99 protein-coding genes, 1 other RNA gene and 1 riboswitch (1 of these 101 only partly in view) are annotated in these 115,343 nt (G+C 34.0%); of the genes, 20 read left to right on the forward strand and 80 right to left on the reverse strand.

What is annotated here, in order from left to right; genetic code table 11:
* Window positions 1–132 precede the first annotated feature (132 nt).
* Window positions 133–540, reverse strand: a complete 408-nt coding sequence (locus tag JOC75_RS19050; protein ID WP_204955574.1) for a carboxymuconolactone decarboxylase family protein — start codon at window positions 538–540, stop codon at window positions 133–135.
* A gap of 122 nt (window positions 541–662) precedes the next feature.
* On the opposite strand from JOC75_RS19050, the gene JOC75_RS19055 reads away from it, so the two are divergent.
* The gene (locus JOC75_RS19055; protein WP_204955575.1) at window positions 663–1,103 is read left to right on the forward strand and encodes an Lrp/AsnC family transcriptional regulator; all 441 of its coding nucleotides are present in this window, start codon (window positions 663–665) and stop codon (window positions 1,101–1,103) included.
* Window positions 1,104–1,230: 127 nt separating this feature from the next.
* On the opposite strand, the gene copZ is transcribed toward JOC75_RS19055, so the two are convergent.
* Window positions 1,231–1,434 carry a copper chaperone CopZ gene (gene copZ / locus JOC75_RS19060; RefSeq protein ID WP_204955576.1) on the reverse strand — a complete coding sequence of 68 codons (204 nt, stop codon included), beginning with the start codon at window positions 1,432–1,434 and terminating at the stop codon, window positions 1,231–1,233.
* A gap of 12 nt (window positions 1,435–1,446) precedes the next feature.
* Window positions 1,447–1,779, reverse strand: a complete 333-nt coding sequence (locus JOC75_RS19065; RefSeq protein WP_193559358.1) for a metal-sensitive transcriptional regulator — start codon at window positions 1,777–1,779, stop codon at window positions 1,447–1,449.
* Between the two features lie 119 nt (window positions 1,780–1,898).
* Here JOC75_RS19065 and JOC75_RS19070 point away from each other — a divergent pair, with 119 nt between their 5' ends.
* Window positions 1,899–2,228 carry a hypothetical protein gene (locus tag JOC75_RS19070; protein WP_204955577.1) on the forward strand — a complete coding sequence of 110 codons (330 nt, stop codon included), beginning with the start codon at window positions 1,899–1,901 and terminating at the stop codon, window positions 2,226–2,228.
* A 344-nt stretch (window positions 2,229–2,572) separates the two neighbouring features.
* Here JOC75_RS19070 and JOC75_RS19075 read toward each other — a convergent pair whose 3' ends face one another.
* Entirely contained in the window at window positions 2,573–2,860 is a 288-nt protein-coding gene (locus tag JOC75_RS19075) for a DUF3817 domain-containing protein (protein ID WP_204955578.1), read from the reverse strand.
* 146 nt (window positions 2,861–3,006) lie between these two features.
* Between JOC75_RS19075 and JOC75_RS19080 the strand changes: the two genes are divergently transcribed.
* Entirely contained in the window at window positions 3,007–4,923 is a 1,917-nt protein-coding gene (locus tag JOC75_RS19080) for a LysM peptidoglycan-binding domain-containing protein (RefSeq protein ID WP_204955579.1), read from the forward strand.
* Window positions 4,924–4,971: 48 nt separating this feature from the next.
* Here the strand turns inward: JOC75_RS19080 and JOC75_RS19085 are convergent, their stop codons facing one another.
* The 25 genes from JOC75_RS19085 to JOC75_RS19205 all read right to left on the reverse strand — a co-directional run bounded on the left by JOC75_RS19085 (window position 4,972) and on the right by JOC75_RS19205 (window position 38,661).
* Window positions 4,972–5,115: a YjcZ family sporulation protein gene (locus tag JOC75_RS19085; RefSeq protein WP_204955580.1), complete on the reverse strand. Its 144-nt coding sequence runs from the start codon at window positions 5,113–5,115 to the stop codon at window positions 4,972–4,974.
* A gap of 163 nt (window positions 5,116–5,278) precedes the next feature.
* Entirely contained in the window at window positions 5,279–7,312 is a 2,034-nt protein-coding gene (locus JOC75_RS19090) for a methyl-accepting chemotaxis protein (RefSeq protein WP_204955581.1), read from the reverse strand.
* 292 nt (window positions 7,313–7,604) lie between these two features.
* The gene (locus tag JOC75_RS19095) at window positions 7,605–10,634 is read right to left on the reverse strand and encodes an efflux RND transporter permease subunit (protein ID WP_204955582.1); all 3,030 of its coding nucleotides are present in this window, start codon (window positions 10,632–10,634) and stop codon (window positions 7,605–7,607) included.
* A gap of 1,223 nt (window positions 10,635–11,857) precedes the next feature.
* A complete protein-coding gene (locus JOC75_RS19100; RefSeq protein WP_204955583.1) occupies window positions 11,858–12,253 on the reverse strand; it encodes a GNAT family N-acetyltransferase in 396 nt (131 codons plus the stop codon).
* A gap of 307 nt (window positions 12,254–12,560) precedes the next feature.
* Complete coding sequence (locus tag JOC75_RS19105) at window positions 12,561–13,085, reverse strand: type 1 glutamine amidotransferase domain-containing protein (protein ID WP_204955584.1); 525 nt, start codon at window positions 13,083–13,085, stop codon at window positions 12,561–12,563.
* A gap of 122 nt (window positions 13,086–13,207) precedes the next feature.
* Window positions 13,208–14,152, reverse strand: coding sequence for a sugar-binding transcriptional regulator (locus JOC75_RS19110; RefSeq protein WP_204955585.1), 945 nt, complete (start codon window positions 14,150–14,152; stop codon window positions 13,208–13,210).
* Between the two features lie 179 nt (window positions 14,153–14,331).
* The gene (gene tkt, locus JOC75_RS19115) at window positions 14,332–16,344 is read right to left on the reverse strand and encodes a transketolase (RefSeq protein WP_204955586.1); all 2,013 of its coding nucleotides are present in this window, start codon (window positions 16,342–16,344) and stop codon (window positions 14,332–14,334) included.
* A gap of 69 nt (window positions 16,345–16,413) precedes the next feature.
* Window positions 16,414–17,268, reverse strand: a complete 855-nt coding sequence (locus JOC75_RS19120) for a 6-phosphofructokinase (protein ID WP_204955587.1) — start codon at window positions 17,266–17,268, stop codon at window positions 16,414–16,416.
* A gap of 293 nt (window positions 17,269–17,561) precedes the next feature.
* Window positions 17,562–18,710: a histidine kinase N-terminal domain-containing protein gene (locus JOC75_RS19125; RefSeq protein ID WP_204955588.1), complete on the reverse strand. Its 1,149-nt coding sequence runs from the start codon at window positions 18,708–18,710 to the stop codon at window positions 17,562–17,564.
* A gap of 148 nt (window positions 18,711–18,858) precedes the next feature.
* The gene (locus JOC75_RS19130) at window positions 18,859–19,545 is read right to left on the reverse strand and encodes an ECF transporter S component (RefSeq protein WP_204955589.1); all 687 of its coding nucleotides are present in this window, start codon (window positions 19,543–19,545) and stop codon (window positions 18,859–18,861) included.
* The gene (locus JOC75_RS19135; RefSeq protein WP_204955590.1) at window positions 19,527–21,182 is read right to left on the reverse strand and encodes an ABC transporter ATP-binding protein; all 1,656 of its coding nucleotides are present in this window, start codon (window positions 21,180–21,182) and stop codon (window positions 19,527–19,529) included. The genes JOC75_RS19130 and JOC75_RS19135 overlap by 19 nt, the downstream gene beginning before the upstream one ends.
* Entirely contained in the window at window positions 21,155–22,039 is an 885-nt protein-coding gene (locus JOC75_RS19140) for an energy-coupling factor transporter transmembrane component T (RefSeq protein ID WP_239589581.1), read from the reverse strand. The genes JOC75_RS19135 and JOC75_RS19140 overlap by 28 nt, the downstream gene beginning before the upstream one ends.
* A complete protein-coding gene (locus JOC75_RS19145) occupies window positions 22,039–22,881 on the reverse strand; it encodes a DUF4430 domain-containing protein (RefSeq protein ID WP_204955591.1) in 843 nt (280 codons plus the stop codon). The genes JOC75_RS19140 and JOC75_RS19145 overlap by 1 nt, the downstream gene beginning before the upstream one ends.
* Before the next feature lie 144 nt (window positions 22,882–23,025).
* The gene (locus tag JOC75_RS19150) at window positions 23,026–25,278 is read right to left on the reverse strand and encodes a DUF4430 domain-containing protein (protein ID WP_204955592.1); all 2,253 of its coding nucleotides are present in this window, start codon (window positions 25,276–25,278) and stop codon (window positions 23,026–23,028) included.
* Window positions 25,279–25,417: 139 nt separating this feature from the next.
* Window positions 25,418–25,603, reverse strand: a riboswitch (cobalamin riboswitch).
* Window positions 25,604–25,707: 104 nt separating this feature from the next.
* On the reverse strand, window positions 25,708–25,857 hold the full coding sequence (gene rpmG, locus JOC75_RS19155) for a 50S ribosomal protein L33 (RefSeq protein ID WP_053348792.1): 150 nt from the start codon (window positions 25,855–25,857) through the stop codon (window positions 25,708–25,710).
* Window positions 25,858–25,884: 27 nt separating this feature from the next.
* Window positions 25,885–27,075 (reverse strand): GTP-binding protein, encoded by a 1,191-nt coding sequence (locus JOC75_RS19160; protein ID WP_204955593.1) that lies wholly within the window; start codon window positions 27,073–27,075, stop codon window positions 25,885–25,887.
* Between the two features lie 35 nt (window positions 27,076–27,110).
* On the reverse strand, window positions 27,111–28,265 hold the full coding sequence (locus tag JOC75_RS19165; RefSeq protein WP_204955594.1) for an FAD/NAD(P)-binding protein: 1,155 nt from the start codon (window positions 28,263–28,265) through the stop codon (window positions 27,111–27,113).
* 162 nt (window positions 28,266–28,427) lie between these two features.
* A complete protein-coding gene (locus JOC75_RS19170; protein WP_204955595.1) occupies window positions 28,428–29,639 on the reverse strand; it encodes a coiled-coil domain-containing protein in 1,212 nt (403 codons plus the stop codon).
* 728 nt (window positions 29,640–30,367) lie between these two features.
* Window positions 30,368–31,459: a DNA alkylation repair protein gene (locus tag JOC75_RS19175; protein WP_204955596.1), complete on the reverse strand. Its 1,092-nt coding sequence runs from the start codon at window positions 31,457–31,459 to the stop codon at window positions 30,368–30,370.
* A 46-nt stretch (window positions 31,460–31,505) separates the two neighbouring features.
* Entirely contained in the window at window positions 31,506–32,438 is a 933-nt protein-coding gene (locus tag JOC75_RS19180) for an alpha/beta hydrolase (protein WP_204955597.1), read from the reverse strand.
* A gap of 348 nt (window positions 32,439–32,786) precedes the next feature.
* On the reverse strand, window positions 32,787–34,451 hold the full coding sequence (locus tag JOC75_RS19185) for a glycerol-3-phosphate dehydrogenase/oxidase (protein ID WP_204955598.1): 1,665 nt from the start codon (window positions 34,449–34,451) through the stop codon (window positions 32,787–32,789).
* A gap of 659 nt (window positions 34,452–35,110) precedes the next feature.
* A complete protein-coding gene (locus tag JOC75_RS19190; RefSeq protein ID WP_204955599.1) occupies window positions 35,111–35,653 on the reverse strand; it encodes a glycerol-3-phosphate responsive antiterminator in 543 nt (180 codons plus the stop codon).
* Window positions 35,654–35,711: 58 nt separating this feature from the next.
* Window positions 35,712–37,106 (reverse strand): aldehyde dehydrogenase, encoded by a 1,395-nt coding sequence (locus JOC75_RS19195; RefSeq protein ID WP_204955600.1) that lies wholly within the window; start codon window positions 37,104–37,106, stop codon window positions 35,712–35,714.
* 219 nt (window positions 37,107–37,325) lie between these two features.
* Window positions 37,326–37,628: a metalloregulator ArsR/SmtB family transcription factor gene (locus tag JOC75_RS19200; protein ID WP_204955727.1), complete on the reverse strand. Its 303-nt coding sequence runs from the start codon at window positions 37,626–37,628 to the stop codon at window positions 37,326–37,328.
* 190 nt (window positions 37,629–37,818) lie between these two features.
* On the reverse strand, window positions 37,819–38,661 hold the full coding sequence (locus JOC75_RS19205; RefSeq protein ID WP_204955601.1) for an undecaprenyl-diphosphate phosphatase: 843 nt from the start codon (window positions 38,659–38,661) through the stop codon (window positions 37,819–37,821).
* A 241-nt stretch (window positions 38,662–38,902) separates the two neighbouring features.
* Between JOC75_RS19205 and JOC75_RS19210 the strand changes: the two genes are divergently transcribed.
* Window positions 38,903–39,268 carry a hypothetical protein gene (locus JOC75_RS19210; protein WP_204955602.1) on the forward strand — a complete coding sequence of 122 codons (366 nt, stop codon included), beginning with the start codon at window positions 38,903–38,905 and terminating at the stop codon, window positions 39,266–39,268.
* 69 nt (window positions 39,269–39,337) lie between these two features.
* On the opposite strand, the gene JOC75_RS19215 is transcribed toward JOC75_RS19210, so the two are convergent.
* The gene (locus tag JOC75_RS19215) at window positions 39,338–39,871 is read right to left on the reverse strand and encodes a GNAT family N-acetyltransferase (protein ID WP_204955603.1); all 534 of its coding nucleotides are present in this window, start codon (window positions 39,869–39,871) and stop codon (window positions 39,338–39,340) included.
* A gap of 245 nt (window positions 39,872–40,116) precedes the next feature.
* Here JOC75_RS19215 and JOC75_RS24055 point away from each other — a divergent pair, with 245 nt between their 5' ends.
* Complete coding sequence (locus tag JOC75_RS24055) at window positions 40,117–40,350, forward strand: aspartyl-phosphate phosphatase Spo0E family protein (RefSeq protein WP_239589583.1); 234 nt, start codon at window positions 40,117–40,119, stop codon at window positions 40,348–40,350.
* Between the two features lie 362 nt (window positions 40,351–40,712).
* Here the strand turns inward: JOC75_RS24055 and JOC75_RS19225 are convergent, their stop codons facing one another.
* The 6 genes from JOC75_RS19225 to JOC75_RS19250 all read right to left on the reverse strand — a co-directional run bounded on the left by JOC75_RS19225 (window position 40,713) and on the right by JOC75_RS19250 (window position 46,063).
* Entirely contained in the window at window positions 40,713–41,165 is a 453-nt protein-coding gene (locus JOC75_RS19225; RefSeq protein ID WP_204955604.1) for a chemotaxis protein CheX, read from the reverse strand.
* A 32-nt stretch (window positions 41,166–41,197) separates the two neighbouring features.
* Window positions 41,198–42,892: a methyl-accepting chemotaxis protein gene (locus tag JOC75_RS19230; protein ID WP_204955605.1), complete on the reverse strand. Its 1,695-nt coding sequence runs from the start codon at window positions 42,890–42,892 to the stop codon at window positions 41,198–41,200.
* The gene (locus tag JOC75_RS19235; protein WP_204955606.1) at window positions 42,889–43,227 is read right to left on the reverse strand and encodes an STAS domain-containing protein; all 339 of its coding nucleotides are present in this window, start codon (window positions 43,225–43,227) and stop codon (window positions 42,889–42,891) included. The genes JOC75_RS19230 and JOC75_RS19235 overlap by 4 nt, the downstream gene beginning before the upstream one ends.
* Window positions 43,228–43,229: 2 nt before the next feature.
* The gene (locus JOC75_RS19240; protein WP_204955607.1) at window positions 43,230–43,649 is read right to left on the reverse strand and encodes an ATP-binding protein; all 420 of its coding nucleotides are present in this window, start codon (window positions 43,647–43,649) and stop codon (window positions 43,230–43,232) included.
* Between the two features lie 12 nt (window positions 43,650–43,661).
* A complete protein-coding gene (locus JOC75_RS19245; RefSeq protein WP_204955608.1) occupies window positions 43,662–44,861 on the reverse strand; it encodes a SpoIIE family protein phosphatase in 1,200 nt (399 codons plus the stop codon).
* A 782-nt stretch (window positions 44,862–45,643) separates the two neighbouring features.
* Complete coding sequence (locus JOC75_RS19250; RefSeq protein ID WP_204955609.1) at window positions 45,644–46,063, reverse strand: Lrp/AsnC family transcriptional regulator; 420 nt, start codon at window positions 46,061–46,063, stop codon at window positions 45,644–45,646.
* Between the two features lie 156 nt (window positions 46,064–46,219).
* On the opposite strand from JOC75_RS19250, the gene JOC75_RS19255 reads away from it, so the two are divergent.
* Complete coding sequence (locus tag JOC75_RS19255; RefSeq protein ID WP_239589584.1) at window positions 46,220–46,387, forward strand: DUF1272 domain-containing protein; 168 nt, start codon at window positions 46,220–46,222, stop codon at window positions 46,385–46,387.
* A 17-nt stretch (window positions 46,388–46,404) separates the two neighbouring features.
* Window positions 46,405–46,992: a cysteine hydrolase family protein gene (locus tag JOC75_RS19260; RefSeq protein WP_204955611.1), complete on the forward strand. Its 588-nt coding sequence runs from the start codon at window positions 46,405–46,407 to the stop codon at window positions 46,990–46,992.
* 341 nt (window positions 46,993–47,333) lie between these two features.
* Here JOC75_RS19260 and JOC75_RS19265 read toward each other — a convergent pair whose 3' ends face one another.
* Window positions 47,334–48,812 (reverse strand): SulP family inorganic anion transporter, encoded by a 1,479-nt coding sequence (locus JOC75_RS19265; protein WP_204955612.1) that lies wholly within the window; start codon window positions 48,810–48,812, stop codon window positions 47,334–47,336.
* 346 nt (window positions 48,813–49,158) lie between these two features.
* Between JOC75_RS19265 and JOC75_RS19270 the strand changes: the two genes are divergently transcribed.
* Both JOC75_RS19270 and JOC75_RS19275 read left to right on the forward strand, forming a co-directional pair.
* Window positions 49,159–50,622 (forward strand): SulP family inorganic anion transporter, encoded by a 1,464-nt coding sequence (locus tag JOC75_RS19270; protein WP_204955613.1) that lies wholly within the window; start codon window positions 49,159–49,161, stop codon window positions 50,620–50,622.
* Between the two features lie 15 nt (window positions 50,623–50,637).
* Window positions 50,638–51,057 carry a universal stress protein gene (locus tag JOC75_RS19275; protein WP_204955614.1) on the forward strand — a complete coding sequence of 140 codons (420 nt, stop codon included), beginning with the start codon at window positions 50,638–50,640 and terminating at the stop codon, window positions 51,055–51,057.
* Between the two features lie 66 nt (window positions 51,058–51,123).
* On the opposite strand, the gene JOC75_RS19280 is transcribed toward JOC75_RS19275, so the two are convergent.
* Window positions 51,124–53,004: an LTA synthase family protein gene (locus JOC75_RS19280; RefSeq protein ID WP_204955615.1), complete on the reverse strand. Its 1,881-nt coding sequence runs from the start codon at window positions 53,002–53,004 to the stop codon at window positions 51,124–51,126.
* Window positions 53,005–53,359: 355 nt separating this feature from the next.
* Here JOC75_RS19280 and JOC75_RS19285 point away from each other — a divergent pair, with 355 nt between their 5' ends.
* The 8 genes from JOC75_RS19285 to JOC75_RS19320 all read left to right on the forward strand — a co-directional run bounded on the left by JOC75_RS19285 (window position 53,360) and on the right by JOC75_RS19320 (window position 59,738).
* Window positions 53,360–55,051 carry a methyl-accepting chemotaxis protein gene (locus JOC75_RS19285; protein WP_204955616.1) on the forward strand — a complete coding sequence of 564 codons (1,692 nt, stop codon included), beginning with the start codon at window positions 53,360–53,362 and terminating at the stop codon, window positions 55,049–55,051.
* A gap of 192 nt (window positions 55,052–55,243) precedes the next feature.
* Window positions 55,244–55,870, forward strand: coding sequence for a TetR/AcrR family transcriptional regulator (locus tag JOC75_RS19290; RefSeq protein WP_204955617.1), 627 nt, complete (start codon window positions 55,244–55,246; stop codon window positions 55,868–55,870).
* Window positions 55,871–55,889: 19 nt separating this feature from the next.
* Window positions 55,890–56,471, forward strand: a complete 582-nt coding sequence (locus JOC75_RS19295) for a hypothetical protein (protein WP_204955618.1) — start codon at window positions 55,890–55,892, stop codon at window positions 56,469–56,471.
* Window positions 56,472–56,575: 104 nt separating this feature from the next.
* Window positions 56,576–56,830: a YnfE family protein gene (locus tag JOC75_RS19300; protein ID WP_204955619.1), complete on the forward strand. Its 255-nt coding sequence runs from the start codon at window positions 56,576–56,578 to the stop codon at window positions 56,828–56,830.
* A 178-nt stretch (window positions 56,831–57,008) separates the two neighbouring features.
* The gene (locus tag JOC75_RS19305; protein ID WP_204955620.1) at window positions 57,009–57,155 is read left to right on the forward strand and encodes a YjcZ family sporulation protein; all 147 of its coding nucleotides are present in this window, start codon (window positions 57,009–57,011) and stop codon (window positions 57,153–57,155) included.
* A 123-nt stretch (window positions 57,156–57,278) separates the two neighbouring features.
* Window positions 57,279–57,455, forward strand: a complete 177-nt coding sequence (locus JOC75_RS19310; protein ID WP_204955621.1) for a hypothetical protein — start codon at window positions 57,279–57,281, stop codon at window positions 57,453–57,455.
* A gap of 648 nt (window positions 57,456–58,103) precedes the next feature.
* Window positions 58,104–58,910, forward strand: coding sequence for a zinc transporter ZupT (zupT, locus tag JOC75_RS19315; protein ID WP_204955622.1), 807 nt, complete (start codon window positions 58,104–58,106; stop codon window positions 58,908–58,910).
* A gap of 420 nt (window positions 58,911–59,330) precedes the next feature.
* Window positions 59,331–59,738, forward strand: a complete 408-nt coding sequence (locus JOC75_RS19320) for an LAGLIDADG family homing endonuclease (RefSeq protein WP_204955623.1) — start codon at window positions 59,331–59,333, stop codon at window positions 59,736–59,738.
* Between the two features lie 295 nt (window positions 59,739–60,033).
* On the opposite strand, the gene JOC75_RS19325 is transcribed toward JOC75_RS19320, so the two are convergent.
* The 16 genes from JOC75_RS19325 to JOC75_RS19400 form a co-directional block, all read right to left on the reverse strand.
* Window positions 60,034–61,749 carry a TniQ family protein gene (locus JOC75_RS19325; RefSeq protein WP_204955624.1) on the reverse strand — a complete coding sequence of 572 codons (1,716 nt, stop codon included), beginning with the start codon at window positions 61,747–61,749 and terminating at the stop codon, window positions 60,034–60,036.
* Between the two features lie 33 nt (window positions 61,750–61,782).
* The gene (locus JOC75_RS19330) at window positions 61,783–62,907 is read right to left on the reverse strand and encodes an AAA family ATPase (protein ID WP_204955625.1); all 1,125 of its coding nucleotides are present in this window, start codon (window positions 62,905–62,907) and stop codon (window positions 61,783–61,785) included.
* Window positions 62,908–65,604: a TnsA endonuclease N-terminal domain-containing protein gene (locus JOC75_RS19335; protein WP_204955626.1), complete on the reverse strand. Its 2,697-nt coding sequence runs from the start codon at window positions 65,602–65,604 to the stop codon at window positions 62,908–62,910.
* 77 nt (window positions 65,605–65,681) lie between these two features.
* Window positions 65,682–66,974, reverse strand: a complete 1,293-nt coding sequence (locus tag JOC75_RS19340) for a TniQ family protein (protein WP_204955627.1) — start codon at window positions 66,972–66,974, stop codon at window positions 65,682–65,684.
* A gap of 365 nt (window positions 66,975–67,339) precedes the next feature.
* On the reverse strand, window positions 67,340–68,449 hold the full coding sequence (locus tag JOC75_RS19345; RefSeq protein ID WP_204955628.1) for a tyrosine-type recombinase/integrase: 1,110 nt from the start codon (window positions 68,447–68,449) through the stop codon (window positions 67,340–67,342).
* A gap of 627 nt (window positions 68,450–69,076) precedes the next feature.
* Complete coding sequence (gene brxL, locus JOC75_RS19350; RefSeq protein WP_204955629.1) at window positions 69,077–71,134, reverse strand: protease Lon-related BREX system protein BrxL; 2,058 nt, start codon at window positions 71,132–71,134, stop codon at window positions 69,077–69,079.
* A gap of 18 nt (window positions 71,135–71,152) precedes the next feature.
* Window positions 71,153–73,711, reverse strand: a complete 2,559-nt coding sequence (pglZ, locus tag JOC75_RS19355; RefSeq protein WP_204955630.1) for a BREX-1 system phosphatase PglZ type A — start codon at window positions 73,709–73,711, stop codon at window positions 71,153–71,155.
* A 51-nt stretch (window positions 73,712–73,762) separates the two neighbouring features.
* A complete protein-coding gene (locus tag JOC75_RS19360; protein ID WP_204955631.1) occupies window positions 73,763–73,903 on the reverse strand; it encodes a hypothetical protein in 141 nt (46 codons plus the stop codon).
* Window positions 73,904–74,026: 123 nt separating this feature from the next.
* Window positions 74,027–77,554 (reverse strand): BREX-1 system adenine-specific DNA-methyltransferase PglX, encoded by a 3,528-nt coding sequence (pglX, locus tag JOC75_RS19365; protein WP_204955632.1) that lies wholly within the window; start codon window positions 77,552–77,554, stop codon window positions 74,027–74,029.
* Between the two features lie 14 nt (window positions 77,555–77,568).
* Complete coding sequence (brxC, locus tag JOC75_RS19370; RefSeq protein WP_204955633.1) at window positions 77,569–81,147, reverse strand: BREX system P-loop protein BrxC; 3,579 nt, start codon at window positions 81,145–81,147, stop codon at window positions 77,569–77,571.
* 18 nt (window positions 81,148–81,165) lie between these two features.
* Complete coding sequence (locus JOC75_RS19375) at window positions 81,166–81,738, reverse strand: DUF1788 domain-containing protein (protein WP_204955634.1); 573 nt, start codon at window positions 81,736–81,738, stop codon at window positions 81,166–81,168.
* Between the two features lie 11 nt (window positions 81,739–81,749).
* Entirely contained in the window at window positions 81,750–82,346 is a 597-nt protein-coding gene (locus JOC75_RS19380) for a DUF1819 family protein (RefSeq protein WP_204955635.1), read from the reverse strand.
* Window positions 82,347–82,377: 31 nt separating this feature from the next.
* Window positions 82,378–82,614, reverse strand: a complete 237-nt coding sequence (locus tag JOC75_RS19385; protein ID WP_338036611.1) for a TIGR04540 family protein — start codon at window positions 82,612–82,614, stop codon at window positions 82,378–82,380.
* Window positions 82,615–83,202: 588 nt separating this feature from the next.
* A complete protein-coding gene (locus JOC75_RS19390) occupies window positions 83,203–83,532 on the reverse strand; it encodes a hypothetical protein (RefSeq protein WP_204955637.1) in 330 nt (109 codons plus the stop codon).
* Between the two features lie 15 nt (window positions 83,533–83,547).
* Entirely contained in the window at window positions 83,548–85,410 is a 1,863-nt protein-coding gene (locus JOC75_RS19395) for a DEAD/DEAH box helicase (RefSeq protein ID WP_204955638.1), read from the reverse strand.
* 298 nt (window positions 85,411–85,708) lie between these two features.
* Window positions 85,709–87,091, reverse strand: a complete 1,383-nt coding sequence (locus JOC75_RS19400; protein ID WP_204955639.1) for a reverse transcriptase domain-containing protein — start codon at window positions 87,089–87,091, stop codon at window positions 85,709–85,711.
* Window positions 87,092–87,653: 562 nt separating this feature from the next.
* Here JOC75_RS19400 and JOC75_RS19405 point away from each other — a divergent pair.
* Window positions 87,654–88,754, forward strand: a complete 1,101-nt coding sequence (locus tag JOC75_RS19405; protein ID WP_204955640.1) for an endonuclease NucS domain-containing protein — start codon at window positions 87,654–87,656, stop codon at window positions 88,752–88,754.
* Between the two features lie 598 nt (window positions 88,755–89,352).
* Here the strand turns inward: JOC75_RS19405 and ssrA are convergent.
* Both ssrA and smpB read right to left on the reverse strand, forming a co-directional pair.
* Window positions 89,353–89,693: a transfer-messenger RNA gene (gene ssrA, locus JOC75_RS19410) on the reverse strand.
* Window positions 89,694–89,868: 175 nt separating this feature from the next.
* A complete protein-coding gene (gene smpB, locus JOC75_RS19415) occupies window positions 89,869–90,336 on the reverse strand; it encodes an SsrA-binding protein SmpB (RefSeq protein WP_204955641.1) in 468 nt (155 codons plus the stop codon).
* Between the two features lie 502 nt (window positions 90,337–90,838).
* On the opposite strand from smpB, the gene JOC75_RS19420 reads away from it, so the two are divergent.
* The gene (locus JOC75_RS19420; RefSeq protein WP_239589586.1) at window positions 90,839–91,282 is read left to right on the forward strand and encodes a DUF2383 domain-containing protein; all 444 of its coding nucleotides are present in this window, start codon (window positions 90,839–90,841) and stop codon (window positions 91,280–91,282) included.
* Between the two features lie 226 nt (window positions 91,283–91,508).
* Here JOC75_RS19420 and rnr read toward each other — a convergent pair whose 3' ends face one another.
* The 13 genes from rnr to JOC75_RS19485 all read right to left on the reverse strand — a co-directional run bounded on the left by rnr (window position 91,509) and on the right by JOC75_RS19485 (window position 106,490).
* A complete protein-coding gene (rnr, locus tag JOC75_RS19425) occupies window positions 91,509–93,848 on the reverse strand; it encodes a ribonuclease R (RefSeq protein WP_204955642.1) in 2,340 nt (779 codons plus the stop codon).
* Window positions 93,849–93,863: 15 nt separating this feature from the next.
* Window positions 93,864–94,604, reverse strand: coding sequence for an alpha/beta hydrolase (locus JOC75_RS19430; protein WP_204955643.1), 741 nt, complete (start codon window positions 94,602–94,604; stop codon window positions 93,864–93,866).
* A 258-nt stretch (window positions 94,605–94,862) separates the two neighbouring features.
* Window positions 94,863–95,096, reverse strand: coding sequence for a preprotein translocase subunit SecG (gene secG, locus JOC75_RS19435; protein WP_146947814.1), 234 nt, complete (start codon window positions 95,094–95,096; stop codon window positions 94,863–94,865).
* Between the two features lie 468 nt (window positions 95,097–95,564).
* Entirely contained in the window at window positions 95,565–96,548 is a 984-nt protein-coding gene (locus JOC75_RS19440; RefSeq protein WP_204955644.1) for a nuclease-related domain-containing protein, read from the reverse strand.
* A 271-nt stretch (window positions 96,549–96,819) separates the two neighbouring features.
* Window positions 96,820–98,112 (reverse strand): phosphopyruvate hydratase, encoded by a 1,293-nt coding sequence (eno, locus tag JOC75_RS19445; RefSeq protein WP_204955645.1) that lies wholly within the window; start codon window positions 98,110–98,112, stop codon window positions 96,820–96,822.
* A gap of 14 nt (window positions 98,113–98,126) precedes the next feature.
* Complete coding sequence (gene gpmI / locus JOC75_RS19450) at window positions 98,127–99,662, reverse strand: 2,3-bisphosphoglycerate-independent phosphoglycerate mutase (protein WP_204955646.1); 1,536 nt, start codon at window positions 99,660–99,662, stop codon at window positions 98,127–98,129.
* Window positions 99,659–100,414: a triose-phosphate isomerase gene (tpiA, locus tag JOC75_RS19455; protein ID WP_204955647.1), complete on the reverse strand. Its 756-nt coding sequence runs from the start codon at window positions 100,412–100,414 to the stop codon at window positions 99,659–99,661. Before tpiA ends, gpmI begins: the two co-directional genes overlap by 4 nt.
* A gap of 95 nt (window positions 100,415–100,509) precedes the next feature.
* On the reverse strand, window positions 100,510–101,694 hold the full coding sequence (locus tag JOC75_RS19460) for a phosphoglycerate kinase (RefSeq protein ID WP_204955648.1): 1,185 nt from the start codon (window positions 101,692–101,694) through the stop codon (window positions 100,510–100,512).
* 251 nt (window positions 101,695–101,945) lie between these two features.
* Window positions 101,946–102,953: a type I glyceraldehyde-3-phosphate dehydrogenase gene (gene gap, locus JOC75_RS19465; RefSeq protein ID WP_204955649.1), complete on the reverse strand. Its 1,008-nt coding sequence runs from the start codon at window positions 102,951–102,953 to the stop codon at window positions 101,946–101,948.
* A gap of 113 nt (window positions 102,954–103,066) precedes the next feature.
* A complete protein-coding gene (locus tag JOC75_RS19470) occupies window positions 103,067–104,086 on the reverse strand; it encodes a sugar-binding transcriptional regulator (RefSeq protein ID WP_204955650.1) in 1,020 nt (339 codons plus the stop codon).
* Window positions 104,087–104,230: 144 nt separating this feature from the next.
* Window positions 104,231–104,464: a glutaredoxin family protein gene (locus JOC75_RS19475; protein ID WP_204955651.1), complete on the reverse strand. Its 234-nt coding sequence runs from the start codon at window positions 104,462–104,464 to the stop codon at window positions 104,231–104,233.
* A gap of 36 nt (window positions 104,465–104,500) precedes the next feature.
* Window positions 104,501–105,793: an RNA polymerase factor sigma-54 gene (rpoN, locus tag JOC75_RS19480; RefSeq protein ID WP_204955652.1), complete on the reverse strand. Its 1,293-nt coding sequence runs from the start codon at window positions 105,791–105,793 to the stop codon at window positions 104,501–104,503.
* 556 nt (window positions 105,794–106,349) lie between these two features.
* Window positions 106,350–106,490: a hypothetical protein gene (locus JOC75_RS19485; RefSeq protein ID WP_204955653.1), complete on the reverse strand. Its 141-nt coding sequence runs from the start codon at window positions 106,488–106,490 to the stop codon at window positions 106,350–106,352.
* A gap of 206 nt (window positions 106,491–106,696) precedes the next feature.
* Between JOC75_RS19485 and JOC75_RS19490 the strand changes: the two genes are divergently transcribed.
* Window positions 106,697–106,930 (forward strand): hypothetical protein, encoded by a 234-nt coding sequence (locus JOC75_RS19490; RefSeq protein WP_204955654.1) that lies wholly within the window; start codon window positions 106,697–106,699, stop codon window positions 106,928–106,930.
* Window positions 106,931–106,938: 8 nt separating this feature from the next.
* Here JOC75_RS19490 and JOC75_RS19495 read toward each other — a convergent pair whose 3' ends face one another.
* The 11 genes from JOC75_RS19495 to JOC75_RS19545 form a co-directional block, all read right to left on the reverse strand.
* The gene (locus JOC75_RS19495) at window positions 106,939–107,205 is read right to left on the reverse strand and encodes a LexA family protein (protein ID WP_204955655.1); all 267 of its coding nucleotides are present in this window, start codon (window positions 107,203–107,205) and stop codon (window positions 106,939–106,941) included.
* Between the two features lies 1 nt (window position 107,206).
* Window positions 107,207–107,428: a hypothetical protein gene (locus tag JOC75_RS19500; protein WP_204955656.1), complete on the reverse strand. Its 222-nt coding sequence runs from the start codon at window positions 107,426–107,428 to the stop codon at window positions 107,207–107,209.
* Window positions 107,429–107,772: 344 nt separating this feature from the next.
* On the reverse strand, window positions 107,773–108,543 hold the full coding sequence (locus tag JOC75_RS19505) for an N-acetylmuramoyl-L-alanine amidase (protein WP_204955657.1): 771 nt from the start codon (window positions 108,541–108,543) through the stop codon (window positions 107,773–107,775).
* Window positions 108,543–108,917 (reverse strand): phage holin family protein, encoded by a 375-nt coding sequence (locus JOC75_RS19510; protein ID WP_204955658.1) that lies wholly within the window; start codon window positions 108,915–108,917, stop codon window positions 108,543–108,545. Before JOC75_RS19510 ends, JOC75_RS19505 begins: the two co-directional genes overlap by 1 nt.
* 64 nt (window positions 108,918–108,981) lie before the next feature.
* Window positions 108,982–109,818 carry a DUF2971 domain-containing protein gene (locus tag JOC75_RS19515; protein ID WP_204955659.1) on the reverse strand — a complete coding sequence of 279 codons (837 nt, stop codon included), beginning with the start codon at window positions 109,816–109,818 and terminating at the stop codon, window positions 108,982–108,984.
* A gap of 29 nt (window positions 109,819–109,847) precedes the next feature.
* The gene (locus JOC75_RS19520; protein WP_204955660.1) at window positions 109,848–110,063 is read right to left on the reverse strand and encodes a hypothetical protein; all 216 of its coding nucleotides are present in this window, start codon (window positions 110,061–110,063) and stop codon (window positions 109,848–109,850) included.
* 43 nt (window positions 110,064–110,106) lie between these two features.
* On the reverse strand, window positions 110,107–110,367 hold the full coding sequence (locus JOC75_RS19525; RefSeq protein ID WP_204955661.1) for a hypothetical protein: 261 nt from the start codon (window positions 110,365–110,367) through the stop codon (window positions 110,107–110,109).
* 1 nt (window position 110,368) lies between these two features.
* Complete coding sequence (locus JOC75_RS19530; protein ID WP_338036613.1) at window positions 110,369–110,506, reverse strand: CD1375 family protein; 138 nt, start codon at window positions 110,504–110,506, stop codon at window positions 110,369–110,371.
* 1 nt (window position 110,507) lies between these two features.
* The gene (locus tag JOC75_RS19535; RefSeq protein WP_204955663.1) at window positions 110,508–110,804 is read right to left on the reverse strand and encodes a hypothetical protein; all 297 of its coding nucleotides are present in this window, start codon (window positions 110,802–110,804) and stop codon (window positions 110,508–110,510) included.
* A gap of 12 nt (window positions 110,805–110,816) precedes the next feature.
* The gene (locus JOC75_RS19540; protein ID WP_204955664.1) at window positions 110,817–114,692 is read right to left on the reverse strand and encodes a phage tail spike protein; all 3,876 of its coding nucleotides are present in this window, start codon (window positions 114,690–114,692) and stop codon (window positions 110,817–110,819) included.
* A protein-coding gene (locus tag JOC75_RS19545; protein WP_239589589.1) for a distal tail protein Dit crosses the window boundary here: on the reverse strand, window positions 114,689–115,343 show its end. 773 nt of this gene lie beyond the right edge of the window; only the last 655 of its 1,428 coding nucleotides appear in the window; its start codon lies off the right edge, out of view; the stop codon is at window positions 114,689–114,691. Before JOC75_RS19545 ends, JOC75_RS19540 begins: the two co-directional genes overlap by 4 nt.

The raw sequence follows: 115,343 nt of genomic DNA on the forward strand, positions 1-115,343 counted from the left end.
TGAGAATTTATCGGCGATTTTCTGATTTTATCAGCGATTATGAGAATTTATCAGCGATTCTGCCGATTTACCGGCGATTAGACTTTTATCGACAAAATTCAACAGTATTTCGAGCACCTTCAAATAATTACACTATCCTTCAAGACCCATTATAGCCCCAAAATATTGTTGTGCTGTTGTAAACGTGATAAATGCCGTTAACTCGCTTATTTCTTTGTCAGAAAAACACTCTCTTAAAATCTCAAATGTAGAATCTGAAATATCACCTTTTTGTTTTAAGAACACTTCTGCAAAACCAACCGCAACCAACGCTTTTTCATCAAAAGATTTTGGATCAGGCTTTCCCTTTGCTTTACAATATTCACAGCCATTTTGTTGTGCTAAAGTTCTTCTAACTTGTTCTTTTAATCCTGATGAAAGGTAACCATCTTGTTCTAATATGTCTCCTAAGTTGGACCATGCTCCCATTACCATTTGATTATGACCTAATAGCTTTTGAAAAGGTGTTTTTCCTATGGCTGAGTTTTTAATTCTTGTCATCATTATCATCTCCAATATACAATAATGATAAAATACTAATCTTTTGTTTCACATTAATTTTTAAATGTATTTTCAAATATTTCAATCTTAAATTAACGAAAAAAAGGATGAATTCATAAAATATGAAAATAGATGAAATAGATAGAAAAATAATCGATCAATTACGCGAAAATAGTCGCTTGTCCATGAGTGAGCTTGGAAGAAGAATTAATCTGTCCTCTCCATCTGTAACGGAAAGAGTAAGGCAAATGGAGTCTTTTGGTATCATCAAGAAATACACCCTAGAGGTTGATTACGAAAAATTGGGTTACCCTGTTCAATGTATCATTGAGGCAACAATAAAAAACGGTGATTATCAATCATTTAAAAAGGTAATAAAGGATCTTCATCATGTTGAGTTTTGCTATCGTATAGCTGGACAGGCCTGTTATATGTTAAAAATGCAGTTTGAAAGCTTTTCACAAGCTGAAGAGTTTATTAATTTCATTAATCCTTATGCATCAACAGTCACACACTTCATCTTTTCACAAGTTGAAACATCATTAACATTTGATTTATCTTAAAATTTAAAGAGCATAATCATTTAAAAGAATGAGAACATCGTCATATAAAAAACAGAATGCATTTGGGATAACCCCATGCATTCTTTCTGCTAATTGTTCTTATTACAATGTTCCTCATCAAACGGACTCAAGCTACATCAAAGCCCTGTTCCTCAATTTCATCCTTGATTTGTTCGATCGTTACTGTAGCTTCATGTTGAATTGCTACTGTTCCACTTTCTAAATTCACGTTTACAGAAGCTACACCTTTTAGTTTACTAACACTTCCCTCAATTGATCTCACACAATGCTGACAAGACATTCCTTCAACTTTTAATGTTACATTTTCCATATTATTTCACCCTCACTTTTTCATTAATCTTTGTATGGTAACTAATAGCTCATCAACGATTTCTTCATCGCCCTCTTGAATTCGTTCTACTACACAAGAGCGTAGATGACCTTCGAGTAGTAATTTACCAACACTGTTTAACGCTGCCTGTGTTGCTGAAATTTGTGTAATTACGTCATCACAATACGTATCTTTTTCTATCAAAGACTTAATGCCTCGGATTTGCCCTTCGATTCGATTTAATCTTGTTACAAGATTTTTTTTCACTTTTTCCGAATGATGACTACTTCTATGTTCACTATCTTCATGATTATGGCAACTTTGGTTATTTTCCTCCGAATTCACTAATATACCTCCTAGGAACACTTTCTTTTATTTTAATATACCCCCTAGGACTATTCAAAGGAATATATATTTCATTTTTCATATTATCTATAGGAAAAGAAGGTTAAGAGGAGGAAACAATGAAACGTACAATTTTCGCATTATCCATCACATTACTTGCAGGCTGTGGACAAATTACAGACTCTACAATTAGTACATTAGCAAAATCAACTGAACAACAGAAAATTTTAGTTGAGGCTACTTATATAGGTCTGATTGATAACCACTCTATCGAAGTGATCATCGAAAATAAACCTTTAGCTCTGCAAATTAGTGAGAAACAAAAAAAGCAGCTAGAATTATTTGAAACAAATAAACCGCTTATGATTGAATATATTCATAATGAAGATACCTCACAAAATATATTGATTTCCTTCAAAGAAAGAGAGGCTGGGACGGGACATAAGTAGTTAAACTAATGATAAAACCGAATTATTAGGTGATATTTCAATTAATTAATCCCCTAATAGTTCGGTTTTTTTCTGTCTTCAATAGACTTTTTGATTTTGCATACAATTTTAAGAACTAGTGGAATGGAGCGGAAGACACTTGACTCCTGCGGGTGTAGAGGAAAGGCTGAGACCCCACAGGCGAAGCCGAAGGAGGCTCAGCTTCCACCCCGCGGAAAGCAAGTGTCTGCAGCGCAATGAAACGAACTTGTTTATTCAGCTTAACTGAATTTAGATTTATTCGTATTTTGGGATGGTTTCTTTATTTATGTCCCATCCCCTTCTAGCAACAACAAAACATGAAGTTATTTTGTTTTTAATTGCTTGTCCAAATAAAATGTACCAAAAGGAATAAAAGCTAATAATACAGCCCAGAATCCCCATAAGACAGACCAGCGTTTCTGAAATTTAACAAATGCAACCATAATCACATAAATGACAAATAAGAACCCATGCATGGCCCCAACAATTGTTACAGCCATCGGAAAATCAAAAAAATACTTTAACGGCATCGCAATAAGCAATAGTACAAGATAAGAAACTCCTTCTAAAATACCAGTAAATCTCAATAATCCAATTGATGAATGAAACATCTTTTCAACTCCAATTTTTAAAGCGTTCTCTCTTCATTATACAAGCTTTTAAAGAGTTCATGACAATTAAGTTTGACAATTTCACAACACCCTCACTTAGGATAATTTTCTTTATCTTTTTCCATACTATAGGTGGAGGTGTAGCTGTGGAATTTTTACATAAATATAAAGTTGAACATCATCAGGACGGAGCAACATTAATTTTATATGTATCTGATTTTGACACAGAATTCGCAACAGAATTAGGTACTGAAGTAACGAATACTCGGCAAGAAGAAATTAGTTCTTATGCACAACGTCGTTTTCCTAGTCTAAAAATTAACACGATAAAGATAGTTGCCGGTGGAATTATTGTGTGTATGTTTTCATTTTCCGGAATATCTTCTAAAACAACAGCAAAAGCAGCTGAACCAAATCAGACAGTTACTACAGCTTTATCATATACAGTGAAAAGTGGGGACTCTATAAGTGTTATTGCCAAAAGGTATAATATCACCACTAATGAGTTAAAATCCTTCAATAAATTAACAACTGACACAATCAAGGTTGGTCAAGTTTTGCAATTACCATTAACAAAATACACGGTGAAATCTGGTGACTCTCTCTCCGTTATTGCTAAAGCTTATTCAGTTTCTGTTGAGAGACTTAAAGCTTTAAATAATATGAATTCAGATGTCATCTTTCCAGGACAAGCATTATATGTTCCGACAAACATTTCAACCACATCTGAAGATACAGCTTCTAACGCAATAAGCACGACGATAAGCACCTATACAATACAAGCTGGTGATTCCCTATCTGTTTTGGCAAAAAGGTTTGGTACAACTGTTGCTGCCATTAAAGCAGAAAATAATTTGACTACAGATATCATTACTATTGGTCAAAAAATTAATATACCAGGCCAACAACATGTAGAATCTCAAAAGGAAACCCAGCCAACTGATCCCTTACCTGATTTGTATACAGTTGGAAGTGGTGATAGCTTATCTGTAATAGCAAAGAAATTCAACACGACTGTTCAAGAACTCATGAGCCTAAATTTATTAACTAACTCGACGATTATTGTGGGACAAACTCTAAAGATCTCAAATCCAACAACTAATGAGGAGAACCCAGTTAACAATAATGTTTCAGCTCCTACATCTTATACTGTTGTAGCAGGTGATACTCTTTCTGGCATTGCGAAACGCTACGGTCTTACTGTAAGTTATTTAAAGGAAGTAAATAATTTACATACGGATACTATTTTTCTTGGTCAAAAGCTACAACTAAAGGAGCAGCAGTCGCAACAAACCTACACAGTAAAAAGTGGTGATTCACTTTCACAAATTGCTAAGAACTTTGGTGTAACTACATCTGATATTATGTCTTTGAACTCTTTAAAGTCTGAATTAATCTTTGTTGGGCAAACGCTATTGATAAAAGGATCAGGACAACCAAACACTAGTAGCACTCCCATCCAAAAGATAGAAAATACGGTTTCTTATCGCACCCACACTGTTGTTTCTGGGGATAATATATGGAATTTAAGTGTGAAATATGGTATTCCACAAGCCGAGCTTTTAAGAGTCAATAAATTAACAACATCTAGCAGGCTTTCAATCGGTCAAAAGCTCACTATTCCTGTTCATCAAATTGCTGTTCAGGAAACGGTTAGTGAGCGTCATGGGGAATATTTAGATTGGTGGACAGAAGCACAATATGTATTCCCTATTGGTAAAACTGTCACGATTACAGATTTTCAAACAGGAAAAAGCTTTAAAATTAAGCGAACAATTGGGGCAAACCATGCAGATTGTGAAACAGTTACAACTGCAGATACAACGATTGCAAAAGGCATTTGGGGTGGATTTAGTTGGTCTACTCGCGCAGTACTCGTTGAAGTTGATGGACGAAAAATCGCGGCCAGTATGTCTTTTGCTCCACATGATGTTGATTATATTAGTAACAATGGATTGACCGGACATTTTGATATTCATTTTAAAAATTCGACTCGCCACAAAGACGGGCAAATTGATTCCTCTCATCAAGATAAGGTGAAAATTGCAGCAGGTCTAAAGTAATTTATCTAATAAGAAAAGAGGCACAACTAAGTGCCTCTTTTTCATTTATTAATATCCGTATCCATAGCCGTAACCCGGTGTACCTACTCCGTATCCTCCAGTAGTATATCCACCAGCTCCAACTACGATTAACAAAATAAATAGTACAACAAGTAATGTGAATCCACCTGTATAACCAACTGCACCACTCATTAATTCTTCACCTCCAAGATGATCTACATTGATACTTTATGTAGTTCACCTAGAAAGTGATCTAGACGTTTGCCTAATCCTTTCTATTACTCAATTTTCAGAGACAATGCATCAAAGAGAGATGTCACACATATCAACGAAATTTAACATCGTAATCTTATGTTTAGACTTTAAATTTATTGATTGTTTGCTCTAATTCAGCAACTGTACTTGAAAGTGCTGATGCCAAATTACCTAGTTCGTCTGCAGCTGCTGATTGTTCCTCTGTTGTAGCCGTCACTTCCTCTGTTGTCGCTGAAGAATCCTCTGCAACATCAACCATTTCACTTATCGCACTTTCCACTTTATCTTTATTAAGATTAATTTTGCTTATTGATGCTTCAACATGATTAATTTCGTCTATTATCGAGTTTGTGCCTTCTAAAATATTTTCAAAAGCTTCTTGAGTATTATTAATAGAAGATGTTTGCTTTTTAAAGAGAGTAATCGTTGTTTTAACTAGCTCTACAGATTTTTTTGTTTGATTTAAAATGCTTGCGATAACTGTTTCAATTCTTAATGAAGACGTTTTAGTTTGATCAGCTAATTTACGAATTTCATCTGCAACAACAGCAAATCCTCGTCCTGCTGCTCCAGCTCTTGCAGCTTCAATGCTTGCATTTAATGAAAGTAAATTTGTTTCTTCACTTACATTTTTAATCATTTCAACTATTTCTTTTATTTGTGAAATCTCATTGTTTAACGCATCCATTGTAGAATCAACTTGACTAATGTTTGTGCCCATCTCTTTATTTTTCTCTGTGAGCTCTTTAATTGTTTCTATTGATTGACTACTTACTTTTTTCGTTGTTTCCGTAAACTCCGATACTTTGTTCATGTTATTGGAAACTTCATTAATCTCACTCGAAAGCTCTTTCATTTCACGATTCGTTCTTTCTGAATAATCAACCTGACTAACAGCGCCTTTTGCCACATCTTCTATAGCAGATGCAATTTGCTCTGAAGCTGATGCTGATTCAGAAGCAATACGTTTCAAATCATTTGCTCTATTAACAGCATAAGCAGAAACTCGTTTATTTTCATCGATCATTGCTCTAATATTATCGATCATTGTATTAAAGCTAGTACCAAGCTGTCCAACTTCATTTTTATATAAATAATCTGCTCGATGAGTTAAATCACCTTCTTCAGCATGCTTCATAATTCCAACTAGCTCATGTATTGGCTTAATCATACTTTTCGCCAGGAAAATACTAGCTACAAGTGCCAAGACAACAAATGCCAAAATAATGATATAAACAAGATAAATAACATTTTGTATTTCTTTAAAAAGATAAGATTTTGATGTAGAAACGGCTACTTGCCAACCATTTTCACTTTCATTTATAGAAGTAAGATGATCTTGACTATCTTTTGCTGCGTCATATTTTGTTCCAATCAGTTTTTCTTGATTACTAGAAACAATCGTTCCATCATCACTTATAACCGATATTTCTCTACCAGAATGATCTTTACCATCTTTAAAAACCTTTTCAAAAATTGCCCGATCTGCAACAAGTATTAATGTTCCATTTTTCTCAATATCTCGGTACAAATAAATAAGTTCATTGTTTCCATTGAAGCCAGTAACCCATTGAGCAGATCGTGTTACTCCATCACCTTTTTTAGCAAGAACATCAGATATAAAGCTATCTATTCCAAGTGATTTCACATAGCTTTTTTCTCCAAAAATCTCATTGTCTTTATTGACAAAAAATAGCGCTTTAACATGCTCATTCGTGAAAGAAATTCCAGACAAATACTCTGTGGCTGTTCGTTGTATATTGAAAGCTTCATATTGTGTTAAACCATCATCACTTTTTAATTGTTCGATTAAATCAAGATTAGTAAAAGGGACGAGAGATAGATTATCAATTTCTGCTAATTTGTAATTAACATTTTGCGTCACCTGTGTTCCAATTTCATCATTCATTGTTGAAACTTTACTCTCAATCGTATTTTTAGATACAAAATAGACAACATTACCAATAATGACACTAGGAATAATTGTGAATAATAGCAGAAATATAATGATTCTTGATCTTAATGTCATGCCTTTAATGCTAGGAGGAAGTTTCAACATCATCTTTCTATCTTTTTGTTGTTTAGGCTTCCTTTTACCTTTTTCTCTTTTTATGAATTTAGATTTGATCCTCATAACTCATCCCCCACATATGTAATCAATGATCCATAATTCTTTGAAAATGCCCTTTTAACACTCTTTAAAAAAGTACGTTTGTTTCAAAAATAAGTAATATTGTATTAATTTAGTAGTGTATTCGTTTTCATTATACTATAATCAGACTATTTATTCTCCAATTTTTTTAAAAATCTAAATTACACATAGATATAATTACCTATAAAAAGATACTGTCTATTGAAACTATTACTTTAATATAAAAAACTGACCATTGATTCTTAATGATCAATGGTCAGTTTCATCTGAAGTATTATACTGCTATTGTATCGTCTTGCTTCTCTATTTGTTGTCTTTGTTTTTTAGCTGTTCTAAAATGCAGTAATTCATATACAACAGGAATCACGACTAGGGTTAACAATGTGGCTACACTTAATCCACCAATAACAACTACTGCTAAACTAGCAGATACTAAATTACCAGTTTCTGCTTCTTTAAATAACAGTGGAAGCATTGCTGAAATTGTGGCAACGGCCGTCATAATAATTGGACGCATTCTTATTGATGCAGCTTCAACTACTGCCTCTCTGATAATCATTGTTTTTTCGTTTTGTTTTACTCGATCTAGTAGAACAATTGCATTTGTTACAACAATACCGATTAACATAAGAGCACCAAGCAATGCTGTGATGTCAACAGAAATGCCACTTATCAGTATTCCTAATATGGCGCCAATTGCTGCTAGTGGTAAAGAAAATAAGATCGCAATAGGTGCACGAATAGTTTTGAAGGTAATAACCATGATTAAAAAGACAATTCCAATTGATGCAAGCATAGTCATAAACAAGTCATTAAAATCACTTTGTTGATCAGCACTTGCTCCACCAACTAAAACATCAATATTATCAGGAACCTTTATTCCCTTAACCTCTTGATCACCAAAGATTTTCTTGTTCACTTCTGCTGAAATGGCAGACAGGTTTTCTGGTTCAACATTAGCTGTAATTCTGACATATTGCTCTCCATCTTTATGGAATGTACTAGTAGGCTCTTCTACTTGCTGCAGTTTTGCAACATCTGAAATTGACGATAACCCATTAGCAGTCATGATCGGAACCTCTGAAAGATCTTGCTTCGTTTCTGGGTTATAAATCGGCTCAAGCATCACCATTGTTTGTTGATCGTTCATTTCTATTAAACCCAATGGAGTCTTATTAAGCATAACTGAAGCCTGCTGGGCGATTTGATCCGCTTTAGCCATACTTGGATCAACAACAAATGAATAAACTGTTTTGGTTTCTTCTTGATTTGATGTAACTTCTTCCACTCCATCTACATCTTTGATTTCTGCTGTTATTGTTTCAGATACGTTTGTTAATTGTTCAATATCCTCGCCGATAACATCGATCGTGATTGATGTTCCACCACCACTCATCATCGTTGCTTCTGTCGCTTCTAATGTCGCATCTTTATATTCAGCTTTTTGAGAGTGAATTTTATCAACAAATCCTCCCATTTCCGCATCCTTTTTCAAAATAGCCATAATCATTGTTTTCGTAGGACTTTCCACAGAGCCAAATTTAGCTCCATCCTCTGTATTCCCTAACTGTACATAAACATGATCAAGCTCTTTTTGTTTAAGAATATAATCCTCTAATTTTAATGACTCCTCCTTAACCTTTTCAATAGGTGTTTCATTTGAATATTCTAATGAAACAAGTACATAATCTGCTTTTGCTTTATCCACAGATCCTTTAGGCAGAACCACATATGCTCCAATTGATCCAGCAAATAAGAAGAAGGATGTTAAAAGAACAACCCATTTGTGATTCAAAGACCAAGTTAGGAAATTTGAGAATCCTTTTGATGGTTTGTGTTCTTTTATTTTTGCATTTTTCAGTAACCCAGCACTCATAATTGGAACGATGGTAATCGCAACAATTAACGACGCTAAAAGGGAATACGTTATAGTCAATGCAAAAGGCAGAAGGAAATCTTGTAAGCTTCCTTGAATTAAGCCCATCGGCAAAAATACAGCGACAGTCGTTAAAGTTGAGGATGTAATCGCCATACCAACCTCTTTTGTTGCATCAATAACCATTTTTATTGAAAATTTCTCCGTTTGGGCTCTTCTAAAAATATTTTCAATTACAACAATACTGTCATCTACAAGTCGCCCCACTGCAACGGCAACTCCACCAAGTGTTAAAACATTTAAGGTTACTCCTGATTGAGCAAGCAGGAATAAAGTAAATCCTAGTGATAATGGTATTGAAATAATCGTAATTAATGTTGAACGAAGATTTCGTAGAAAGATCATAATAACAATTGTTGCAAATAAAGCACCAAGTAAAACTTCCTTAATCATACTGTGTACAGATGATTCAACCATATCTGCTGTAGCTAATATTACTGTTGCTTCTAAATCATCATATTTCTCATTTATTTCTTTTGAAGCTATTTTTACTTCTTTACTAATTGTGACAGCATTTGAACTGCTATCTTTTGTGATCACAAAGATCAATCCATCTTTACCATTTAATCTAGTTAAATTACTTTCTTGTTTTTGGATGTTGATTTCTGCTATATCTTTAAGCGCAACTTTCGGAATAACTTCAGTTTCTTTAAGTTTCTCAAGTGTTGTGATATCACCAACTACTTTAATATTTGAGGCTTTGCCATCGATATCCTTTACTCCAACAGCAGTGGCATTTGTTTGTCCTTGAAGCAACGACATAATATGTTCAACAGAGGTTTGTTTTTCTGCCATTTTCTCCTCATTTAACTTAACCGAAACATATGAAGGGATAACACCATTTGTTTGTATATCAGAAACACCGTCGATGTTTTTAAAATAAGGAACAATTTCGTTTTCTGCATATTGTATTGTATTAGGATTAATTCCTTTATCAAATGTAAGAGCAACATACGAAACAGGAATCATCGATGTATTTAACTGAACAATATTCGGTTTCATCACATTTGTTGGAAGAGGTACGGTTCCTAGTGCTTCTTCAATTTCACGTTTTGCTTCTTTTTTTCCAACACCTGATTCAAAGTGAATATCAACCGATGAATATCCATCACCTGTTGTTGAGAAAACATTCGTTATCCCACTTATTGAATCAACTGCTTTTTCAATCGGAGTTGTTACTTGCTTCTCCATCGATTTTGCATCCATTCCCTCTCCCATTGTGACAACAGAGATAAATGGTTGATCTGCAGACGGAAGAAATTCCATCGGTAGCCTGAAATAACTCAAAACCCCCATTACTAATATAATCATTGACATTAAAATGACTGCAGCCTTATTTTTAAAAGACCATTTTGTAATCCACGACATCTTCTTTTCTCCTTCCGACTTCTCGTTATAGTTGATGAACTTACCTTTTTTAACTCCTCCTTTATTACAGGAAAAAGTTTCTATATTTAGTTAGTTACTACAGTCATAATATTAAACATTAACTGATCACTCGTTAAATGACTTGAGGTGTAAACTTCTCTAAGGCTTAAGACGTATTTGGTGAATTTTGGATAGTTTGGAATTACAATTTTATTTGGAAACAGTAGATAGGTGAGGGGGAAAGACTATAAGAAAAGGACATAAGAAGTAAGAGGCTGGGACGTAAGTAATTAAGCTAATTCTTCTTTAATCAGTTAAGCTTAGAAAACAAGTTCGTTCCATTGCGCTGCAGACACTCGCTTTCCACGGGGAGGAAGCTGAGCCTCCTCGGCGCAAACGCCTGTGGGGTCTCAGCCTTTCCTCTACGTCCCGTAGGAGTCGAATGTCTTCCGCTCCATTACACTAAGTTCTTAAAAATAGTTTCCAAGATCAAAATTTCTATAGAAGACATCAAATAAAAAACCGAACTATCAGGCAATAGATAAATATCACCTAATAATTCGGGTTTATCATTATCAATTACTTTGTTATGTCCGAGTCTCCTTCAAAAAAAGGCTTATCTATTCCCTATTTTATGGCTGGATCTTTTCTCAAGGCTGTTAAGATTGTTGCTTTCTAACCATATTAATAGACTGTTGATATAATACGGTTTCGGGAGGCGTTCAGCTATGTGGTTAGACATCTATGAAGAGTTCAAAGAACTTGAACCTATTAAATAAAACAACGGTTCTATCATTGCGAGCAATATAAAAAGAACCACCCAAAGATGGTCCTAACGAAATAAATTTAACGTGTATCAACTTTCTTTGAATTTAATGATATTAAAGCCAATATTACGGTCTTAAAGAGAAAGAAGATTGTTCCAAAGAAACCCATAATTGCAAATGAAGTTCCTCAATCCATTTCTTAGGTGCTGCAAAATAAATACCTATTTGCTAGGATATTATACAAATGACTAATAAAATGATTGAAACTGACAAAAGTTTGAATTTTTTAATCATATTTATTTCCCATTAATCTATTTAATTATCTAAATTATATTGTATATAAAGATCAATTCCATTATATATTATTTTTAGAAATAAAGACCTCTCCGTTAAACAAGTGTAATGGTAGGTTTTCATTAACCCATAAAAGATTAATTACTTAGAAACAAAGTATGCCTAAGATTTCCGTCCAATTTTAAAGCCGTTATCAATGGTATCAAAACCGATCTTCGGATAGTATTCCATTGCTTCTTCTGATGCTAGTAGGATTAATGATACTTTCTCACCTAATTCTTCTTTTAATAAAGCCACAAGCTTCTTACCAATCCCTTTACCTTGATAATCTTTACTAATGGCTAAGTCTGATAAATAACAGCAATAATGATAATCAGTAATAGCTCTAGCTACGCCAATTACTTTACCTTCTTCTCTAGCTGTAATGATAATATCAGCATGCTCGATCATTTTTTGTAATCTTGGTAAATCTTCCACAGGTCGTTTGATGCCAGATAATTTAAAAACCTCAGCTAGCTCATCAGCATTTATCACATCATTAACTTTGTATGTAATCATAGTTTTTTTCTCCTATTCGATTTAAATTGTTAATATTTTCTATATATTTTTAATAATTGGTTCTGTTTAAACTTTGTTGTTGATTTCCGTTACAGGCATTCGCTTTCCGCGGGCGGTCCGGGAGCCTCCTCGGCGAAAGCGCCTGTGGGGTCTCCCTTTGACACGCTTCTCCCGCAGGAGTCTCATGCCTTTCACTCCAATCAACAATGTGCTAAAAATCAACATTAACCTTTAACATAGCCTAATAATAAAAAAAGCCAGCACTTTAGTAAAGATAATTTATCATTTACTATCGTGCTGACTGAAATTAATTTTCTTCAAGAACTCGTATAAACTCTCTCATATAATCAGGAAGATCTGGTGGACGTCTACTTGATATTAGATGACCGTCAACAACAACAGCTTCATCTAACCATGTTGCTCCTGCATTTTCCATATCATCCTTAATACCTGGTGTACTTGTCACTGTTTTACCTTCTAGAATTTTGGCAGAAATCAGTACCCAGCCTGCATGACATATTTGTCCGATTGGCTTTTTGTTTTCTTCCATATATTGAACAATATCAATTACTTCTTTAAAACGACGAAGTTTATCTGGAGCCCATCCTCCTGGAACTAATAAAGCATCATAATCACTTGCTTTCACATCTTGAAAAGCAAAATCTGAAGTAGCAGGTACTCCATACTTCCCTTTATATGTAAATGATGCATCTTCTCCTACTAAATCAACAGTTGCCCCTTCTTCACGCAATCTGTGAATGGGATACCAAAGCTCTAAATCCTCAAAATCTTCATGAACAAAGCTTAATACCTTTTTTCCTAATAATCTCATGTTTTCAGCCTCCTATCTTATTAACACTATCTAATTTTGCTTTAGAATACAAACGATGTACCTATTAGGATATCAACAATAATTGAAGATATTTTTCAACAAAAATAATGGATGCCAGCTTATTAGTCTTCTAAATCAACTAATAATCTTGCTGTATGCTGATCTGTAATCAACACATTGGCATACTTGCCTTTTAACGCTCCATAGATTGCATCAAACTTTTTAGGTCCACCAGCAACTAAAATTGATTTTTCTTTTTTTGCTAATTCATGAAGCTCAATTCCGATTGTTCGACTATTCAAGCTCTCAACACATACTTCACCATTTTTATCAAAAAACCTTGAGCATATCTCTCCAACAGCCTTTGACTGTATAAGATGTTGATCTTCGCTTGAAAGGTACTCTGCTTGCAATAAAACAGAGTCAACAACAGGAGTTCCTACACTAAAGATCGCAATATTCGCTTTTTTACCTAAATCAAGTATTTTATGAATATGTCGGTCTGCTTCAATTGCTTGCTTTACAACGATATGATCAACAATGGCTGGTAGTGGTAACATAAATGTTTGGGTATTAAATGCTTCACCAAAAAGATGGATTATTTCAGAAGCATATGTTTTTGATTCTGAATGACTAACTCCTCCATTAAGCTGTACAATAGTTGTTTGACTTAAAGGCTTTGGTTGAAGTCTTTTTGCGATCTCATGAACAGTTGTTCCCCATGAAGTTGCAATGATATCTGAATCTTGTACAATTCTGTTCACATAATTTGCCGCAACTTCTCCAAGGTGACGTTTTATTAATGTGTTGTCATACTCTGAAACAGATGCAACGATAACCTCTTTAAGATCAAATTTATTCTTTAACCTGTCTGTTAATAATTCTCCGGCTTCCACAGGGTTATGAATGGTAATTTCAACAATGCCTGAATCCTTCGCAACCTTTAATAATCTTGAAACAGTTGGTCTTGATACATCTAGTTTTTTTGCGATTTCCTGCTGACTGTAATCTAATTGATAATAAAGCTTAGCAGCTTCAATGATTTTATTTAATTTTTCTCTTTCCATTACGCAGCACCTATTTTTATTAGTATTAACACATAGTTAATTGCTTGTTACATATATTTCCTTAGTTATCCTCTCAAACTGCAATCAATTAAAAGAGAGAGGCTGACATATTTTACATCACGTCAGCCTCATTATCAGGAAAATTATAAAATTATTTTTCTTTTATTAGATATCTTAACTTATCCTTGGATAAGCTTTTTCACACGATCAACTACATTTTCAACTGTGAAACCATATTCAGCTAAAATACGTTGTTCTGGAGCTGAAGCACCGAATGTATTGATAGCTAAAATGTCTCCCTCGTCTCCTGTATAACGATCCCAACCAAGTGGAGATGCCATTTCAATAGCTAGACGCTTTTTCACTTCTTTAGGTAAAACAGAACGCTTGTATTCTTCACTTTGTGCTTCAAAGCGATTCCAAGCTGGCATACTTACAACAGCTGCGTCAATTCCTTCTTGAGATAATGCTTGTTGAGCATCAACTGCTAAACCAACCTCTGAACCAGAAGCTAATAAAAGAACATCAGCTGTTTCTTTTGATGCTGGTGAGATGACATATGCACCTTTTTTAACACCTTCATAAGCAGTATCTTTCGTGTTTTTGATTGTTTTTAAGTTTTGACGTGTTAAAACAAGTGCTGTTGGTGTTGATGTTGATTCAATTGCTGATTTCCAAGCTGCAGCTGTTTCATTGCCATCTGCCGGACGAACAACTGATAAGTTAGGCATTGCACGTAATGATGGTAATTGTTCAATTGGTTCATGTGTAGGACCATCTTCACCAACTGCAATACTATCATGTGTGAATACATATGTTACAGGCAGATTCATTAATGCTGCTAAACGAATCGCTGGACGCAGGTAATCTGAGAATACAAAGAATGTACCAGCAAATGCATGTAATCCACCATGTAGTGCCATACCGTTTAATGCTGCACCCATTGCAAATTCACGTACACCGAACCAAATATTACGTCCACCATAATTGTCACTAGTGAAGTCTCCTGCATCACTAATTGTTGTTTTGTTAGATCCTGCTAAGTCAGCTGAACCACCAAAGAATGAAGGTAGGTTTTTAGCAATTCCGTTTAATACTTCACCAGATGATGCACGTGAAGCAAGGCTACTTCCTTCTTCGTAAACAGGAATATCTTTATCCCAACCTTCTGGAAGCTCTCCGCTTACTGCATGTTTGAATTGGTTTGCTAGCTCAGGGAATTCTTTTCCGTAAGCTTCAACTAATTCATTCCATTCTTTTTCTTTGTTTGCTCCTGCTTCTTTTACCGTTTTATTAAAATGATCATATACTTCAGATGGTACATGGAAATCTTCTTCAAATGTCCAGTTGTATGCTTCTTTTGTTAATTTAATTTCTGTTTCACCAAGTGGAGAACCATGTGAAGCTGATTTACCAGATTTATTAGGTGAACCAAATCCAATTGTTGTTTTCACTTCAATTAATGTTGGGCGATCAAGATCTAATCTTGCTTGTTCAATCGCATTTGAAATTTCGTTCAAGTCATTTCCATCTTCTACACGGATAACTTGCCAGCCTTGTGCAACAAAACGTTGCTCAACATTTTCTGAGAATGAGCGATCTAAATCACCATCTAATGAAATGTCATTTGAATCATACAGAACAACTAAACGACCTAATTTTAAGTGTGCCGCTAATGATGCTGCTTCTGATGAAATTCCTTCCATTAAATCTCCATCACCACAGATTGCATATGTAAAGTGGTCAACAACATTGTATGATGGTTTATTGTATGTTTCTGCTAAGTGACGCTCTGCCATTGCCATACCTACTGCCATAGCAATACCTTGTCCAAGAGGACCTGTTGTTGCATCAACACCTGCAGTATGACCGTATTCAGGGTGTCCAGGAGTTTTGCTACCCCATTGTCTGAATTCTTTTAAATCATCTATAGATAAGTCATAGCCTGTTAAGTGAAGTAAGCTATAAAGAAGCATTGATCCGTGTCCTGCTGAAAGAACAAAACGATCACGGTTAAACCAGCTTGGGTTTGATGGGTTAACATTCATATATTTCGTCCAAAGCGTATATGCCATTGGAGCAGCACCCATTGGCATACCAGGATGTCCTGAATTAGCCTTTTCAATCGCATCAATAGAAAGCGTACGAATTGTTTCGATAGATAATTTGTCTGTTTTTGTTAATTCACTCATTAATTAATCCCTCCAAAATATATTCATCTTTACATTATAACCTAATCATACTACTTGATCATAGAAACCTTACTTAAATACGACTTTATTATCTTGAATAAGCAATTGACCAGTAGGTTTATTTGCTTTACACCAATCGACAACTGCTGTTTTCAATTGATTAGCTAATAGTCGATCCTGAGCAGTTGGATATGGTCCTCCACACTGGGAATCATCAATGACAACAATCTTCCAATCTAAATCAAAATTACTGAAATGTTGTTCAAAGGATGTAAGATCAATAGAATGATCCATCATAAAGAACGTATATCCTTCTTCATTATCTTCTTTTTGTTTAATGTGATTATGTAATTGATCAAGCTCCTGTGGGCTTTCACCTGTGACAACCTGTGCTCCAACTGCACCAGCAGCATCATACAGTAGTCTTGATTGATTGTTACCAGGTATTTGCACATTAAATAAACGGACTTTACCATAAGATAAAGAACTTGCTGTATCTCTTACACTTTCAACACTATTAACAATGGAATTTAATGCAGTATCATAACCTAAAGTAAACTGTGAGTTTTCTACAGAGTTGTAAATACTAACAGGAACTTGTAATACCTTCACTTTTGTTGCTTGTTCTTGATTGTTACTAACCCCTAATAAAATAACCTGATCTAGCTCTTGTAATTCATCAGTTAATAAAAAGGATTTTTCTTCCCATACTTTTCGAGGAAAAGCATTACATAAGCTATAGGTAGTTGTTAATGTTTTTTGACTCATTTTATTTAATTCTCTTAGCTGTAGTTCTTTTGAAGTATGATTCCATTCAATAGCATATACAGTTGTTTCCTCACTTGAAAGATCTTCAATAAGGGTACGAACGATTTGAGCTGTACCTTCTAAAGCACAACCAAAATGAACCACACCTATTTTCATTTACGTTACCCCTCTTTTAAGAAATTTTGTTCATACTATATTGAACATTTGTTACATGAAGAGTATAACATGAAAACAATAGAAAGATAAATAGATATAATCATTAAATTTTTAGATATTTTCTACACTTAAAGACAAATCGCGATGAACAAAGGTACATTGCGGAATTTATATTATTATGAGATTTTTTGTAAAATCTAATGTAAACCTTTTCACAAAATCTTTTCTCTTATCTTAACTTGATTGGTAGATTAGCTTTTAACAAGCCTAATTATAAAAAAATCGATCAGTATTTACCTGATCGATTTTTTTTGCTCATATGGCAGCTTAATGATAAATGAAGTGTATTGAGAATCTGATTGACATTCTATTGAGCCATTATGTTTTTCAATAATCGTTTTACATACATACAATCCGATTCCAGTTCCTAAGTTTTTTGTTGTATAAAATGGTTCAAAAATGGTACTTTGCATTTCGTGGGGAATTTGTGGTCCATTATTTGTTATCGTAAATGTGATATCCTCTTTATTACAATCACATAAAATCGTTAATTTTCGATCATTGTGATCATTATCTTTCACTGCATCAATTGAGTTTAAAATAATATTAACGAGTACCTGCTTTAACTCCTCTTTTTTCGCATAAATTTTGCAATCATGATTCACGGAGGTTTGCAGGTCAACATCACCATCTACTATACTTGGGTATAAAAATGAAGTAATTTCAGTAAATAATTCAGACAACAGTATCATTTCTTTAGACTTATCAACAATTTCCAATCTTGCAGCATGTAGAAATTGTGTAATTCTAAATTTTAATTGATCGAGTTCATGCTCAATTGTATCCATATATTTAAGTGAAGGATGTTCATCTTTTAAAAGCTTCATAAAACCTATTACAGCTGTTAGAGGATTTCTAAATTCATGAACAAAGCTTGAGGACATTTGACCTAGAAGTGATAAACGATCTTTGTGTGATTGGTTGATGAATAGAACTTTTTCCTTTAGCTCATTATCCTTTAATTCCGTATAACGAGTAACTGTATGAAAGCAAAATCGATCAAAGTCTTGATTGATCCGATCGATAATTGCATGTAAATCTGCAATTGAAATACCGGATTTGTTAATGAATTTAATAACAGTACTTCTGCCTACATTAACGTTATAAACATACTCTCCTATATTAACATCTGTAATAACACGTTCATGTGCTACCTTATAAGCAAGCTCTTGGATGTCATGTTCACAGATTTCACCTAATAAAGATCTTTTTACTAATAGAAACATTTGAAATCCATTATCCTTAATACTTCCCTTATACATGTCATGCTCATGAATAATAATACTCTCTTGCCATACTTCCAATATTTCATCCTGTGTTTTTTCTAAATACAGAGTTAGCTTTTCTTCTAGTGAGAAAATGACCGAAGAATCGTGGCTCAACTAGTTCACCTCTTTTTTTCATTATTTAGATAATATCTATACTCTTTAGACAAAAAGTACTAAAAACCTTCTTCTTTCGCGAATTTATTTGTTTTAAGTGAAAGATCACTTCATAAAAAAAGTGTTAATCCCTAACTCAGGATTAACACTACTTGTCTAGCAAACCATATTTTTTCCGAAAACGCTGTAAAATCTTTAACCAGCTGTCTGCAAAAATGAGCAAGAAAAAGACATTTGAAAATGCATGGGCTAAATCAAAATATAAGCTAGCACTATACCGAGTTATAATGGCAGTAATGGTTATACTTTCATCTAAGCTAACAAAATACCATAAATTCATGACCCATCCAAATAAGATACCTGTTATAAAACCAAAGGTCACTTTGCCAATCTTATGCTTCATAATCCATGTATGTCTAAATAATCCTGCACTTAATCCAATCATTCCCCAAGCATACATTTGCCAAGGTGTCCAAGGCCCCTGCCCTAGAAATAAATTAGATACTAATGCAGCAAGTGCCCCAACAACAAATCCACTTTCAGCACCGAAAGCAAGTGCTGCAACAATAATAACAAAGGTTGTTGGTTGAACACTTGGGATGGATGCAAAGGGCACTCTACTAACAGCTGCTATCGCTGCTAATACAGCTAATAAAACAAGCTCTCTTCCAGCAACCTTTCTTCGTTCAAACCGAATAATAAAAGGAACAAAACTCAGCAACATGATGATTATGCTAAATGGAAGAAAATATTTATCAGCTAAAAGAGGCGTTGTCAAAATGGTGATAGTAATCAAAAGAAACAACGCTATGACAATTATTCTTGAACGTGCCAAGTCTTGCGAGCCTCCTCTAACGTTAATACATCAGGAACTTTACTGCCTCTAGTTATTCGATTAAGGACTGTTGTGTAAAATGCATTGCCCTGAAAAAAGCTTTTCGTTGGTGAATTCGTTGTAATCGTTCCTTGGAACATCATTGCGCACCTTGTTGAATAATGTGCAGCAAATTCAATATCATGTGTGACCATAACGATTGTTAAGCCCTTTTGTTGTAATGCTTGTAGTAGCTTCCCCAGCTTAAGCTTAGCTTCTGGATCAAGCCCCTTAGTAGGCTCATCTATTAATAACAGCTTTGGATTAGGTAGAAGCACTCCCGCTAATGCTGCCTTTTGCATCTCCCCGCCACTAACATCATAAGGATGACGATGTACTAGTTCTTTTAAGTTGAAAATTTTTAGCAACTCCTCAATTCGAGTTTCACCATTACCGATTTGATGCAATTGTTCAAGATATCTTAACTCAGCACCAATCGTGTCGTGGATGAAAAACAACTTAGGATTTTGTGGGAGATAGCCGATTTCTTTTGGAAGTTGTTTTTTAAATTTCTTTGCTTTGTAAAATATTGATCCTCGTTGTGGTTTCTCGAGTCCAGCAATGACTTTTAGTAATGTTGACTTTCCCGTTCCATTTGCACCAACAATTGAAAGCCATTCACCTTCAAAAATACTTAATGACAAATCATTAAGTATCTTAGTTGAGTCCTTTGAATACTGAAAATCAACTTCTTTTATGTTCATTATTTCTTTCTTAGGTGCATGATGATTTTCCTTCAAAATACCCTCTCTTGGTGTAATAGCTACATTCTTTAACCAATTCTTCCCTTCCTTAACTGACAGTGGGATATCACCATTTACTTTTGAGGGAGAATATTCTAAATATAGCCGGGCAGGACTTGGTAAATAATGATACATTGCATGATCTTTATATTCGCTTAAAAAATCAATAACATGTCGTGGCGTATCATAAGATAAAATACCTCCATTATCTAAAACAAGAGCTTTATCAGCAATAGCAAAAAGCTCTTCTAGCCGATGCTCTGCGATAATTACTGTTATCCCAAATTCCTCATTCATTGTTTGAAGCATGCCAATAAATTCTCTTGCAGCAACAGGATCTAATTGTGACGTTGGTTCATCTAGCAATAATAGCTTCGGCTCTAATAATAAAACAGAAGCTAAATTGACTAGTTGCTTTTGACCTCCAGAAAGCTCATGCGTCTTACGATTGAGCAGACCTTCTATACCAAAGAAATGAACAATTTCAGCCACTTTTTTTCGCATTTCTTCTGTTGATGTTCCGAAATTCTCCATCCCAAAAATGAGTTCTTCGAGAACACGATCCATAACAATTTGATTTTCTGGATCTTGAAAAACCATGCCAATGTCTTTTACAACCTGTGCAGGCGGAATATCTAGTAGAGGCTTATTTTCGAGGAATATGTCTCCCTCTTTTTCACCATGTGGAGCAAGCTCCTGCTTTAATAGTCGCAGAAGAGTCGACTTACCACTTCCAGATGGTCCACATAAAACAACAAAATCACCTTGTTCTACACTAAATGAAACATCATTAAGCACCTTAATTTTCTCTTCTGGATATGCAAAGCTTAGGTTTTTTGTCTCCAAAAAAGCCATAGAAGCGCCTCCCTTACTTCAATCATTAGTGGTGCACCAATATACAAGGAAAAAATTAATAAATAAAACCATTCTCGTCCTTCAATTAATATTGTTTCTAACACTGGTTCAATGCTTAACACACCATCACCTAACCACCAGCCAAACAAAGCAACAATTGTGAATAATACAATATAAGTGAGAGCAATCCAATCCATCTTTCGCATTCTGTATGGTGTATATTTGCTTCTCTTTTTAAGTCCATAGCCACGTGCAGACATTGAATCAGCAGTTTGTATTGCTTCCTCTAATGACCAAGTTAAAAGAATTTGCACAAGCAATATCCCATTTTTTGCACGATCTTTTAATTTCCCCTCTTTTACTGACAAGCCTTTACTTTGTTGAACCGTTTCAATCTCCCTCAATCTTCTTTTTAACAATGGGATAAATCTCATTGAAAGCATCGTGAGGAGAGCCCACTGTGGTAGCCATTTTGAAAATAAATATAAAAACCGATCAGCAGTGATAACGATATTATAGGAAAGAAATAACACAAGCAGCGCAAAGATTGATAGAGCAGCAATTATCCCATGAATAACAGCCTCAAGCATCACTGGATTGTTATTAAAATAAAATAAAATATGATTTCCCTTTCGATTCACCAGCGGATTTATTAATAGGAAAAAGAATGATAAGTAAAACAGCATAAAGAACCAGCCTCTTAATGCTTTCCCCCGATCTAATTGAAGATTAAAGATAATGAACAAAATGATCGCTACAAACAAAAACACCGGATGCTTATATAGCATTACCAGTGCTGCTGCTCCAACATAATAAAGAAAAAGGACAAAAGGATGAAAAGCATGAACTCCTCTCATCAGCTTTCATCTTCTTGATAATTTGTCGTATAAATCCACTGAATGCTATCACCATTTTTCACTTTAACAATGCCAGCACTTCGATCTAAAGTCGCACCATTTTTTTTCACCGTCCAGCCACTTAAAGGGCCTCGATCAAATTCTGATAACCCATCAATCCCCTGTATATAAGCAAATGCACCACTACCTGTTACACTAATTGGTTTCCCTTTTTCCTTAAGAATTTTCTTCGTAATATCAAGTACTGTATTACCTTCACTCATTTCTACCTTTGTTGAAGAAAGAATTGTTCCTTTTTCTTGATCACCAGCAATTGTTATAGTAACTGTTTGTTTTGGTTCCTCTTTTTTAACTACTGGTTGAGTGGTTATTTTCTCTTTTTTTGTTTCTTCTTCTTTTGGCGTCGTTTTTATTTCAGGAGTTGTTTTAGCAGTTTGTGTTGCTGTTGAAGATTTCTTTTTTTCATCCACTTCAGGAGTTGCTGCTGGTTTAGATGTTTGCCGTTCTGTTGATTTCTCAGTTTTGTTACTTGAGGCTTCTTTCTCCTTAGAAGTATCTGCTGTTGATGATGTTTCTTGTTTATCTTCTAAAGCCACAATACTTTCTTTTTTATCACTTTCAGTAGTTTTTTGGCTTGATTCTTCTTTATTACTGTCTTCCGTAGGATCCTGACTACCTTCACGATCATTATCTGTTACTACTTCTTTATCAGTTGAAGATGCTTCAGTAGTTTCCTCAACACTTGTTTTTTCTGTTATAGGAACTACCTCATCTTTTTCACAACCTATTAAAAACATCACAATCATCATAAATGCTAAAAACACTTTGTTGTATTTCCCCAAATTAATACCCCCTGTTATCACAAGCAAGCTCTTTATATAGTATAAACTAGATACAGGAAAACGAGGGTAACTCATTTTCCTAGCACTCTCCTTTTATAAGGAAATAGACTAGACTATATTGAGTTACCCTCATTATCATTAAATTTAATTTGTTTGACGTCTTCTTGAATAAATTGTACCACCAGCACCAATTAACATTAGTGCTCCACCTAGTGCAATTAAGTTAAATAATGGTGTTGCTGTGTTTGGCAGGCGGTTGCCATTTGATGAAGTTTTTTCTTTTTGTTGAACTTGATCTTGCTGAACCTCACCTTGCTGTTCAGAAGAGTTATCTTCTTTCACAACAGGTTCATCTACAGAATTCTTTTGTAGTTCGAATACTCCGTAAATACTGAAATGACCTACACTTGCAAATACTTGTTTTGTTTTTGCATCATAAGTAGTCTTCATCTTTTCAAGTTTATTTCCATTTTCATCAACATGATAAATACGAAGCTGATCCCAATCTCCATTAAAGTTAGTAAGATCAAACCCTAAAGTGACAACATGATTTCCAAAATCACTTATTGTCTTACCATCTGAAGTAATTGTAAAATCGTATAAATCACTTACTAAATCACTAGTATTTTTTACTGCTTCAGAAACCTCACCAAAGCTGAAAGTAACATCTGAATTCGTTAAAAGCAATGCAACGGGAACTGTAGCATTTACTTTTCCATTTGATACTTCAATGGAAGAATTCTTTGGTAGACCTTTTAACAGTTCACTTGTAAATGTGAATGTTTTAGCATCTTGTTTCACTTTATAAACATTGCTAGCTTTAATTACAAGATCAGAGTGACCCTTAACTACTAGATTACCTTTTTCAACCTTATTAGTATTCAAAGGCAATGTATATAAAGAGCCTTTACCTTCTAAAAATAACTGATACGCTACAATCCCACGATATCCTTGATCTGAAGAAAATGAGTCACTTTCTTCTCCACCTTGCCAATCAAAACCACCGTCTTTATTTTGGAAAGTAAGTAAAAACTCTATCAAACTACTTCCGTTTTTTGTGAAATCTTCACTATGTGAATCAATTCCTAAAGCTGATAACGCAATGACAATTGTTGCTGCTGTTGAACTATTATCTACCGCAGATCCTTGATATTGTTCTATCAAATAATTTACTGCTTTTTCGATTGCCAAGCTCACATCTGCTTGATTTTTATAAGGTGCTAGTGCAGTTAATACCATAGCTGTTGTATCACTATCACTTGGTGGATTTAGCGACCATGACCAACCACCATCATCGTGTTGATTCTTGAGTAACTCAGCTATTAGCTTCTCTCTTGTCCATTTTGCCGTTTCAGGAACTTGGAAGTTCGCACTATCTAACGCAATCAGTGCGTAAGCAACACCATTGAGTCCTTGATTTGTTACATTTCCATTATAAATTGACTCTACTAGATTTTGTCCTTCAAAATTTCTTGGGTCTTCACCAGAAGCTAAAATACCTAATGTTACACGCTCATAATCTGTGATTTTTGATAACTTACTTTCATTAACAAGAGTTTTCAAATATACAGAATATGAAGCTGGCAGTGATTTCTGCGCTTTGTTAAGTGCTACAGCTTGCCAATCTTCTACTTTATTAGAAAGGATATATTGACTTGCAGAGTTTACATCTTTGTTAAATTGAACTGCATCAAAAGGATTTGATGTTGGCTTTTCTATTAATGGCTGCTCTTCTTCCTCTTCGGGTTCATTATTTATTTTTTTTAGCACAAAACTGTGACCATCGTGAATATTATATGAATTTATATCCTGTACGATTTCATCATTTACATGCAACTCCCAATCACTTGACAATTGGGAGTCACCATTTGATGTAAGTGTAGTAATTTCATCTATATTCACAACCATTTTTAATAAATCATAGGCGCTTGGATTATTTATAAATGATAAATATTTTTCCTCGAATTTTAATTCTTCATGACCAGTCAACGTTATTGACGCAGATTTATCTGTATTGCTTTCCCAGTTTGTAACCTTAAAGGTGATGCGATCACCTGATTCAAACTTTTGTTGATCCGCTGCCATTTGTGAAGAAATACCATTTACATAAATTGCCCAGTAAGTTTTCCCTACAGGCTTTATGTCATTTATTTCGGAAATCATACCATATTCGTCATACTTTACTTTCTCTTCACCTACATTTTTTATTAATGCTTCCTCAACTGTTAAGCCTTCCTGAAAAGTAAATTCATTATCAAGGACAACTTCTCCATTGGCATTAATTAATGTAATGAAGCTCTTCTCTTCACTTGCAGCATTTACTTCCTGCAAATTCCCAAAAAATACTGTAAATACTAATAGAAAAGATAATAAAGACAATCTTACTTTGTTTAACATACGTATTTCGCTCCCCATCTATTTTTGATAAATTTTGGCATAAAAAAATCCCCTACAATGGAGATAAGTGTTGTTTAGTTACACATGTCTTATTACAGACAAACTGCTAGCTATAACACCCTTCCATCCGCGTAGTAATAAGGTATAAACAAAATAGGCAGGTCTCCTGGCTCATGATCATCACCTTTTACATCCTTCCCATCCTTCGACAGTGGTTACTAATAAAAGACTCCCATATACAGTGGCGGGACCGCGTCGGATTGGCACCGATCTTCCCTTTTCATGATAGATTCTATATCTATCAACCTATTTTTTATCTATTCAATTCACACTTAATCATAGTCTAGGTAATGAAGAGTGTCAATATTTGTCGTAACTAAAAAAATTCATTAACAAGAGTGACTTTGTTAATGAATTTCTCTACTAAATTTATTTTGTTTCTCTATGCAATGTGTGCTTTTTTAATCTAGGACAGTATTTCTTTAATTCAATTCGATCTGGGTTATTACGTTTATTTTTTGTTGTTATATAGTTGCGATCCCCAGTTTCTGTACATGCTAACGTTATGTTCACTCTCATTTATAATTCCTCCATTTTATAATAATTTTATCCTGCTACAGTAAATTGTGGCAGTGGATCAGTAAAGCATGACCAATCTTGTTCCATTTCTTCATCCGTTAATAAGCAACAATCTAACGATTCCTCAATGACACTTCGGTTCATATCAATACCAATCATAACAAGCTCAGTCATGCGATCACCAAATTGCGAATCCCATTTTTCAAGCAAATCAGGTTCCTCAAGTAAAATTTGCTTTTGCTCTTGTTGTGGATAAGTTGCCACCCATTCACCCGCAGCTTGAATAACAATAGATGGACCTGCTTGTGATAGTAGCCCTGTTGTTTCATTTCTAGAAGCTAACCAAAAGAAGCCTTTTGCTCTTACAACATCTAATGGCCAAGCTTCAAGCCATTTTAAAAGTCTTTCTGGATGAAATGGTTTTCTACGTTTATAAACAAAAGAAGAAATTCCATATTCCTCTGTTTCAGGAACATGATCTGTCATCAGCTCCTGTATCCAGCCTGCAGCCTGACTAGCTCGTTCAAAATCAAACAGTTTAGTATCTAACACCTGACTTAACTTTACTTTCGAGTAAATACTCTCCATTATTTTAGCTTCCGGATTTAGCTTCCTTATCACAGCTTCTAACTCAATTATATCCTCTCCCTTCACCATATCTGCTTTATTCAAAATGATGATATTAGCAAATTCAATTTGATCAATTAACAAATCAACAACTTCTCTTGTATCACCCTCTTCGGTTGCCTGCTTTCGATCTAGTAATGTTTCTCCAGAAGCAAAATCATGCCAAAACCGGTTTGCATCAACAACAGTAATCATTGCGTCGAGTTCACAATACTGAGAAAGATTAATGTCAAGCTCATTGTCTATATATGTAAAGGTTTGTGCTACAGGAACAGGTTCTGAAATACCTGAAGATTCAATGAGTAAATAATCAATATCTCCTCGTTTTACTAACCTTTCCACTTCTAAAATTAAGTCCTCACGAAGTGTACAGCAGATGCAGCCATTTTGAAGCTCTACAAGCTTTTCATCAGTGCGTGTAAACCCACCCTGCTTTATTAATGAAGCATCTATATTAATCTCACTCATATCATTCACAATAACTGCTACTCGCTTATCTTCTTTATTTTGCAGAATATAATTTAATAATGTTGTTTTACCTGATCCTAAGTAACCACTTAATACAGTGACTGGAGTTTTATGATTTACCATATCTATCACCTTTCACAATACGTAAACATTACGATTTAATGTGTATATTTATAAACAATTTTCTCAGCAGCATGCCTTGCTCCCGCAATATTTCTTGAAATAGGACCAATTTCTAGTTCAGCAAGTGGTCCAGTCACATATAAATTCGGACACCATTCTAGTGAAGAACTAACAATAGGATAACCACACTCAGATAAAGCTAGTTCCCCATTAGATATTAAATCAGCTACCATTTCTTTTCCTGGTGAAGCTGAATTAAAGCCTGTAGCAAATAATATAGAAGGGGGTTCTTGATTTTCCTTTTGCCATTTTTTAATAAAATGCAATTGATTTTCATTCGTTACTAGCCTAATTTCTATTTTACGACTATTTTCTAGTTTTCTAAGCTGTCTAAATAGTTCTCCAGTTATCGTCCCTTTATTTCTAGCTTTCTTAATTATATTTCTTCGTTTTTTATAACAAGATAGCTTTCGAAAATCATTCAAGTATTTTGGACCTAGCCAACCAGGATCACTATCAAAATCTTTTACTTTAAAATCACTTTTCATCATTAGCATGACCTTATCTGGAAACACCTTAGCTAATTTAATTGTAAGATGAGCTGCTGTTATTCCATTACCTATGATAACTACTGGAGGCTTTATTCCTTCAAGATCCTTCAAGTTATTATCATAAATATGAAATTGATTTAGTGGATTTCCCTTTAACTCTTTTACCCACTCAGGCATATGTAACTGTGTATTAATACTAACAGCTATGACAACTTTCCTCCCTTTTATAACCTTTGAATTATCCACGTGTAGTTCCCAATGATTATCACATTTTTCTATTTTTCTAACTTTGCCTTTTATCCATGATTGTGAAATATTGATACTTCTTAAAACATCATCACAATGATCATTAAAAAGCTCTAATGATGGTCTTTTATATTGACCTAAAAATGTTTCTCGAAAATGTTGCTTCCTTGCATATCTTTGAAGACTATAAGGATCAACATCAATATGATGTACAGAAGGTGATCTTAGAAATTCCATACCTATAAGCGATGTCTTGCTTTTCCATTCCATTAAGGGCTCATCATGTTCATCAATAACTTTGAGGTCACTTGCAGTTGTTACATGATTCTTTATTAAAGCTGTAGCAATCGTACACCCATGGAGTCCTCCACCAATAATAATCCATTCATTCAATTATTTAGCTCCTTATAAAACGTAATTATTACGATTTAAATTGTAAACCATTATAATATTCATTGCAACCTTTGTTTTAAAAAATATGTTTATCCCGTAATGATCTGGGGAAACTAAATAGTAACAAAATAAAAAAGCTGACATCTCTGCCAGCTCTACTTTTTATAAATTAATTCTTACTACACGACCACTAAACGTATCTGCCCAATAACCACTAGACATATTAGCAATTGCCACACCTGTAGAGCTTTGAGAGCCGATAAATTTACCGCCACCCATATAAATGCCTACATGCCCATCTGTTTTATACGTGTTAAAGAAAACAAGATCTCCAGGCTGCATATTGCTAGGTGAAATTCGAGTACCTGAATTCTTTAAAGAATCTGTACTTGCACCAACACTAACTCCGACCGTTGAAAATGCCCAATGAACGAAACCTGAACAGTCGAATCGACCGTTTGCTACATCATAAGCGTTACGTCCGCCACCAAAAATATATACAGAATTACCAATATACTTATACCCTGCTGTAATTAAGTCATTTACCGTACCATTAGGGTTAACTGGTGTGTTTTCAAATTTAGTACCACTAGCTAATTCTACAGAAGAAGAAGCCTGAGAATTTCGAGCTTCACTTGTTGAAGAATCCTCATTGCTAACAACTATTTGTGATGCTAGATTCATATCTCGTTGTTGCAAACTATTTTTTGCTGCTAGAGTTGCAGTCTCTTCATTTTGAAGCTGTTTCTTCAATTCATCATTTTGTGCTTTTTGCTCTAATGTAAGTGCTTGCATACCTTCTAACTCTTCCTTCATGTTCGTTAGGTCAGCAAGCTTGTTTACTTTAGCAGCTTTTGATTCCTTTAAAGTTTTCTCATCAGCCACATGCTCGTCCAATAAATTTTGATCTGCTTCAACAATCTTACCTACTGCTATAGCACGATTAACAAAATCTCCAAAGCTTGATGAACCGATAAGCACATCAAAATAATCAATATTTCCACCACTGTGTTGGAAAGAAATTGCACGCTCTTTTAGGATTTCTGTTCTATTTTCAATAGATTTTTCTAACTGAGTAATTTCACTTTCCATAGTAGAAATTTCCTCGTTAGCAACTGTTATATCTTTTTTCGTTTGTTCAATCTTTTTATTGTTATCAGCAATTGCTTGATCAACACGAACAATTTGTTCATTTAATTTATCAAGCTCTGCTTTAACTTTTTGTAGTTCTTGATCTGCATTAGCAATATCTTTTTGAATTTCGGAGCGTTGCTGCTGAATATTTGTTTCAGCTTTTACCGAAGGAATAGCAAATGAACTTCCTAATCCAATCATGAATGCTAGATTCATAATTACTAGTTTCTTTTTCGACATCCTTTTCCCTACTTTCCATTCTATCTGATTCAAGTTGTATGTATATCTAACTATCTATTAATATTACTATTTAACTACTTAGCCACAATTAGAAGTATATCATCAAAAAATGACAAATCTATGTTTTTAATATTACAATTATATTTCAGATGTAACATTTGACCCTTTTTCTCCTTATAAAAGAACACTTTTTTAACTCTATCATAATTTACAATCAAATTCTAGTATTATTAAAAAATGGAAACCAGTATGAAAAGATCTAGTTAATTATTATTAATCCTTTTAAATATCGACTTAATTTCACAATTGCCTGTTTAAAGTTAGTGTTTAGTTGAAGCTTGTAATTATTTGACACTTCTTGATGTGAAATGGTGCATTTTATTGACTTAATATATATTAAGAAATGAGGCCTTCATTATATAGCATTTCTTTTAGGATGAAGGTCTAGTACAATTGGATGACTTTAATGGGAAACATTGAAACTAAATAACTTTACAGGGTTTAAACAAATTTTATTTCTAGTGAATCTATCATCAATATCTTCAAACAAAGCAGGCCATAAAACAACAAAAGACGACTCAACTACGAAGTAAAGCTACCTCAATCTATATATTTACAAAAGGTAAGTATATACTGAGGACTAAACTTCAGGAATCGCCTTTTTTAATCACTTTATTAGGTATCCGTCTTCAAGCTTAACAATTCTGTTGTTGTTTTCTTGGTCTTTATTACATACTTATAACACTGAACTCTGCTGTTGCTTTTACTTCCCCATTGATAATAACGGAAACTGCATGTTTGCCTGGATAATGCTTTCGTGTAGATAAATCTTTAAAGTTGTGATTGCGTTTGTAGCTCTTTAATTCTCCAGGCGATAATATAATTTCTGATATTTTAAATTGCTTCGGTGAAAGCTTTCCATTGGCTTTTACATAATTTATAATATATTCAATTCTAATTTTCCTTGATTGGTTGTCATTAGATTGCAAATCAAACGAGTAAGAGAAATAATCTCCTATTTTCACTTCTGTTTGTCCTACTGTGAAATTTAAAACGTGTATGTTTTCATTCCTCTTTATCCCAACTAATTCCAGAGCTTGTTCATTCCCCTTTTTTAATAATGTTCGTAAGCCCTTTTTTATAATCCAATTTGTTACCTCTTTTTGTCCATTCCAATTCTCAGCAATTTTAATCACAGCATCAGGATGGTCTTTAGAAATGTCATTAAGATTATTTGCAACACTTTTCCTCACATATAGTGATGTGTCTTCCTTTAAATTTTCTAATATAGGAAGAATCGGGGAGGGATCTTGCTTTAAATTCACTAATGATATTCCCCAAGGTAATCTTGGACGAGATCCTTCACTTGCTAATCTTCGCACATGTTCATTATCACTTCTACTCCATATAAGGAACTGCTCTATCATTGCAGATTGATTTTTTATAACAAATGCCCGAACAGCAAACTCAGATGTGGAGTATTTTGTGAAAAATTCAAGAGCATCCATTGATAAATTCCATTTTTCTAGACCATATACCTCTACATAATCCGGAAAGATGATCCCAGCTAAGCTATCATTCACTCTTGGTGCTACCGCTCTTAAAATCGCAATTGCTTCATCATAATCCTTCGGTAAAGTCTCATATAAGCAGCTCGTAATATGACGCATACGCCTTTTTAGAGGAAGTTCATTCCAACTATCATCATATATTAGTGATTCAAACAAAGTGCAATCAAAATTCTGATACTCTTCTTTTATAAAAGTAGAAAGTGATTTAATAAACTGTTCATTATAAATATTTCTTAATTCTTCTGCCATATTTGCTCCTTTAATATATCAACATTAATTACTAACATTATATCACTTAAAGGGTTTTTAATTGTTTTTCGATCCATGTGGAAATGTCATGATAAACTTCTGTCCGATTCAGTTCATTTAACATCTCATGACGACCTTCTTTATAAAATTTATGTTCAATATTATTGATTCCACTATTTTTATATTGCTTTATCACTTCTACTACACCTTTTGAATAATTACCTACTGGATCTTGATCACCACTAAAAATAAAGAATGGCAACTTCTTGTTTATTTTTCCTACTTCATCATTTTTATGGATACTTTCTAATCCTTCCATCAAATCATAAAAGAAGCTTGTTGTTGGAATAAATCCACAATATTTATCTTCTATATATTTCTGAACTTCTTGATGATCTCTTGTAAGCCAATCAGAGCTTGTTTTCATGTTTGGAATGTTTTTATTATAACGACCAAAAATCAGCTTATTCATTAATTGACTTTCTGAAGTTTGACCAAGCTTGCGGATTTGTGATTTAGCAATTGTTTTTGCTATTTTCCCCATAAATCCAGGATTCCCACCAGTTCCTGATAAAATCACAGCATCAACACCTGTTTGAAAGCGCTGTAAAAAGCGTCGAACTAAAAATGAACCCATACTGTGCCCCATAATGAAAATGGGTGTATTTGGGTATTGCTCCTTAATGCTATTATTTATTTCCTTCAAATCTTCTACAGCTCTTTCAAAGCCTCTCTCAGCTGCAAAAAAACCTAGCTGTCCACTTTTACTTCCTGTTTCACCATGTCCTCGATGATCATTGCCCACCACAATAATTCCCTGATCAACTAAGTATTGTGCAAATGCATCATAACGAGCAATGTGCTCACCCATACCATGTGATAGTTGAAGAATTGTTTTTGGTGAGATACCCTCTTCTGACCATGTGCTAACAAATATCTCTTCACCATCTGACATCTTTAACCAACTAGTAGTTTTCATTTAACTTCTCCTTTTTAAGGCTCTTTTTTGAAAGATTGTTCCTATTAAACATATTAACTGTGAGGAAACAGTGTTTAAAGAGCAGACATTGTACTTTTCTCAAAAGAAAGGATGCCACAAGACTATATATATTGCTGTCATCAAGTATCTAAAAGCAACAAAGCTTACGACCAGCCTTTTTTAAAAAAGGAGCTAGACTTATCGTCTAACTCCTTTAAATTTATCTAGCAATAACATTATTGAAAGTAATGCAGCGAAATGGAACAGTTTTGTACTAATAACTCTATTTAGAAGCAATTAATCAAATAACTTTTTTAAAAAAACCTTTTAAAAATAGAGATGAATATCCTAAGCTTCCAAATCAAAAGGAGTTACTGCATCTTTTAACTCTTTCTCTAATTGTACTTTATATTCCTCTGTTTGTTCAGCTGTCCATGATAATTTATTTTCCATAAAGCTTATAACCTCATCCTTCCATTGGTTAACCCAATCGATATGGAAAAATAGTGCACCTGTGCGTCTAATAAAGAAATCAACTGGTTTTGTTACCATTTCATGTTCAATTGAGTACATAAGCTTTGCATAAACGTCTCTTGATAAAGTGACAGAAAGCTCATCATATTGTTTTCCATATTGAAATAATGTATCAACGTTCGATCCATACATTTGTGCTAAATGCTGACCTTCTTCTTTCGTAAAGCCATATTGAACAGCTTCTTGTTGCTTCTTTGAAACAAATACTGCAAAACCTTTTGATCCACCAACATCTCCTCCTGAGATCGGATAAGATTTTGTTTTTGATTGTTTATATGAAACAGAAGGATTTTTTTCAGTAATTCGTTTAGAGGCAAGATCAACAACACTTTCAGCCATTTTGCGATAGCCTGTTAATTTCCCCCCAGCAATTGTGATTAATCCACTGTCACCTTCCCAAATTTCATCTTTTCTAGATATTTCAGAAGGATCTTTTCCTTCTTCATAAATTAACGGACGAACCCCAGCCCAGCTTGATTCAACATCCTTTTCTGTGACATTTACATCTGGGAACATGTAGCGAATTGCTTTTAAAATATAATCTCGATCTTCAGCTAGCATTTTTGGGTTTGCAATATCTGTATCAAAGAATGTATCTGTTGTTCCTACATAAGCTTTTCCCTCTCTAGGTACAGCAAAGACCATTCTTCCATCTGGTGTATCAAAATAAATGGCTTGTTGAAGTGGAAACACAGATTGATCAATAACCAAATGTACACCCTTTGTTAGGCGTAGCATTTTATTGTTTCGTGAATAATCTTGATTCCGTACTTGATCAACCCAAGGACCTGCAGCATTAATAACAATGTCAGCTGAAATATTATATTCATTTTGTGAAATTAAATCTTTTACCTTGGAGCCTACAACTTTTTTATTATCGTAAATTAATTCTTCTGCTTTAGTGTAGCTAATGCTATTTGCTCCATTTGCCACTGCCGCTTTCATAACCTCTATAGTTAATCTAGCGTCATCTGTTCTGTATTCTACATAATATCCACCACCAGCAAGACCTTGCTTCTTAACTAATGGCTCTTTCTTTAACGTTTCTTCTACTGAAAGCATTTTTCTGCGTTCTGACTTTTTTACACCTGCTAAAAAATCATATACTCTTAGACCAATAGATGTTGAAAATTTACCGAATGTACCACCTTTATGCATAGGAAGCAGCATCCATTCAGGTGTTGTTACATGTGGTCCATTTTCATAAACGATTTCTCGCTCTTTCCCAACCTCTGCAACCATTGCTACTTGAAATTGCTTTAAGTAGCGTAATCCACCATGAACTAGCTTTGTTGATCGACTTGATGTTCCAGCAGCAAAATCCTGCATGTCAACAACAGCAACCTTCATTCCACGTAAAGCAGCGTCTAATGCTATACCAGCACCTGTTATTCCTCCACCAATTACTAATAAATCATATTTTGTTTCACTCATTGTTTTTAATTGCTCTGTTCTATTCATACTAGAGAAATTCCCCATGTGATAACCTCCAAATATAATGTAAAATCCGATTTTTCATGTCCATATACCCATATCTATAAAATGGTACAAAAAAAGAGACCAAAACTAGCATTATAACAATTGTTATAATGTAGAATGGTCTCTCCATGTCTCCTACCGCTTTTATTAACTTAACTTTATTATAACACTCATTACGCCAATTTCAATGATTAAATAATTAGGATGTATTCTATAGTAACTAATTCGTTCCATTTCGCTTCAGACAATTGCTTTCCGCGGGGAGGAAGTCAAGCCTCCTCGGCTACGCCGAGGCCACTGAAAAAGTCCAACTTTTTAAAAACGAAAATTCACAAAAGAAAAACGAGCCCTCAGATTCGTTTCTAAGCCGCGTTTTTTATATGGGGAGACATTTTTGACCCCGTAAAAAATGCACTTTTTCGAAAATCAACACTTTTTCAGTGGCTTCGCTACGCCTGTGGGGTCTTGACCTTTCCTCTACACCCGCAGGAGTCAATTGTCTGCCGCTCCATTCCACTATAGTGTATTTAAAAACCAACTTCTTTAGCTATCAAATAAGTTAAAACGAAATAAGGTTTTTTGCTCCTTGTTGAATAAATATGATATTAATTGTAATAAATCCCCTCAAAGAAGCAATTCTAATTTATCCCACAAAACCATTATTTAAAATGATCCCATAATTCTTTATTTGAAGTTGTAATTCCGTCTGCACCTGCTTCAAGGGCAGCTTCAACTTCAGCAACAGATCTGATAAGACCTCCAGCAAGGATTTTGGTTTTTGTACGTTTCTTTACTTCTTCTATCATCCATGGCATCGCACCAGGAAGGACTTCAATATAATCAGGCTTTGTTTTGTCAACAAGGCGGTAGCTTCTTTCAAGAGCGTGTGAATCAATTAAAAACATTCGTTGAATTGCTACAACACCCTTTTGTTTAGCCTTCATAATAACCGTTGATTTTGTTGAGATTAACCCATAAGGCTTATACTCCTGACAAACATACTCGGTTGCATAGTCATCATTTTTTAATCCATGTATTAAATCCACATGATAAATAATTTTCTTTTGGTGCTGTTCTGCCAATTTATGAATGCTGTTTAATTGTGAGATATGAGTTTCCAAAAAGACACCAGTTTCATACTCACTTTCTAAAAATCTTTCATATTGCTTCATTGAGGAAAATGCTGGTACTATTTTTTGCATAAAAACTCCGATCTTTTCTAAATTGTCATATATGAACTAAAACTAGCTATTAACATCACTATTTCATTAGTTTCCTTAACGTTGCCAGCCCATTTTTCGCATTAGGGTACCTGAAGCTAAAGTCAAAAAGAGTTGTTTGCTTTAAGATACTTTTCATGTGAGAAAATGTTTGAAAGCTTGATTCCCCATGATAATCTCCTATTCCACTTTCTCCTACTCCTCCAAATGGTAAATAAGGTGTGGCAATATGCATTAACGTGTCATTTATACAACCGCCACCAAATGAAATTGTTTCAGTTACTTGCTTTTCAATATGGTCATTTTTAGTAAATAGATATAATGCAAGCGGTTTTGGTCGATCAGTGACAAAATCGATTACTTCCTGAATATCCTCATATTCAATAATCGGAAGAATTGGACCAAAAATTTCTTCTGTCATTAATGCTGATGACATCTCTTTAGGAACAATTAATGTAGGCTCAATTTTATGAAGTTTTTCGTCAACATTTCCCCCATGAAGAACTTCACCATGAGATAGATAGCTCTTAATTCGATTAAAATGACGTTCATTTACGATTTTTGCGAACTGTTCATTTTCTAGTGGGTTTTCTCCATAAAATTCATGAATAACTTTCTTACATTCACTAACAAATGTATCCTTCACCTTTTTATGAACAAATAAATAATCTGGCGCAATACAGGTTTGACCAGCATTAATAAATTTACCAAATGCGACACGCTTTACAGCTAGCTCCAAATTAGCTGATTCATCTATAATACAAGGACTTTTACCACCAAGCTCTAACGTTATAGGAATCAACCTTTTCGCAGCAGCCTCCATTACTACTTTGCCCACAGAAACACTTCCTGTAAAGAAAATGTAATCAAAGCGCTGGTCTAGTAAATGAGTTGTTGTTTCAACGCCACCTTCTAGCACAGCTATATATGCTGGATCAAATACCTCATTAATAATAGATGATATTAAATTTGATGTATTTGGCGTTAACTCGGAAGGCTTAAGAATGGCCGTGTTTCCTGCTGCAATTGCTCCAATTAACGGTGCAATCTGTAGTTGAAATGGATAATTCCATGGAGCAATAATAAGTGTCACACCATATGGCTCAGCAATTGTGTAGCCCTTTGAGCCAATATGTGTTTTAGCTGTTTTTACTTTTTTAGGCTTCATCCATTTATCAATATGTTTGATCGTAAAACGTATTTCTTCTAATAGAAAACCTATTTCGGTTACATACGCTTCTGTTTCTGATTTATTTAGATCAAGCTTTAAAGCTTGAGATATATTAGCTTCATGTTTCCTAATTTGCTTCTCAAGTGTTTGTAGCATGTTCACTCGAAATTCTTTTGACCTAGTTTTTCCTGCTTTAAAGTATTGCTTCTGCAGCTTTACATGCTTTTCAACTGAATCGTGCGAATGCTCCTTTATTTCGATCATGGAGTATTCCCTCCTAGCTTAATGTAATCTAAAAAATGGCATCTAATTATAAATTTGTTCTTCATATCGTAAGGCCGTTTTCGTAAACTGTGTTGTTGTTAGAATCATGATGGAAACAATCGATCTTTTCTTCTACAAATCTCACCATTTATGCGATAACACATTGGTCGCAACAGATAATGATGTCTATTAGCTACACTCTTTCAGAAATAGCCTATATTAAAGACACTTTTCCTCAACAATAGAAACTAGCTTTTTAAACTGATCAATAGAGGCTTCTAAAGAAAGAGAATAAAATCGTTGTGTACCTTTTTGTTCTATTGTGACTAAATTGGCTTGTCGTAATAGTTTTAAATGATGAGAAATCGCTGGTCGAGATAATGTAGAATGATCTGTAATCTCATTAACAGTTAAGCTTTTTTTCTCTGCAAGAAGCAAAATAATATCTTGACGATACATATCTCCTAACACTTGAAAAAGTGGTATACAAGCTCTGAAGGTATCAACCGGTTTCTCTGTTATCAAAACGTTTAGCTCCTTATTTCCATATGTTTAAAATGTTAAACATAATATATATTTTTTAACAACGTCATGTCAAATAACGAGGGGTTCCTTAGGATGCTCGCAACAAGCCTGTTAGAATTTTACCCGATAATACTTTCTTATAAAACAAAAAAGCTAAGAATCACAAATATGATCTTAGCTTACATTCTTAAAAATAAACGATCCAGATAACAACAACTAAAACAATACGATAAATGGCAAATGGAACTAATTTAATCTTATTAATAAGCTTTAGGAAAAAGCGAATGGAAATTAACGCAAAAACAAATGCACTAATAAATCCTGTTATAAAAAATGGCATCGCCTCAAGTGAAAAGTACTGCCAGTTTTTTAGTAATGATAATGCACTTGCACCAGCCATAATAGGAACAGCCATAATGAAAGTAAAGTCTGCTGCTGCTCTGTGACTCATTCCTAATAAAACTCCACCTGAAATTGTTGATCCTGAACGAGAAAATCCTGGCCATAAAGATAGACATTGAATAAGCCCTACAGAAAGTGCCTGTTTATAAGTTATTTGATCAACTGAAACGATTTTAGGCTCTTTTGGCCCAAAGATGTCAGCTATAATCATTAAGATAGCTCCGACAACTAATCCTATTAAAACCGTTTCTATTGAAAATAAATGCTCATCTATATAATCCTCAAAAAGCACACCTAGAACACCAGCAGGAATTAACCCGACAATAACCTGTGAAAGTCGCAAATGTTTTTCACTAGATTGCTGTGTGTTGCTTGTTTTCTTACTTAATCTTCCTAAGCCAAGCAGCTGGATAAATCGATCTTTAAATATGACAACAACTGCTAAAATTGATCCTAACTGTATAACAATTTTAAATGTATTCGCAACATATTTTGTTAAAAATTCTTCAGATTGCAGCCACATATCATCAACAATAATCATATGACCCGTTGATGAAACGGGGGCGAACTCTGTTAATCCTTCAACCAAGCCAAGAATCAACGCTTTTAACAGTGTAAGAATATCCATGTTCTTTTTCTCCATTCACCTATTAAATGAAAATCCGTTAACTTATTTTCCTACTTAGCTTTCTTCTTAGAGAAAGACTAAAACAATAGCTATCATGCAACAAACTTTAGTATAACGGCAAACTCTCAGAAGTGGAAATCTTTTTTCTAAATGAAACGGTTTCATTTTTTTACATGTTTATCTTATTACTAGTTGGGAAGAATAAAAGTAAACAGTGTGGAAACTAAAGGGAGATTAAATGATGATAAAGAAAATTGCATTATTATGTATTCTGACACTTATTTTGTTACTTTTACTAGCTAGTTATTCTACTAATGAATCTATTATAAATATTAGCAAAAAGGTTAGTAGTGTTAGTGCTGATGAAACCATTACTACTAATGAGAAGGATTATGTAAAAGTAGAAATCTATACAATAACAGAAATAGTCGATAATACTGTCCAAGGCATAAGTGAGGATCAAACAATTATTTCCTTTGATCCCGCAAACTTACACACTTCCTATAAAGATGAACTTGTTGTCGGTATGAAAATCAATGCTTATTTTATTGAGGGTCCTGGTGGTCTGATGATTGAGAAAATAGAACCCTATGTTGAGCGTAAATAAATAGATATAACGTAACTTAAAAAGTCCTGCTAAATTAGTGTACACAGAAACCTACATTATAATGTTATTTCATAGGTATTTCCCGCTTTCCCATTCCTCCCTTAAAATCCCCATTCTTATTGAGTCATAATACACTCCATTATAATAACGGCATTTCCTCATTCGACCTTCTAATTGCATACCGAGCTTTTGTGCAAGCTTCATCATTCGCTCATTACCTGACCAAGTTGTAATGCCAACTCTTGGTATATCTAATGTCTGGAATAAATGCTCAACCCAAAGAGAAAGTGCTTTCGTTCCATATCCACCGCTCCAATATGCAGGATCATAAATAACAATCCCAGCTTCGAGCCACTTCGTTTTTTCATATTCCCAATAATAGCCGACATATCCGATAACCTTTCCATCAACTTCAATTAGTCTGCTTTTTTCTAAATCTTCTTTATGAAATTGTTGAGCATATTCATCATAAGAAAGCTGATTCAATGAAAAATAGGGTGCATCCCATTTTTTCCATTCAGGATTGTCAGTTCCATAAATATAGTTCCATAATATGAATGTATCTTCTTCTGTCTTTTTTCTTAATTTCAAAATTTGAGACATTTTCTCAACCTCTCCTATCACTTTATTTCTCCATAATATTCTTACTTCTTTTATGTAAAATACTATATAAAAATCGTTACTTTCATATTTTATATTTTATTCTGAAATATAATTTACTAGATTTTCTTTTTACAAACTATGAAGTTTTTTATCATATAAATTCTATTTTTGTCGAATAGCTTCCCTTTTAACTATTAATTTGGTTTAATAATTTTATCAAAATCTGACTAATAGAGGTGGTTGTATTGATTGAGGAACGGTTTTATTTGTTAATAGAGGATAATAGAATAAAAAAGAGGAAAAAGAAAGAGCTGCTTAAAATTGGGAGAAAGATTATGGAAGCAAGCTCAAAAATGATCAATTCTGCTGCAAGTACTGGCATGACTAGTAAAGAAACTATTGAATTAAGCTGTCAAGTTGATCAGTTAATTAACCAGTTTCACCAAAAGCGAAACATGTATATTTATATTAAAGAATAACCTACTTACGATCTATGAAGGAACCCCACTTTTCTATTAAACAAGATAATTCAGGCATATTTATGTTAACATATTAGTGAAAAGAGAGATTCCTTCAACATTCTAAACTGATAATTAAGACTACTAGTAAAAACATCATAAGTACACTTCATCTTGTTGTTCATACATATGTATACAATCCCTTCACCAATTGATTCTTCTCAAACTACTGGCTATTATAATTTCCTAGTATTTAAAAGAATAATGATATAACAAGTTCTTAAAGCTGCATTTCTGCTGTAAAGAAAAAGCAAACCAACTAATTTGGTTTGCTCCTTTTAAAAGACATTGATTTTTTACAATGCTTGTTTATTTCATATAAATTAATCAATCATCACAGCTACATTTAATGTTCCATTGTTTTGAAATAAAACGTCTAGCTCCACCGCTTCTTTAAAGCCTGAAATTTTTGAGTTACCATCTAGAATTGTTGGTGATGTTATATCAATCGTTATTCCATTAGCGGAAACATTTGTGCAAAATCCTCCAGAAATCATATTACCAAGCTCTCCAGCAAAGGATTTTAACATATCTCCCTCAATCTCCATACCAAACATCATGCTTCCAACTGAACTAAATAGTGATACTTCACCTTTATATAGAATTTTACCTTTTATTTCGCCTGTTAAACCAACAAGAACAGCAAATTTCAAGGTGATTTCTTTACTACCAGTTTTTGAATCCACTTTAACAGTTTGTAGAGGAATAATTTGTTTAATTGAATCCATCATCGCTTCTTGAATCGTTGTTACTATTTTTAAATCTGTTGCACTCATTCCTACACCTCCCTCCACATTAGTAATCATAATCATAGTTTAAATTGCTTCAATTCCTCTTGAAGTTTCTCTGCAATTTTTGCTAAATCCTTCGCACTATTAGCAACTTCTTCAATTGTTGCACTTTGTTCCTCTGTTGATGCTGCTGCTTCTTCAGATAAAGCTGCAGATTCTTCAATTACCTCTGACACAGATTCGATTGATTGCAATACAGATTCTGCATAACCTTTTAGTTCTTGGAATATTTCCTTTACTGACAGCACTCCATTTTCCGTTTCTTGAACATTTTCAACAATTTTATGAAGAGATTCTCCACCCTTTTCAATTAATTGTACCTGTTCTTTTACAGAAACAAGGTTTGTCTCCATTGTGTTGACTGTTACCTTAGTTTCTGACTGAATATCTTCAATAAGTGTTGTGATCTGATTTGCAGCAGAATTTGATTGTTCAGCTAGCTTTCTCACTTCATCTGCTACAACAGCAAACCCTTTACCATTTTCACCAGCTCGAGCAGCCTCAATCGCAGCATTTAAAGCTAATAAATTCGTTTGATTAGAAATATCAGATATAACGGTAATAATACTACCGATTTCTTCAGACCGACTACCTAATTTTTGGATCGATTCGGTTGCAAATTCTACAGTACTTGTCACTTTCCCTAAATGTTGGATAGCTTCGTTTATAGCTTTATTACCATAGTCCGCTTCTTTTGTAGATCGCATCGCAAGATCTAATGTTCCTTCTATGATTTCCCCACCACTATCAACTCGATCTGTTGTTATCCGCATATTATCTAAGATATTATTAACCTCTGTTGTTTGTCTTGATACACCTGAGGCAATTTCAGTTGTTGTTAAAGCAATTTGGTTACTCATTTCACCTGTGACATCAGCACTTGCAGCCAACTCTTCAGAGGTAGCAGCAGCTTGTTCGGCCGTATCCTTCACATTGGTGATTAAGTTTTTAAGATTAGTAGACATTAAATTAACGGATTGTGATAAATCGCCTATTTCATCTTTCAGTTTTGTTTCAATAACTTCACCTGTTAAATCACCTCGAGCTATTTGTTCAGATAAAACCGTCATTTTTCTTAACGGCTGGATTTGTCTATGAATGATGAATAACATGATTAGTGCAATAACTATTAACTCCACAACACCTGTTAAAATTAGATTGTTTGTAAAGCTAGAAACCATTGAGTCATATGTTTCTGCTGAGTGACCAACAAATAACATCCCAATAATTTCACCTGAAGCATTCTTAATTGGTTCATAAATTGTAACGAGTTTTTCTCCTACAACAATGGCCTCACCGATATATGTTTCGCCTTGCTTCAATGTAACATCTGCAACTGCGTCAGAGACCTTGGTACCGATCGCTCGTGTTCCGGATTCATCCTTCACATTCGTTGAAACCCGTGTATCATTTAGAAAAATCGTAACAGCATTACTTGTTAACTCACCAATGGCATCTACCATTTCGTTATTATCGTTAACCTTTGTTTCACCCTTATAAAGTTCACCATTATTTATTGACCATGAACCAGGATTTTGTTCATCAATTAAACCTTCCGCAACCTTTAAATCACTAGCTAAATTCTTTTCAGCAACATGTAATACTTCCTTTTTGATTGTCCATACTGATTCGAAAATTAATATTGAGCTTCCGATAAGAAACAACAATAAAAACCAAAAAGTTAATTTCCCTTTAACACCTAGTTTTCTCATCCATTTTCTCCTTTACAGTCTTCTATGTTGTCACTTATGATGAAAAGCTGATCTAGCTTTGCAATGTGAAATAGTTCTTTTATAAATCCTTTTTGGATTATAAGATGTACTTTTTTTTCATTTTCGATATATTTTAAAAATGTGACAAATAACCCCATGCCTGTGCTATCTATTGCTTTAAGTTCAGTTAAATCAAACACATAGGCAGGCGATTCATGATCAATTGCTTCAATTAAGACTTCCTTTATTGGCTGTGTTCGACCATAGCTAAGCTTACCTTCAATAACAAAAAGTTGATTTCCATCAAACTGATTTATTTTAATCGTAGGATTCAAAATTAATCGCTCCTTTTCTTTTTCACCAAAACTGTATATAATTCTTCTTCATGTTCTCGATGAAAAGAGATAGAATCGACTAGTTCTTTTATTAACAGTAGTCCTCGTCCTCTTTCATTATGAAGAAAATCCTCTAAATCATGTGTTAAAGCCTCCTGTGGAACACCACCACATTCATCAGTTACCTGAATAATATATTCTTCCTCCTTCATCTCCACTTCTGCATACAGTTTATACTGATGAGCAGTATCTCCATATTTATTAATTGTTGCTTCAAAAGAGTTAACAAGAAGCTCATGAGTAATAAAGCAAATATGCTCTTGTAATGAACAAGAATAATCCTCAAACTTATCCCTAAGTGCATCCTCAAAACTTTCAATTTCATCAAGATCACAAGACAACTGTACGTCCCATTTAAACATAATCACACCCCATTATTTCAACGTAATCGTTACCGCACAGACGTCATCTTCAAGGTAGTCAATAGCATTAATTTTTTCTTTTAAGTATGGTATAAAAGCTATTCCATTTAAAACTGTCTGTTGATATCTATTCTTTAATCGTGGAATCACTTTGTTGGTATTACCCTTTTCCATGAATTGATCTAAAACACCATCAGAATACAAGAGAATTTCTGATGAGGTCGTGTATGGAACTCTTGTTTCTAGACGTGGTAATTCAGAAACAATCCCTAAAGGCAAGCTTCCCTCATCAAGCAATACCACAGCTCCATCTCTACTTAATAAAAACCCCGCTGGATGGCCGGCATTATAATAGTGTAATTCCTGTGTATTTGTATCGATTAATAAATAGATACCAGTAACAAATGTAGAAACTTGATCATTATATTTAAACCAATCTTTAATTGATTTATTTAACTCATTCATTACATCAAATGGACTGTTTTTTTCAGTTGAAATGGACTTCAAAATCGGAGTAATAGCCATACCAATTAAAGCAGATGAAACACCGTGCCCCATGACATCAAGTACAATCGCTGTATAAATACCATCATTTACTTTATCCCAACGACAAAGATCACCTGATAAATGAGAAGAAGGAGTATATAAGAAGTCTATTGTTATTCTTTCATCGTTCAAATCATCACTTATAAAAGATCTTTGAATATTTTTAGCTAGATTCAGCTCTTTCGTCATTTGCTGTTCATAGTGAGTTAATCTTGAATATGCTTCTTCTAATTCAACGGTTGTACTAATAAAGCTCGCATACAATTCTAAAACATGAATATCTTCTTTCTTTAACATATTTGGCTTAGGATCTAATGCACATAAAGTTCCGAAAATTGATCCATCTTCTAGCACAATTGGAACTCCAATATATGAACCAATTTTAAATTCATCTGTCACAGCTAAATCTTTTACTAGAACATTGCTAGATGTATCACTAATTAAAAGAGGCTCTCGTTTATTTGCCACAATATTACAATATGATTCTTCAATAGGCTTATTAACTCCATCTGGAATGATACAGCCATCCTGCATAACAAGCTTTTCTAAAATTTTAAATCGATTATTTCTTGTTGTGGAAACAAAGAAAGAGCTACTCGGTATTCTTTCACTGATTAATTGGAGAACATCATATGCTGCTTTATCAAACTTTTTTAGTTTTTCCACAGTTCGCCCACTCTACCTCAATTTTATTATAGTAAAAAAACACTTACCTTCTATATCGACAAAATTCTACAATATTTTAGGGGTTGACAGGAGGTATTAAAAGATTTTTGAAACTATTTACCTAATAGATATAAAGAAACGAAAGAAATTCGAGTTAGAAGGAAATTTATTAGAGGTTTGCTTATTAGTTAGTAAAAAAGAAAGATTGTTGAAACTCTGAATTACAAAATAAATTAAACACAGTTTGAAGGGCTCTAGTTTGGAGATTCTCTATATAAAAGTTGCAGCAATTGTTGTTGCTGTGATTTTCATTTTAATTGCCATTTTTCAATTTCTGCTTTTATTAAAACGATCTTTGGAGGAAATATAGCTGGGGTGGTAAATATTAAGGAGTACTACCTAAACGAAAGCGATTTAAGAGCTTGCTATCTGAATTGATATTACTTTTGATGGCGTTTATTTAGTTCATACGAATGCTTTAACGATAAAGTTCGTTCCAACGTCTATCTTTGTGTGGTGTATGACTATATTTATGGAGTTAAACACTTCTAGGAATCTAGCATCAAAAAATAAAAAAGAAAGAATGGTCATGATTCCCTTATCATTTATCACATTTATTTCTTGTTTATTTGTTTTAATAAATAGCTAATAGGTGTTAAGAGGTGAGAGTTTTTATACATAATAAGCTGACCCAAAGGTGTTAGAATCAACGGACATTGGAATCAGCGAATCGTTTCTATGTTAACTTATCATCTTCGTTCAGTTTTTTACCAACTAAATATTTATATACTTTTATGTAACACTGGTGAAGAGAGGTTAATCATTGTGTAGGGCTGACCATATTCCATTGTCTCATCTATAAATCTCTCTAAACTTTCATTGTTATCTGTAACAACTTTCACTAAATAACTATATTGACCTGTTAATCTATGACACTCAATCACAACAGGGTTATTCTTACAAAATTCTCTAAACGCCTTACACCGATGTGTTTCAACTAAAATAAACGCTTTTACTGGTTTATCTATTTTATCTGGATTTATATTCGCTTTATACCCTTCAATTACACCTTGTTCTTCTAATCTTCGTACTCTTTCTGTTACAGCTGGTGTTGATAACGCAACTTTTTTTCCTAGATCAGTCATTGAAATTCTACCTTCATTTTGAAGGATGGTTAGAATTTCACGATTTACATTGTCCATGCACACTCACCTTCAATTCTATTTATAAATTGCATAATTTCCTTATATTCTTAAGAATAGCAGTTCAAACTCCTTATAAATAGTATATATCTTACATTTTATTTAACTTAAAATTAGATTAATACATATAAAGGAGGCTATACAGTGGGATTAGCGATGAAGAATACTTGTGAAAAATGTCATGATTCTATTCGAGATGATGCGTATATTTGTGTTCATGAATGTACTTTTTGTGATGATTGCACAAAGAAAATGATCTTTATTTGCCCAAATTGTGGAGGGGAATTAGTTAAGAGGCCTAAACATCTAAATAAAATAAGGTAATAAATGGAGGCATAAAAATGAAAAGAGCACTTATCATTATTGACGTACAAAATGCTTTCTTTGATCCAAGTTGGGGAATGCGTAATAATCTTCAAGCAGAAACTAACATTAATCAGCTATTAAGTTTATGGAGAGAAAGTAAACAAGAAGTTATATTCATTCAGCATATATCTAAAAATCCCAACTCGCTTTTTTATCAAAAAAAATCCAGCTCTCTAATCAAAGAAATAGTCCAGCCAGCAGCAGATGAAAAGATTATCAAAAAAGAAGTTAATAGCGCTTTTATCAATACTTCACTTAAGGAGCATCTTGTTAAGAATGAAATTTCAGATGTCGTAATCGTTGGGTTAACAACACCTCACTGTGTTTCTACAACAACTCGGATGAGCGGGAACTTAGGCTTTAATACATTCCTAATTTCAGATGCTACAGCATCATTTGGTTTATATGATCATAATGACCAATATATTGATGCAGAAACAATCCAAAATGTCTCACTAGCAACATTACATAAAGAGTTTGCCACAGTTTTAACGACAGATGAGTATATTAGAGCCTATTTGGGGTCTGACCCCAAAAGCATAAAAAACGAGGATGGGACATAAGTATTTAAGCTAATGAAAAACCCGAATTATTAGGTGATATGTCAATTAAACATTCGCCTAATAGTTCGGGTTTTTATTTGCAGTTTTTTGATTTTGCATACTATTTTTAAGAACTAGTGTAATGGAGCGGAAGACATTTGACTCCTGCGGGTGCAGAGGAAAGGCTGAGACCCCACAGGCGCGCAGCTTACGAGGAGGCTTAGCTTCCTCCCCGGCGAATCTTATGTCTGCAGCGCAATGGAACGAACTTGTTTCTTTCAACTTAACTGAATTTAGGTTTATTCGTCTTGTTGAATGATTTCTTTAATTATGTCCCAGCCTCGTTTACTAATCTTAACTCATTAGTGATTTGCTACTTTATTAAGTCCGCCTGGTTTATTATGAACGGCTATTTTCTCAATAAGCTTGTTACTTTCGGAATTTAGACCTATTAAATTCACCTTCACACCATTTTGGTGGTATTTAATGACAACTTTATCAATAGCACCAACCGCAGAATCATCCCAAAGGTGTGCCTGTGTTAAATCTAAATCAATTTCTTTAACATTTTCTTTATAATCAAATTCTTTAACAAAATCTGTAACAGAAGCAAAGAATAATTGACCTGATACACGGTAAACCTTCTTACTAGATCTATCAGAAGATAAGCTTGTTACCTTTACTTTTGATATTTTTGCAGCGAAGAATATCGCACTTAAAATAATCCCAACAAGAACACCTTTAGATAAGTCATGAGTCATAATAACAGTAATGACTGTAACGACCATAACTAACGTATCTGTTAAAGGTACTCTGTGCAAGGTCTTTAATGAAGACCAATCAAATGTACCGATAGAAACCATGACCATAACTCCAACAAGTGCTGCCATTGGTATTTGAACAAGGAAGTCATTTAATAGTAAAATTAGCACCATTAAGAAAACCCCTGCAACTAATGCAGATAATCGTCCTCTACCACCTGACTTAACATTGATTACTGATTGACCAATCATCGCACATCCTGCCATACCGCCAAAGAATCCTGAAACAATATTGGCAATACCTTGACCACGTGCTTCTTTATTTTTGTCACTATCTGTATCTGTCATATCATCTACAATTTGTGCCGTTAATAAAGATTCCACTAATCCTACAATCGCAATCGAAAGAGAATATGGAAAGATAATTTTCAATGTTTCAAAGTTTAATGGAATATCAGGTAATAAAAACAATGGTAATGCCTGTGTTAATTCACCCATGTCACCAACAGTTCTAACACCACTTCCAGTCATAAATGCAATGAGTGTGATCACAACAATTGCTACTAGTGGTGATGGCACAACCTTTGTAAAACGTGGCAGAATATAAATAATAGCTAGTGCTCCAGCTACCATTGCAAACATCGGCCATGATTCACCTGCAAAATGTGGAATTTGTGATGTAAAAATCAAAATAGCTAATGCATTAACGAAACCTGTCATAACCGAACGGGGAACAAATTTCATTAGCCTTCCTAATTTTAAAACACCCATAATAATCTGAATGATACCAGTAAGAATGGTTGCAGCAAGTAAATATTGCAATCCATAATCAGCAACTAAAGTTACCATCAACAGAGCAGTAGCCCCTGTTGCAGCTGAAATCATTCCAGGACGTCCTCCAACAAAAGCAATTGTCACCGCAATACAAAAAGATGCGTATAATCCTATCATCGGATCTACACCTGCAATGATTGAGAAAGCAATTGCTTCAGGAATTAATGCAAGAGCAACCACTATACCTGCTAATACATCACCTTTGATATTTCCAAACCAAGAATATTTAATTGTACTTAAATCCAAAAAAGACACTCTCCCTTTAACATTTTTTTATTTTTTTATGACTTTCAACTCTCATGAAAGTCGGGTCCGTTATTAACATAAAGAATTATATATGGTTTTGACGAATTTGTGAAATTTGATGTAAGCGGAAACATTAAGTGAATTCTCTATCGTTCTTTATTTATCGAACAATAACACGTACAAAACATAAAAATAAGGTAATAGAAGCCCTTTTTATCTTTTACATTTATTGTTGTTATAAAAACGCATCTCAACCTACATCAAACAATGTTAGTCCCCTTTTATTTAATCTTTTATGAAAATATGATTTGTTAAAAAACCTCTTGTACATAATAAGCATTATGGAATGGAGGTAAAAAAAGTGGAGCATCTTTCTTATAAAGATTCTTGGTTCGGAAATATCAGAGGTGACATTTTATCAGGATTGGTTGTTGCACTTGCACTCATTCCTGAAGCTATAGCTTTTTCGATCATTGCAGGTGTTGACCCAATGGTTGGGCTTTATGCTTCCTTCACGATTGCTGTTACAATTGCCTTTGTTGGTGGCAGACCTGGAATGATCTCAGCTGCAACAGGTGCTATGGCTTTATTGTTTATAGATTTGGTCAAAGATCATGGCCTAGAGTATCTTCTTGCTGCAACAATATTAACTGGTATTCTTCAAATTCTTTTTGGGATCTTTAAGTTATCAAGGTATATGAAGTTCATTCCAAGATCGGTTATGGTTGGGTTTGTTAATGCATTAGCCATTTTAATCTTCACCTCTCAACTTCAGCATTTTGAAGGAGAAAGCTATGTTATTTATATTTTAGTTGGTCTTACATTAGCGATCATCTATTTGCTACCGTATTTAACGAAAGTCATTCCATCTACCCTAGTAGCAATTGTTGCTTTAACGGTTTTAGTTATCATGATGAATATCGATGTGAGAGCAGTTGGTGATATGGGAGAAATTTCACGAACTTTACCAATGTTTTTAATACCAAATATACCATTTACACTTGAAACCTTATTGATTATTTTCCCTTATTCTATAGCCCTAACAATTGTCGGCTTATTAGAATCTCTTTTAACGGCCACAATTGTGGATGATATGACAGATACACCGAGTGATAAAAATATTGAAAGTAGTGGACAGGGTATTGCAAATATCATTACGGGTTTTTTTGGTGGAATGGCGGGGTGTGCCATGATCGGACAATCTGTTATTAACGTTAAATCTGGAGGTAGTCGGCGTTTATCTGCTTTGGTTGCAGGAGTATTCCTCATGTTCTTAATTATCGTGTTAGGAGATATTGTTGTTCAAATCCCCATGGCTGCTCTTGCTGGTGTGATGATTATGGTTTCAATAAGTACATTTGACTGGAATTCCATTAAAACGCTAGGTATTATACCAAGAAGTGATGCAATTGTGATGATTGTCACAGTCATTACTGTGATTTATTCTCATAATTTAGCTATTGGTGTATTTACTGGTATTTTCTTAAGTGCGATCTTTTTCGTTTCGAAAATATCAAAGATACGTGTAGAAAGTCACTTAAAAGGAGATACAAGAATATATAGCATAAATGGCGAATTATTCTTTGCATCGGTAACAGAGTTATTAACACATTTTGACTATAAAGAAGACATTAAATCAGTTGAAATAAACTTAACTCGATCACATATTTGGGATGATTCAGCCGTAGCTGCCATTGATAAAATTGTATCAAAATTTGAAGAAACAGGTAAAAATGTAAATGTGACAGGCTTAAATGAAGAAAGCACAGAATTAATTGGAAAACTAGCAAATAAACTGAACTCCCATTAGCAGGAGGTGTGTAAAATGTATAAGAGAATTTTATTAGCGACAGATGGTTCAGAGCATTCTAAACGAGCAGCAGAAAATGCCATTCATATTGCAAAATGCAGTAAAGGATCCACAATTGATGTGGTATATGTCGTTGATGCTGAAAAGGCAAAATCAGATGTTTTGAGCAATTGGAATTCTGTAGATATTAACGATAAGCGAAAGGAACGAATGAAGGATGTTGAAAAACAAGCAATAGAAGCCGGTGTATCTTTTGAGATTAAGATTCTTCATGGAGAGCCAGGACCTAGTATTGTTAAATATGTAAGCGATAACAACATTGATATTGTTGTGATTGGTAGTCGAGGTCTAAACGGACTTCAAGAGTTTGTTCTAGGAAGCGTCAGTCATAAGGTCGCAAAGCGAGCAAACTGTCCTGTATTGATTGTTAAATAAGGCTGTTTTCTGAAATGCTTGCAAATTGTACCGAAAACAGCCTTAAATAATAAAAGTACGGAGATGTTACTTCCCCGTACTCGCTTTTTCTTCATTATAAAATCGTAATAGATCACCATAAATAATTTTATCAGAGAAGCTTAATTCACTATGTGCAATTTCTTCATACGAATCACAAGCTCCTTTAGCTTCAATAACTTCCTGAGTTTGACGATCATAACAAACATCAGATATTGAGATGTACTTCTCCGTTATAAAACTACCATTTCTCAAAACGGCAAATGACTGTCGATCAGGTGAAAATAAGTCATTCCCAAATTGAATCATTTCTGTTGTATCAATACCGAGCAAATGTAAAAGTGTTGGCTTAATATCAATTTGACCAGATACATCAGTTATCAATTTCGGGTTTTCATCTGTTATTCCAGGCATATGAATCACAAATGGAACACGCTGTAATTGCACGTTATCATAAGCTGTTATTTCCTCTTTACCTAAAAACTTCGCCATCGCTTCATTATGATTTTGAGAAATACCATAATGATCCCCCATTAGTACAATAATGGAGTTATCATAAAGTCCAGATTCTTTTAGCTTCTCTATAAATCTCTTCAACGCTTCATCTTGATAGCGAATCGTTGTTACATATCGATTTAGTATTTCACTAGTAGAATCAAATTCATCGATCAACTTGTCTTCTTCGTCTAATTCAAACGGAAAATGATTAGTTAACGTAATAAAGTAGCTGTAGAATGGCTGCGGCAATTTGCTCATTAAATCCACAGACTGTTCAAAGTACTCTTTATCCTTCAATCCCCATCCTGTTGAATTTTCCTCATTCACATCATAGCTTTCTAAATCATAAAACTTGTCCACACCAAATGCTTCATACATAATATCTCTGTTCCAAAAGCTCGCATTATTGGCATGAAATGTTGCAGAGTAATAGTGTTTTTCCTTTAGAATTTCTTGCATTGAGTTATACTCATTATCATTATGTGTAAAGAAAACCGCTCCACGACCAAGAGGATACAGTGAGTTTGTCACTAGAAATTCTGAATCAGAGGTTTTGCCTTGTTCTGTTTGATGATAGAAATTTTCAAAGTAATAGCTTTCATTGATAAAATCATTTAGGTAAGGTGTAAGTTCCTCTCCATTTAATGTTTCGTTTACAACAAAGCTTTGTGTAGATTCTAACGAAACAAAAATCACATTACGATCTTTAGCAATACCGAACATCTTTTCATCTGGTTCTTTTTTATTTGCTTTAATATAATTTTGTATTTCCACAAGCTCATCACTATCAGCAAGCACCCTTTGTGCCGATGTACTTGATTGGACAACAGCATCATAAATATGGAAGTTAAAAATCCCAATATTTTTAACTAATACCTCGCGATCAAAGGAACGAGTTAATAGCTGTGGACGTGATATCTCTGAAAGACCTAAATGAATCACAAACACAGCTAAAACTAGCAAAAAGTATGCTTTTCTCTCTTTAGAGGTGACAACATCTATTTGCTGAAATTTATGCTTAAGTGCTATCCCTAGTAAAAGTAAAATATCAATAAACAAAAGAAAATAAATAGGATCTACTAACTCTTGAACACTACTATCTAAATCCCCCATATTACTTGACTGAAATAAAAGAGGAATTGTTAGAAAGTCATTATAAAAACCGTAAAAGATCATATTTGAAATCAGTATGATTGTCACCAATGTACTGATCACGAGAATATAAATGTTCCTTGCTTTTTGCTTCATAAATAAGCCGAAACCAAAAATCAACAAAAAGAAGCTAAGTGGGTTCATAAATAGAATAAAAGATTGCAGCATATTTTCTATTTTTATATCAAAACCAGTTTGATAGACAATATAGGTTTTTACCCACATGAGGACAACCGCTAAAAATAAAAAAGAATATCTGCTTATTAAACTTTTTAACATTTTTTCCTCCTCAAGTATCGTTCAAAATCACCTTATTATTATAGAATAACATACAAATATTGTTATTCGAAGTCATTTGCTATTTAAGTAGTTTGAAAAGGTTCATAAACGGAATAAATATATCAAATTAGAAGTTAATTAGCAAGTGACTACAGCTTTTCCCAATCCTCTACATAAGAACTTCTGTCATAATTACAAACTAGTACAGACTAAATTGATGGTAACTTCACCCACTTCTATGAAAGCTCATATTCATATAGTTTATTAATGTCACTATGTGCTATTATTAGAAAAATAGAATTTTGTCGAAATATATCGTTTTCTGTCACACCATTTAGAACTACAGGAGGAAATTATGAAAATCAAAGTTAAACTACTTTTATTAGTTTCATTATTAATTTCAGGGATAGCTATTATAGGGACATTATCAGCTCTGCAATTAAACTCAACAGAAAAATCATATCTTGAAATGCAAGAAGATGAAAAGGTTCAATTAATACTAAAATCCCTACAATATCGTTTTACAGGATTATCTAATGATGAAAGAGCCTTCCTACTGACAGGAGATAATGAGTTAATTACAGGTATAGAGGAGAAAGAAGAGAAAATACTTGGATACTTTGATGAGCTAAAAACTATTTCCTCTCTTGATAATACTGATCAAGAAGCTATCGATTCTATAAAAAGCAATTTGTTAACTTATAGCGAAGCAAATGAAAAAATGGTCAATACTTATTTGAATGGTGATATAGAAGCAGCTCTTACCGTTCATATGGAAGAACAAAGAAGCATTCGAAAGGAATTAGTTGATCCGAGTATAGAAGCTTTTGTCAATAAGCTAACAAATGAAATTGAGGAAGATAAGAAGCTTTTAGATAAGCAGCAAAGCTTTGCAAACCTAATTTTATATTCTACTATTGCATTGTCGATTATAGGTGGGATTATTGCTTCACTTTTCATTATTAGATCAATTAATAAACCGATTAGTATTATGAATAATCGCTTAAAAGAAATATCTGAAGGTGAAGGAGATCTTACTCAATCAATCAACTTGAACTCAAAAGATGAACTTGGTGAAATGGCTCAATCATTTAATAAAATGATTGAGAAGTTAAGAGATCTATTTCAGCAAGTAAGCTTTTATTCAGAGCAAGTAGCGGCAGCATCTGAACAATTAACAGCAAGTTCAGAAGAAACAACAAGAGCAACTGAATTAATTTCCACAACAGTCCAAGAAGTAGCATACGGAACAGACCAACAAGTAAGCAGTGTAAAAAATGCAACTAAAACAGTTGATGATCTTTCAAAATCCGTTCAGTTAATCTCTGAGAGTTCCACAGCTGTTACCACAACAGCTAATCATGCATCAAACATGGCTGACAAAGGGAATAATTCCGTAACAACTGTTATTTCACAAATGAATGATATTAACTCTACTGTTACTGAGCTTTCATCAAAAGTGAAAACCTTAGGAAAGCGTTCAAGTCAAATCGGCGAAATTATTAAGGTCATTACTGAAATTGCCGAGCAAACAAATCTTCTTGCATTAAATGCTGCAATTGAAGCAGCAAGAGCTGGTGAACACGGCCGAGGCTTTGCGGTTGTTGCAGATGAAGTACGTCAACTAGCTGAACAATCAACTAAATCAGCTTCAGAGATTTCACAATTAATATCAACCATACAAATCGATACTGATAACACAGTTAAAACAATGGAAGAAACAACAATCAAAGTGGCACAGGGAATTACATCTGTAAACGAAACAGGTCATTCATTTGAGCAAATCCAGAAATCAATTGTTGAGGTGTCTTCGCAAATTCAAGAAGTCGCTTCAGCCGTTACAGAGATGTCTGTTGGAACAAAATTAATCGTCCAATCAATGGACCAAATTGCTGAAAGCTCTGACATTACAGCAAGTGGAACATTAAGTGTTTCCTCTTCCACAGAAGAACAGCTTGCAGCAATGGAGGAAATTACAGCTTCATCCTCTACCCTATCTAACATGGCTGAAGAGCTACAGAAGATAGTTGGGAAATTTAAAGTTTGATAAATGAAAATTCATTATGTAAAAGGGAAAGCAAGTTTTAGCTTGCTTCCCTTTTTTATTTACTGCTGCAACGTTCAATAAAAAATGGTTAGCTAATATTTCCCTCATTCTGGTAGACATTTGATTAAAAATCATCTATTATGACAGTATCGTCACATGACAAGTGTGTCACAATAAAAGGAGATTACCGTCATGCCAACACAAACCTTTTCTAATTTACCTGAAGATAAGAAAAACCAAGTGATTGAAGCTGCAGTGGATGAATTTTTTGATAAAGGCTACGAAAAGATGAGTATTTCAAAAATGATAAGTAAAGCTAAAATTCCAAGAGGAAGCTTTTATCAGTATTTTGAAGACAAAGATGATCTTTATAAATATATTATTATCGAGATTATTGGAAACAGAAAAAGTCACTACTCTACTCAATTAACAGGAAAAATCGATGAAATGAAGTTTATCCCTTTCATTCGTGCATTATTTATAATTGGTCTTGATTTCTATAAAAATGAGCCTAAGCTTGCAGTAATAGCAACAGACTTTCTCACGATACGAAATCAAGAATTAAAAAGAGAAATAGAAGGTAACAGTCAAAAAGCTAGTCAGCAATTTTTTATGAGCACAATAGAAAACCGAAAAAGAACTGGTGAAATATCTGAAGAAATCGATTCAGAAATGCTCATCTATTTAATTAATACAATCAATGCAACCTTTGCAAATTATTTCTTAGAGCATCGAGAATTGGGCTTTGACAATACAGAGTTAATCAACTACATCGATCGATTACTGTTTATCTTACAAAATGGCATAGCTTCAAACTAAATAGATAGGAGTGATTAACATGTTTTCTAAAAAATATGATAAATTAGTCGCCTCACTATTTGCATTCCTCACTTTCTTATTCTTTATTTTAGCTTTAACAAATAGGGATTTTCTAGATTGGGCCTTTGCTCGTCATCACAATCAGTTAAGCTGGTTTATTCGCCCTCTTTTTTTAATTCCTTTTTGCTATTTTGCTTATAAAAGAAGCTGGAGTGGTATTTCAATTACGATCTTTAGTTTGTTCACAAGCATGTTTTGGTTTCCTGAACCAGAAACAGTAAGCGAGCAGGTTACATTATTTCTTGAATATGAGGTGAGTTATTTAACAAGCGAATTGGGCTTATCTAAAATCTTGTTAACTTTATTAGTCCCCATCTCTTTCTTGTTATTAGGGTTAGGGTTTTGGAAGAGAAATTTGTGGATCGGTTTATCTGTCATCGTTATGATGGCTTTAGGAAAAATGATGTGGAGCGTTTCTTCTGCAGGTGAATCTGGCAAATCAATCATCATTCCAGCTTTAGTAGGATTACTACTATGTGTTGCCTTCATTTATTGGGGCTTTAAAATATTGGAGAAGAAAAAGGAGAAGACCGGGAAATAAACTTAAAATTAAGACGCAATTTTACACGCATCTCTTTTGAATGAGTCATTCAGTTAAGTACATACTAAATTGAAAACATCTGTACAAAGGAGTCAGAAAATAATATGGATGAGCAATTAAAACAATACATTGAAGTTGTTAAGGAAAATTCTAAAACAATGAATGGACCTGATTATGAAGGAAGAGAACAGGATTTACTACGACAAAAAGAAGATCTCGAAAAGTATGAGCACGGTTTGAAGATGAAAAGTAGATCATCAGAAAGTTTTGATAAGCTTGTAGATGCTACTATTGGCTTTGCTAATAATGATCTTTCGCAAACAGAATTAGATGAAATCTACAAACAAAGTATCAAATAAACATCCTTCGGGGTGTCTTTTTTTGTATTTTCTTATCTATCTTGTTATCGCACCTTTACTCTCCCCCTTTCCTTTCTTCATCCAAACTTAAATTTCTTTAAATTGTGCTAATGTCTATTACAGTTTTCAGGATATCCCATATTATGTATAGATCTAATTTGAAGTGGAGGTGTTTTTTATGGGTTACGGATATGGAGGTTTCGGTGGAGGCTTATGTGGTCACGGATATACAGCTCCTGTTGCTGCACCAGCTGGTGTTAATCCCTTTGTTTTAATCGTTGTTTTATTTATACTGCTTATCATTGTTGGAGCTGCTTGGTGTTAATAAAATAATGAACATGAGATGCTTGCACTTTTGGCATCTCTTTTTATACATAAGAGTTTTAATGTCTGTCTGTATAAACCTGTGGATACTATCGAAAAATACGATTAAGAAAAGAGGTGTACTATGAAGGAGAATGAAGAATCACAAAATTTAAATGCTGAACCATCAAAAGAAGAATTTAACAAACTATTTGGAATGGATCCTGAGGTAAGTCTCCAATCTGTGAATTTTGCTACTACAGAAAATCCCTATTTAAATGAATATGGTCATGAAGATTGTAATGGTGAAATAGAAAAATAAACCTCTCTTACTAGGTACAATATTTTATTACCTTCAGAAAAATGCTAATTAGACATAATGTTTAGAGAAGATGATCACTTAATAGGAGTCATCTTCTTTATGCTAGTCTATTTTTTCATCATCTTTTGGTACTACATGTTTATTGTAAATCCCGCTTACTGAATGCTTTATTCATATTATTTAGTTTTAGAATTTCTAACAAAGATGATTCTCTGAAAAAACAACAGTCCAGAGAAAATATATCAAACCTCAGCGTGTTACCTATAATTTTCCTCCCTCTTGCAATCATGGCAATGTTCGTATCACCTTTTTCCACTCCTTCCATTATTTTTGGATTAATACCCGCTTTTGCTAATTCGAACGGTAAAGGATTTATGATAAATAGCTACTAGGGCTACATTATTTTATAAAAAATGAAAAATACACATTAAGAAAAGTCTTCGTGTCACAATCATGATGGCTTTTGTCATAGATCTAAGTCACACAATCGCAAAAGAATTCATACTCTTTTTATAGAATAATGCCACTACAAGAGATCGATAAAATGGATCATCTCTTTTTTTGAACGGTAGTTTCTTTTAGAAAATTATCTGTCATAAATACAATTTAATTCATTAAATTTGATTACGCAATGAGGAGGAAAACCTAATGACTGAAGGTTTATTGCTAGCTTTTGGGTTGACGTTAATGGCTGGGCTTGCAACTGGAATAGGAAGTGTTTTGGCTTTCTTTACAACAACTACGAATACTAAGTTTCTTTCGATTTCACTAGGATTTTCTGCTGGTGTGATGATTTATGTATCGTTCATGGAGATCATCGTAAAAGCACAGGATGCACTAGTGGAGTCAATGGGTATGGTATTAGGGAATTGGATGACAGTTTGCGGATTTTTCACAGGAATCTTAATCATCGCCTTAATCGATAAATTTATCCCTAAACAAGGGAATCCCCATGAGCTAAAAAGAGTAGAAGAAATGAATGAGAAACAAGCGACAAAAAATCCAGATTTGTTAAAAATGGGAACATTTACAGCACTAGCCATTGCGATTCATAACTTTCCAGAAGGAATTGCAACATTTACTTCTGCACTACAGGATCCCTCTTTAGGGATAGCAATAGCAGTCGCAATTGCCATACACAATATTCCAGAAGGGATTGCTGTTTCTATCCCTGTCTATTTTGCTACAGGTAGTAAGAAAAAAGCATTCAAATTATCTTTCTTGTCTGGAATGTCCGAACCCTTAGGTGCAATAGTAGCTTATTTAGTTTTAATGCCTTATTTAAATGATATGTTGTTCGGTTTTATCTTTGCAGCAGTAGCAGGTATTATGGTTTTTATCTCGCTCGATGAATTACTTCCAGCTGCACAGAAATACGATGAAGCACATCTTTCTATTTATGGTCTTGTGGGAGGAATGGCTGTAATGGCCATTAGTCTTTTGTTATTTATATAGGAGCAGCTAAAATTTATGGTTAATGTTGTTGCAAACTATGTAAGCTGATGTCGGTATTTTTTTGAAGCAATGCATTGCCTGAGTGACAATGTTTTGCTTCAAAAATGTAACGTAAAACATAAACTTTCCATCCCTTGATACTTAAAGGATTAAATCAGCTTTTTTCAACTCTGTACACGATGTTAGTAGAGATATGCTAGGCTAGAAGTAACTATGAAAAGACTTTAAAGAAAAATATAAATATAACCGTTTCTTGGATCATTGCATTATGTAAAGTTTTTGAGAAAACCTGCAGACACTTTTACTATTCAATTATTTCTCAATTTTCCAAACATATTTTTATTGAACAATAAGGGAATTTTTTATATAATCAAGTTGTTGACAAGAACGTATGTTCCTATAAAACGTGAGGTGATAGATATGGAAATATGGGAAGTAGCTTATTTAACTGGTATTATCGATGGAGAAGGCTCTATTACTTTAACCAAAATACATAAAAATGAAAATCGAAGACCATGTATTACAATTGCTTCTACTGATATTGAATTATTATCTTACACGCAATCCCTCACTGGAGGAGTAATTAGTAGTAAGAAGAATTATAATCCTGATAAACATAAAAATTCCTTCACATTAAATATCAAAAAAAAGGAAACTGTCATTGGTCTTTTATCCAAAATAGAACCATATCTAAGGGTTCCTCAAAAAAGAAAACGCGCATTATGGATTATTGAAAACTACGATAAGGTTACTATGCGGAATGGGAAGTATAATCAAGACTTAATAAAGAGAAAGTTAGCATTTGAAGACGCTTTTTTTGAAATTTAACCTTTCTACCTTTAGTAATAAAGACAGATTTTCTATGAAACGCATTATTTAAATTAATTACATAGATATTAAAGACTGTATAAAAATTAACAAATGTGACTTAAACCATAATAATGTAATTGATTAAATCATATTAATGTAATCCTTGATATATATAGGTTTAAATCACTATTTCATTTATTTCAAAACTTTTTATTTATTTTATCTTATGATTCAAAATCACATTATTAAACTTTTGACACTTAAATGGTTTAATTAATTACTTTTGACATCATTATTGTTTAATCAATAAAAGTCATTTTATACACTTCTTTTTTTCTATTCCTAGTTCTTTTAAAGTTGCTCTCCAAATTTTTAGATACCTTATATCATTTAAAGTAAAATCTAAAAATCTGTCAACAGTTTCTACCGAAGGGTAGGTCCCTTGTGAGAAAAGTAATTTTATAGTATCTATTATTTTGAGTTCACGTTCTTCCTGGACCTTTCTTTTTTTTGTTGATATGATTTGTTCATTTTTCTCTTTAATACTATTGATAATATCTGAAAAATTCCTTTTCAACCTCCCCTGAGAAATCCCTATTTCTTTTGCTATTTCTTTTAAATAGAAAGGTTCATCAATAATACTGTTAAAAATTCTTAAAAGTTGCTTATTAACCTCTACATAATCATAATCGTGTTGAGGTTCTTCTTTATTTCCTACAACTCGAGTGTTATTTCCCTTCAAACTTTCTAAGTAATTACTTCTTATTTGATGTACTAACTCTGGAAACCTATTAACCAATGTTTGTGGAGTTACATTAAGATTTTTCCCTATTTTCTCAATTGATAGACTATCAGTTGACTCTATACATTCAACTAGATACTTTCTTATTTTTTCTCTTTCAATTTGATTCTTATGATGATATTGATTTCCCTTACGATATCCTTTCTTCCATAATATCTCGTTTTTTTCTTTTATAGCGTTAGTTAATTCAGGAAAATGTTTCCTTAATGTCTTCTTACTAGAATTTAATTCTGATGCCAATTTAACAATAGAAGTTATTTCATTTAGGTTACTTGCCTTTTCTAAATGAGACCTAAACTTAGAATAATCAATAATATAATTATAAGTATACTTTTTCTCATAGTTATCTAATTGATCTTCTATATCTACACATTCCAATATATCTATTAAACTTATTCCTAAATTATAGCTAACTGATAAAAGACTAGAAATTGTAGGTATTATTTTTTTAAGGTAATACTTTTGAAAATTTGAAAACTGCACATCAAAATTTGCTTCTTTCATCTCTCGTGTAAGCCGATTACCAATAATTCTTAATGAATTAATAAATTTTTCAAGATCTATTTCTTTTCCTTCGTAGTAATTAAAGATTTGTTCAATTTGATTTGATTTATAAACATTTTCTTTAAAGTCACTTACATTAATATTAGATTCTTTATATCCTAACCAACTCTTACAATAATCACAATAACCAGAAGTACTAAGTGTGGTTAGACATGTTTGGTCTCGCTTACATTCCCGACATTCCTGTACAATCTTACAAGAATGTTCCGTACAAATTTGATAATCTGTGATGTTCCAAATTAATTTTTCATAAACTATAGTTCGATTACTTTTCATTTCATCAAAACACGAAGGACACCATGCTCTATTTGGCTTTAATAATTTCATTTTGCTAAGCGTATTAAAAAACCTAGACATGGTAAGTCGCCTCAAATTTATCTGCTTAGTATAATCTTCAAGGACACTTAGAGTAACCTCTGACAATGGTCCAAAACCATTTATATGATGTGAGTTAAAGTCAAGTAATTTGTCATTGTATTTCGGAATAATTATTCTGTTAAATAAGTGGTTAATTCTTAAATTATGTGCATTTGCTAGACGAGTTACATAACTACTTAAACTTTCAACGTCTTTTCCTTTTGCATCCACTGGAGGAAGACTGTAAAGTGGAGTAACACTTAGTTCACAGTGTTCAATTGGTTCAAAATCATAAATACGCCTCACTAATATCACCATTCTATACTGATTTTCAGGGATTTAAGCTCCATCTTCAACGATACCCACTATATCTCTAGTAGGGTTTCTCTTACCTACATCTTTGCCTTTTTTCTTACTGCTTTCAGCACTCACTTTTGATAGTTTATTTAATCCTAGTTTGTCCCTTAATAAAGATCTTTGATTCTCCATATCCTTAACATTTTTCTCTCCGTCTAAAACTTCATTAGCAATTTTCAACACTTTCTTAGGAGTAGGAGCATGCTTTTCTAATAATTTAATTGTTATAGAATTTTCATTATTATTCAGCGCCTCTTTTACGCAATTGTCTAACCATTCTTTTAATATGCCAATGCAGCCAATTGAGCGTTCATATAAAAATTCCCAATGCGACGATAAATCTGAATTATTTTTTAATGGTATATGTGTTTGAAAGGTAGCAATAACATTAATAAAAGCATCCGCTTCTTCTTTAACATTAATGTTGTATCTAGGAAAATGGATTTCCTCTGTTCTTCTTCCTAACTGTCCATTTAAATCAAAGAAATCCATAAGTTCATACGTACCAAACATGACAATTATCGCTCCGGTTAAGTTGGCAATTGATTTTAATGCATCCATTTGGTCTTGAATATTTTTACCGCTTGCTACTTTTAATAAATGTTGCGCTTCGTCTAATAATATAATTTTAGTTTCACGATAAATTATACTATTCTCGAGAGACTCTCTTAATTCTGGTGCTGTGCTTGGTAAATAATTAGGAATAAATTTCTTTGGATGATGATCCTTTTTTATTTTTTTATCAATCAACGGCTCATTCATTTCTCTTAATATTCTTCTATAGAAATCCTTCCAATTAAATTTGCCATTATCTGGAGCAGGTAATTCAAGTCCCACTATTGGAATTAGAGAGCTATGGACATTAGTCATCTGGTGGCTCTTAGTAACCGTGTTCTTTAGTTTATTATATAGAGTTGATTTGCCAACACCTGTTGGACCATACACAAGATAGATCTTTCCTCCAGCAGATTCCCTGATTTTCTCCCGTATTTCTAGATATGTCTTACTAAGCAATGGATGATTAGCTGTTCTCTCTATAAAATATTTCTTTTTTTCTTCTATAGAAGCATCATTAAGGTCAATTAAAAATGTGTTAGAATTATTCATTTAAAATTCTCCATATATCTCTAGTTTGTATTCGTTTGCTAAATTATTACTGACTTCTTCTTTTTCTTCCTCTAATATTTTTTCACATACAATTTCCTCGCTAGAAGCTTCTTTTGTATTAGAGCCTTTAAAGTTTGCAAAAATCACATTTTTTGTTTCATCAGATTTCGCTTTTAGTAAATAGTATTTATCATTACTTTCTAAATCTGTAATAAATTCTGCAATCCTTTTTGCATTGATTACGAACGTTTTAGAGTGATTTTGTTTACTCTTTTTTAACTCAGACGTAATAAATTTCAACTCTTTTTGGGTTAAATTCTTAAACTTTGAATAATACTCGGAAATGCATTTTACCCATCTCTTATTTACAAAAGCATAACAAATTCCAATATTGAATGGGTCATACCTAACTTTTACTTTCTTACTTAGGTTATGGAGACTTTTAAATTCATCATTCCAATAATATATATAATTAACTTTAATACCACTTTTTTGAATTTTCGCTTCCCCAGAACGAGTCGAAGGTAAAGTCAATATCTCAAATAGATCGTCATATGCTATATAAAAGTTCTTTCTTTCCCCTGAATAAAAAAGACCTTTCTCGAATATTCCCCTTGGGTGTTCACCCAGAGCTGGATGTTCTAAATTTTCATAAATTCCAAAGAAATATTCCTCTAATGCAGCTGATAACTTTAGTAAACTCCATTCCGCTAGATTTTTTGGATTTACACTTTTAGTAACTTCTCTAACATTTTTCATAATTTTTGTATTTCCTATCAAATTATGAATAAAATTTGTGTTTGTTGTTCCAAATAACCTTTCTAGAATAGAACCATAACGTGGTTGTGCAGGAGGACGTCTTCTGGGTTCACGTTCATACATAGCCAATAAGCTTTCAAAGTAAACACTATGAAATTCTCTACCATTATCTACAACAATTTGTTGAGGTAATCTATTATACCGTTTCACACAATTCCTAAATACCATCATACAAGACCTATAACTTGGTTGTTCAAAAGATAAATAAAATGCTAATACTTTTCGGGAAAAAGCATCTATTAATAGAGTCAAATAGGGTCTACCTAAATTTTTTCCGGTACGGGAACAAATTAACTCAATATCTAACTCTGTGTGATCAAGATGTCCTATATTAAATGGGAAATCTCCATGTCTAGGAGTGGTCATTTCTAATTCCCAATAAAAAGTTTTCTCTTGATATGCACTTCTTTTTCCCTTACGTTTTTTGGTCTGTATTTCTATTGGTCGTTCTTTAACTCGTTTACAAAATGATGCTAAACTAGGAGTCATGTATCCCTTCTCCTCACATTTATTTGCAAATGCTCCATATACTACGGATTTATTTTTTTGTACCATTGTTTCATAATCATTCTCTATAAAGTGATCCATTAACTGATATACTTCAATGTTAAATCTCTCCGTCCGATTTCCTTTATTTTTTTCTTCTGGAAGTAAACCTATATACCCATTTCCAAATAGATTCTCAGCTTGTCTATACTTACTGACCCAATCACGAACAGTTCTAATTTTTGGGGATGTATCTGAATCGAAATATTTAGAACCTTTTTCAAGATAATTTTTAACATGTGGTAGCCTAAAATTAGCAATTTCATAGTCGTCTTCACTAGCTCCGGTGATAATATCCAAAATCGTGTTATCTTTCGATTCTTCTATTTTTTGACCAACTATCTTTTCTTCGGCAATTAGCTGATGAAAAATATGGAGTGGTAATTCATTTAGACATTCTTCGGACAGTAAGGAAATACTTGTTTCTCCTACATTTACAATTGTCCAGATACTACCATCCCATAGTATTTTTGATCCTGTCTCTATTGAAATAACCTCAGGATTAGGTGTTTCAGTATTACAATCGATTATATTTTTATACATTTTATAGTGTTCTTTGTGTAAGAAGACCATTACAGTTTCCGGCTCTGCTAATACGTATTCATTTACATCAACGTAAATTTCTCCATGAATAATTGATATAAATATATCATCCGTTGTATATTTTCCATTAGAGCGATCTATTAACTCTTTAAGGGTAACACTAGGTTCTTGAAATATTATTTGCTTAATTATTTCTAAAGGTTCCTTTTTTATTTCCAAGCTATTTTTATGTCTTAGATAATCATCTAAAAATACATAATTTCGATGAAGTGTCCAATTAATTTTTCTAGTGGTACATACATCAAACGTTAAACCGTACTCTTTAGCAACCTCATTTCCAGGAGGACATATCCAACCTAGTTCTTTATCATTCTTATATTTCCAAGGTTGTTTTTTAGCAATTTTATTAATATCGTCTTCATGCTTCCATTCTTCCCAACCCGCTCGTTTTTTTCTGATAACAAAAAAGTCTGGTGTATATAGTGTGCCACTGTTTTTTCCACTGTTATTTATATAGTTAAGCTTTATTCTAGCTGGTTGATCATAGTATTCCAACACATCATCGTCATTCTCTAACATTAATACAGCCGGGCCTTCCACTTTTCCACTTTCCCATTGAATAGTTACCCCCATCTTTCTAGATGGATATCTACCATTCGTGCTTACTTCTCCATTCCCCACTGTTCGAGAAGGTTGTGATTTCCTAATATTACATTCTATATATTCCCTGGTTTTTTTGGTTATATTATTTTTCTCACACCAACTTAAAAATTCAATATCTGACAACATAGAAATCCCCCCTCGTTTAAATATTCTCAATTTTCAATATTTTATGATGAAAATTCGACATGATTATCCAAAAACCTTTAATTATTTGCATGAAAACTATTTTTTTTTAGCTTCGTCCAATAGATTTGTAATTCCTTTTCATTTAAAAATCCTGATGATGTTCGTGCTTCTATCCTTCTTCTACTCGGATATTCTCCTGATTTAACTAAATCAACTACCACCTTTTTTAGTTCCAACTTTTTTTGTTCGATTCGTTTTGCCTTTTCCACTTTTATAAGATCATTGTTCATTTCTACAATCTTTTTACATTCTTCAGGGAATTTTAATGATAGTAAACGACGATCACACCCTATTTCTTTTGCTGTACTACTCAACGATCTTTTTTCTTTATTTTCTAATATAGTTAGAAGTAACCTTCTAATTAACTCATAATCGTTTTTATATTTTAAGTTATTTGTTTTAGATTCAAATAATTGTATTAACCAATTAATTTCATTAACCGGTTTCTTTTGAAAGAACTCTTCTATTTTCAATCCTAATATAGAACAAAACTGAAGAATTGAAGATATTGGTGGTCTATTAACTCCCTTTAACCAATAACGAAGAGTTGTTGAGGGTATACCTAGTTTTGAAGATGCGAGTGATATATCATTATCAAATAAGTCATTTATATAAAATATGAGCGCTTCAATTACATCTCTTCCTGTTAAAATAACTTTTTGAGAAGATTTTTTTATCTGCAAAGTCAATAATCCATATAACAGTTCATTTTTATCAGTAAATTCATAACTATAATTATTTATATTTTTCCTTCCTAACCAATTCCCACAAAAGCAGCAACACCCTGGTGTACTGTTTCTATATAAATAAAACTGTTTCTTATTACAGTGATAACAAACAGATTCTAATCTAACTCTATGTAAGTAACAAAATAACATGTCCTGAAAACACCAAACTAACTGATCAAATGGTAATTCCCCCTTATCTTTGGAATCTTCATAACAGTTTGGACACCAGACTTTATACTTTTTTAACAAACCTCTAGTTGGAAATATATTTGCCCAGTAGTGGAGAGTCGAATTATTCACATCAATATCGGTTAAGTGAGTAATTACATTGATAAAATCTAACGCTAGGGAATGGTTGCCATTGATACCATGACTGCTTTGATAAAAACCATTACCACCTCTATGTGCAATTGCACTTAAATACTTTTTTCCTAATAATGGAGTAATCACCTCTTTAATAAGAGTTCCAGCACTAACACAGTGGATAAACGACAAGCGAGTAATATAACTTGTCATACTTTCTATATAACCATTATCTGAGTTAATTAGTTTTAGACCATATAAAGTAGAAGGTTCCTTCATTTTATACTCCTTAGTATTTTTGGATATCATCCCCAGTTAAGACCAAAATTATCCAAGATATCCACTATTTTACAGGTATTAATACTAAGTTTTTCGTAATCTAAAAAGGAAGTAAAAATAACTTAATATAGGAATTTGATTGTTGATATCGTCTGATAAACTTATAACTTATGGTTTCGCGAATACGATATAAAAAAAGTGATAGTAGAAGAGGAGTTAACAATAAATATTTAGGGTGGATTAATGTTCAAGTAACATAAGTTTTAAAAAATAAAAACCCCGAATAGGTATCTTTATATTTACCATACGGGGTTCAGTCTCAAATTCAACTTTGCTAAAGCTTTTATTAATTTGTACATCTAAATCTAGTACGATATATTATTAAATAATTCTATTGTTTTTTTCTCATCTTCTATACGCAACTCTTTAACTACATGAGAATATTCTTTTAATGTTGTATCTATATCGCTATGACCTAGGCGTTCACTGACATAGTATATTGATACTTTCTTATAGAGGAGCACACTTGCATGGGTATGTCTTAAACCATGAATTGTAATTGGATCTATTCCAAGTTCATCTAATAGCTTTCTTAATTGTTTATTCGCAGAGGTATTACTTATAACTTTGTATTTAGAAGAAGGATTATAAAAAACTAATTGATGTAAATTAGTAGGTGTAGTTTCAAACAAGTTTTTAAAATGGTCCATTGTTGACATGTCCATTTTTATTAGTCGGTCAGAGTACTTGTTTTTAGTGGAACGAAAACCTTCAGGATTTCGTTTCATATATCCCCAGGTTTTATTAATTGTAATGGTACTGTTTATGAAGTCAAAATCATTTCTTGTAAGTCCTACCATCTCTGCAAAACGCATTCCTGATGTTAATCCTAAAAATAACAATGAATAGCTTAACCCTCGATTAAGTCTCTTTATTATTTCTTTAAGCAATAATTCACTTTCTCTAAAATCTAAGTGTTTCTCTATAGGCTTTTTTTCAGGCGTTGTCCAGGTTAATACAGCTTTCCTAGTAAAATCATGTTGTAATATTCCTTCTTCAACTGCATCTCTTACACAAGCACGGATTTGAGCATTTAATTTTTCAACAGATTCTTTCGATTTATTCATACCATATTTATTTATAAAATACTGATAATCATGCCTTTTTATTTCTTGCAGTGGTTTACTACCAAAATGTGCATTTATAGCCTTCAAAGTATACTTGTAATGTTGTTGTGTTGTTGAATCTAAATGAGATTTATAGAGTTTCATCCATTTTTCAAAGTACTGATCAATAGGCCTAGGGTTTAAATAAGGTGATATTCCGTTCCCTAATAGAACCTCTATTTCAGCTGCAGCTAATTTAGCTTCTTTCTTTGTACGAAATCCTCCTTTTCTTATTGGTTTTGATTTACGATTTATCCTGTTACTAACTGTGTACTGATAAGTTTTACCCCTTTTCTGAATACTTGCCATAAATGTCCCTCCATCTTTGTAAAAATCTAATTGCTTTTTTCTCTCTACTCATTCCTTTACAAAGAAAATCAAATATAAACTTGAAGGAGATAAAAAATGGCACTTTTATTGTCTATTTCTGTTCATGATAAAAAGCAGTCGGAATAGAGACAGTAATAAATATTGGTTTTAAAATTTTTTTCAGAATGTAAAAGGGTTTGATGAGTATGCAGGTTAATAGTTTCATCTACTGACTATTAAATGTTCTAGTGCTAAAATATTCGAGGTTGGAGCAATACCCTTATACAGATATGACTATCCAATATTACTGAATGATGAAGCGTGATTACACTAAAAGCAATTTTTTGTTTTATTGATCCTATAAATCTTCCACCAATACAAAACGTTATTCACTAATGTAAAATAACAAATAATATCATTGTTGTTTCCCTCATCAATTACTAAACTTGTTCTGCAAAGTCTCAAAGCTCCTAATTACCTAAAATTCCCTAATACGAGATTTAGTAACAATGAAAAAGAGGAGAGATAATCACGTGCCCCACTCTCCTCACCGCTTCTATTAACCTTGATGAAATTATTACTTTCATCTTTATTGTTAGGATGTTTTTAGTAATAAAATAATACTAATTAACTTACCCCTAAAGCCTTAAACACAGCATCTATCGGATCAGAATAAAACACTGGCTGCACTTTTACCAATAGATCTGGTGGAACTGTCTGCAAGTCCATAACTGACGCTGCAGGTATTAATACTTTTTTAGCCCCTGCATCTACGCATACTTGTAAAGTATTTGCAAACTCCTCCACTTTGGAAATAGTGCCACCAACAGTCATATTACCTATGACGACTAAACTCTCCTGTGTTGGCTTTCCTAACGCTCCTGAGCAAAGGCCAATTAATTCAGCTATGGCAAGTTCATCCGTTAAACCAATACCCTGTAAATCACCTATGTGCATGAGATAGTCTTTTGTTTTGGTGCTAATGGTATTGCTAATGCTTTTGCTATTGGCTGTAAAGAAACGAAATGCTGTATCTAGGCTTTCTTTCGCCTCACGGTTGGAACCAACACCCGATTTATCAAATTTACCCGTTCCACTGACAACTTGATTTTCGAGCTTATAAATACCAATCATTCCAGTATGGCTATGTCCCGTAACGTAAACATGACCTGGTTTGCCCATACCTTCTGGAATTAGTTTTCCTCCACCTTGCTCTGGAACTGAAACGTAATGCTCTTCAAGTGTTTCTTTGTCAATAAAAGAGAACATAACATCATAAAACTCCATACCGCCAATTTTCTTTAACTGCTCCTTAACACGACGGCGACCTTCAAGGGCGTATTCCAATACTTCTATAACTTCCTCTTTCGTGAATTCGCCATGAGGATATAAGAGTTTTAACATACCAGAAACCGTTCTTCTGACAGCATTCGTATCACGCTGGTTTAAATTGTTTCCTAGTTTAAAATAGCGATCAATTGCATCGCTGAAAGTGCGTTTCCGCATTTCTCGGAAAAACTCTGCAATGTAGTCCACTATAAAGCCATATTTTTCAGTAATCAGGTCCGGACGCATCTTTGGAATTTCCCAACCAGGCAGATAATAGTGCATCCGATCGAAAAATGCAGTGTCATTTGCCATCTCTTCAGGAAATGGAGCAAATAGATGGGATGTTTTTATTAGCGTGTCCACACTCTGATTAACATTACCTACAAAAACCATGGAGGCAGAAGCATTCTTTTCCTCTTTACCCCTCGCAAAGGAGCCGGATGCCATGTAATCTTTCATGATTTGAATGCCGTCTTTATCTTTAAAGCGAATACCTGCTACTTCATCAAATGTGACACAGTCCCACATTCCTACAAGTCCTATTTTTCTAGTAGACATATTGTAGAAAAGGTTAGCTACCGTTGTTTGTCCACCAGAAACAAGAATGGAATTCGGAGATAATTCCTTATAGACATGTGATTTACCTGTACCACGAGGACCAAGTTCACACATGTTGTAATTGTTTTCTACAAGAGGAACCAGTCGCAGCAATAAATGCCACTTCACACGTTCTTCTAGTTGAGTTGGTTCCATTCCTGTCGAGCGTACTAACACATCAATCCATTCGTCTTTTGTAAAGCTCTTTCTGCCCTCAAACACCTCTTGAATATCCATGTTTGGCATTTGAATTGGTTGTAAGCTACTAACATTAAAAGGATTTGAATTTCGTACTTCTTCGTCATAAAAATAATCAATTTTGACCATGCACCATATACCACCGACAAGGAGTTTATCAAACTCTTTCACATACATGGATGAAATGGGAACACCCTTTAATCCAAGATTGGAGAACTCAGCTTCGTAAGTATCAATCTTCGGATTTAATGCCACCGTTACCTTATCTATAACAGAATATTGACCGTATTCCCTTATACGAGATTTAATCTTCTCTGCCTCATCCGGACGAACAAAATTTTCCGAAAGAATCTTCTTCACCCGCTCTAATCCTTCACGAATACTATCCTCATCCTCTGTTGCAGCATACATTCCAAGCAAATATTCCAGAACGTATACAGGAACGTTCGCCCCCTCTTTTATTAGGTTCGTTAAATCTTTACGTACAACCCTTCCAGCAAAAACGTCATTCAATTTTCTATCTAAATCAACAGTTAATCCTGCATTCGCATTTTCTTCCATTCACGGTCCTCCTCCCTCTTAAAAGTCAAAGTCACTGATTATACCCAAATTGATGTTAAATGGAATTTTCTCCACTACAACTCCAGTCTCTGTATCCTTTATAATTAAGTAATACGTTTTAGTTCGATCATATGGAATGCTTTTCAATATAAACCTTAATTTGAAAGTACGATCTGCTGGGTTTTCAAATGGACGATCCCCAATAATCGTTTCCTCATTAGATAATACGTTGCCTTCCTCATCAGCCATATAAATGACAACAGTTCGAGGAATTATCTTATCTTCCACTTTTTCAGTTTGGAAAAACTCCAGGTTGAAAATGCTATTCGTTACCTTACGAGTAGTATTCGTAAGTTTAATATCTACTTTTTTAATGACCTTCGCACCTTTTTGCCCTGTCCGTTTGTTTTTAAATGTTAACAATGGGATAACTACTTCCTGAAGACTTGCACCACCATGAACAAAATTAATACCTGAACCTTGCATTTTGTTTCTAAGTGTCGCTTTGGGCAAATATGCTGTTAATTGCTGATCATTTTTTATTATGGATGAAAGATTGATAGCCAATTGACCTGAAACATTATGCAGCTCATTTGCAATAATGTAGCGACGTTTCACTTCTATAGCATCTATTGAATCCTGACCAATTTTATCACTTTCCTCTAAATCATCTCTTTGGTAAAGGAAGCCATGATCAGCCGTAATAAACACATTTGTTCCACTTAAATCATCTCGAATAATTTTCACTAAGTCATACAATTGGTTTAATGAGGTTTCAACTGCATTAAACGTATAGACTTCTGTTGAAGCCTTGTCTCCCATTGCATCAATAGTATCATGATAGATGTATACGAGTTTTTTACCCTTAAAGTTTTCTCTTCGCCCAGCTTTATTCATCGCTAATACATCTTGAAAATGAACTGCAATACTTTCTGGCACTTTAGATTCAATAATCTTTTTCCGGTTTTCCAATCCAGAAGAATCTTTCCCATCGACAAATATCCTGCCATTTATATCTATATCAATTTCTTTATGCGGTAGGAGTGATGGCATCCCCAGCTTTGTAATGGAAGGCACTACACCGAGTAAAGTTTCCACATCACAAACACCCATTGTTTCGGTATTAAGGCGTTCTGCCAACTCAACTCCTATTTCATACCTCAGCGCATCTGAGACGATAACAAAAACCCGTTCCCCATTGCGGATTTTAGAATCAATAAATGTAGAATAAAAGTCTTGCTGATTTTTCACACCTGGTAATGACCAATTCTGTGTCATTTCAGACTCAACTGCTTGTGACCAATGGGAACTCAACTCACCCATATACCAGTTCGTATATAAATCTTCTACCAGTGTTTGTAACTTTTTCAATAAATCATGATTACTCTCTTCATCATAGGCCACATAAAACTTACGATAATATGTATCCATTAAGTGATAATCATTTACATATGCTTGATACAAATCAATAGCCTGTCCCTGTGGAATACCTTGACGATGTTCTTTATAAAACTCATGTATCTTCACAGTGTAGTAAAGTGCTTCATATATGGACGCAAAGTTATCATGATAATGTTTAGCTCTTCTCAATTTAATGAGTTTCGTATATTCTTCATAATCCTCAAGCTGTGTAACTAATCCATTAGCTATGTATTTGATGATTGCTCGGTCGATATATGGAAAAGTATCCGCCTGTTTAAAAGTTTCAATTGGAAGATTATTGATTATATTCGAAAGTTGAATTTCCTGTTCAACCATTTCCGCATATTCATCAAAAATCACATAATCCGTCTTATGGTGCATCCAATGGTCAATAAACACAACAGCATTCGTTTTATTTCGATTGGAAATAAATACTTCTAAATCCCATATATCCTCATCAGCAACCGATTGACTGAATGCCGTTACTACTAACTGGATGAATAATGTTTTTAGACTTTTCTTCTCTCTTTCATAGCCATAGTGATTAGAAACGTAATTCCAGAACACCTCAGCATCAAAGAATTTCTCAAGAAGGGACAAGTATTTATTCTCATTGTCCTCCAGCGTGTCCATTAACACCGTTTTTAATATTTCTTCAAAATCAGGTGTTTTGACGTTACACAATACACTCATTATTGAAAGTTCAATTATTCCTTCTGAATAGGTTTCAATATTCAATGCTGAGAATTTTTTAAATCTCTCTTTGTTATTAAAGAAGCGTTCATACTTTTTGATTATAGCCCGAAGTGACGGGTCTATATGCAATTCACTTAGAATTAGCGAAATTCGATCTGCATAGAACGTTTTCGAATAAAAAACAGTATCCGCTAACCAGTTGTCTTCCACACCTAATTCCATGACTGTATAAATCAAGTAGGGGGACGTAGGATCTTCTTCTTCAAGCAAATATTTCGTTTGAAACTGATTATGGTCAGTAAGCATATGAACCTTTGCCTTATCAATGGTAAGATGTTCAATTTCTTCTGCGAACTCCTTACCCTTGTCCACCCAGAACACAATTTTCCGTTGTTCACCATCTTTTAATGACTCGTTGAATATATCTGATAACGCAGCCTCAATTTGATTTATATTCATTCCCTTCACCTACTTTCTAACTCAATAACATTGTACTAAACTACTATTTATTTATTGACCTTTTTCTATTTTCTGCTTCTCCATTATATCTTTCAAAAAGTCCTTAGATACCCATTCCTTACTTTCCACATCAAAAGTTGCTTTAAAGATTTTATTATTATCAACCTTTAATTTCTGTGCTACGTAAACCAACCTTCATTAGATCCCCATCCCATCTATACTAAATATTTCTATAAATACCTTCACTGCTAAATCCCCTAATAACCATAAAGGAAAGATACATTAGCCATCACCAATGTATCTCCTCAAGTTTATTTATATCTTAGCAACAAGACCATTAAATTTTTCATAATTCAATTTAACTCCATCATCTAAATCTAATTCAATCTGCATATCTGCCATATGGTGTAACAACTCATCATATGCTTTTAACTCATCAATTTTCTTATCAAGAGATTTCAGTTCTTTCTTAGCATCACTAATCTCTTTTGCTGTAGAATCCCCTTCAATGATATTAAGTAAGTCTTTTTTTTCGGCATCCAATCGGATTTGACAATCATGCACATAGTCCGTACGAATACGAGACAGTGTTGTTTTATCATAACGGTGCATATAGATTAAACAATTAAACGCCTTCTCCTTTCCAGAAGTAAACATCCAATAAATAGGTCGTTTTTTATATGTTTGAACATGATCTTTAAAGAAGTCATTTAAAAAATAACGATGTAAAGTTTCTTTTGCCGTTTCGCCTTTCTTTCTACCGAGGGCATCCGCTACAAAATTGAGATTTTCTGAAAGAGTTTCCTCTCCAAAAATAATTCTGACAAAGTTAACAAATCTGGATACAATATCGTCTTCAAAATGTGCACTTGGAAGAATAGGTAGAATGTTATCTTTGTCTATCCTGAATGTTTTATATCGTGAATGGTCAAATTCACCACCAGCAAATATTAATCCCTCTTCATCAAGTGAATAACGACCAAAAGAGCAACCAATAGCATATGAAATAAAGCTCTTAATATCCCGTTCTAAATTAGCCTTTAGGACTGTAATGTCTTCATAATCTACTTTAGGAATTAACTCGTCCTGTAATCCATATATTTTTATGAAGATTTTATTTAATTCTTCTTCATTAGTTTTTAATTGTTCAAATTGATTTTCGCAAATTTTTTGCCACTTTATAAAAGACTGTTCAATATAATCACTACTATTGTATATAAATGGATGTTTCTTAAAATCCCAACTAATTTCAAAACTATCCCAATCTGTTTGAGAAATTTCTATATTTTGAGTCACGATGCTAGATATTTGTTTATCAAATTGAGAATCCCTTAATACTGGCAATTTCCCAATATGCCCTGACTCAAAATTCAATGTTGGGCTAATTAGATTCAAAAAAACTAGAGCTACTTTGGAATTTAGAAATGCTAAAAAGTAATATAAATCATCATTAGTGAAAAGTGCTTTTCCACCACTACCAAAAATAGAATTATCAAGTATCCTCATTGATGGTTTACTGCTCGAAATACCTGACCAAGTTAAACCACGTTTAAAATAGTATTCTGTATTAAAAATTCTTCTTGACCAATGTGTTGTATTTGGATCTTTTGGATTATTTGTAACGGCATTCTTAATTTCTTCACCATCATTCTCCCAATTTACTACATATTCATGGTTCCCGAACCACTTCCTATATTTTCCACCCTTAATGAATGGATACCATTTAAATTGAGTGTTTAATGTTTCTGTTAATTCTTTAACTTTTAATCCAATACGATTGAACTCTATTTCATGCCAATATCGTAAAAACCTATTATTGTCAGTTGTCGACAAGCCACTCACAGGATTTGATACTAGTCCTAAGTTTTCTCCCATTACAAATGCTTGTCTAATTTTATCACTAACCCAAAAAGCTATAGGTCTACCAGGCACTTCTTTTAAATTTTTCTGATTAAATGAATAACGATATGTAACCAAAGGATCATTTATTGCCTCAATTGTCTTAATCGGTTGATTTTTAGCACCTTTAAAATCAGATAATTTAATATACTCCCCCAGAGTATTACTGTCATAATTTCTTAAAGTAAATGTACAAATCGGTACAGTTGCCTCATCAAACCCGGAGTATTCCAATTGAATCAAGCTAGTAATATTACGGTTGTCAATAATATTTTGGCGTAACTTTTCATATGAAGAAATAAACATCCATACGTATGGTGACATAAAGCCTATTTGTCCATTACTTTTGGTGGAATGAAAACTATATTCAATAAATGCTGAGAATAAGTCCGATTTAACATCAGGGTAATTATCAGTCAAATATTTCGATAATTCAGGAGTTAAGTATTTATGTCCAGCATATGGAGGATTAGTAATAAATACATCATATTTTCCTCTCATTATTTTAGTCTGTTTTACAAGTATTCTTAATAAGGGTAAAATTCTCCCTTTTATTTCCTCTTCAAATAAATTGCCTTGTTTTTCTTCAATTATATTTATTCGTTCTTGTATAAATTCAACATCCTTGTAACCAAGTTTTATAAGTGTTCCAATTTCTTTTGCGTTTTGAAATTGACTAAAAAACGCCATAACTTTTTCAAATTGCGTACCTGATGATTCTCCTGCTATATATTCCAACTCTTCCCCTGTAACTGAATTTGTTTCTTGGATAGCCGCTAAATTCATAATCAGTCCATCCCGCTCAATACTTCTCAAAAATCGTTTGTTATACTCCAACGCTTTCATGATGAGGGAAAAGCTTGCCAGTTGATATGCCCGATCGTCAATATCAAGTCCATATAGATTATTTTCTATAATCAAACGAGGAATTTCACGTTCCATATAACCACATTTGCTATATATTTCGAATAATACATCGAACATATAGACAAGGATATGGCCACTTCCCATTGCTGGGTCGAAACATCTAATATCTTCTATCTTTAATTCCTTATTGATATAAGGAGCTAGCATTTTATCATAATCGTGCCCAGGGTTTGAATTCTCAAGATAGAATTCCCAATGTTTGATAAGATCCCGATGCAATTGATGTGATTCAATCCAGTATCGACCGAGTGTATTTTGAACCATATAACGAACAATCCATTCAGGTGTAAATAATTGCGTTGCAAATGGTATTTCCTCGGGGTTATATCTCTTCTTTGCTTTAATAACACGTTCGTTCTCTTCCGCAATATAGTATTGATATAGCCAACCAATCACCTCCACCTTTTCCCAATTGTCTTCTGGAATAATCTCAGTGTTAGTCATTTGGCGAATAAACGAATCAGTTGTTAAAAGACCATCTGGAAAGAGGATTTCCGTGTAATCATTAATTGTTTCAAACATGAATTGCATATAACGATTCAAGTCATTACAATGTTTGATAATAAGGTATTTGAACAGTTCCTCTGAGTTATTGTTCATTTTTAGCTCATAGATATATTCCTTGTCCAAATCTAAATCTAATGATAGTGCTTCTTTCATCATGTCTGGCTCGGCACTATCTGCATTGGTAGAAGAAAGCACCCTTACTTTGGTTGGTAAATAGTCATTTACTTCCATAAAGCGTATGGCAGTGAAACGGTTAAACCAAGTATAAGCAACTTCCTCCATCACTCGTTTGAATCCAATTTGGTTAATGCGGTCAATCAACCTGTCCCTTTGAATCTTTTCTTCCTTTGAGAGCTGTCTGCCATCAATAAAGATGGCATCTGAGCTTTCAATGTCCGCTTTTTTTATATTACCTTCTGTAATCCCTATCTTCATTGCCTTTGCTTCGACTTTTTTCAATAACTCTCTTCGTGCATTCGTAGCAAAAGTCTTTAATGCTGATTTTTTCATTTATTTCACCCCGATTACTCAACAAACTCAATTTGTTTATTTTCCTTAATAATTTGTTTTAGCTTACTTGATAAAGCATTGATGTACTTATCGACATCATCTTCTGTAGCTAATGTTTTTACATTGACTAATTTTGTTACTTTTACCGGTTGAATGGTTGGATCCACAGGCGGTACAGGAGGGTCTACTACTTCACCACCAGGACGATTTTTTTGTTCCTCATCCTTTTTACGTTTCCATTCAGATATTTCTCCCTCGATATGCACTTCCATTTTTTCTTTAAAGCTCGTGCTTTGTGAAACTGTTGCATCAACTTTATAAATATCTATGAAAGTATCTACACTCGCATTAAGTTCTTGATAGTAACGATTAACTCGTTCTTTCGTGTCATTTGATACACCGTATTGTGATGTCAATAATGACAAGTAATCACTATCATCTTTTAATTTTTTATGAGCATTATCTCTTTTCTCATTTAGAACCGCATTGATTTGTTCATCCATTGCATGTATAAGTTCCGGAATATCTTTTATCTTTTTATAAGGAATCGAGTCTTGAAGTATAGACTGGAGCTTTTCGATAGTTTGCTCTACCTCTGCACCTATTAAATAAGATTTATTTTCATCATATTTTCTTATAGCAGCTAATCCATCATCAAAAATCTTTTTCTGATCAGTACCGAAGAAACTTTTCACATAGAAAATATCCTCTTCCCAATCAAGTAAATCATCTTCTAATTCCTTTAACTTAGTGAAATAAGATACATTGTCTAAGCCATTATGAAACTGCTCAAAGTATTCCAATCCTTTATCAAGCAAGCTCATACCAGGATACTTTCTTCCTTCATATCGAGCCTTATAACCCTTTATTTCGTCTATTTGTTTTTCAACCAGTAATCGAATGTCCTTTAGTAGTCCATCTTCATCGTCAGCCAAATCCGTTTTATTAAAAACATCTTTACAAATTGATTTAGCTGTCTTGATTAACTGATCATCAACTTTTACCCTCTTCAACACAATTGCTTTATCTGCTTCCTGTGTCTTAGTAAGAACCGTTACAAGAGTATTAACGCTGTCTTCTGATTCTAAGTATTCGGCATTATAACGAATTCGAATGCGTTGTTCTTTTAATAAATTTGCAATCATTCCTGCAACATCAAGTGTCTTCCAACCATATGGCTTGTCCCCGAAACGATCAAATAAGATTTTTACTCGTACCTGTTTTTTTAAATCGTCTTGTAAACTGATAAAATCAGACACTTCCCGTTTAGCCAATTCATTTGGATTTACTTTCAAAGTATCCTCAAATGACAATTGTTCATCGTCTGAAGCAAGAATTGAAATTAATGCTCGTTCATTTTCTAAGTGTTCCTTCACATAATTTAGTTTTGTGTAAACATTATCGACTAACATCGTGAAGGCAGCATTAATTTTATCACGAACTGTGGACCCCTTAATTTCCACTTTGTCACCATTGATAAAGAATGCACTATCCTTAATTGCTTCCTCCAAAAGCTCACGAACTCTTCTACGACGTTCACGAATCTCCGCTTGTTTATTATTCAAGATATTTTGGATGTTTTCAGGTAGTTGCGTAATATTTGTTTTCTTACGGAATTCCTCAATCCGCAATGCTTCCCCAATTTCCTCAATATACGCCTCATTACCGCCAAGTTTAATAATCATCTCACCATTTCCTGAAGTCATCATCATTAGTTCTTGCTCAGACTTATGGTAATGGTCAGATAAAGGGGAAAGAATTTGCATTCCAATATTGGATACCTGATTCCCATAGTTTTTCTCGTCCATTTTCTGATTGTAAGTAAATGAGTATTCACTGCTGTATCGGAAACGATTTCCATCATAGAGGTCATCGAAAATGTAGGTAGCTAATCCTCGCTTCACAATGTCCTCATCAATATTCAATGATTTGATTTCCCTGTTAATGTCCTGTTCATCATCTGTTAAAAAGATAAAATTATCACCATTTTTCTGAACCAATGTTTGGGAAATGAGCTTTCTTAAAGAAACTTTAATTTTCTCTTTAAGCTGTAGTTTATCCTCATCAATTTGAGTAACCATTAGAGTAGCTATATTATCGAGATTTGCTGGAAGTTCTTTTACATACTTAATCATGAATAGAACCTTCAATAGATCCACATTAAAATCATCATCTTTTAAAGCAGGATTCTCGTACGCACCTTCAATAACTCTTGAAATAGAAGGATTCAAGAATTCCTTAATTGTGTCGTAAAAAGCGTAAAAAGGGATTAGTAATCCTTCTTCAGCATTTTTATATTGAAGCCCCGCTTCTTTAAATGCAGATAACATGGAACGCTCCCCTTCAGATAAATGCTTACCAGAAGATCCATGTTTCCTCACTTGTTCAAATACATTTTGTAACAACTTAAATTGATAGGGAATAAAAGGGTAAACATCTGCAAATTCCTGTTCGTTGTCATAACCACGTAGATCTGCAGTGCTTTCTCGGAAACTAATCAAATTCTTTAAAATAGCACTTTTTTCAGGGTATAGAACCTTCAATTTGTCATTAGCAAAATCTTTTTTCAATAGGATACGTTTCTTGATAACTTCATCAACCGAGATAGATGATAGAGAAAGTCTAGTATCGAATCTCCCTTGGATACGGGAGAAGTCATCACCTTTGACTTTGATAATGCTATCAATACTCTCTTGGGAAGTAACCATAATCCAAACTTTCCCCTTACAATGAGTACCTAAATCTTCTGCTACTGTTTGCAAATTCAGCATTAAATTACGGTTATCACCGATGTATTGACCTATTTCATCCACAAGGAAAATAAGGTGAAAGTTTCTCCCTTTATTTTTGATGTACTCATTTACGTCTTTCGCAAACTTTTCAATACTAATTTCAAAATTATTAACACCGTTTTCAAACCAATTACGTGCAGATTCTTCCGTCATATCCGTTACTTTTGTTAAGGCACCAATAACAAAATCTGCATCAAAGTAAAAGCTATTACGACGTTCTTCCCACGATTCACCAGCTACTGCCTTGAATTCTTCTTTAAAGGCACCATATACCCCCTGTTTATCTAGGTACTTTTCCATTTCAGCTACACCAGGAATATCTCCGTAGTAGCCACGATGTTCATAAAATACCTTCATGAAGACACGAAGTATTGCATCTTCCTTTGATTTATTGTCGAGTGAACCTTTTGAATCAATGTTGAACAGAATAACTTCTGTTTCCACGTCAGCCGTTCTTTGCATATTTGCATATACAAGAGAGTCTTGTACTTTATCTTGAAAGAAATCAATTGCTTGCTTTCCGTTTACCTTCTTATTTTCGAGCAAGTAAGCAAGTATCTTTAGAAAGTGCGACTTACCAGAACCAAAGAATCCAGAAATCCAAACACCCATTTTATCCGTTACACCATTAATCCCTTTTTGGTAATTCTCGTAGAACTTAGAAAGGTGTTTTTGCAATTCACGAGTAACAACATACTCATCTAATTCCTGATAAATATTTTCTTCATCTTGTTGGGCTACTTTTATGACCCCACGAATATCACGTTCAATATCTTTTTGAAACATATCTTTAATAATCATCCGTATCCCCCTAACTAATTAATCGACTAATCGGAATGCTCGGTAATAATTATCATCCTTAAACTTTCCAAACAATTGTAATGACTGACCATCATATTTACCTGGAAAGAACATGATAACTGGTACATCGTCCAACACTTCTTGTAAGTTATTTAAAATATTATGAGAACGCACGAATGGATAAACCTTGCCTATTCCGGTGAGGAACACCACATTATAGTTCCCAGTTTTTACTTGTTCCTTTATTTTTTCTAAAAATACTTCTGGTTTGGCAAATGTAGTCATTGCTCTAAATAGTTGATCTTTTCCTTGACGTTCTTCCATTTCAAAAATACGGTCAAAAATTCTTTTTTCCTTTGTAATATCAATGAGCATCATATACAAATCAAACTCGATTACTCTTCGATTGGATCCTTCATAATTCAATTGTCTTTTAATACGTTTAACATAGTCTCTGATATAAAGCTCTTGATTCGGTTCGTAGTCAAACACATAAAAACTAATTTCGTTTCCCAAACCACGACCTTCAATAAATTTCTCTTCTTTAATTTTATCAATAATTTTATCAGCCCTAGCTTTCAAGTTGCTCATTCTGTTACCTCCTACTCACCCATTGCACATATAAAACGAGCATCACCAATATGTGTGAGATGATTCTTGATCCGTTCATCAATAACTAGCCTGTTAAGCTCTTTACCTTTTCTAGTTCTTAACATTCCGCTTTCAAACAAGACTTGCATGAAAGCTCTTTTTAACTTTTCAATATTAATGTCGCTCCAGCCAGCTACTTTCTCACTTTGCTCCGCCTTAGAGGTAAAGAATAGATTGATGTCCTTTTTTTCAATTAAATAGTCATTATTAAGTAGCTTTTCTCCTATTACCTCATCCATGAACTCGAAAAACAGTAGATCCGTTTTCATAATGGCATACAGGTTTAGGGTTTTTCCCGTTTCAATGGAATCTTCTAATAGTAATGAAGCAAGAGTTTCATCAAGAGCTTCTGCTCTTTTCATAACAGAAGGTAATGCTCGGTTAATTCTGCCCTGGTTATTAAATTGAAACAGATTATCCTCTTTTACTTTTTGCCTGATTTGCTGATTAGTTAATCCTAGCTGCTTCAATTTTAAAACCTGCTTTAATTCAAAAAGTAAAAATGAGGCACCATTCAAACTTGAAGAATATTCCAACTCCATTGTCATACAATCAAACCTTTCAGACAATACTATTTACCTAATTTATTTCCAATACCTTTTCTACCACAGCCAAACGTCTTTTACCGCAGTGCTGCTGAACTATCTTTGTAAACCGATTATCCTTTAATAGTTTTTCATTATTATTTTCGTATAAGTTCTTAATTCCATCTATTAGCTCATTTTCTTTTATCTCTTCCTGCCAATAAGAATCGACTAGCTTGTTCAAATCGACAGCCAACTCTCTCTGTGTACGGTAAAACATTCTCAGTTCCACAGGATTCACCTCTTGCATTATTCTTACTTAATTTTTATTTTAGTCTTATTCTTTTTTGAACTCAATGTAAATAATGCAGTTACGTTATGTTTTCTAAATAAACATTAATATTGCCATTCTTTTTCGGTTACAGTGCTGTTTCACACTTTATTTAATATCATGGTCAATAAAATAGCTAATTTAAGTACAGGTATTGGTATATTATGTTTATAGTGTTATCTTTTTTGGGAGTGTTCTGAACGGATATTAGTCTAAAGCGAACCATAATTTGCGATTAAGGTAAACCGAACTAGAGGATGTAAAGGTGGAAGACCAGAAGTATAAATCCAATAAAAATTGAACCAATCCCTTTCAATAAAATCAATATAATCGGATGATAGTGAAGAAAATTATGTAATCTACTTGGATTTCAACTGAAACTTTTTAGCAATTTTCACAAGAAGAGTAACCGTGTGAAAGGTTTACTCTTGAAAATGTATTGCATGATTAATGGATATCTTGTTTAAATGAATTACCACCCTTTTTAATAAATTCTATATTTAAAATTGTATAAAAAAAGAAGCCCAAAATTTGAACTTCTTTTGACTTTTAAATAGCTTTTAAAATAGGCTTAAGAGATTGTGAAGCTAACTGATAAAATTTTTCAATTTCAGTTTTTCGATTGTAGAGTTCGTCTTCAATCCCATATATCGTAGATTTTAGGCTTAATAACTTATTATCTTTGTCAAACACATATGTGAATACTACATAATCACCATGCTCTAATAGACATTTAGTGTATGCGACAATATTATTATTACTGTCTGTACTAAAGTCTACAGAGATATAGTTAGGAAGTTTTACATTCTCTAATAATTCGTACGGGGTTATTTTCGGCCCATGTATTTCATCATAAAGACATTCAATGGTTTCTATCATAGGTACCACCTTTTGCTATCTATTTTCTAAAACCTTACGCAGATGAATTTCTAAATCTTGCACATGGGTAATAGCACGGTCATAATCTTCTAGTTTCCAACCGTCCCTACCTTCCCCAATGTGATGTTTTAATGATAAATTAAAATACTGTCCAAGTAAAGAACCATTATCCTTTGCTCTTCCATAAATAAACTCATACCTTTTAGGAAGAATGTACCTACCTACTGTCAACTCATTACCTTGAAGTTCTAAATTAAAATCAACTAACAACTGTGGAATTATGTCCTCTCTTACTAACTGATCAATTTCAACTTTCTTCCTTTTCAAGTATAAGTCAGGTCTAAGGTAACGTTCTTTGTCTTGTGACTTAAGGCTCTGTTGATAAAGTATTCTTGCCTTTTCTTCGGTTACATCTAATAATTCTTGTAGATTTTTAATTTTTTCTTGTTCTTCCTGGATCTTTTGTTTTCTTACCTTTAAAAGTTCACTTTCGATAAAAGCATCTTTAACAGTAGTATAATCTTCTGATTCGGATACAGAACCAAAGCTAATGTCCTTAGGAGATCGATCTGTTGGCTCAATTGGATAATCCGTTCTAATTTTTTTAATTATATCTCGTTTCTTTATTTCTTTCTTATAGAAATCCCAAAGTTCATCTAAACCAAGTTCTTTATGATGAATAGCTGCTGCGATATTGTCATCTTCTGAAAGATTTCCATTTACATCATCATCAGATATAGAACGAAGGACTCTGCCAATAAATTGAGCATAAGGTAATAATGTCTTATATGGTCTAAACAATGCTGCAATTGACAAGAACTTATGATCGTATCCCTCTCCAAGCATAGCAACATTGATTACAACGTCCACTTGATTAGAATCAATTTTAGCAAACTCTAATTCTCTTTCGTGTTTTTCTAATTCACTATGAACAATCGAAGAACTGTAACCTTTAGCCTCATATAACTCCTTTAGTTGCTCTGCGTGCCAAATACTACATGCTACAGCAATTATTTTGTGAGGATTACCAGTTTTCTCTTTTTTTTCACTTAAGAATTTTATAGATTGTTCGATTATACTTATATTACTCTCAGGAGAAAGTGCGACTGATCTTCTAATCCATTCCTCATCCCTTAAACCCATTTCTCTTATTTGGTCAATTGTATAAAGCTCGTCATTCTTTTTATCAAGTGTGAGATAAACCTTTCCAGGTATGTAATCAATCTTCTCTAAACTTTTCACATAACCTTTAGCCATGGCTTTTCCTAAACCATAGGTGTATACCTCTTTACCTTCAATTGTCTTCCCATCACTTCTAAAAGGAGTACCCGTTACTTTTAGCACTTTCGCATTATTAAAGTATTTCAGCGCCTTTTTCCAAGTAGTAGCCTCCGAATGATGTGCTTCATCAATAATGATAAAATCAAAAAACTCTGGTTCCACACGTTTTAATAGAGAGGAGTCTAATCGCTCTTGTAACTTATGTACATTCAGAATAACTATGTCCGCACTTTCTATTATTTCACCAGTTAATGACTTTTCGTATTCAATTACAGTAGGTAACTCTGTATAACTGTCAAATACTCTTGTAAATAACCAAAAGTTTTTGGGATACAACGGATCTAGAGATCCTAAAACAGAATCTCTAATAACCGTTTGAGGAGTTATAATTAAAACTCTCCCATTTGAAATATCATAAGGTGCAATACCCATTAATCCAGTCTTACCTGTACCTGTTGGCAGTACAACTAGTGCATGTTCATTACTTTCTCGTTCTATAAAATGCTCTCGTAATTTCTCATAAGCTTCAATTTGCGGCTCTCTTAAAAACTCGTTGTCCACAATATTCGTATTAGCAGTTTTAAAGTAAGAACTCATTATAAACACTCCCTCTTTATATACAGATACTACTATATAAAACTATCATCTAGCTAAATATTTGGAATTTTTTACAACTCTTTCATTTTAACATATTTACCCAACGATGATTACTATACTTAAAATGAAACACTATAAATAATAGAATATCGTATGAATAATACATATCTTTTATATGTAGCGCTTAAAAACTATTAATAGCAGAATGTATGAGAAGCATTTGAGTGTATTCTTTCATCTCTTTGCCTGTCTAATAAACAAAATGAGACGCTTAGTACTATTGGAGCTAAGCGCCTCATTATAAACGTTTATGGATTTTCCCCCAATGTCGTTTTATTTGCTTGCGTATAAGGCTTTGCAATTTTAATTTTGACATTTTATTATGTGCTTTGTAGGCATAAGTTATAAAATTTCCTCGTTCTTTATAGTTGAAACCAAGATGAGTATAAATTTTATACAACTTTCTTTTTGGAGCCTTCCGATTGGTTACAAGTGCTATTTTTCGACTTGTATCAACCTTACGGTATGCTCGACAGTAATATTTAAAAAGACTCTTCTCACGTAATCGTACAGTTTGTCCATCTGTGACAAAACCAAGATAATCTAAAGTACCGTTTTGTAGAGATTCATCTAAAATATTTCCATTTCTATATATACGTATTTCTGTTTTTTCCTCCTGTATCTTTAAACCAAGACACTTGTATCTTTCAATAATTTCTAGGATTTCATTCTTCAGCTTATTGAGCAAAGTAATTGATGTATCCGATACTGGCACAACTAATATTAGATCATCACAGTATCTACGATAAAGAGCTCGATAGGTTTCGGCCCACAATTTAAGCTCTTCATCAAAATTAATTAGCTGCACATTAGAACAAACTGCACTCATACCTGAACCTTGCGGGATACCAAATGGTTTTTTATTTTTATAGAGATGTTCTTTTTTAAATGTACGAAATTCTGATGAGGTCATAATTTTAGTCAATTTTCGCTTTTTCAAGAGCTCTTTTAATTTTTTGACTCCATAATTTTGTTTTAAAAAGGTATCAATATCAGACTTATTTACATATGAGAATTGCGTTAGGTTTTTAAAGACCTTATACCAATCAACAGGCAATTCTTCAACACCCAGCACTGTTTTAATATTTTGTTTTAAAGAACAATGATCAATATGATCAAAAAATTTCTTAAAATCAATTGATATTACAACCGCTTGATCTTGGGTTAAGAGAAAATTAAATACCTCATATGCAAAATCAACATTATTTTTTCCAGGTTTATTATTTCGATAAGCTAATGCATTATCTCCTATTCCTTTTTCTTCGGCGTACCTATTATAAGCATTATTTAATAAATCTCCGTAGTATTTATAAATGAAACGGTCTTTATGCGAAGCATAAAAGATTTGGCGTACTTTTTTCTTCCTTTCCTTCTGTCTGTTAAGTGGAAGTGTTTTATCTTTTGAAATAGTTACATATTTATTAAATGTAATATTGAAATGAATAGACGGCAAAAAAGCATGTGAAGCAACCCAATCAGGATCTTGGATTTTATTATTCACATGCTCTATTTTTATTGGATTATCAAAATGTAAATAAGACTTAGTTTTATATTTAGTCCAATCAATCTTTGCAGAGCTAGGGAGGTTATGTAATTGTCGTGGTCTATTACTTTGTTTCAAAACAAAAAACCTCCTAGCATACATATTTGGGATTCAATGAAGAGCCCGGTGACCACTAAAATCGTTAAACAATTCAATTATAATAACAATAAGGAGTGTATTATAACTGTGATAAGTTTAATAGACATACCAGAATTGCAAATGCTTTTAGCACTTGTGGAATTGATATGCTTATCAGTCAAATTTCTTGAAAATGAAAAGCTTGACTTGTTGAAACTTATCTCCCTTGCAACCAATTTGCAAGACGCCTTCAACTTAATAGTTGGATTAATTCTATAATATAACATTTTTCAATTTTTTTCAAATTATCAATTAATACAATCCTAGCTTCATCTCAAAATAAAAAAAAGATGCATTTTCCCCAGATGCTGCAGACTTGTCTTTATTAAAAATTCAAAAAAAAGCTACAAATTAAATCTAAAGGGTTTCGTTTTCAGGGGCATTCTTAATAAATCACATAAGAAATAACGCACTTAAGAAGAAAGTTGTGAAAAAGCATTTTTAGTTTGGTAAAATTATTATATTAGTTATTTCAACATACAAGGATTGTAGGTGTAAGATTTTGTTTTTAACTGTGAACAAATATAATGGCGGATTAAATGTATACGAAGAAACAAATTTTAAATCACTTAATATACTTGAAAGAAACGATATTGAGCGTTGGGTAATTGAACAACCAGAAATATTAGGAGAAAAACTTTATATCTTAACAAATGAATATGATAAGTTCAATAAAACTTCAGAAAGGCTCGATGTACTAGCTTTGGATGAGCAAGGTGAATTAGTAATTATTGAACTGAAGCGTGATGATAGCGGTAAATCTGTTGAACTACAAGCTGTTAAATACGCTGCCTATTGTTCAACATTAACGGTGGATGAAATTATTGGGATACATAAAGATTATCTTCAGAAGAACGGTTTTCATTTATCAGAAGAAGAAATAAAGGATAAGCTTGATGAATTTATTGGGGGTGAACTTGAGTCTATATCTGACCGGCCAAGAATTATTATTGCTTCGAGAGAATTCAGACCAGAAGTAACAGCAACTGTTCTATGGTTGAGGAAGTTTGGGATTGAAATTAGCTGTGTTAAATTCACAGTTTATAATTTAAATGAAAAAGAAATAGCCATAAATTCATCTGTTATTATTCCATTAGTAGAGACTGAAGAATACACCATTCGTGCTGAGAGGAAAGAGGTTAATGAGAAAGAAATATCTGAGAAGATTCAGATCAAACACAAATTTCTCGATAGTTTAAATAAAAGGATTATCGAAGAGATGGGTATAGATAATAGCTTGCTTAAAATGAATCAAAATTATCATTATATTCAAATTAAAGCTGATGTACCAGGAGGACATTTCGAATTTTGTTTAAGGGGAAAAAGTGCCCTTGAAGTAGGACTACATTTCGAAAGGCAAAACGATGATCGTAATAAAGAACGTGTTGAATATATAGAGAGTAAATTTGGAGCAATACTTGAAGAAGAACTTAATGATGTTAGTTTAACATTTCAAAGCAATTGGAATGGAAACAAAAAGATGGCACGAATTTATATTAAAGGTGATTTAGGAGAATTAAACAAAGCTTTAGAGGATTGGGCTATTGAAAAGATGAGCATTTTATATAAACGCTTAAAAGACGAAGTAGATGGTAGGCAATGAGAAATTATTAATCAAAAGAAATATGTAAAACATAATTAAAAGGAAAGTCTCCTACTTTTATAAGTGTTTAGGTAGGAAATCTGAATTGTTACGCTTGTAAACCTAATGCATTTAATTAATTGAACAAGGCCGGATTTTTATAAGAAAGCAAAACTCCTGTTTTTATTTATATATGTAAGGTAAGATATTTTTCATAAACTCAAACAATGTTTTAAAGCATAATTTTGACACTTTTATTTTAAAGCATAATGATGTCACAATGACAATTTTATGCTTTAAGTCACAACAAAACAAAAACCACCAAATATGTATTTGGTGGAGACGGTGGGACATGCTATTCCATGCTTTCGTCATGGCACTGACTATATCTTGAACCTTGTTAGGTCCTTCGGCGTCTTATACGAAAAGTAGTTTTACCTTTAGAAAAGGCAGATTTTCGTATCCTAGTACTACCAAGTTGGCAGCCTATAAGTCGATACACGGCTGTTAGATCGCTCTACATACCGCTCGGCATTGCCCTATCACTTTAATGTGACTTAGGTTTCACCGATAAAGCCGAATTTTCACTTATGTGTTACCACATAAGGCGACTAATTACTAATCGAACCCACGTCCAGACATATCGGCACTTAAGCGTCTACGAGCGTAGTCGATAAATTCGCAGTTTCGCTAACTCCTATGCCTATCGACAGGCGTCAGAGCAGCTAGTCTGATTAGTCTCTTCCATCATCCCCAGACGGAGGAATTAGGCGTAGTCCACTAAGAGTGAGTCCCTTACCCTACCACATGGACGATGGAGGGAGGAACTAGCTATGCAGTTATTAAGCTGCTAAAGCTAAGTTATTGTTAGATTTGCCAGTTATTATTGGCGTGACGTTTTAACGAAGACGATCCCTTCGGCCCGCAACCTAAGCTCGAACTACCCCTGTCGAATCCGTAACGTCCCCATGATAGCCGTATTTACCAGCTTGGGAATACGGGAGATATTACAAAAGTAGAATAAGCTTAATTGCTTATGAAATTGTGTGTAAGTGACTGTCTTACAAAATCTATTATAACAGACTGAGACAAGAATGCAATTGTAAGGTTTTACCTATTGGATCTTCTGGAAGTTTTAAATCTTTTGACGTTCTCTAAAAGCACGTTCGATATCACGCTTCGCTTCTTTTTTCTTCAAGTCTTCACGCTTATCGTATTTCTTTTTACCCTTACCAAGACCAATTAAAACCTTCGCATATCCATTTTTTAAATACATTTTCAAAGGAACAAGTGCATAGCCATCTTCTTTTGTTGCACCAATTAATTTAACAATTTCCTTTTTGTGCAGAAGTAGTTTTCTTGTTCGTAATGGATCATGGTTATAGCGATTTCCCTGCTCATATGGACTAACATGCATATTGAGTAAAAAAACTTCACCACGATCAATACGCGCATAAGAATCCTTAAGATTTGCACGACCATTTCGAATTGATTTGATTTCCGTTCCTTGAAGAACAATGCCGGCTTCAAACGTTTCTTCAATTGAAAAATCGTGGTTTGCCTTTTTGTTTTGAGCAACTACTTTTCCCATTCCTTTAGGCATTGTGTTGCCTCCTCTCGGGTGTACCTATCATTATAGCGGTAACTTATATTTTAACAAAAAATGGACGTAAACTCAATGAATTGGGCTTTAAAGATTTTAAAGGATAATTTGCTTAGAGATTTTATGTAACTAGACAAACAAGAGCTGACAATAAAGGGCGGATCACTTATATACAGAACAAAATGGAGAAAAACAAACGAAGTATCATCAATATAAAAAATAAGAACAGACCATATGCAGTTTTCTTTTAAGATTCACTTGAAATATCCAACCTTTCTGTTCATTAAACACTTTTCTCACTAACAGCATAAGTATTGCTGTGAATATGTTTCTTTCCCACTTAACTAGATAAAGTTTTTGGACTTTTATTCTTCACTAACTTATGGGATGAGAAGGTTATTTACTACTTATACAAGTGTTTCATGTTCCAAGCTCTAAAGCTTTTGTATGAATTCATTTTTTACGCTTAAACTATGGATGAAATGAATTAAATTAGAAAGGAATGATTTCAATAGAAAATCAGAATGTTGTAAAAACCTTGAACCAGCTACTGCAAGGACAATACATGGGAATACATTCTTTTGAAGAGTTTATAAAAAACCTTGATGACTCTTCCCCGCTTCGTAATAAATTTATTACTATCCAAAAGGACTTAAAACACCATTCAGACCTGATTTCAGAACGAATTCAAGAGCTTAAAGGAACACCAGCTACTAGTGAAGGAGTTGTTGGTAGAATCGAACTTTATATTAGCCAAATATTTGATCACTCAAATAGTGAAAAGGAAATTCTAAAACATGCAATTAAGGGAGAAAATCTCTATGGAATAAAAATGACTGAGAAATTGGTTCGTGATAAACTTGATGAGGAAAGTTTGAACCTTGTTGATCGTATTTTAGATAAACAAAGAGAGCATGTCGATTATTTAAAATCTGAGTTACACTGATACATAGAATTGATAAAGAAGTCTAAGGACTAGGTGTTTTTTTCCTAGTCTTTTTTTCTACAGTGCTAATCAAGTGCAAAAGTTGATTTTAGTCTGCTTTGACAATGTGATTCCTTATGCCTCAACAGTCTCAATAATCGTTAATATATCACTAGCAGACCAAATCAAATACGATTTGGTCTGCTAGTGATAGTTAACATGAATTTGTACAAAACCTCAAAGGAAATTATCGTTTTTTCTTTTTACGCTTTGCTTTTGGTGCATTTTCAAAATGCTTCTTCTTTTTACGTGGAGGACGAGTTGACCAGTCTCCTGATTTTTCGTCTTCTTTTTTCTTACCATACTTTAAGTTGTCTGGCTTTCTACCTTTACCTGCAATGATGACTTTTTTAGGAGCATCTTTATCAGGACGTTTTCTCGTACCCTTCATGCCCACAACTTCAAAATCAATAGAACGTTCATCTTTATTAACATTTACAACACGAACCGTGATTTCATCACCAATTCGATAAACATTACCAGTACGTTCACCAATCATTGCGTAATGGCGTTCATCATAGCGATAATAGTCATCTGTTAAATAGCTAACATGGATTAGACCCTCGATTGTGTTAGGCAGCTCAACAAACATACCAAAGTTTGTGACAGAGCTAATCATTCCGTCGTATTCCTCGCCAATTTTATCAAGCATATATTCTGCTTTTTTCAGTTCATCTGTTTCACGTTCAGCTTCAACCGCTCGTCTTTCCATATTAGAAGAATGCTCTGCTATAACAGGTAAGCTTTCTGCCCATTTAGAACGAGTATCTCCATCCACTTTACCTTCTATTAGATACGTACGAATTAAGCGATGCACAATTAAATCCGGGTAACGACGAATTGGTGAAGTGAAATGAGTATAATATTCAGTTGATAAACCAAAATGTCCAAGGCTTTCTGGATCATATTTTGCTTGCTTCATCGAGCGTAACATAACCGTTGAAATAACCGTTTCTTCTGGTTTACCGGCAACTTCTTCGATAATGTTTTGTAATGCTCTTGGATGTATTTCATTTGCTGTTCCTTTTACAGAATAGCCGAAATTTGTAATGAATTCTAAGAAACGTTGAAGCTTCTCAGCATTAGGATCTTCATGGATACGATAAATGAACGGTACATTCATCCAATGAAAATGCTCTGCAACTGTTTCATTTGCAAGCAGCATGAACTCCTCAATAAGACGTTCAGCTACTGAACGTTCACGTATCACAACATCTGTTGGGTGACCCTTTGGATCAACTAACACCTTCGCTTCTTTAAAATCAAAGTCAATTGCACCACGATCCATACGTTTTTTACGAAGAATCTGTGCTAAATCCGCCATTTCTTCAAACATAGGAACAAGGTTTTCATATTTTTGCAGAAGAGCTTCATCTTTGTCTTCAAGAATTTTTTTCACATCTGTATATGTCATTCGTTCTGTTGTTTTAATCACACTTTGAAAAATCTCATGCTTAACAACTTGACCTTCAGCATCGATTTCCATTTCACAGGATAGTGTTAATCGATCAACCTTTGGATTTAATGAACAAATTCCATTTGAAAGACGATGTGGAATCATTGGAATAACTCGGTCAACTAAATAAACACTTGTTCCACGTTCAACCGCTTCACGATCAATTGGAGATTGCTCTGTTACATAATGACTAACATCTGCAATATGAACACCAAGCTTATAGTTACCATTTTCAAGCTTTGTGACCGTAACTGCATCATCTAAATCCTTTGCGTCTGCTCCATCTATTGTCACAATCGTTTCGTTACGTAGATCACGGCGATCCTTTAAATCTTCTTCTTTAATTTCATCTGGTACATCATTTGCTTGTTCTAGAGCTTCTACTGGGAACGGACCAGGTAACCCGTGTTTATGAATAACAGATAAAATATCAACACCAGGATCATTTTTATGACCTAGTATGTCGATTATCTCACCTTCAGCACTCATACGGCCTTCAGGATACGTCGTTAATTTCACAACAACCTTATGTCCTTCAATAGCACCCTTTGATGCATTTTTTGGGATAAAAATATCATTTGCAATCTTTTTATCATCTGGAATGACAAATCCAAAGTTTTTACTTTCTGTATATGTTCCAACAACCTCTTTTACTCCACGTTCTAAGATTCGAATAATTGAGCCTTCTTGGCGTGAGCCATTCGCAGATTTCGGGCTTACTCGAACAAGAACAATGTCACCATGCATCGCTGTTTTTAGCTCAGTTGGTGGGATGAATATATCATCTAAGCTTGTATCCTCAGGATCAACAAAAGCAAACCCTTTTGCATGGCCAATTAGCTTTCCTTTTAATAAATTCATTTTTTCAGGAAGACCATAGCGGTTACTACGTGTTCGAACAACCAATCCCTCTTCTTCCATCACAACTAATGCTTTAACAAATTCTTTAAATTCTGCTGAATCCTCTATTCCAAATGCTTCTTCAAGTTCTTGTACTGTAAGTGGTTTATATGCTTCTTCCTTCATAAAACCAAGCAGCTTATTTATATGTACTTGTATTTCTTGATCCATTAAACATCCTCCTTTTTACCAATCAAGACTTTCTAAAAATTCATAAACATCTTCATGAAGTTGATCTCGTTCTTTATCAAGAGTTAACACATGTCCAGATTCTTCGTACCACTTAATTTTTTTATGATCATTTTCTACTTCATTGTAGATAATATTGGCACTATCTGTATTAATCATGTGATCATGTCTTCCCTGTGCAACAAAGGTTGGAGAATAAATCATATCTACATTATCTCGAACAGAAGCAATCAACTCTTGTAATGCTTTTAATGTATTCATAGGAGATTTTTCAAACTCTCTCATTTCAGCTTCAATTTCTTCAGGAGTTTTCCCCTCGAATTTTTTATAATTTCTAGCATATTCGAGAACACCTTCATACATGACTTCTTCACTTTTTATATACATAGGTGCACACATTGGGATAATACCCTTTACAGGTACAGTGTAACCTAATTTCAAGGAAAACACTCCACCTAGTGACAATCCGCCAACGGCAATATCTTCAAATCCCATATCCTTTAAATGCTGATAGCCTTCTTCAACATCTTTCCACCAATCCTCAGGCCCTGTCGAAACAAGCTCCTCAGGAGGAACTCCATGTCCCTTATATTGTGGTGCATGACAAGTATACCCTCGCTCACTTAAAAAACGCGCAAGCATCCTTACATCAGCAGTATTCCCTGTAAATCCATGTAATAAAAGTACAGCTCTGTCTCCACCCTCAAATGTAAATGGCTTCGGTAAAACTTTTTTCATATTTATACTCCTTTAATATCTTTCGTATAGTTTGTCCGACATGATTCTGTAGTATTACAAATCTCTAATGTTTCTAAGTTGAAATTCCATGTCTATGTATATCCCTTACTACCATTAAAACAAACACTGTTACTACTTACAAAGATGTTTGCTTGTCTATGTATGTTTTTTTATCATGACTTTAAAAATCCTCAGTAAAACCACATCTAAAAACAAAAAAGAGCCTGTAGTTAAGTACAGACCCTTTGCTTTCACCCATTATTGAACAACATATGATACTAAAATTGTAAGAATAAAGAATAAAACAGACAAAATAACAGTAGCTCGATGTAAAACTAAATCAAGACCACGTGCTTTTTGCTTTCCAAAAAGTTGCTCGGCGCCACCAGAAATCGCACCAGATAAACCTGCGCTTTTTCCAGATTGTAATAATACAACTGTAATTAGAGCGATTGAAACTAAAACAAGTAGGATAATTAATACTGTATGCATGAAAACACACCTCCTGAAATGCGCACAAATAGATAATTTTAATGTATCACAACTGACGAATTATCACAATATACATTTGTTTTAAATGTTGAAGTGAGGTTGATATTCTCAAATATTGGCGTTTTGGAACGGAATTATTGGGCTTATACGTACTTTTTGTGCTCTGACTTGGGGTACCCAGGAATTTTTTTCTTGATTTAGAACTCTAGCTTGTAGCTGTTTTAGGGTCATTTACTTATATTGGAGCATTTCTGGTACATTTTTCGGATCTTGCCCTTACATATGAGCTTTTCTTTTTCATTTTGTCACTCTATCCTAAGCGGAATATTAAATTTATCTTCGATTCTTGAAAAATATCAACGATTTTTCAAATTTATCATCGATTATGCAAATTTATCATCGATTTTCAGAATTTATCTTCGATTAGACTATTTTCGACAAAACTCTCACAAAGCAACACCTTCTATATCACAAATATTTAAGCGGAATTAATTCATATTGGCGATTTTTATTTCCTCCTGAGTATTTGAGTTTCAAGCCATGTAATAACCGATTAGTTGTGCTGGATGAATCCAAAAGAAGAAACTCTCTAGCTTCAGAGTTCTTGATGGTTGGTTTTATTAAAAGTGAGTAATCTTTTAAGGCCTGTACATGAGCCAATTTGTCTTTATGTTTACATTTTGGGCAATACCAGTTTGCCTTTATCCTTTCTAGAGGAAGATACTCACAATGAGGACAGACCACTCCTTTTCTTAATTCATGCTCGTTTATTTGATAGCGTTCTAATACATTTGTTTCTAACGGTGAATGCTGCTTGATGAGACATTTGAAGATTTTTTTCATTTCTTTTTCATCAAGAGTATCAGATATGTGAGATTGAGTTTTTTCGATTTGTTTGATTTTCATTGGAAGATCTTCTTTGTGGATGACTCTTTGATTGATGAAGTGGTTGTTTGGGGCTGTGCGGATAATACTTTGAGAATTGCTAATGACAACTAGTGTGGCAAGCTTTAGTTTTGGAAGTTTATTGAGCTCTAGCCATTCTTGAAAAAGGGCCGCTTGTCTGTCTATCTGTGTTAGTGGATAGGAGTAACCTTTTTCGACGCCGTCTTTTGTTTGAATCAGTTGCTTGAATTCCTGATCGAAGTAAATGGTTCCTGAGATATTTTTAACCTCTATAAGAATGACAAGCTTTTTGGTGAAAATAAGGGTGTCAATTTGAAAGTGGTGTGATTTTGTCTGTAGTCTTAGACCATGGAAGATGTAATAGTCCTTTTCGTTTAGAAAACTAAGTGGATAATCGATTGCTTTTTCGCCCTGGTAGCCTGCGGTTCTGATTCTGAGGTCTTCGGTCATTGTGGGGATTTTATGTTGATGAGTTTTCGGGATTCTTTGAAGCAAAGCTGTTAATTTTGGGATGATATCTGGTATTTGGTGGTCTTTTTTGATCATAATCTCACTCCATATTGTTTTGTCACTTTAATATACGTTATCTCTGGGTGGATTTCCTGCTACTCGTTGAGAGAATTTTAACTTTATCGGCGATTCTGCCGATTTATCTTCGATTTTTCTGATTTATCATCGATTATGTAAATTTATCTTCGATTTTCCAGATTTATCTTCGATTAGACTATTTTCGACAAAAACCGCACACCCACTTCGCTCCTCCGCAAACCAAAACAAAAAAACTGCCACACCCAGTGTGGCAGCCCCTTAACTCAAATTACTTCTTCAAGTTATAGAAAGTTTTGATTCCATCATATTTAGCTGCGTCAACAAGTTGATCTTCGATACGAAGAAGTTGGTTGTATTTCGCAACACGGTCAGTACGTGATGGAGCACCTGTTTTGATTTGGCCAGCGTTTGTTGCTACAGCGATGTCAGCAATTGTGCTGTCTTCTGTTTCACCAGAGCGGTGAGAGATTACTGCTGTGTAACCAGCGCGTTTTGCCATTTCGATAGCATCGAAAGTTTCAGTAAGTGTACCGATTTGGTTAACTTTGATAAGAATTGAGTTAGCAATTCCTTTTTCGATACCTTCAGAAAGTTTTTTCGTGTTTGTAACGAATAAGTCATCACCAACAAGCTGAACTTTGTCGCCAAGGCGCTCAGTTAATAGTTTGTGACCATCCCAGTCGTTTTCGTCTAAGCCATCTTCAATTGAGATGATTGGGTATTTAGAAGCCATTTCAGCATACCAGTCAACCATTTCTGCAGATGTTTTAACAACACCTTCACCTGAAAGATGGTATTTACCGTCTTCTTTGTTGTAGAACTCAGAAGAAGCAGCATCCATAGCAAGCATAACTTGCTCACCTGGTTTGTAACCAGCTTTTTCGATTGCTTCGATGATTGTTTGAAGAGCTTCTTCGTTAGATCCTAAGTTAGGAGCGAATCCACCTTCATCACCTACAGCAGTGTTAAGACCTTTGCCTTTTAATACAGCTTTTAAGCTATGGAAAATTTCAGCACCCATACGTAATGCTTCACGGAAGTTTTCAGCACCTACTGGCATAACCATGAATTCTTGAATGTCAACGTTGTTATCAGCGTGCTCTCCACCGTTAACGATGTTCATCATTGGTACTGGAAGAGTTTTCGCGTTGAATCCTCCAAGGTATTGATATAAAGGTACTTGTAGGAAATCTGCAGCAGCACGAGCAGCAGCCATAGATACACCAAGGATTGCGTTAGCACCTAATTTACCTTTGTTTTCTGTTCCATCAAGCTCGATTAATGCTTGGTCGATTGCAACTTGTTCTGTTACGTCGAAACCAAGTAATTCTGGAGCGATTAATTCGTTAACGTTTTTAACAGCTGTTAAAACGCCTTTTCCTAAATAACGATCTTTGTCACCATCACGAAGCTCAACTGCTTCATATTCACCAGTTGAAGCACCACTTGGTACTAATGCGCGACCAAACGCACCTGATTCTGTGTGTACTTCTACTTCTACTGTTGGGTTACCGCGTGAGTCTAAAACTTCGCGTGCATAAACGTCTACAATGTATGGCATTTAATTTCTCTCCTTTATTTTTGAATTAATGTAGTACCAGTCATTTCTGCTGGCTTGTTAAGATTTAATAGATCTAGCATTGTTGGAGCTAAGTCTCCTAAAATTCCACCGTTTCGAAGTGTTACATTTTCCTCTGTTACAATAACAGGAACAGGATTTGTTGTGTGAGCTGTCATTGGCTCACCCTCTAATGTAACAACTTCATCTGAATTACCATGATCAGCTGTAATGATGGCTTTACCGCCTTTAGCGATAATCGCATCAACAATTTTACCAAGGCATTCATCAACCGTTTCGATTGCTTTAATTGTTGGCTCAAGCATTCCTGAGTGACCAACCATATCTGGATTTGCAAAGTTTAAAAGAATTGCATCAAATTTGTCAGCTTCAATTTCTGCTAGTAACGCGTCCGTTACTTCATAAGCACTCATTTCAGGCTGAAGGTCATAAGTTGCAACCTTTGGTGAGTCGATTAAAATTCGCTCTTCACCAGGAAACTTTTCTTCACGTCCACCACTCATAAAGAAGGTAACATGCGGATATTTTTCAGTTTCAGCAATACGAAGCTGTGTTAAATTATTTTGCGCTAACACTTCACCAATTGTGTTGTCAAGGTTAGTTGGTTTGAACGCTACATATCCTTGAACTGTTTCACTAAAGTGAGTTAAACAAACAAAGTGTAAGTTTCTCGGATGCTTTTCACCACGATCAAATGAACGGAAATCTTCATTTGTGAACGTGTTGGAAATTTGGATTGCACGATCTGGACGGAAGTTATAGAAAATAACTGCGTCTTCATCGTTAATTGTTGCAACTGGTGATCCATCTTCTTTTGTCATAACTGATGGAAGCATGAATTCGTCGAAAATTCCGTTTGTATAAGAATCATCGATACATTCCATTGGATGACTGTAAGTTGGGCCTTCACCGTAAACCATTGCACGGTATGATTTTTCTACTCGGTCCCAGCGCTTGTCGCGGTCCATTGAGTAGTAGCGGCCAGATAATGTCGCAATTTCCCCGACACCGTATTCTGTGATTTTTTGTTGTAATTCATTCACATACGTTTTAGCAGTTTTTGGACCAACATCACGTCCATCTAAGAAGCCATGAATATATACATTTTCAACGCCTTCTTTAGCTGCAAGCTGTAAAAGGGCATATAAATGCTGAATATGACTATGAACTCCACCATCAGACACTAAACCGAAGAGATGAAGGTTTTTACCTGTACGCTTTACATGATTAATCGCCTCTGTAATGGTTTCATTTCTTTCAAATTCACCTTCACGGATTGCCACATTAACACGTGTTAAGCTTTGATAAACAACTCGACCTGCTCCTATGTTTAAATGACCTACTTCAGAGTTACCCATTTGTCCTTCTGGTAAACCAACAGCCTCACCTGAAGCGACTAATTCTGCATGTGGATATTGATTCCAATAACGATCAAAGTTCGGCTTTTTAGCATGTGCCACTGCATTACCCATTGTTTCTTCTCGAACGGCAAAACCATCAAGGATGATTAATGCAACTGGTGCCTTACTCATTTGTTTGCCTCCAAAAGTTGAAGGAAGGATTGTGCTTCTAAGCTCGCTCCACCTACTAGTGCACCATCGATATCAGGCTGTGCCATATATTCTTTAATGTTAGCAGGCTTTACACTACCACCGTATTGGATACGAACAGCTTCTGCTGCATCTGTAGAGAATTGTTCTGCTACAACGTTACGAATATGTGCACAAACTTCATTAGCATCTTCTGCAGAAGAAGATTTACCAGTTCCGATTGCCCAAATTGGCTCATAAGCGATAACTGTTTGTTTCACTTGTTCTTCAGATAAACCTTGTAATGCTTGTTTCACTTGGTTTCCTACAAGATCATTTGTTTTTCCAGCTTCACGCTCTTCTAATGTTTCACCACAGCATACAATTGGAGTTAATCCGTGTTTGAAAGCAGCTAAAGTCTTTTTGTTTACTGATTCGTCTGTTTCAGCAAACATTTCTCTGCGCTCTGAGTGACCTAACACAACATAGCTTACACCGATGTCTTTTAAAGCTACTGGACTAATTTCTCCAGTAAAAGCACCCTCTTCTTCAAAATGCATATTTTGTGCACCGATTTTCACGTCAGTATCTTTAGTAGCAATAACTAAGCTTTCTAAAAATAATGCCGGAGCACAAACAACTGAGTCAACACTTTCTGTTGAAGGTACTAGACCTTTTACTTCTTCAATAAAGCTTTTTGCTTCAGAAGAAACTTTGTTCATTTTCCAGTTACCAGCAATAATTGGCTTTCTCATGTTTACACCGTCCCTTTTTTTACAGCCATTCTCTTTCGTTAACAACAAGATGTCGCGACTAATCTTGACATTACTAAAATTGAAGACTGTATTTCTTATTTATCGTTTAAAGCTAAAACGCCTGGAAGTACTTTACCTTCCATGAACTCAAGAGATGCTCCACCACCTGTAGAGATGTGGCTCATTTTATCAGCCAAGTTGAACTTTTCTACAGCGGCAGCTGAATCTCCTCCTCCGATAACGGAATATGTATCATTTGCCTCAGCTAATGCTTCTGCAACTGCTTTTGTTCCACCTGCGAATGCATCTAATTCGAATACACCCATTGGTCCGTTCCAGATAACAAGTTTAGAGTTTTTGATAACGTCAGCGTAGATTTCACGAGATTTCGGACCACAATCAAGACCTTCCCAATCACTTGGAATGCTGTCAATTGATACGATTTTTGTGTTTGCATCGTTTGAGAAATCATCTGCAACAACAATATCAACAGGCATATAGAAATTAACGCCCTTTTCTTTCGCTTGATCAAGGAAAGATTTTGCTAAATCAACTTTATCTTCTTCTAAAAGTGATTTACCAACATCATGACCTAAAGCTTTGATGAATGTGTAAGCTAATCCACCACCGATGATTATATTATCTACTTTATTAAGAAGATTGTCGATTACACCGATTTTGTCTTTAACTTTTGCTCCACCGATAATTGCAGTAAATGGACGCTCTGGATCATTTAATGCTTTACCTAGTACTTCAAGCTCTTTTTCCATTAAGAAGCCTGCAACAGCTGGGATATGTTTCGCAATACCTTCAGTTGAAGCATGTGCACGGTGAGCAGCACCAAATGCATCATTTACATAAACATCAGCTAAATCAGCAAATGCTTTTGCTAGCTCAGGATCATTTTTTTCTTCACCAGGGTAGAAACGTACGTTTTCTAAAAGTAAAACGCCGCCTTCTTCTAGTTTAGCGATTTCAGCTTTAACAGAATCACCATAAGCTTCATCTGTTTTCACAACATTTTTGCCTGAAAGTTCTTGAAGCTTTTCTGCAACTGCATTTAAGCGTAGTTCTTCAACAACTTCACCTTTAGGACGACCTAGATGACTTGCTAATACAACTTTAGCACCTTGCTCACTTAAATATTGAATTGTTGGTAAAGCTGCACGAATACGTGTTTCATCTGTTACTTGTCCATCCTTCATCGGTACGTTAAAGTCAACGCGACAAAAGACGACTTTCCCTTTAACATCAATGTCTTTAACTGACTGTTTGTTCATGAAAAAGCCCTCCTAATTTAAAATGCGGAAGCGCCTGTTCAGCCCCGACAAGCACAAGACGAGCCTCACAGAAAGGTGTTCTTTACTTTCAGTGAGGATTGGCTTGTGACCTCGAGGGGCTAGGCGCTGCAGCTAGACACCAAAACTTAATATAAAGCCCATATTTCTAAAAAAAGGGAAAGGGGATGATCCCCTTTCCCCGTTTTCTTACATTATACAGTTATTTTTGCTTGTAATCTTCTTTTAAAGAATTAAAGTCCTTTAGAAGCGATGTAGTCAGCAAGATCTACTACACGGTGAGAGTAACCACTTTCGTTATCATACCAAGAAATTACTTTAACCATGCTGCCTTCCATAACCATTGTTGATAAAGCATCGATTGTAGAAGAATTTGGGTTACCATTGTAATCTCCAGATACTAGTGGATCTTCACTGTATCCAAGGATACCGCTTAATTCACCTTCAGCAGCTGCTTTGAATGCTTCGTTGATTTCGTCAACAGTTACTTCTTTATCTAATTCAGCAACTAAGTCAACTAAAGAAACGTTAGGAGTTGGAACACGCATTGCTCCACCGTTTAATTTACCTTTTAACTCAGGTAATACTAGAGAAACAGCTTTAGCAGCACCCGTTGTAGTTGGGATGATGTTTTCAGCTGCCGCACGAGCACGACGGTAGTCTTTATGTGGTAAATCTAAGATTTGTTGGTCATTTGTGTAAGAGTGAACAGTTGTCATCATTCCACGTTTGATACCAAATTTGTCGTTTAATACTTTAGCAAATGGAGCTAAGCAGTTAGTTGTACAAGAAGCGTTTGAAATTACATCGTGGCTTCCTGCATCATATTTATCTTCGTTAACACCCATTACGATTGTGATATCTTCATCACTAGCTGGAGCTGAGATGATAACTTTTTTAGCTCCTGCTTCAATGTGTTTTGCAGCGTCTGCACGTTTTGTGAAGAATCCAGTAGATTCAACAACGATATCAACACCTTGAGCTCCCCAAGATAATTTAGCTGGGTCACGCTCTGCTGATACTTCAATTGTTTTTCCGTTAACAACTAAGTTGTTACCGTCAACTGAAACTTCTGCATCTAACTTTCCGTGTACAGTATCATATTTTAAAAGGTGAGCTAACATATTTGCATCTGTTAAGTCGTTAACTGCAACTACGTCCACGTTAGGATTTTTTAATGCTGCACGGAAAACATTACGACCAATACGACCAAAACCATTAATACCGATTTTTACTGCCATGATTAATTTCCTCCTTTAATTTTGTTCTTCGGTTATGTACCTTTGAACAATTCTATCATAAGTAGTTTGTTTCCCTCTCATATTGAAAGGCAAACATATATAATCAGGGAGTATTAGTCCCTTATTAACTCAATTGCTGCTCCTTCATCTGTAATAAGAACAGAATCTAAAGCCTGTTTCATATAAGCTTGGATTGCCTTTGCTTTTGATGCACCACCTGCAACCGCGATTACATTTGGTACCTCTTCAATGTCATCAAGCTGTATCCCTACTGTTTTCACTTTATGTACAATGTCACCCTCTTGATCAAAATAATAGCCAAACGCTTCTGCGACAGCATTTCCGTTCTGAATCTTTTGGAAATCTGCATCCGGAGTTTTCCGGCGCTCTGCCATTGTTTTAGCGTCTCCTATTCCATGAACAACCATACTTGAGGATTTCACTATAGCTAAAAGCTCTTTAATTGAGGGTTCTTCAATAATTGAATCATAGGCATCCTTACTGAGCTGATCTGGGACATGGAGAAGTCGGTAAATCCCACTCGCACGCTCTGCCATTTTAGCGCAAATTGTGTTTGCTTGATTTTCCACTGTTTCACCTAAGCCACCGCGAGCTGGTACAAAAAGAACTTCGCGATTTTTACTGTCAGGTGTCATCATCTCTGCAACAGCTGCTAGAGTTGTTCCACCAGTAACAGCGACGATATTTTTACCGATTAATCGCTCTTTTATACATGTAACACATGCTCTTCCCATCTCTTTTTTTACCCATGGTGATTCATCACTATTGCCAGAAACAACAATGACTCGATTCAGATTAAATTTCTCTTGTAATTTAGTTTCCAGAGAAGATAATCCTAAAACATCCTTCATCATTTCTTCTAAAAGCTTTAGTGATGATGAGCCTTCATCTGTTAAAGTCATGCCAGAGGTGTGAATATCGATTAAATTCTGATCTTTCAGAAATTGAACTTCATTTCTCAAGATCCGTTCACTTAACCCAAGGCTAGTTGAGAGACTTCTTCTTCCAATCGGCTGCATCAATCTTATGTATTGAAGAATTTGATAACGTTTTTGCATAACCTGTAGTAGGTCTGGCAATAATTTTTTCTGTGCTTCTATTAATGATTTCATTTTGCCATCCCTTTCTGAGCCGGCATGGACTTCATTCGTCCCACTGAGACTTATTATGTCCCACCTTCTCAAAAAAAAATCTCCCTGCTACAATTTCATTTTAACAGGGTAAATTTGCTTATTCAAGAAATCTTTCTCTACTTTTTAAAGTAAACGCTTTCTTATTACATCTTTATCCAAAATTCCATAAGAAACGATCTCTTCATCAATTTTCACAACTGGAATCATGATTTGATAAAGCTCTAACAACTCATCATCTTTGTAAATATCGACAACTTCATACTGAAAAGAGATTTCTTTTTGAACCTCTTTTAACACTTCTAGCCCTTTATCACATAATGGACAATTTTCTTTGGAATAAAAAATTACTTTTTTCATGTCAGGCACATCACTTTCAAGCATAAAATTTAGCAGCTAGTATTCTTTTCTAACGGCAGATGTAGGAATATTTAATTGCTCTCTATATTTTGTCACTGTTCTTCTTGATATTCTAATATCATAATCATTTTTTAATAGATTCGCTAATTTTTGATCTGATAGTGGCTTCTTTTTATTTTCAGATGAAATGATTTCAGCTAGCTTTATTTTTACAGCTGCAGAAGATACATCACCCTTATCTTCATCTAATTTTGTGGAAAAGAAGGTTTTCATACTAACAAGTCCATGGGGTGTTTGCACATACTTATCCTTCACAGCTCGACTTACCGTCGATTCATGAACATCAAGCAAATCTGCAATTGATTTCAAGGTTAAAGGCTTTAAAAAGCTTCTTCCCTTAAGGAAAAACTCCTCCTGCTTCTCAACAATCACCTTCATTACATTTACCATTGTTTCTTTTCTTTGCTGAATAGCTCGTTGAAGCCACTTCCCCTGAGTTAGTTTCTTAGAATAATAGTCTCTCGTATCATTTTCTTCTTTTACAGCTTCATCACCTTGTAATGGATGATGAATAATCAGCTGTGGCATCAGTTCATCATGGTAAATAATATGAAGCTTATGATCAACCTTTTCAATTGTCATATCTGGTGTGACATATGACATATCATCACTTTCAAATTTCAATCCCGGTCTTGGCTCTAGCTTTTTGATGAGCTCATGAATAGCTTGAATCTCAATAATTTTGATTTTAAGCCTTTTAGAAAGCTCCTTCCAAGATTTTTCTGCAAAAGCTTGAAAATGCTGCTCAACAATTGTTTCCGCTAAATAATTTCTTGCAGGTAATCTACGTAGCTGCAGTAAAATACACTCTTGAAGAGACCTCGCCCCAACTCCAGCTGGTTCTAAGCTTTGAAGAAAATATAATTTACTTTCTAAAAATTCTTCTGACACATCGATAACACTAGCCAAGTCAGTTAGACAATCCTTCAAATATCCATTTGAATCGATCGCATCAATTAATAAACTCAAACAATCTTTATCTATCTTCTCTAGATGAAAATCAATAAGCTGTGATCGCAAATGTTCTCGCAAGCTTGCTTTCTCTTTACACGTATTTTCAATAAAAGATTGCTTATCTGAATTCTTACTTACTTGTCTGTATGGAGATCTATAGGTTTCTTTTACTTCGATTAGAGGATTTTCCATTGCTAACTCATGGACATAGGAAAGAAGATCTGCTGAGGAATATTGAAGTAAAGCAATGGCTTGCTGTAGCTCCTGAGTCATATTTAATTTTAAAGACTGCTCTTGTACTAACCCAATTCTCATTTTGTTCCCCCCGTTTTCTATTTTACACAAAAATGATAAAAAGTGTTATTGATGGCAGAGATAGGTAAGCGTTTACATTTTATTTTACATGTTTATGATTTTAGTAACAATCCTTGATGATAGTACATTTTTATGTAGAAGTTGAGAAATGATGCAAAAAATAAAGAAAGATAGTGCTTCAGTTCAATAAAAATAGCAAGGAAGAATTCCCCTGCTAAATAAGTTAGCGCGCTCGGAGGGATTCGAACCCCCGGCAGACGTGGTACCGGAAACCAATTAGTTTAAATTTATCCTCTTCATATTATAGCAAACATTATATAATTATTGGTTTCTGCATAATAACATCTTATATATTGTATTATCCTTTTCGTTTTGTGTTAGCACTTCCGTTTGCAAAAATGTTTGCAATTCCTCTAAACACTTAATTTATTTTAACCTTGATATTTCTATAGTAATAAATGTACATAATATCATTTGGTAAACATTCTTCTAATGACTTATTAAATAATATATTGCAAAAAAATCCCTATCTCATATGATTTGGGATTTTTTATTTTTATTTAAAAAGCTTGCTTGTAACCTTACCAATAGCTTTATTATATATCCTTTGTTTTACCTTACCTCGTTTTACTGCGTTAATGTCACCTAATACTTTAGAAATGAAATATAGAACCTTTCTTACTTTACCAATGCTCATGATTTCCCCCTTAAGATATGACTTAATCCTATTATATATCAAAAAAGTCATTCATTGTTTTTTCTGGATCAGATTTCCTAACGTTATTCATTATTTTTTCATGATCTTGGGACTTGGTATGTACTCTTTATCATTGCATAGTTTAGAAACTGTATTTCTTGATACTTTACTTTCTTTTGAAAATACAATCGATAGAAGTGGAGGAAGTGGAGTCATTCACAATAATCAGAATGAGAGATCAACAAGGAAGATTTCTACCGAACGAATCATCTTTAGTAATCAAGGAGGAATCACCTTCACAATGTGATAGACCTATAAAGATAACTAAAGTAAAAGGCAGTTATAATTCCTATGAAATTAAAGAACGTATATTTACAGATAATCAACTAGACTTTTTTACTGTACTCGGAATGATTCTAGTGTTAGCTGTTCTGTTTTAAGGAGCATTTCACGCTCTTTTTTCTTCTTTTTCTAAGACTCGTATAGATCGATGCGTCTTCGTCTTATAATCTATTAATTCCTTTTTCTTTAACCTATTTAGATAAGAGTGGGTAGTACTTGTTGATCCGAATCCCATATCTTTTGTTAGATCTCGAATAGAAGGAGAGTTTCCATGCTTATCCATATACTTTTTAATAGTTTTCAACATCATTTCCTCATTGCCTTCAATTCTTTGTTGTAGTGTCTTCTTCTCGAAAGTATACATATTGTACATTTTAACAAGCTCCTTTTAATCTAGGCTTTACAACAGCAGCTGACAAGAGATTTTCTTTTTTGAATACTCTCTTTGCGTTACGCAAGTAACAATAAGCCTTTATAATACTATCGTTCATCTCTATAACCCTAATGATTCTTTGACTAATATTGCCGTTCTCATTAATATAAATGATCTCAATTGGCTTGTTCTGCTCTTGTGATCGTAACAGCATACTGTTCATTGTAAGACCTCCTATTTGTTTATCTTATTTACATTATATACGAACATAGGTTCTATTTAAAGCTATCAAACGAACAAATTTTATTTTACAATAGGGTAAATTACATTAATTGTTACTTAAAAGGGGCGTTTTTAATGAATGAATTGAAAACGTTACTAGGACAACTTATTAATAAAATGTTTTCCTATTTCGGATAAAACAAATATTGATGCAAGGGTTATTATTAGATATGCAAAAGAGAGAGGATTAGTAGACCAGGAGCAATTATTTTTAAAGATTGAAGAGTTATTTTGTGAATAATACTTAAAACAAGCCCCACCAAATAAGGAAGGGCTTGTTCATTATCATTTTATTATTTCAAACCACCAATTTCTTGCATTCAACCAATCTTCCATTTCTTCACGCATCGATGGAGATAATCCTCCAGTAAGAGCAGTTGGATTTTTACCATCAGTGGAAAACTGAACCTCTGCCCACCAACCTTTTTCTTTAAATAATTTTGTGATTTCTTCAACCATTTCTGGAGAAAGTCCACCTGTTCTTATTTGAACTGAATTCGTTTTTTGTGCTGACTTAACAACCTTTTCAACTATCTTTTTACCAGATACAGATTCTGCTAGCGCTTTACATATTTCATTGAATTTAGATTGGTAAATCTCAACATCAGTCTTAGAATCGACAAAACAAACTTCTATAAGAAGAGCAGTTTTAATAGTACCTTTTAAGAAACCTAAATCAGTTCGTTTTTTAGCTCCACGATTCTTCAAACCACTTGCTCTAGAAATTGCAACTGACACTTTTTCAGCAATTGCTCGATTTGAATCACCATAATATAAAACTTCCACGCCTCTTGGATCATTTGTCTTACTGGCAGCATTTAAATGTACTGAAACATCTAGATCTCGATCCTTACTATTATGGTACCTGACAATAGTATTTATATTATCTGTTTGATTTTTGGAAGTATTATCATGAAATTCATACACATTGCAACTTAGTAACTTAAGGTAGTTCGTGACCTTTCCTACGATCTTTCTAGCTTCAGTAACCTCATTTATATATGAATTTGCACCACTAACATACTTACCATGACCTGAAGATATAACTAATTTCATTATTGTTCATCTCCTTTTTCGTTATTAGGTTGAATAACATGCAATTTGTTTAAAATAACTGTCGGTACCTTAACTCCAATTTCAGCGAGATTTTCCACAACTGATAAACCTTCGTTTGCTATATAAAAAAGAACCGTTGCATATGCAATGGCTCCACCAAGGTTTAGAACAACATCAATTATGTTTGCAGCTATAATAGCGCCGAATACTCCAATCTTTCTTGCATAGCCAAACCAAGCAGTACGACTTCGTAGCTTTTTATTTTTTATAGCTTTCAGGACACCTGTAATAATATCTAATCCCATCAAAACTGCTAGTAAATCCAAAAACTTTACGCCACCGAATAAATAAACTTGTACAATTTCTAAACTCATTTAACTCACCCTTTCAAGGCAAAATAAAAAGAGTTCTTTCTAAGAACTCTTTTTTACTTACTTATTAAAACAACACTTTTCGGAAATCACTTTGATCCATGCCAGGTGTATAAACAGGCAATATATTTGGCTTTCCATTATACCAATCCATCCTTATAACATGAATATTCGATTTCTTACAGTAACTCTCTATAATAGTTTCGTATACCGGAGGAAAATCGACCCCTAGAATAATTCCTACTAACGCATCTTGAAATTTAAAAACCTCATAATGTCGATCCTCATTTGAGAAAAATACCCAACGGTATTCAGACTCATCTTTCCAATCTAACATTTTTTCAAAGAATAGTTCTTTGTAATACTTATTTAAATGTTGTTTGGAAAATAGTTTTAATCCCAGGCTTTGAATTTCTTCAGAATTAATTGAATTGAAAGCATAATGACTATTTAGGGACCTTGCTCCGTAGTTCACGAAACCATGGTGAATTAAGCCTCTTTGGGAAAATTCATCATCGATTACTTTTTCTAGTATAGTTTTATCGAACATTAAACATACTCCAGTATGATTCCCACCATATTGCGCCCACATTCTAGGATGTGAATAACCTCTTCCATCATGCTCCATGAAATAATCTTCACTTCCAACCATATCCTTTGTGAAACAAATTAACTTAGTATTACTCTTCAAGATTGAATTAAGCTCATCTTGCATTTTAAAAAACTCATCATTATCAAGAGAACCTGAGAATCCAAATCTCCAATTTTGACGTTCCCTTGGATCATTCATGTAAATATACGGACTAAGCCTCAGATTTCCACTTGGTAAGATATGTTCAAGTGCAGTTGTGTGCGATGTAAAATGATACAGATATTTATTTTTATCCACATTGTCATGAAACATTTCAGTATTCTCCCTTTTAGTTAGTATGTTTAATCACATTTTAACACTTTCCTTATAGGTGCTAAATGGTTAACAAGGGGATATTCACTACCTTTAAATGGACCACTACGAAAAGCATCACTTTCAACCATACTCCAAAATTTTTCTGAACAAAAATTACAGAACTGCTGCCTTGTGTCATTAGTTCTAATAACTTCTCTATTACAAGAATTACACACACACATATAAACGGTAGTATCTTTCATCTTATTCTCCTCCTGATCTAAATTTCGCAAAATAAAAAAGCCCTTATTCAGCGCTTTGGTTTTCTTCATGTTTAGTTATTAACTCTTGCAATTCTTCCTGTACTGTTTCAACTGGAACTTCTTCATGCTTCTTTTTCAGTTCATCTAACTCACTTGTCACATTATCTAGTTGACGACGAAGCTGAACTAATTCATGTTCCTTTTGAGTAGCCATTCCACGAAATAAAGCTTTATCTCCACTTAATACTTTTATTTGGTCCTGTAAATCCTCAATCATATAATCTACTGTCGTTTTTTGTGGCATATTAAGCACTCTCCTCTGCTATGTGTCCTAGCTCTTCAGCTTCTAATATTTCCTTTACTTGTGGCTTAAGCATTTCCGGAACGTTTGAATACTCCCATTTACCCTTTATAATGTACGTTGCATATAACATTGCTAACACATCACTCAACTCCATTTCCTCCTAAGATTAAGTTCGTTAATTCCATAATTGCCATTGCATTCATTTCTTCGGGTCCTGTAACGTTTTGCTGTTTTTCTATTTCTATTAAACAAAGTTGAACTTCTTCAGGAGATAAACCCTCAATCCATTCATCTAACTCTTCATCGAATTTAGGGCTAAATAATCTCTTGCCTTCCCAGCTCTTTAAAGTAACGTTTTTAGGGATTTCATCATCAATATCTAATGAAACAGGTTCAACATAATTGAAGCTTTCATCGTACTTATATGCCTGAATCAACTTAATACCTCCTTAAATTTCTGCTAAGAATGATATACTACTTAGAGAAACATAGCTTGTACTACCAGATGCAAGCACAATAGTACCAGATGGATTTACAGTTACACGCCCCAAAACATTACCTCCTGTAATTACAGGGAATTCCTCTGCTTTACTAGGTCTACATTCTATAGGCAGTGTAGCGATAACCGATCCAACTAAGCCACCACTAGCCATACCGCTTAAATATACTCTATTTGTAGCATCCCTTGTATATCTGGGTTGGTGATGTGATGATCCGTAACCAATCCAACCATTTACAAGCGATAAAAAAGCGTGAGAACGGTTTGTAATATAAGCATTGTCAATAAAATTGTTAGCCATATTAACTCTTGCACCGAAAGCGATAGCGTTGCCACTACTAGAACCATAAAACGATATTATATCTTCATTTAAGCTATTCTTTATTTTGAAGTGCTTGGAATCAGTTGAACTTTTTAAAACCAAAGAAGCACTGGGACCAGAAGATTCATTAACAAAATCCCAAGGTCTGTCAGTGTTGAATTTTAGTAACGACTCGCCTTCCTTTTTCTTGGTTGAAACTATTGAATTTGCATATAATGTTCCACCGATAGAAACCTTACTTCCAATACTAGGAGCTTCAATAAATAACTCATCATCGAAAAAGTAAATAGCACCTTGACCAACATTATCTTTATTAACACTTCTTATACCTATCGTATCGTGTAGAATTCTGTCAAACCCAGAAGTTCCTATTGATAAATTACCGCCACTCATAGATGAATAAGCGTACTCCGTCTCACTTCGTATCTCATTTCCGTTTATAATAGTCTTATTGTTAGTTCCGCTTTTTGTGAATGTCCCAGTTATTGCTGAAAGGTCATTAACATTAAGTTTTTCTGCAGTTATAGAACCAGCTACAATTAACTCAGCACCAGACATACGATTAACCCGGATGTTGTCGATTATAAGTTTATTCGTGGTTTCGCCATTATTTTGAAAAGCTACCCATAGTTGAATGTATCCTGTACCACTTGGTACTGTATACACCCCTGAAGAAGTTCTGAAATCAGTATGTTTGGTGCTAGACCATAGCGCCACAGCATCCCAGGCACTCAAGGGTTGCTTTTTAAAATCCCAACGTCTGAATCCAATTCGAATATGTCCAGTACCAGCAGTGTTGAAGTATCGAGCATCAGCCTCGACATAGAATTTCTGTCCAGGTTTTACGGATATTATATTGTTAACATATGCGGTAGCGTTGCTGCCGTTCGTAGCATCTATTTGCATTGCCTTATTGGATCCATTACCATTCGACCAGCTACTTATGTCGACAACTCTACCACCATCATATCCCCTAGGTTTTTGACCAATAACGTCACCCTCAAAGTCCGGGTTCTCACAAAGGTTTGTAAAATCACCTACAAGAAGTCTTTTAGATTCAATTTGAACCTCTTCAGGCGAAACATTGATCGAAGTAATAACACCATCTTTATTAACCTTTAAATTAATATTTTCCGCATTCTGAGTTATAGCACTCTCTGCTGAATTTATCCTAGCTTTTAAACCACTAGAACCATTAATTTCAGTATCGTATGTTATTTTAGTAACTCTTAAAGATATTTGTTCTGCGTTTTGAATGATAGTACTTTCAGTATTTTTAATTCGTGATTCAAGTCCTGAAATATCACCTTCTAAATCTTCTGGTGATAATGACCATTCAGTCCCTTTGTCACCTTTTTCAAACATAATTTCTTTATCACGTATCGTTTCAGAACTTGTAATGAAGTTTGTTCTAAAACCTAATCTCAAATAAGCAATGCGTGAATCATTAGGTACTGTAAATTTACTTGTTGGTATACTGTTAGCTCCACTTTCAACGCCGTTTGAGGTATAAGAACCCAAGTAAACAAAGTTACTATCATAAAATATCAACTGGCTTATGATGTAATTACAAATAAATCTCTCGCCCCCCACACTGGCAATGAAACCACTTGCTACACTACCCGATTCTGAAAACTCTCTACCATCAGCCCAAGTTAATGCTGTATTTCTTTTTGCATTAGCTATTATAAATAAGTTTCTTGTTCCTATTTTAAGGTTTTCTAACTCATTTTTTGTAACTCTTAATTGTATCTCCTCTGCATTAGCATTTATTTCACTTTCTGCAGTGGATAGCCTTGTACTTAATTCACTTACATTGGAATTTGTCGTGGATAATTCTTCCTTAGTAGCTCTTAATGTAATATCTTTTTCCGTCTGGGTTACTTTCGTTTCAACATTATCTATATCAGTTACAATGCCTTGCATATCAGTAGTATAGGTTGTAGTTGATACTTTAGCATCTAATTTATTTTGAACCTCAGTTTTGGTGAAGGTATCAGCTTTATTAGCTTTGTCCAATAATTGTCCATTAACATACTCTAAGCCAGCCTTTTCAGCTAGTTCTTTTAAAGTAGGTAAGAATTTAACCCACGATGTACCATCCCATTTATGATAGGCGTTATCGGTTGTCCTTATCCATAATTGACCTAAAGCATAATTTGTACCAGTTGGTATGGCATCTTGTTTAACGATTTCTAATTCACGTTTTTCTACTTCAACTTCAACAAAATTCACTTTTTCTCTTATAGGAGCAACTTGATCATCTACATAAGTAATGGATTCATTAATAGCTTCTTGTTTAGCCGTTCCTGAAACAGTATCAGCATAGTGAGTCGCATCTCCATAAAGGTCTGCATCTTGTTGATTCACATACTCACGTACAGCTTGAAGTTCACCAGCAGTTACTTTTTGTTTAAGCACTGCTTGGAGCTTCTTGAAAGTAGCCATGATCTCTTCTTCACTATATTCAATAAAGTCACCTAAAACATATTTCTTTTCGGAAGGGTTTGATATGGAACGATCCACTTCAATTACCCTAGCTTCAACAAATAAAGCAGGGACAAAAGAAGTATCTTTTATTCGTGTTGTATCACCAAGTCGAACTTTTTCATGATCGTATCCAAAAATATGCTCAATAGAAGCAGCATCAACTGTATACTCAATAAGAGTGTTTATTCGTTTATTTAACTCAGCTACACCTAATTCTGTTAATCTTGCAGCTGTGACATCTGCATCAGTTTGTGGTTCGTAAATAGCCCATAAGTGACGATTTTCTTTATCTCCCCATCGCTGTAGGGCTTCTTCATCTTTAACAGAGACAATTGTACGTGTCCCATCCTCTTTTTCAGGTCCAAGTACTATGAGTGCTGTCACAATAGCATCTGTGTTTTCCTTACGTGTAATGTTAATTAAATCTTTACCTAATTCCGTTTCCTTACCTTTGTTACCTCCTACACGTTGCAAGAAGTCTACGTACCTACCAATAATCCTATTTCCTTTTACCTCAACACGAAAGCGAACTTCACAATTAAATGTTGTGGAAATCATTTGAATAGCTTCTAATGCATCGGTATGATTCTCAAAAACTATTTTTCTTGTTCCTGGTACCTCAACTATCCCTAACTTGAATCCGGTATCTGCAAGTACGTATTGTCCTACAGTTGATACAGTTTGATTTTCAAGAGTAGTAGGAGCAATAATTTTTTGTTTCTTCAAATCTGTATAAGATGCGTTTGTATAAACTTCTTTTGTCAAATCAGTATATTGTTTCGTCTCGAAAATAATAAACTCACGAAAGAAACCATCTTCATCTGGAATGATTATCCGATTTCTCTTACTGACATATTCAGCTTCCTTCACATTAGCTTGCATTGTAAAATCAAAGGTTTCTAAGTTTCCTTTTAACGTTTGCTTATGGGAATCTAACCAAAAGAGTGATGTTTCTTCTTTATTTTCAAGGGTACCAATAATTTTTTCAGTCTTATAGTCAAGTATATCAATCATCGATATCTTGCCCTCCATTCCACCTCTACATTTTCAAAAGATGAATAAGGTGCAACTTGAATATTGTTAGTGCTTGGTTTCAGTGCAAAAAAAGAAGCACCAAAATCTTTCAGGTCCTTCCGATCTTCTCCGTTAATTAATATTCTGTTTTTTGCATGATCTATTTCAATCGTATCTCCTGCATTTGCGATATAAGCTATTTGGGTGTCATTCTTCTGATTAATTCTAAAAGCCTTTATATCATTTATTGCTAAAGTTCCTGATGCATTTGTTCCATATTGAGCAACATGAACTACAATTTGGGAAACTGTCTTGTTAAACTGATTGTTGCCATCAACGAAGGGTATCTCTCTCCTCGTATGATGGCGATTAGTACTTGAATCCATTTGTGCGATGTAAGCAGTCCACTTATTGCCTATACGTTGTAATCGAAGCATCCCATAGAAATTATTCCAATTTCCTTTTCGGTCTCCATATTCGCTAATTAGGAAACGTTTGTTAACTAGATCACCAAGCCTAACCTCACCAAATGCTAAAGAAGTTCCACTGTATGTATCTTTCATAGCGAGTTTTGCCACTACATTGCCACTAGAATCTAATAGGTAAATTTCAACTCGACCTACTTGATGTGGTAGACCGTTTCCTAAAGTA

This window comes from Metabacillus crassostreae, assembly GCF_016908395.1.
In the GTDB taxonomy this organism is placed as follows: domain Bacteria; phylum Bacillota; class Bacilli; order Bacillales; family Bacillaceae; genus Metabacillus; species Metabacillus crassostreae.

Excerpts from the sequence above, each read along its gene's own strand:
- JOC75_RS19110 (WP_204955585.1), bottom strand. The coding sequence starts at position 14,152 with ATGGAAAGAGAAAAATTAAATAAAATCATTGAAGCTGCTAAGCTTTAT.
- rnr (WP_204955642.1), bottom strand. The coding sequence starts at position 93,848 with ATGGATCAAGAAATACAAGTACATATAAATAAGCTGCTTGGTTTTATG.
- gap (WP_204955649.1), bottom strand. The coding sequence starts at position 102,953 with ATGGCAGTAAAAATCGGTATTAATGGTTTTGGTCGTATTGGTCGTAAT.
- rpmG (WP_053348792.1), bottom strand. The coding sequence starts at position 25,857 with ATGAGAGTGAACATAACGTTAGCATGTACAGAAACTGGGGATCGCAAC.
- JOC75_RS19175 (WP_204955596.1), bottom strand. The coding sequence starts at position 31,459 with ATGGCAGAAGAATTAAGAAATATTTATAATGAACAGTTTATTAAATCA.
- copZ (WP_204955576.1), bottom strand. The coding sequence starts at position 1,434 with ATGGAAAATGTAACATTAAAAGTTGAAGGAATGTCTTGTCAGCATTGT.
- JOC75_RS19290 (WP_204955617.1), top strand. The coding sequence starts at position 55,244 with ATGCCAACACAAACCTTTTCTAATTTACCTGAAGATAAGAAAAACCAA.
- JOC75_RS19330 (WP_204955625.1), bottom strand. The coding sequence starts at position 62,907 with ATGAATAATTCTAACACATTTTTAATTGACCTTAATGATGCTTCTATA.
- JOC75_RS19185 (WP_204955598.1), bottom strand. The coding sequence starts at position 34,451 with ATGGGGAATTTCTCTAGTATGAATAGAACAGAGCAATTAAAAACAATG.
- JOC75_RS19275 (WP_204955614.1), top strand. The coding sequence starts at position 50,638 with ATGTATAAGAGAATTTTATTAGCGACAGATGGTTCAGAGCATTCTAAA.
- JOC75_RS19305 (WP_204955620.1), top strand. The coding sequence starts at position 57,009 with ATGGGTTACGGATATGGAGGTTTCGGTGGAGGCTTATGTGGTCACGGA.
- eno (WP_204955645.1), bottom strand. The coding sequence starts at position 98,112 with ATGCCATACATTGTAGACGTTTATGCACGCGAAGTTTTAGACTCACGC.
- JOC75_RS19540 (WP_204955664.1), bottom strand. The coding sequence starts at position 114,692 with ATGATTGATATACTTGACTATAAGACTGAAAAAATTATTGGTACCCTT.
- JOC75_RS19390 (WP_204955637.1), bottom strand. The coding sequence starts at position 83,532 with ATGATAGAAACCATTGAATGTCTTTATGATGAAATACATGGGCCGAAA.
- JOC75_RS19180 (WP_204955597.1), bottom strand. The coding sequence starts at position 32,438 with ATGAAAACTACTAGTTGGTTAAAGATGTCAGATGGTGAAGAGATATTT.
- JOC75_RS19120 (WP_204955587.1), bottom strand. The coding sequence starts at position 17,268 with ATGAAAATAGGTGTGGTTCATTTTGGTTGTGCTTTAGAAGGTACAGCT.
- zupT (WP_204955622.1), top strand. The coding sequence starts at position 58,104 with ATGACTGAAGGTTTATTGCTAGCTTTTGGGTTGACGTTAATGGCTGGG.
- JOC75_RS19345 (WP_204955628.1), bottom strand. The coding sequence starts at position 68,449 with ATGGCAAGTATTCAGAAAAGGGGTAAAACTTATCAGTACACAGTTAGT.
- JOC75_RS19240 (WP_204955607.1), bottom strand. The coding sequence starts at position 43,649 with ATGTTTAAATGGGACGTACAGTTGTCTTGTGATCTTGATGAAATTGAA.
- JOC75_RS19375 (WP_204955634.1), bottom strand. The coding sequence starts at position 81,738 with ATGAGCAACTTGAAAGCTAGGGCTGATAAAATTATTGATAAAATTAAA.
- JOC75_RS19280 (WP_204955615.1), bottom strand. The coding sequence starts at position 53,004 with ATGTTAAAAAGTTTAATAAGCAGATATTCTTTTTTATTTTTAGCGGTT.
- smpB (WP_204955641.1), bottom strand. The coding sequence starts at position 90,336 with ATGCCTAAAGGAATGGGAAAAGTAGTTGCTCAAAACAAAAAGGCAAAC.
- JOC75_RS19250 (WP_204955609.1), bottom strand. The coding sequence starts at position 46,063 with ATGGACAATGTAAATCGTGAAATTCTAACCATCCTTCAAAATGAAGGT.
- JOC75_RS19295 (WP_204955618.1), top strand. The coding sequence starts at position 55,890 with ATGTTTTCTAAAAAATATGATAAATTAGTCGCCTCACTATTTGCATTC.
- JOC75_RS19100 (WP_204955583.1), bottom strand. The coding sequence starts at position 12,253 with ATGATTACATACAAAGTTAATGATGTGATAAATGCTGATGAGCTAGCT.
- JOC75_RS19070 (WP_204955577.1), top strand. The coding sequence starts at position 1,899 with ATGAAACGTACAATTTTCGCATTATCCATCACATTACTTGCAGGCTGT.
- JOC75_RS19340 (WP_204955627.1), bottom strand. The coding sequence starts at position 66,974 with ATGAAGGAACCTTCTACTTTATATGGTCTAAAACTAATTAACTCAGAT.
- JOC75_RS19205 (WP_204955601.1), bottom strand. The coding sequence starts at position 38,661 with ATGGATATTCTTACACTGTTAAAAGCGTTGATTCTTGGCTTGGTTGAA.
- JOC75_RS19255 (WP_239589584.1), top strand. The coding sequence starts at position 46,220 with ATGAAGAATACTTGTGAAAAATGTCATGATTCTATTCGAGATGATGCG.
- JOC75_RS19105 (WP_204955584.1), bottom strand. The coding sequence starts at position 13,085 with ATGAGATTATTAGGAAAAAAGGTATTAAGCTTTGTTCATGAAGATTTT.
- JOC75_RS19440 (WP_204955644.1), bottom strand. The coding sequence starts at position 96,548 with ATGATCAAAAAAGACCACCAAATACCAGATATCATCCCAAAATTAACA.
- JOC75_RS19055 (WP_204955575.1), top strand. The coding sequence starts at position 663 with ATGAAAATAGATGAAATAGATAGAAAAATAATCGATCAATTACGCGAA.
- pglX (WP_204955632.1), bottom strand. The coding sequence starts at position 77,554 with ATGAAAAAATCAGCATTAAAGACTTTTGCTACGAATGCACGAAGAGAG.
- JOC75_RS19335 (WP_204955626.1), bottom strand. The coding sequence starts at position 65,604 with ATGTTGTCAGATATTGAATTTTTAAGTTGGTGTGAGAAAAATAATATA.
- pglZ (WP_204955630.1), bottom strand. The coding sequence starts at position 73,711 with ATGAATATAAATCAAATTGAGGCTGCGTTATCAGATATATTCAACGAG.
- JOC75_RS19395 (WP_204955638.1), bottom strand. The coding sequence starts at position 85,410 with ATGAGTTCTTACTTTAAAACTGCTAATACGAATATTGTGGACAACGAG.
- JOC75_RS19190 (WP_204955599.1), bottom strand. The coding sequence starts at position 35,653 with ATGCAAAAAATAGTACCAGCATTTTCCTCAATGAAGCAATATGAAAGA.
- tkt (WP_204955586.1), bottom strand. The coding sequence starts at position 16,344 with ATGAGTGAATTAACAAAAACAGACAAATTATCTATCGAAACAATTCGT.
- JOC75_RS19430 (WP_204955643.1), bottom strand. The coding sequence starts at position 94,604 with ATGAAAAAAGTTTTACCGAAGCCATTTACATTTGAGGGTGGAGACAGA.
- JOC75_RS19505 (WP_204955657.1), bottom strand. The coding sequence starts at position 108,543 with ATGAAATTAGTTATATCTTCAGGTCATGGTAAGTATGTTAGTGGTGCA.
- JOC75_RS19495 (WP_204955655.1), bottom strand. The coding sequence starts at position 107,205 with ATGTACAATATGTATACTTTCGAGAAGAAGACACTACAACAAAGAATT.
- JOC75_RS19210 (WP_204955602.1), top strand. The coding sequence starts at position 38,903 with ATGATAAAGAAAATTGCATTATTATGTATTCTGACACTTATTTTGTTA.
- tpiA (WP_204955647.1), bottom strand. The coding sequence starts at position 100,414 with ATGAGAAAGCCAATTATTGCTGGTAACTGGAAAATGAACAAAGTTTCT.
- JOC75_RS19500 (WP_204955656.1), bottom strand. The coding sequence starts at position 107,428 with ATGAACAGTATGCTGTTACGATCACAAGAGCAGAACAAGCCAATTGAG.
- JOC75_RS19140 (WP_239589581.1), bottom strand. The coding sequence starts at position 22,039 with ATGAGAGGAGTTCATGCTTTTCATCCTTTTGTCCTTTTTCTTTATTAT.
- JOC75_RS19195 (WP_204955600.1), bottom strand. The coding sequence starts at position 37,106 with ATGATCGAAATAAAGGAGCATTCGCACGATTCAGTTGAAAAGCATGTA.
- JOC75_RS19095 (WP_204955582.1), bottom strand. The coding sequence starts at position 10,634 with ATGTCGTGGATTACAAAATGGTCTTTTAAAAATAAGGCTGCAGTCATT.
- JOC75_RS19380 (WP_204955635.1), bottom strand. The coding sequence starts at position 82,346 with ATGACAATGGAGTTGGAATATTCTTCAAGTTTGAATGGTGCCTCATTT.
- JOC75_RS19135 (WP_204955590.1), bottom strand. The coding sequence starts at position 21,182 with ATGGCTTTTTTGGAGACAAAAAACCTAAGCTTTGCATATCCAGAAGAG.
- JOC75_RS19090 (WP_204955581.1), bottom strand. The coding sequence starts at position 7,312 with ATGAGGATCAAATCTAAATTCATAAAAAGAGAAAAAGGTAAAAGGAAG.
- JOC75_RS19300 (WP_204955619.1), top strand. The coding sequence starts at position 56,576 with ATGGATGAGCAATTAAAACAATACATTGAAGTTGTTAAGGAAAATTCT.
- JOC75_RS19525 (WP_204955661.1), bottom strand. The coding sequence starts at position 110,367 with ATGCCACAAAAAACGACAGTAGATTATATGATTGAGGATTTACAGGAC.
- rpoN (WP_204955652.1), bottom strand. The coding sequence starts at position 105,793 with ATGAGAATTGGGTTAGTACAAGAGCAGTCTTTAAAATTAAATATGACT.
- JOC75_RS19050 (WP_204955574.1), bottom strand. The coding sequence starts at position 540 with ATGACAAGAATTAAAAACTCAGCCATAGGAAAAACACCTTTTCAAAAG.
- JOC75_RS19215 (WP_204955603.1), bottom strand. The coding sequence starts at position 39,871 with ATGTCTCAAATTTTGAAATTAAGAAAAAAGACAGAAGAAGATACATTC.
- JOC75_RS19520 (WP_204955660.1), bottom strand. The coding sequence starts at position 110,063 with ATGAAAGATACTACCGTTTATATGTGTGTGTGTAATTCTTGTAATAGA.
- JOC75_RS19285 (WP_204955616.1), top strand. The coding sequence starts at position 53,360 with ATGAAAATCAAAGTTAAACTACTTTTATTAGTTTCATTATTAATTTCA.
- gpmI (WP_204955646.1), bottom strand. The coding sequence starts at position 99,662 with ATGAGTAAGGCACCAGTTGCATTAATCATCCTTGATGGTTTTGCCGTT.
- JOC75_RS19085 (WP_204955580.1), bottom strand. The coding sequence starts at position 5,115 with ATGAGTGGTGCAGTTGGTTATACAGGTGGATTCACATTACTTGTTGTA.
- JOC75_RS19225 (WP_204955604.1), bottom strand. The coding sequence starts at position 41,165 with ATGAGTGCAACAGATTTAAAAATAGTAACAACGATTCAAGAAGCGATG.
- JOC75_RS19260 (WP_204955611.1), top strand. The coding sequence starts at position 46,405 with ATGAAAAGAGCACTTATCATTATTGACGTACAAAATGCTTTCTTTGAT.
- JOC75_RS19475 (WP_204955651.1), bottom strand. The coding sequence starts at position 104,464 with ATGAAAAAAGTAATTTTTTATTCCAAAGAAAATTGTCCATTATGTGAT.
- JOC75_RS19485 (WP_204955653.1), bottom strand. The coding sequence starts at position 106,490 with ATGAGCATTGGTAAAGTAAGAAAGGTTCTATATTTCATTTCTAAAGTA.
- JOC75_RS19320 (WP_204955623.1), top strand. The coding sequence starts at position 59,331 with ATGGAAATATGGGAAGTAGCTTATTTAACTGGTATTATCGATGGAGAA.
- JOC75_RS19460 (WP_204955648.1), bottom strand. The coding sequence starts at position 101,694 with ATGAACAAACAGTCAGTTAAAGACATTGATGTTAAAGGGAAAGTCGTC.
- JOC75_RS19270 (WP_204955613.1), top strand. The coding sequence starts at position 49,159 with ATGGAGGTAAAAAAAGTGGAGCATCTTTCTTATAAAGATTCTTGGTTC.
- JOC75_RS19470 (WP_204955650.1), bottom strand. The coding sequence starts at position 104,086 with ATGAAATCATTAATAGAAGCACAGAAAAAATTATTGCCAGACCTACTA.
- secG (WP_146947814.1), bottom strand. The coding sequence starts at position 95,096 with ATGCATACAGTATTAATTATCCTACTTGTTTTAGTTTCAATCGCTCTA.
- JOC75_RS19150 (WP_204955592.1), bottom strand. The coding sequence starts at position 25,278 with ATGTTAAACAAAGTAAGATTGTCTTTATTATCTTTTCTATTAGTATTT.
- JOC75_RS19075 (WP_204955578.1), bottom strand. The coding sequence starts at position 2,860 with ATGTTTCATTCATCAATTGGATTATTGAGATTTACTGGTATTTTAGAA.
- brxL (WP_204955629.1), bottom strand. The coding sequence starts at position 71,134 with ATGGAAGAAAATGCGAATGCAGGATTAACTGTTGATTTAGATAGAAAA.
- JOC75_RS19420 (WP_239589586.1), top strand. The coding sequence starts at position 90,839 with ATGATTTCAATAGAAAATCAGAATGTTGTAAAAACCTTGAACCAGCTA.
- JOC75_RS19310 (WP_204955621.1), top strand. The coding sequence starts at position 57,279 with ATGAAGGAGAATGAAGAATCACAAAATTTAAATGCTGAACCATCAAAA.
- JOC75_RS19510 (WP_204955658.1), bottom strand. The coding sequence starts at position 108,917 with ATGAGTTTAGAAATTGTACAAGTTTATTTATTCGGTGGCGTAAAGTTT.
- JOC75_RS19515 (WP_204955659.1), bottom strand. The coding sequence starts at position 109,818 with ATGTTTCATGACAATGTGGATAAAAATAAATATCTGTATCATTTTACA.
- brxC (WP_204955633.1), bottom strand. The coding sequence starts at position 81,147 with ATGATTATTAAAGATATGTTTCAAAAAGATATTGAACGTGATATTCGT.
- JOC75_RS19230 (WP_204955605.1), bottom strand. The coding sequence starts at position 42,892 with ATGAGAAAACTAGGTGTTAAAGGGAAATTAACTTTTTGGTTTTTATTG.
- JOC75_RS19170 (WP_204955595.1), bottom strand. The coding sequence starts at position 29,639 with ATGTCGAAAAAGAAACTAGTAATTATGAATCTAGCATTCATGATTGGA.
- JOC75_RS19160 (WP_204955593.1), bottom strand. The coding sequence starts at position 27,075 with ATGGTAAATCATAAAACTCCAGTCACTGTATTAAGTGGTTACTTAGGA.